106 protein-coding genes, 4 tRNA genes, 1 rRNA gene and 1 pseudogene (2 of these 112 only partly in view) are annotated in these 112907 nt (G+C 58.8%); 51 read left to right on the top strand and 61 right to left on the bottom strand.

Going from position 1 to position 112907, the window contains the following annotated elements; all coding sequences use genetic code 11:
* From ngg to mnmC, 3 genes are all read right to left on the bottom strand, one after another.
* Window positions 1-1025 carry the 5' portion of an N-acetylglutaminylglutamine synthetase gene (gene ngg / locus JFU47_RS09450; RefSeq protein ID WP_201182644.1) on the bottom strand. Its footprint begins 721 nt before the window's first position, so the window shows 1025 of its 1746 coding nt (coding positions 1-1025); it begins with the start codon at window positions 1023-1025; the stop codon falls past the left edge of the window.
* Between the two features lie 3 nt (window positions 1026-1028).
* Entirely contained in the window at window positions 1029-2801 is a 1773-nt protein-coding gene (locus JFU47_RS09445; RefSeq protein WP_201182642.1) for an N-acetylglutaminylglutamine amidotransferase, read from the bottom strand.
* Between the two features lie 124 nt (window positions 2802-2925).
* Entirely contained in the window at window positions 2926-4908 is a 1983-nt protein-coding gene (mnmC, locus tag JFU47_RS09440; RefSeq protein WP_201182640.1) for a bifunctional tRNA (5-methylaminomethyl-2-thiouridine)(34)-methyltransferase MnmD/FAD-dependent 5-carboxymethylaminomethyl-2-thiouridine(34) oxidoreductase MnmC, read from the bottom strand.
* A gap of 319 nt (window positions 4909-5227) precedes the next feature.
* Here mnmC and pap point away from each other — a divergent pair, with 319 nt between their 5' ends.
* Both pap and JFU47_RS09430 read left to right on the top strand, forming a co-directional pair.
* Complete coding sequence (gene pap / locus JFU47_RS09435; protein ID WP_201182638.1) at window positions 5228-6751, top strand: polyphosphate:AMP phosphotransferase; 1524 nt, start codon at window positions 5228-5230, stop codon at window positions 6749-6751.
* 101 nt (window positions 6752-6852) lie between these two features.
* A complete protein-coding gene (locus JFU47_RS09430) occupies window positions 6853-8037 on the top strand; it encodes a thiolase family protein (protein ID WP_140894282.1) in 1185 nt (394 codons plus the stop codon).
* Window positions 8038-8174: 137 nt separating this feature from the next.
* On the opposite strand, the gene JFU47_RS09425 is transcribed toward JFU47_RS09430, so the two are convergent.
* On the bottom strand, window positions 8175-8369 hold the full coding sequence (locus tag JFU47_RS09425; protein ID WP_201185191.1) for a DUF6316 family protein: 195 nt from the start codon (window positions 8367-8369) through the stop codon (window positions 8175-8177).
* Between the two features lie 211 nt (window positions 8370-8580).
* On the opposite strand from JFU47_RS09425, the gene JFU47_RS09420 reads away from it, so the two are divergent.
* Window positions 8581-9540 (top strand): DMT family transporter, encoded by a 960-nt coding sequence (locus JFU47_RS09420; protein WP_201182636.1) that lies wholly within the window; start codon window positions 8581-8583, stop codon window positions 9538-9540.
* Window positions 9541-9644: 104 nt separating this feature from the next.
* Here the strand turns inward: JFU47_RS09420 and JFU47_RS09415 are convergent, their stop codons facing one another.
* Window positions 9645-11039, bottom strand: a complete 1395-nt coding sequence (locus JFU47_RS09415; protein WP_140683344.1) for a class II fumarate hydratase — start codon at window positions 11037-11039, stop codon at window positions 9645-9647.
* A gap of 193 nt (window positions 11040-11232) precedes the next feature.
* Between JFU47_RS09415 and JFU47_RS09410 the strand changes: the two genes are divergently transcribed.
* The 7 genes from JFU47_RS09410 (at window position 11233) to JFU47_RS09380 (ending at window position 19115) form a co-directional block, all read left to right on the top strand.
* Window positions 11233-11757: a DUF2059 domain-containing protein gene (locus JFU47_RS09410; RefSeq protein ID WP_033055281.1), complete on the top strand. Its 525-nt coding sequence runs from the start codon at window positions 11233-11235 to the stop codon at window positions 11755-11757.
* A 12-nt stretch (window positions 11758-11769) separates the two neighbouring features.
* Window positions 11770-12069, top strand: coding sequence for a BolA family protein (locus JFU47_RS09405; protein ID WP_008151216.1), 300 nt, complete (start codon window positions 11770-11772; stop codon window positions 12067-12069).
* A gap of 102 nt (window positions 12070-12171) precedes the next feature.
* The gene (gene trhO / locus JFU47_RS09400) at window positions 12172-13113 is read left to right on the top strand and encodes an oxygen-dependent tRNA uridine(34) hydroxylase TrhO (RefSeq protein ID WP_046049127.1); all 942 of its coding nucleotides are present in this window, start codon (window positions 12172-12174) and stop codon (window positions 13111-13113) included.
* Between the two features lie 39 nt (window positions 13114-13152).
* A complete protein-coding gene (locus JFU47_RS09395; RefSeq protein WP_201185189.1) occupies window positions 13153-13755 on the top strand; it encodes a DsbA family protein in 603 nt (200 codons plus the stop codon).
* Window positions 13748-15565 (top strand): ATP-binding cassette domain-containing protein, encoded by a 1818-nt coding sequence (locus tag JFU47_RS09390; RefSeq protein WP_201182634.1) that lies wholly within the window; start codon window positions 13748-13750, stop codon window positions 15563-15565. Before JFU47_RS09395 ends, JFU47_RS09390 begins: the two co-directional genes overlap by 8 nt.
* 250 nt (window positions 15566-15815) lie before the next feature.
* Entirely contained in the window at window positions 15816-18275 is a 2460-nt protein-coding gene (locus JFU47_RS09385) for an EAL domain-containing protein (RefSeq protein WP_201182632.1), read from the top strand.
* Window positions 18276-18353: 78 nt separating this feature from the next.
* Window positions 18354-19115, top strand: coding sequence for a TenA family transcriptional regulator (locus JFU47_RS09380; protein WP_207202899.1), 762 nt, complete (start codon window positions 18354-18356; stop codon window positions 19113-19115).
* 86 nt (window positions 19116-19201) lie between these two features.
* On the opposite strand, the gene sugE is transcribed toward JFU47_RS09380, so the two are convergent.
* The 3 genes from sugE to rdgC form a co-directional block, all read right to left on the bottom strand.
* Complete coding sequence (gene sugE / locus JFU47_RS09375; RefSeq protein WP_008151200.1) at window positions 19202-19516, bottom strand: quaternary ammonium compound efflux SMR transporter SugE; 315 nt, start codon at window positions 19514-19516, stop codon at window positions 19202-19204.
* Window positions 19517-19635: 119 nt separating this feature from the next.
* Window positions 19636-20601 carry a bile acid:sodium symporter family protein gene (locus tag JFU47_RS09370; RefSeq protein WP_201182628.1) on the bottom strand — a complete coding sequence of 322 codons (966 nt, stop codon included), beginning with the start codon at window positions 20599-20601 and terminating at the stop codon, window positions 19636-19638.
* A 146-nt stretch (window positions 20602-20747) separates the two neighbouring features.
* Entirely contained in the window at window positions 20748-21668 is a 921-nt protein-coding gene (gene rdgC / locus JFU47_RS09365; protein WP_046056543.1) for a recombination-associated protein RdgC, read from the bottom strand.
* Between the two features lie 160 nt (window positions 21669-21828).
* Between rdgC and JFU47_RS09360 the strand changes: the two genes are divergently transcribed.
* The 4 genes from JFU47_RS09360 (at window position 21829) to JFU47_RS09345 (ending at window position 22371) form a co-directional block, all read left to right on the top strand.
* Window positions 21829-21904, top strand: a tRNA-Val gene (locus JFU47_RS09360).
* A gap of 19 nt (window positions 21905-21923) precedes the next feature.
* A tRNA-Asp gene (locus JFU47_RS09355) sits at window positions 21924-22000 on the top strand.
* Window positions 22001-22199: 199 nt separating this feature from the next.
* A tRNA-Val gene (locus JFU47_RS09350) sits at window positions 22200-22275 on the top strand.
* Window positions 22276-22294: 19 nt separating this feature from the next.
* Window positions 22295-22371: transfer RNA gene (locus JFU47_RS09345), tRNA-Asp, on the top strand.
* Window positions 22372-22512: 141 nt separating this feature from the next.
* On the opposite strand, the gene JFU47_RS09340 is transcribed toward JFU47_RS09345, so the two are convergent.
* Together JFU47_RS09340 and JFU47_RS09335 are read right to left on the bottom strand one after the other, a co-directional pair.
* Window positions 22513-23646: a catalase family protein gene (locus JFU47_RS09340; RefSeq protein WP_201182626.1), complete on the bottom strand. Its 1134-nt coding sequence runs from the start codon at window positions 23644-23646 to the stop codon at window positions 22513-22515.
* The gene (locus tag JFU47_RS09335) at window positions 23643-25451 is read right to left on the bottom strand and encodes a di-heme-cytochrome C peroxidase (RefSeq protein ID WP_201182624.1); all 1809 of its coding nucleotides are present in this window, start codon (window positions 25449-25451) and stop codon (window positions 23643-23645) included. Before JFU47_RS09335 ends, JFU47_RS09340 begins: the two co-directional genes overlap by 4 nt.
* A 271-nt stretch (window positions 25452-25722) precedes the next feature.
* On the opposite strand from JFU47_RS09335, the gene JFU47_RS09330 reads away from it, so the two are divergent.
* The 5 genes from JFU47_RS09330 (at window position 25723) to JFU47_RS09310 (ending at window position 28431) form a co-directional block, all read left to right on the top strand.
* On the top strand, window positions 25723-26439 hold the full coding sequence (locus JFU47_RS09330; protein ID WP_123368986.1) for an FKBP-type peptidyl-prolyl cis-trans isomerase: 717 nt from the start codon (window positions 25723-25725) through the stop codon (window positions 26437-26439).
* A gap of 293 nt (window positions 26440-26732) precedes the next feature.
* The gene (locus JFU47_RS09325; protein ID WP_201182622.1) at window positions 26733-27188 is read left to right on the top strand and encodes a YkvA family protein; all 456 of its coding nucleotides are present in this window, start codon (window positions 26733-26735) and stop codon (window positions 27186-27188) included.
* A 113-nt stretch (window positions 27189-27301) separates the two neighbouring features.
* Entirely contained in the window at window positions 27302-27643 is a 342-nt protein-coding gene (locus tag JFU47_RS09320) for a helix-turn-helix domain-containing protein (RefSeq protein ID WP_123369006.1), read from the top strand.
* Entirely contained in the window at window positions 27640-28011 is a 372-nt protein-coding gene (locus JFU47_RS09315; protein ID WP_059401930.1) for a hypothetical protein, read from the top strand. Before JFU47_RS09320 ends, JFU47_RS09315 begins: the two co-directional genes overlap by 4 nt.
* Window positions 28012-28431 carry a sel1 repeat family protein gene (locus JFU47_RS09310; RefSeq protein WP_201182620.1) on the top strand — a complete coding sequence of 140 codons (420 nt, stop codon included), beginning with the start codon at window positions 28012-28014 and terminating at the stop codon, window positions 28429-28431.
* Window positions 28432-28490: 59 nt separating this feature from the next.
* Here JFU47_RS09310 and JFU47_RS09305 read toward each other — a convergent pair whose 3' ends face one another.
* Window positions 28491-30281, bottom strand: a complete 1791-nt coding sequence (locus JFU47_RS09305) for a bifunctional diguanylate cyclase/phosphodiesterase (RefSeq protein ID WP_201182618.1) — start codon at window positions 30279-30281, stop codon at window positions 28491-28493.
* A gap of 150 nt (window positions 30282-30431) precedes the next feature.
* Entirely contained in the window at window positions 30432-32513 is a 2082-nt protein-coding gene (locus JFU47_RS09300; protein ID WP_201185180.1) for a carboxy terminal-processing peptidase, read from the bottom strand.
* Between the two features lie 181 nt (window positions 32514-32694).
* Here JFU47_RS09300 and JFU47_RS09295 point away from each other — a divergent pair, with 181 nt between their 5' ends.
* Window positions 32695-33657: a zinc-binding dehydrogenase gene (locus JFU47_RS09295; RefSeq protein ID WP_201182616.1), complete on the top strand. Its 963-nt coding sequence runs from the start codon at window positions 32695-32697 to the stop codon at window positions 33655-33657.
* Window positions 33658-33762: 105 nt separating this feature from the next.
* Here the strand turns inward: JFU47_RS09295 and JFU47_RS09290 are convergent, their stop codons facing one another.
* From JFU47_RS09290 to JFU47_RS09265, 6 genes are all read right to left on the bottom strand, one after another.
* The gene (locus JFU47_RS09290) at window positions 33763-34416 is read right to left on the bottom strand and encodes an HAD family hydrolase (RefSeq protein ID WP_140894289.1); all 654 of its coding nucleotides are present in this window, start codon (window positions 34414-34416) and stop codon (window positions 33763-33765) included.
* A gap of 34 nt (window positions 34417-34450) precedes the next feature.
* Complete coding sequence (locus JFU47_RS09285; RefSeq protein WP_134419123.1) at window positions 34451-35440, bottom strand: ABC transporter ATP-binding protein; 990 nt, start codon at window positions 35438-35440, stop codon at window positions 34451-34453.
* Window positions 35437-36237, bottom strand: a complete 801-nt coding sequence (locus JFU47_RS09280) for an ABC transporter permease (RefSeq protein WP_201182614.1) — start codon at window positions 36235-36237, stop codon at window positions 35437-35439. The genes JFU47_RS09285 and JFU47_RS09280 overlap by 4 nt, the downstream gene beginning before the upstream one ends.
* Window positions 36224-37060, bottom strand: coding sequence for an ABC transporter permease (locus tag JFU47_RS09275; RefSeq protein WP_161990853.1), 837 nt, complete (start codon window positions 37058-37060; stop codon window positions 36224-36226). Before JFU47_RS09275 ends, JFU47_RS09280 begins: the two co-directional genes overlap by 14 nt.
* A 5-nt stretch (window positions 37061-37065) precedes the next feature.
* Window positions 37066-37872, bottom strand: coding sequence for an alkaline phosphatase family protein (locus tag JFU47_RS09270; protein ID WP_201182612.1), 807 nt, complete (start codon window positions 37870-37872; stop codon window positions 37066-37068).
* A gap of 177 nt (window positions 37873-38049) precedes the next feature.
* Entirely contained in the window at window positions 38050-39120 is a 1071-nt protein-coding gene (locus JFU47_RS09265; RefSeq protein ID WP_201182610.1) for an ABC transporter substrate-binding protein, read from the bottom strand.
* Between the two features lie 349 nt (window positions 39121-39469).
* Here JFU47_RS09265 and JFU47_RS09260 point away from each other — a divergent pair, with 349 nt between their 5' ends.
* On the top strand, window positions 39470-40183 hold the full coding sequence (locus JFU47_RS09260) for a UTRA domain-containing protein (RefSeq protein WP_008145862.1): 714 nt from the start codon (window positions 39470-39472) through the stop codon (window positions 40181-40183).
* 30 nt (window positions 40184-40213) lie between these two features.
* On the opposite strand, the gene JFU47_RS09255 is transcribed toward JFU47_RS09260, so the two are convergent.
* Entirely contained in the window at window positions 40214-40981 is a 768-nt protein-coding gene (locus tag JFU47_RS09255) for a DODA-type extradiol aromatic ring-opening family dioxygenase (protein WP_201182609.1), read from the bottom strand.
* A 103-nt stretch (window positions 40982-41084) separates the two neighbouring features.
* Here JFU47_RS09255 and JFU47_RS09250 point away from each other — a divergent pair, with 103 nt between their 5' ends.
* Window positions 41085-41741 carry a thiopurine S-methyltransferase gene (locus tag JFU47_RS09250; protein WP_201182607.1) on the top strand — a complete coding sequence of 219 codons (657 nt, stop codon included), beginning with the start codon at window positions 41085-41087 and terminating at the stop codon, window positions 41739-41741.
* Window positions 41742-41932: 191 nt separating this feature from the next.
* Here JFU47_RS09250 and htpX read toward each other — a convergent pair whose 3' ends face one another.
* Complete coding sequence (htpX, locus tag JFU47_RS09245) at window positions 41933-42820, bottom strand: protease HtpX (protein ID WP_008145865.1); 888 nt, start codon at window positions 42818-42820, stop codon at window positions 41933-41935.
* Between the two features lie 318 nt (window positions 42821-43138).
* Window positions 43139-44350: a pyridoxal phosphate-dependent aminotransferase gene (locus JFU47_RS09240; RefSeq protein WP_111452405.1), complete on the bottom strand. Its 1212-nt coding sequence runs from the start codon at window positions 44348-44350 to the stop codon at window positions 43139-43141.
* A gap of 226 nt (window positions 44351-44576) precedes the next feature.
* Between JFU47_RS09240 and msrB the strand changes: the two genes are divergently transcribed.
* The 3 genes from msrB to JFU47_RS09225 all read left to right on the top strand — a co-directional run bounded on the left by msrB (window position 44577) and on the right by JFU47_RS09225 (window position 46101).
* A complete protein-coding gene (gene msrB / locus JFU47_RS09235; RefSeq protein WP_140683407.1) occupies window positions 44577-44972 on the top strand; it encodes a peptide-methionine (R)-S-oxide reductase MsrB in 396 nt (131 codons plus the stop codon).
* Window positions 44973-45157: 185 nt separating this feature from the next.
* The gene (locus tag JFU47_RS09230) at window positions 45158-45643 is read left to right on the top strand and encodes a glutathione peroxidase (protein WP_201182605.1); all 486 of its coding nucleotides are present in this window, start codon (window positions 45158-45160) and stop codon (window positions 45641-45643) included.
* The gene (locus JFU47_RS09225; RefSeq protein ID WP_140683410.1) at window positions 45640-46101 is read left to right on the top strand and encodes a MarR family winged helix-turn-helix transcriptional regulator; all 462 of its coding nucleotides are present in this window, start codon (window positions 45640-45642) and stop codon (window positions 46099-46101) included. The genes JFU47_RS09230 and JFU47_RS09225 overlap by 4 nt, the downstream gene beginning before the upstream one ends.
* Here JFU47_RS09225 and JFU47_RS09220 read toward each other — a convergent pair.
* On the bottom strand, window positions 46085-48406 hold the full coding sequence (locus JFU47_RS09220) for a hybrid sensor histidine kinase/response regulator (protein WP_274609987.1): 2322 nt from the start codon (window positions 48404-48406) through the stop codon (window positions 46085-46087). The two genes, JFU47_RS09225 and JFU47_RS09220, sit on opposite strands and share 17 nt — an antisense overlap.
* Window positions 48407-48572: 166 nt before the next feature.
* Here JFU47_RS09220 and JFU47_RS09215 point away from each other — a divergent pair, with 166 nt between their 5' ends.
* Window positions 48573-49463, top strand: a complete 891-nt coding sequence (locus JFU47_RS09215) for an ATP-binding protein (RefSeq protein ID WP_140683416.1) — start codon at window positions 48573-48575, stop codon at window positions 49461-49463.
* Window positions 49460-49942, top strand: a complete 483-nt coding sequence (locus JFU47_RS09210) for a GAF domain-containing protein (RefSeq protein ID WP_201182601.1) — start codon at window positions 49460-49462, stop codon at window positions 49940-49942. The genes JFU47_RS09215 and JFU47_RS09210 overlap by 4 nt, the downstream gene beginning before the upstream one ends.
* Here JFU47_RS09210 and JFU47_RS09205 read toward each other — a convergent pair whose 3' ends face one another.
* The 9 genes from JFU47_RS09205 to JFU47_RS09165 all read right to left on the bottom strand — a co-directional run bounded on the left by JFU47_RS09205 (window position 49943) and on the right by JFU47_RS09165 (window position 61780).
* A complete protein-coding gene (locus JFU47_RS09205; protein WP_201182599.1) occupies window positions 49943-52891 on the bottom strand; it encodes an HD domain-containing phosphohydrolase in 2949 nt (982 codons plus the stop codon).
* A gap of 49 nt (window positions 52892-52940) precedes the next feature.
* Complete coding sequence (locus JFU47_RS09200; RefSeq protein ID WP_201182597.1) at window positions 52941-56585, bottom strand: transporter substrate-binding domain-containing protein; 3645 nt, start codon at window positions 56583-56585, stop codon at window positions 52941-52943.
* Window positions 56586-56593: 8 nt separating this feature from the next.
* The gene (locus JFU47_RS09195) at window positions 56594-57220 is read right to left on the bottom strand and encodes a response regulator transcription factor (protein ID WP_046049241.1); all 627 of its coding nucleotides are present in this window, start codon (window positions 57218-57220) and stop codon (window positions 56594-56596) included.
* Between the two features lie 255 nt (window positions 57221-57475).
* On the bottom strand, window positions 57476-57868 hold the full coding sequence (locus tag JFU47_RS09190; protein WP_201182595.1) for a response regulator: 393 nt from the start codon (window positions 57866-57868) through the stop codon (window positions 57476-57478).
* A 183-nt stretch (window positions 57869-58051) separates the two neighbouring features.
* The gene (locus JFU47_RS09185) at window positions 58052-59380 is read right to left on the bottom strand and encodes a deoxyguanosinetriphosphate triphosphohydrolase (RefSeq protein ID WP_056742437.1); all 1329 of its coding nucleotides are present in this window, start codon (window positions 59378-59380) and stop codon (window positions 58052-58054) included.
* Window positions 59381-59449: 69 nt separating this feature from the next.
* The gene (locus tag JFU47_RS09180; RefSeq protein ID WP_201182593.1) at window positions 59450-60613 is read right to left on the bottom strand and encodes an EAL domain-containing protein; all 1164 of its coding nucleotides are present in this window, start codon (window positions 60611-60613) and stop codon (window positions 59450-59452) included.
* Between the two features lie 123 nt (window positions 60614-60736).
* Window positions 60737-61078 (bottom strand): hypothetical protein, encoded by a 342-nt coding sequence (locus JFU47_RS09175; RefSeq protein WP_201182591.1) that lies wholly within the window; start codon window positions 61076-61078, stop codon window positions 60737-60739.
* Window positions 61075-61464, bottom strand: a complete 390-nt coding sequence (locus JFU47_RS09170; protein WP_201182589.1) for a phage holin family protein — start codon at window positions 61462-61464, stop codon at window positions 61075-61077. The genes JFU47_RS09175 and JFU47_RS09170 overlap by 4 nt, the downstream gene beginning before the upstream one ends.
* A gap of 1 nt (window position 61465) precedes the next feature.
* A complete protein-coding gene (locus JFU47_RS09165; RefSeq protein WP_123368965.1) occupies window positions 61466-61780 on the bottom strand; it encodes a DUF883 family protein in 315 nt (104 codons plus the stop codon).
* A 306-nt stretch (window positions 61781-62086) separates the two neighbouring features.
* Here JFU47_RS09165 and JFU47_RS09160 point away from each other — a divergent pair, with 306 nt between their 5' ends.
* The gene (locus JFU47_RS09160; protein WP_140683445.1) at window positions 62087-63295 is read left to right on the top strand and encodes an ammonium transporter; all 1209 of its coding nucleotides are present in this window, start codon (window positions 62087-62089) and stop codon (window positions 63293-63295) included.
* On the opposite strand, the gene JFU47_RS09155 is transcribed toward JFU47_RS09160, so the two are convergent.
* Window positions 63292-65004 (bottom strand): monovalent cation:proton antiporter-2 (CPA2) family protein, encoded by a 1713-nt coding sequence (locus JFU47_RS09155; RefSeq protein WP_201182587.1) that lies wholly within the window; start codon window positions 65002-65004, stop codon window positions 63292-63294. The genes JFU47_RS09160 and JFU47_RS09155 overlap by 4 nt on opposite strands.
* Window positions 65005-65213: 209 nt before the next feature.
* Here JFU47_RS09155 and JFU47_RS09150 point away from each other — a divergent pair, with 209 nt between their 5' ends.
* The 3 genes from JFU47_RS09150 (at window position 65214) to JFU47_RS09140 (ending at window position 66902) form a co-directional block, all read left to right on the top strand.
* Window positions 65214-65453, top strand: coding sequence for a glutaredoxin family protein (locus tag JFU47_RS09150; protein WP_140683451.1), 240 nt, complete (start codon window positions 65214-65216; stop codon window positions 65451-65453).
* Window positions 65454-65622: 169 nt separating this feature from the next.
* A complete protein-coding gene (locus JFU47_RS09145; protein WP_008145883.1) occupies window positions 65623-65940 on the top strand; it encodes a hypothetical protein in 318 nt (105 codons plus the stop codon).
* A 71-nt stretch (window positions 65941-66011) separates the two neighbouring features.
* Window positions 66012-66902, top strand: coding sequence for a pseudouridine synthase (locus JFU47_RS09140; protein WP_201182585.1), 891 nt, complete (start codon window positions 66012-66014; stop codon window positions 66900-66902).
* Between the two features lie 88 nt (window positions 66903-66990).
* Here the strand turns inward: JFU47_RS09140 and JFU47_RS09135 are convergent, their stop codons facing one another.
* Complete coding sequence (locus JFU47_RS09135; protein ID WP_140683457.1) at window positions 66991-67212, bottom strand: YgdI/YgdR family lipoprotein; 222 nt, start codon at window positions 67210-67212, stop codon at window positions 66991-66993.
* A 76-nt stretch (window positions 67213-67288) separates the two neighbouring features.
* The gene (gene mobA, locus JFU47_RS09130) at window positions 67289-67891 is read right to left on the bottom strand and encodes a molybdenum cofactor guanylyltransferase MobA (protein ID WP_192410941.1); all 603 of its coding nucleotides are present in this window, start codon (window positions 67889-67891) and stop codon (window positions 67289-67291) included.
* 81 nt (window positions 67892-67972) lie between these two features.
* Between mobA and moaB the strand changes: the two genes are divergently transcribed.
* Both moaB and JFU47_RS09120 read left to right on the top strand, forming a co-directional pair.
* Complete coding sequence (gene moaB / locus JFU47_RS09125) at window positions 67973-68512, top strand: molybdenum cofactor biosynthesis protein B (RefSeq protein ID WP_201182584.1); 540 nt, start codon at window positions 67973-67975, stop codon at window positions 68510-68512.
* Window positions 68496-69722: a molybdopterin-binding protein gene (locus tag JFU47_RS09120; protein ID WP_201182583.1), complete on the top strand. Its 1227-nt coding sequence runs from the start codon at window positions 68496-68498 to the stop codon at window positions 69720-69722. The genes moaB and JFU47_RS09120 overlap by 17 nt, the downstream gene beginning before the upstream one ends.
* Before the next feature lie 60 nt (window positions 69723-69782).
* Here the strand turns inward: JFU47_RS09120 and JFU47_RS09115 are convergent, their stop codons facing one another.
* Window positions 69783-70097: a hypothetical protein gene (locus JFU47_RS09115; RefSeq protein WP_201182582.1), complete on the bottom strand. Its 315-nt coding sequence runs from the start codon at window positions 70095-70097 to the stop codon at window positions 69783-69785.
* A gap of 229 nt (window positions 70098-70326) precedes the next feature.
* Here JFU47_RS09115 and yegS point away from each other — a divergent pair, with 229 nt between their 5' ends.
* Window positions 70327-71244: a lipid kinase YegS gene (gene yegS / locus JFU47_RS09110; RefSeq protein ID WP_201182581.1), complete on the top strand. Its 918-nt coding sequence runs from the start codon at window positions 70327-70329 to the stop codon at window positions 71242-71244.
* Here the strand turns inward: yegS and JFU47_RS09105 are convergent.
* The 3 genes from JFU47_RS09105 to JFU47_RS09095 form a co-directional block, all read right to left on the bottom strand.
* The gene (locus JFU47_RS09105; protein ID WP_201182580.1) at window positions 71228-71887 is read right to left on the bottom strand and encodes a response regulator; all 660 of its coding nucleotides are present in this window, start codon (window positions 71885-71887) and stop codon (window positions 71228-71230) included. The genes yegS and JFU47_RS09105 overlap by 17 nt on opposite strands.
* Window positions 71884-72777, bottom strand: coding sequence for a sensor histidine kinase (locus tag JFU47_RS09100; RefSeq protein WP_201185177.1), 894 nt, complete (start codon window positions 72775-72777; stop codon window positions 71884-71886). The genes JFU47_RS09105 and JFU47_RS09100 overlap by 4 nt, the downstream gene beginning before the upstream one ends.
* Window positions 72778-73120: 343 nt before the next feature.
* Window positions 73121-73591, bottom strand: a complete 471-nt coding sequence (locus JFU47_RS09095) for a hypothetical protein (RefSeq protein WP_201182579.1) — start codon at window positions 73589-73591, stop codon at window positions 73121-73123.
* Between the two features lie 461 nt (window positions 73592-74052).
* On the opposite strand from JFU47_RS09095, the gene JFU47_RS09090 reads away from it, so the two are divergent.
* Entirely contained in the window at window positions 74053-74988 is a 936-nt protein-coding gene (locus tag JFU47_RS09090) for a chemotaxis protein CheV (protein ID WP_123368953.1), read from the top strand.
* A gap of 90 nt (window positions 74989-75078) precedes the next feature.
* Window positions 75079-75885 carry an MOSC domain-containing protein gene (locus JFU47_RS09085; RefSeq protein WP_140894300.1) on the top strand — a complete coding sequence of 269 codons (807 nt, stop codon included), beginning with the start codon at window positions 75079-75081 and terminating at the stop codon, window positions 75883-75885.
* A gap of 72 nt (window positions 75886-75957) precedes the next feature.
* On the opposite strand, the gene ppnP is transcribed toward JFU47_RS09085, so the two are convergent.
* The 8 genes from ppnP to JFU47_RS09045 all read right to left on the bottom strand — a co-directional run bounded on the left by ppnP (window position 75958) and on the right by JFU47_RS09045 (window position 85279).
* Window positions 75958-76242 carry a pyrimidine/purine nucleoside phosphorylase gene (gene ppnP / locus JFU47_RS09080; protein WP_007940055.1) on the bottom strand — a complete coding sequence of 95 codons (285 nt, stop codon included), beginning with the start codon at window positions 76240-76242 and terminating at the stop codon, window positions 75958-75960.
* 69 nt (window positions 76243-76311) lie between these two features.
* A complete protein-coding gene (locus JFU47_RS09075) occupies window positions 76312-76854 on the bottom strand; it encodes an exonuclease domain-containing protein (RefSeq protein WP_201182577.1) in 543 nt (180 codons plus the stop codon).
* 71 nt (window positions 76855-76925) lie between these two features.
* Window positions 76926-78887, bottom strand: coding sequence for an acetyl/propionyl/methylcrotonyl-CoA carboxylase subunit alpha (locus JFU47_RS09070; RefSeq protein WP_201182576.1), 1962 nt, complete (start codon window positions 78885-78887; stop codon window positions 76926-76928).
* Window positions 78888-79010: 123 nt separating this feature from the next.
* On the bottom strand, window positions 79011-79808 hold the full coding sequence (locus JFU47_RS09065; protein ID WP_201182575.1) for an enoyl-CoA hydratase/isomerase family protein: 798 nt from the start codon (window positions 79806-79808) through the stop codon (window positions 79011-79013).
* On the bottom strand, window positions 79805-80962 hold the full coding sequence (gene atuD, locus JFU47_RS09060) for a citronellyl-CoA dehydrogenase (protein ID WP_129437289.1): 1158 nt from the start codon (window positions 80960-80962) through the stop codon (window positions 79805-79807). The genes JFU47_RS09065 and atuD overlap by 4 nt, the downstream gene beginning before the upstream one ends.
* A gap of 24 nt (window positions 80963-80986) precedes the next feature.
* The gene (atuC, locus tag JFU47_RS09055; RefSeq protein ID WP_201182574.1) at window positions 80987-82603 is read right to left on the bottom strand and encodes a geranyl-CoA carboxylase subunit beta; all 1617 of its coding nucleotides are present in this window, start codon (window positions 82601-82603) and stop codon (window positions 80987-80989) included.
* Between the two features lie 3 nt (window positions 82604-82606).
* Window positions 82607-83476 carry an SDR family oxidoreductase gene (locus tag JFU47_RS09050; protein ID WP_201182573.1) on the bottom strand — a complete coding sequence of 290 codons (870 nt, stop codon included), beginning with the start codon at window positions 83474-83476 and terminating at the stop codon, window positions 82607-82609.
* A gap of 12 nt (window positions 83477-83488) precedes the next feature.
* Window positions 83489-85279 carry an acyclic terpene utilization AtuA family protein gene (locus JFU47_RS09045; RefSeq protein WP_201182572.1) on the bottom strand — a complete coding sequence of 597 codons (1791 nt, stop codon included), beginning with the start codon at window positions 85277-85279 and terminating at the stop codon, window positions 83489-83491.
* A gap of 190 nt (window positions 85280-85469) precedes the next feature.
* Between JFU47_RS09045 and JFU47_RS09040 the strand changes: the two genes are divergently transcribed.
* Both JFU47_RS09040 and JFU47_RS09035 read left to right on the top strand, forming a co-directional pair.
* Window positions 85470-86096 (top strand): TetR/AcrR family transcriptional regulator, encoded by a 627-nt coding sequence (locus JFU47_RS09040; protein ID WP_008145910.1) that lies wholly within the window; start codon window positions 85470-85472, stop codon window positions 86094-86096.
* 91 nt (window positions 86097-86187) lie between these two features.
* Window positions 86188-86994: a substrate-binding periplasmic protein gene (locus JFU47_RS09035; RefSeq protein ID WP_201182571.1), complete on the top strand. Its 807-nt coding sequence runs from the start codon at window positions 86188-86190 to the stop codon at window positions 86992-86994.
* A gap of 74 nt (window positions 86995-87068) precedes the next feature.
* Here JFU47_RS09035 and JFU47_RS09030 read toward each other — a convergent pair whose 3' ends face one another.
* Window positions 87069-87617, bottom strand: coding sequence for an RNA polymerase factor sigma-70 (locus tag JFU47_RS09030; protein ID WP_008145913.1), 549 nt, complete (start codon window positions 87615-87617; stop codon window positions 87069-87071).
* 388 nt (window positions 87618-88005) lie between these two features.
* Between JFU47_RS09030 and JFU47_RS09025 the strand changes: the two genes are divergently transcribed.
* Window positions 88006-88818 (top strand): alpha/beta fold hydrolase, encoded by an 813-nt coding sequence (locus JFU47_RS09025; RefSeq protein WP_201182569.1) that lies wholly within the window; start codon window positions 88006-88008, stop codon window positions 88816-88818.
* A gap of 94 nt (window positions 88819-88912) precedes the next feature.
* Here the strand turns inward: JFU47_RS09025 and dsbG are convergent, their stop codons facing one another.
* Genes dsbG through dsbD form a run of 3 tightly spaced genes read right to left on the bottom strand, consistent with a single transcriptional unit; the run spans window position 88913 to window position 92261 of the window.
* On the bottom strand, window positions 88913-89683 hold the full coding sequence (gene dsbG / locus JFU47_RS09020; RefSeq protein WP_201182567.1) for a thiol:disulfide interchange protein DsbG: 771 nt from the start codon (window positions 89681-89683) through the stop codon (window positions 88913-88915).
* Entirely contained in the window at window positions 89659-90525 is an 867-nt protein-coding gene (locus tag JFU47_RS09015) for a TlpA disulfide reductase family protein (protein WP_201182566.1), read from the bottom strand. The genes dsbG and JFU47_RS09015 overlap by 25 nt, the downstream gene beginning before the upstream one ends.
* A complete protein-coding gene (gene dsbD, locus JFU47_RS09010) occupies window positions 90525-92261 on the bottom strand; it encodes a protein-disulfide reductase DsbD (RefSeq protein ID WP_201182565.1) in 1737 nt (578 codons plus the stop codon). Before dsbD ends, JFU47_RS09015 begins: the two co-directional genes overlap by 1 nt.
* 153 nt (window positions 92262-92414) lie before the next feature.
* Here dsbD and JFU47_RS09005 point away from each other — a divergent pair, with 153 nt between their 5' ends.
* The 3 genes from JFU47_RS09005 (at window position 92415) to JFU47_RS08995 (ending at window position 95121) form a co-directional block, all read left to right on the top strand.
* The gene (locus tag JFU47_RS09005; protein ID WP_123368938.1) at window positions 92415-93098 is read left to right on the top strand and encodes a response regulator; all 684 of its coding nucleotides are present in this window, start codon (window positions 92415-92417) and stop codon (window positions 93096-93098) included.
* Window positions 93095-94420 (top strand): ATP-binding protein, encoded by a 1326-nt coding sequence (locus JFU47_RS09000; protein WP_201182564.1) that lies wholly within the window; start codon window positions 93095-93097, stop codon window positions 94418-94420. Before JFU47_RS09005 ends, JFU47_RS09000 begins: the two co-directional genes overlap by 4 nt.
* Before the next feature lie 215 nt (window positions 94421-94635).
* Window positions 94636-95121, top strand: coding sequence for a GNAT family N-acetyltransferase (locus JFU47_RS08995; protein ID WP_201182563.1), 486 nt, complete (start codon window positions 94636-94638; stop codon window positions 95119-95121).
* 216 nt (window positions 95122-95337) lie between these two features.
* Here the strand turns inward: JFU47_RS08995 and JFU47_RS08990 are convergent, their stop codons facing one another.
* Window positions 95338-95796, bottom strand: a complete 459-nt coding sequence (locus JFU47_RS08990; protein ID WP_201182562.1) for a VOC family protein — start codon at window positions 95794-95796, stop codon at window positions 95338-95340.
* A 454-nt stretch (window positions 95797-96250) separates the two neighbouring features.
* Between JFU47_RS08990 and JFU47_RS08980 the strand changes: the two are divergent.
* Window positions 96251-96325, top strand: a pseudogene (locus tag JFU47_RS08980) (MetQ/NlpA family ABC transporter substrate-binding protein); the annotation flags it as partial.
* Between the two features lie 130 nt (window positions 96326-96455).
* On the opposite strand, the gene soxR reads toward JFU47_RS08980, so the two are convergent.
* Window positions 96456-96923, bottom strand: a complete 468-nt coding sequence (soxR, locus tag JFU47_RS08975) for a redox-sensitive transcriptional activator SoxR (protein WP_201182561.1) — start codon at window positions 96921-96923, stop codon at window positions 96456-96458.
* A 95-nt stretch (window positions 96924-97018) separates the two neighbouring features.
* On the opposite strand from soxR, the gene JFU47_RS08970 reads away from it, so the two are divergent.
* A complete protein-coding gene (locus JFU47_RS08970; protein WP_201182560.1) occupies window positions 97019-97384 on the top strand; it encodes an antibiotic biosynthesis monooxygenase in 366 nt (121 codons plus the stop codon).
* Here the strand turns inward: JFU47_RS08970 and JFU47_RS08965 are convergent.
* The 4 genes from JFU47_RS08965 to msuE all read right to left on the bottom strand — a co-directional run bounded on the left by JFU47_RS08965 (window position 97381) and on the right by msuE (window position 101564).
* Window positions 97381-98484, bottom strand: a complete 1104-nt coding sequence (locus JFU47_RS08965) for a sigma-54 interaction domain-containing protein (RefSeq protein ID WP_201182558.1) — start codon at window positions 98482-98484, stop codon at window positions 97381-97383. The two genes, JFU47_RS08970 and JFU47_RS08965, sit on opposite strands and share 4 nt — an antisense overlap.
* Before the next feature lie 23 nt (window positions 98485-98507).
* On the bottom strand, window positions 98508-99695 hold the full coding sequence (locus tag JFU47_RS08960) for an acyl-CoA dehydrogenase family protein (protein ID WP_201182557.1): 1188 nt from the start codon (window positions 99693-99695) through the stop codon (window positions 98508-98510).
* A gap of 149 nt (window positions 99696-99844) precedes the next feature.
* A complete protein-coding gene (gene ssuD, locus JFU47_RS08955; protein WP_140683540.1) occupies window positions 99845-100990 on the bottom strand; it encodes an FMNH2-dependent alkanesulfonate monooxygenase in 1146 nt (381 codons plus the stop codon).
* Between the two features lie 10 nt (window positions 100991-101000).
* A complete protein-coding gene (msuE, locus tag JFU47_RS08950; RefSeq protein WP_201182555.1) occupies window positions 101001-101564 on the bottom strand; it encodes an FMN reductase in 564 nt (187 codons plus the stop codon).
* Window positions 101565-101965: 401 nt separating this feature from the next.
* Between msuE and JFU47_RS08945 the strand changes: the two genes are divergently transcribed.
* The 4 genes from JFU47_RS08945 (at window position 101966) to JFU47_RS08930 (ending at window position 106187) form a co-directional block, all read left to right on the top strand.
* Entirely contained in the window at window positions 101966-102235 is a 270-nt protein-coding gene (locus JFU47_RS08945) for a hypothetical protein (RefSeq protein ID WP_201182553.1), read from the top strand.
* Between the two features lie 101 nt (window positions 102236-102336).
* Window positions 102337-102951, top strand: coding sequence for a LysE family translocator (locus JFU47_RS08940; protein ID WP_201182552.1), 615 nt, complete (start codon window positions 102337-102339; stop codon window positions 102949-102951).
* 204 nt (window positions 102952-103155) lie between these two features.
* Window positions 103156-104313: a cysteine desulfurase family protein gene (locus tag JFU47_RS08935; RefSeq protein ID WP_201182551.1), complete on the top strand. Its 1158-nt coding sequence runs from the start codon at window positions 103156-103158 to the stop codon at window positions 104311-104313.
* Between the two features lie 65 nt (window positions 104314-104378).
* On the top strand, window positions 104379-106187 hold the full coding sequence (locus JFU47_RS08930; protein WP_201182549.1) for an aminopeptidase P family protein: 1809 nt from the start codon (window positions 104379-104381) through the stop codon (window positions 106185-106187).
* On the opposite strand, the gene JFU47_RS08925 is transcribed toward JFU47_RS08930, so the two are convergent.
* The gene (locus tag JFU47_RS08925; protein WP_201182548.1) at window positions 106180-107100 is read right to left on the bottom strand and encodes a LysR family transcriptional regulator; all 921 of its coding nucleotides are present in this window, start codon (window positions 107098-107100) and stop codon (window positions 106180-106182) included. The two genes, JFU47_RS08930 and JFU47_RS08925, sit on opposite strands and share 8 nt — an antisense overlap.
* Before the next feature lie 104 nt (window positions 107101-107204).
* On the opposite strand from JFU47_RS08925, the gene JFU47_RS08920 reads away from it, so the two are divergent.
* A complete protein-coding gene (locus JFU47_RS08920) occupies window positions 107205-108203 on the top strand; it encodes a zinc-dependent alcohol dehydrogenase family protein (protein ID WP_201182546.1) in 999 nt (332 codons plus the stop codon).
* Here JFU47_RS08920 and JFU47_RS08915 read toward each other — a convergent pair.
* Both JFU47_RS08915 and JFU47_RS08910 read right to left on the bottom strand, forming a co-directional pair.
* Entirely contained in the window at window positions 108200-108790 is a 591-nt protein-coding gene (locus JFU47_RS08915) for a 2-hydroxychromene-2-carboxylate isomerase (protein WP_140896208.1), read from the bottom strand. The genes JFU47_RS08920 and JFU47_RS08915 overlap by 4 nt on opposite strands.
* A 36-nt stretch (window positions 108791-108826) precedes the next feature.
* The gene (locus JFU47_RS08910) at window positions 108827-109555 is read right to left on the bottom strand and encodes an SDR family oxidoreductase (RefSeq protein ID WP_201182545.1); all 729 of its coding nucleotides are present in this window, start codon (window positions 109553-109555) and stop codon (window positions 108827-108829) included.
* Window positions 109556-109647: 92 nt separating this feature from the next.
* Here JFU47_RS08910 and JFU47_RS08905 point away from each other — a divergent pair, with 92 nt between their 5' ends.
* Complete coding sequence (locus JFU47_RS08905) at window positions 109648-110208, top strand: TetR/AcrR family transcriptional regulator (RefSeq protein WP_201182543.1); 561 nt, start codon at window positions 109648-109650, stop codon at window positions 110206-110208.
* Between the two features lie 15 nt (window positions 110209-110223).
* Here JFU47_RS08905 and JFU47_RS08900 read toward each other — a convergent pair whose 3' ends face one another.
* Together JFU47_RS08900 and rhtA are read right to left on the bottom strand one after the other, a co-directional pair.
* Window positions 110224-110505: a hypothetical protein gene (locus JFU47_RS08900; RefSeq protein WP_008156219.1), complete on the bottom strand. Its 282-nt coding sequence runs from the start codon at window positions 110503-110505 to the stop codon at window positions 110224-110226.
* Window positions 110506-110673: 168 nt separating this feature from the next.
* Window positions 110674-111561 (bottom strand): threonine/homoserine exporter RhtA, encoded by an 888-nt coding sequence (rhtA, locus tag JFU47_RS08895; protein WP_201182541.1) that lies wholly within the window; start codon window positions 111559-111561, stop codon window positions 110674-110676.
* 661 nt (window positions 111562-112222) lie between these two features.
* Between rhtA and JFU47_RS08890 the strand changes: the two genes are divergently transcribed.
* A 16S ribosomal RNA gene (locus tag JFU47_RS08890) occupies window positions 112223-112907 on the top strand (it continues 852 nt past the right edge of the window).

Here is a 112907-nt window from a genome sequence, read left to right as displayed (position 1 = left end):
CCGGCGGCTTTGAGCACTTTGTGCGTCAGGCTTTTGTCCTGGCACAACGTCATGCTGATGGCGCTTGTCAGATCGCTGAGGGATTCACGGCAACGTACGCGGCGACCGCCATGGATCAAGGTGAACAGACCGGCATCGGGATCATCGACTTGCACTTCGATGCCGCGACGGTGAGCTTCCTCGACGATGATCCGTGCATAAGGATTGAACTCGGCTTCGGGACCCGGGCCCAGAAACAACGGCTGATTGATGCAGTTCTTGCGCTTGATCGCGAAGGTCGACAGGTTGCGAAATCCCAGCTTGGCGTAAAGACTTTTCGCCTGCCGGTTGTCGTGCAGCACGGACAGGTCCAGGTAACTCAACCCACGGCTCATGAAGTGCTCGATCAAATGCCGCACCAGCACTTCACCGACACCCGGTCGCGAACATTGCGGATCGACCGCCAGGCACCACAGGCTGCTGCCATTTTCCGGATCGTTGAACGCCTTGTGGTGATTGAGGCCCATGACGCTGCCGATGATCGCGCCGCTGTCCTCATCTTCGGCCAGCCAATAGACCGGTCCACCCTGATGACGGGGAGTCAGCAGACTTGCGTCGATCGGCAGCATGCCGCGCAACTGATACAGCTGATTGATCGCCTGCCAGTCCGCGTCGCTCTGGGCCCGGCGGATGCGAAAGCCGCGAAACACCCGAGTCGACTGGCGGTAATCACTGAACCACAGGCGCAAGGTGTCGGACGGGTCGAGAAACAACTGGGCCGGCTCCAGCCCCAGTACTTGCTGGGGGGCAGCCACATACAGGGCGATGTCGCGTTCACCGGTGTGCTCGTTGAGCAGCTCTTGGGCCAGGCTCGCCGCATCCGGGAAGGTATGGCCGATCAGCAACCGGCCCCAACCGCAATGCACGGCGATCGGTGCAGCGCCCAACTCACTGCCGTCTTCGGCCAGGCGTGCCTGCAAACGTTCGTAAGAGGGCGCCTGACCGCGCAACAAGCGTTGGCTGTAGGCCGTGGCGTGGGGTTTCATCGATCAGATTCCTTGTTCGCTGAGCCACAGGTTCAGGGCCGCCAATTGCCACAGCTTGGAACCGCGCAACGGGGTCAATTGACCTTGTGGATCGGTCAGCAGGCGGTCGAGCATCTCCGGTTTGAACAGGCCGCGATCCTGACTCGGATCGAGCAACAGTTCGCGCACCCAGTTCAGCGTATCGCCCTGCAAATGCTTCAGGCCCGGCACCGGGAAGTAGCCTTTCTTGCGATCGATCACTTCACTCGGAATCACCAGCCGCGCAGCTTCTTTCAAGACTTGCTTGCCGCCATCCGGCAGTTTGAATTTGCCCGGCACGCGGGCCGACAGTTCCACCAGGCGGTAGTCGAGAAACGGCGTGCGCGCTTCCAGGCCCCAGGCCATGGTCATGTTGTCGACGCGTTTGACCGGGTCGTCCACCAGCATGATCGTGCTGTCCAGACGCAGGGCTTTGTCCACCGCTGCATCGGCGCCGGGCTGTGCGAAATGTTCCTTCACGAAGTCACCAGCGGCGTCATTCGCTGTCAGCCATTTCGGCTGCACGGTGGCGGCGTAGTCGTCGTAGCTGCGGTCGAAAAACGCATCGCGATAGGCGGCGTACGGATCTTCGGCACCGTCGACTTGTGGATACCAGTGATAACCGGCGAACAACTCGTCTGCACCCTGGCCGCTTTGCACCACCTTGCAATGCTTGGCCACTTCACGGGACAGCAGATAGAACGCGATGCAGTCATGACTGACCATCGGTTCGCTCATGGCGCGGAACGCTGCGGGCAATTGCTCGATGATCTCTTTTTCGTCAATGCGCAGTTGGTGATGCTGTGTGCCGTAGTGCTTGGCGATCAGGTCCGAATACTGGAATTCGTCGCCACGCTCGCCGCCGGCATCCTGAAAACCGATGGAGAAGGTCGACAGGTTTTCAACACCGACTTCACGCAACAGACCGACCAGCAGGCTCGAATCGACACCGCCCGAAAGCAGCACACCGACGTCGACTGCCGCACGTTGACGGATCGCCACCGCGTCACGGGTGCTGTCGAGTACACGGTCACGCCAGTCTTCCAGTGTCAGATTCATCTCGTCGGCGTGTGGGCCGTAGGGCAGGGTCCACCAGGTTTTCTGCTCAGTGGTGCCGTCCGCTTCGATGCGCATCCAGGTCGCCGGTGGCAGTTTTTCGATGCCGGCCAGCAAGGTGCGCGGGGCCGGGACCACGGCGTGGAAATTCAGATAATGATTGAGCGCCACCGGATCGAGGATCGGGTTGATGTCGCCGCCCTTGAGCAGCGCCGGCAGCGTCGAGGCAAAGCGCAGGCGCTGTCCGGTGCGCGACAGGTACAGCGGCTTCACGCCGAGACGGTCGCGGGCGATGAACAGACGTTGGGCATCGCGCTCCCAAATGGCGAAGGCGAACATGCCATTGAGCTTGGGCAGCAAGGCTTCGCCCCAGGCGTGATAGCCCTTGAGCAGCACTTCGGTGTCACCACCGGAATAGAAGGCATAACCGAGGCTTTCAAGCTCAGTGCGCAGTTCCGGGAAGTTGTAGATCGCGCCGTTGAAGGCCAGAGACAAGCCCAATTGGTTGTCGACCATCGGCTGCGCCGAGCCGTCCGACAGGTCCATGATTTTCAGGCGACGGTGGCCCAGGGCCATCGGCCCTTGGGCATGAAAGCCCCACGCGTCAGGGCCGCGAGGGGCCAGGTGATGGGTGATTCGCTCAATGGCTGCAAGGTCTGCAGGTTGATGATCAAAACGTAACTCGCCAGCTAATCCGCACATAAATTCCTTACCGGTTTTTCCGTTGGGGAGGGTCAATCGATACCGCGCCAAAAACGGCGGGTACTCAGAAACTGACCCGGCTGAATCCCCGGAGTTTTAGACCGATAAGTTATAAGGCGCGCCGTCAGACTTTTCCGCGGATCAATTGGCGCACCGCAAAACGGTTGGGATGACAGGCCTCGGCGACCGCTCTGGGCAGAGGTAAAGGTTCGTTTTCGATCCATGCCGCGAGCAACTCACCCGACAGCGGCGCGGTGATCAGGCCGCGAGAACCGTGGCCGCTGTTGACGTAAAAACCCTCAAGCCAGGGGCAGGGAATATCCGGTACTTGCCGGGCGTCCTTGCTCAGCACGGCGTAGGCATCGGCGAAGGCCGCTGGTTCGGCCAACGGGCCAACGATCGGCAGGTAGTCCGGACTGGTGCAGCGGAACGCGGCGCGTCCTTCAAGCTGTTGCGGGTCCAGTTCCTGTGCATGCAGTCGAGTGGCCAGGTCGGCGGAGATTTCTTCGAGCAAAGCCAGGTTGCCGAGGTGTTCGGCGAGGGTTGGGGTCAGGTCATTGCTCTTGAAGTCGAAGCTGGCGCCGAGGGTGTGTTCGCCCAGTCGAGCGGGCGCCACATAGCCTTCGGCGCAGACGACGGTGGCCAGGCTCTGGCTTTCAGGGGTTTGCGCGAGTCGGGTGATCTGGCCACGAATGCGTTTGAGGGGCAGTTCGGCGCTGTGCGGGAAACGCTTGATCTCGGCGGCGCCGGCCAGGATCACCACGGGGGCACTGGCCAGCAAATCATCACCGTCCCAGGCCTGCCACTGATCATCCACCTTGCGCAGTTCCAGGACATCGCGATGGGGCAGCCACTGGATGTTCGTTGAGGACGCCTGCCAATGGCACAACGCCGGGGGATGAACCCAGCCACCTTCCGGGAAGAATAATCCGCCGTGCTCCAGGGCGATCCCGGCCTGAATCTGGGCTTGCGGTTGATCGAGCAAGTGCACCAGGTCTGGCGAAAAAGCGGCGGCCAATTGCGCCTGACGCTCGGCTTCCTTGGCGTTGAAGGCCAGTTGCAAGACCCCGCAATCGTCCCAGTCGACGCCCCGTTGCAGATGCTCAAGCAAGCGTCGGGTGTGACCGAAACCACTGACAATCAACTGCGACAATGCGGTGCCATGGGCCGAAAGCTTGAGGTACAGCACGCCCTGTGGATTGCCCGAGGCTTCCTGCGCGAGTGCATTGTGGCGCTCCAGCAGACTGACGTGCCAACCCCGCGCCGCGAGACTGGCTGCCGTGGCGCAACCGGCCAGGCCGGCGCCGATCACCATTGCCCGACGTTCGCCGGTCAGTGGCGTCGGGCGCGCGAACCATGGTTTGGCCGCGGCGGGCACCGGGACTACTTCAGGCCAGCCGAGAAACACGCCCCGCAGGATTTCCCATTTATGGCCGATGCCTGGCGTGCGCTTCATCTTGAAGCCCGCTGCATTCAGCAGACGGCGCACCCAACCGGTGCTGGTGAAGGTGCTGATGGTCGAGCCGGGGGCCGCCAGACGTGCCAGTTCGGCGAACAGCTCGGCGGTCCACATGTCAGGGTTTTTCGCCGGGGCAAAACCGTCGAGAAACCAGGCGTCGATCTGCGCGTCGAGTTGTGGCAATTGCTCCAGCGCATCGCCGATCAGCAGGGTCAGGGTCACGCGGCCGTTGTCCAGCACCAGGCGCTGGAAGCCTGGGTGGATTGCGATGTATTGCGTCAGCAGTTGATCGGCAAACGGTTTGAGCTCCGGCCACAAGGCCAAGGCACGCTGCAGATCGGGCAGGCTCAGCGGGTACTTTTCGACACTGACAAAATGCAGTCGTGCTCCGGCCACCGCATGCTGTTCGAATAGCTGCCAGGCGCAAAGGAAATTCAGCCCGGTGCCGAAACCGGTCTCGCCAATCACCAGTCGACCGCCGGCCGGCAATGCGGCAAAGCGTTCACGCAACGCGTTCTGTTCGAGGAATACGTAGCGGGTTTCGTCCAACCCCGACAGATCGGAGAAATACACATCATCGAACACCCGCGAACGCGGGAGCCCTTGGTCGTCCCAGTCGAGCTGGGCGTGGGGCAATACAGGTTTCATGGCAGGCTCGGCAACGGCAAGGCGGCCATTCTAGCCGATCGCCGGAGCGGTGCTTGATCCCTGGCAACGCGTGCGCTCGCAGATTCGCGGAAAATCTGTAGCAGCTGGCGCAGCCTGCGTTCGATCGCGTAGCGGTCGCAAAATCAGCCGATGTATTTTTTCAGGTAAAACGTGCACTCAGGATTTACGACCGCTGCGCGATCGAACGCAGCCTTCGGCAGCTGCTACAAAAAAATATCGTTGCTGCGAAGTAAGGGATTTCTCCCACGGAAAACAACTCAATCCGCTAGTCTTGCTCAATCCTGGAAGGAGCCGTCCCATGTTCGAATCCGCCGAAATCGGTCACGCCATCGACAAAGAAACCTACGACGCCGAAGAACCGGCCCTGCGTGAAGCCTTGCTCGAAGCGCAGTTCGAACTTCACCAGCAGCGCCGCTTTCCGGTGATCATTCTGATCAATGGCATCGAAGGCGCCGGCAAGGGCGAGACGGTCAAGTTGCTTAACGAATGGATGGACCCACGCTTGATCGAGGTCCGCACGTTCGATCAGCAGACCGACGAAGAGCTGGCGCGGCCACCGGCCTGGCGCTACTGGCGGATGCTCCCGGCCAAGGGCCGCATGGGGGTTTTCTTCGGCAACTGGTACAGCCAGATGCTGCAAGGCCGGGTTCATGGCTTGTTCAAGGACCCGGTGCTGGATCAGGCGATCAACCAGTCCGAGCGCTTTGAAAAAATGCTCTGCGACGAAGGCGCGCTGATCTTCAAGTTCTGGTTCCACCTCTCCAAGAAGCAAATGAAGGCGCGGCTCAAGGCCCTGGCGGATGACCCGCTGCACAGTTGGCGCATCAGTCCGCTGGACTGGCAACAATCGCAAACCTACGACAAGTTCGTGAAATACGGCGAACGCGTGTTGCGCCGTACCAGCCGCGACTACGCGCCTTGGCATGTGATCGAAGGAGTGGACCCTCATTACCGCAGCCTGGCGGTGGGCAAGATCCTGCTCGAAGGCCTGCAAAATGCTCTGAAGCGTCCCGAGGTCCATCCCGACAAGGTCAATGCCGCGCCGTTGCCCATCCATGTCGATCAACTGAACCTGCTCGACAGCCTGGATTTGACCCAGCGCTTGGACAAGGACGACTACGAAGAACAATTGATTACCGAACAGGCACGATTCTCCGGCCTGATGCGCGACAAACGCATGCGTCGGCACGCCTTGGTGGCGGTGTTTGAGGGGAATGATGCGGCAGGCAAGGGCGGGGCGATCCGCCGGGTTGCGGCAGCCCTCGATCCACGCCAGTACAGCATCGTGCCGATTGCCGCGCCCACCGAAGAGGAACGGGCGCAGCCGTACCTCTGGCGGTTCTGGCGGCACATCCCGGCCAAGGGCAAGTTCACGGTGTTCGATCGTTCGTGGTACGGGCGGGTGCTGGTGGAACGCGTCGAAGGCTTTTGCCCGCCGGCTGACTGGTTGCGGGCCTACAGCGAAATCAATGATTTCGAAGAGCAGATCGCTGAGGCCGGGGTGATTGTGGTCAAGTTCTGGCTGGCCATCGACAAGCAGACGCAACTGGAGCGTTTCCAGGCCCGGGAAGCAATTCCCTTCAAGCGTTTCAAGATCACCGAAGATGACTGGCGCAATCGTGACAAATGGGACGACTACCGCGCGGCGGTCGGTGACATGGTCGATCGCACCAGCACCGAGATATCGCTCTGGACGCTGGTGGAAGCCAATGACAAGCGCTGGGCGCGGGTCAAAGTCCTGCGCACCATCAATCTGGCGCTGGAAGAGGCTTTCGAAAAGTCCGACAAACACGACAGGAAAGTGAAACAGCACAAGAAGTGAGCGATGGTTGCGCATACGCGGGGTGAATGATTGTCGCGGTCGGTAATGCAGTGGACTTATGCTCGGTCCACTCTCAACCGACAACAACAATGAGGTATGCCATGCGTGAAGTGGTGATCGTCGACAGCGTGCGGACCGGCCTGGCCAAATCCTTTCGCGGCAAGTTCAACCTGACCCGTCCGGACGACATGGCGGCCCACTGCGTCAATGCGCTGCTGGCGCGCTCGGGCATCGACCCGGCCAGCGTCGAGGACTGCATCGTCGGTGCCGGTTCCAACGAAGGTGGCCAGGGCTTCAACATCGGTCGCAACATCGCGGTGCTGTCGCGCCTGGGCACCGGCACTGCCGGCATGACCCTCAACCGTTTTTGCTCGTCGGGCCTGCAGGCGATCGCCATCGCCGCCAACCAGATTGCTTCGGGTTGCAGCGATATCATCGTCGCCGGTGGCGTCGAGTCCATCAGCCTGACCATGAAAAGCATCAACACCGACAACCTGATCAATCCGCTGCTGAAAGAGCAGGTGCCCGGCATCTATTTCCCGATGGGCCAGACGGCCGAAATCGTCGCTCGTCGTTACGACGTCACTCGTGAAGAACAGGATCTGTACGCGCTGCAAAGTCAGCAACGTACTGCTCAGGCTCAGGCCGCTGGATTGTTTGACGATGAAATCGTGCCGATGGCGGTGAAGTATCGGGTTGAAGACAAGGCCACCGGTCAGGTGCAGATTCTTGACGGCATCGTCGATCACGATGACTGCAATCGCCCGGGCACCACCCTGGAAAGCCTGGCGGGATTGAAACCGGTGTTTGCCGAAGACGGTTCGGTGACGGCGGGCAATTCTTCGCAGCTGTCCGATGGCGCGTCGATGACGCTGGTAATGAGCCTGGAAAAAGCACTGGAACTGGGGTTGAAGCCCAAGGCGTTCTTCCGTGGTTTCACCGTGGCGGGTTGCGAGCCGGATGAAATGGGCATCGGTCCGGTGTTCTCGGTGCCGAAGTTGCTCAAAGCCAAGGGTTTGCAGGTTGCCGACATTGATCTGTGGGAACTCAACGAAGCGTTCGCCTCGCAATGCCTGCACAGCCGCATTCGGCTGGAAATCGATAACGACAAGTACAACGTCAATGGCGGCTCGATTTCCATCGGCCATCCGTTCGGCATGACCGGTTCGCGTCAGGTCGGGCATCTCGTGCGTGAATTGCAGCGCCGCAACGTGCGTTACGGCATCGTCACCATGTGTGTGGGTGGCGGGATGGGTGCGACCGGGTTGTTTGAAGCGGTGCGTTAAATCCGCAAGATTTGCATTGCCTGATTAACCGCCTTCGTCGGATCGCCGCCCGGAGCCGGCTCGCTCCCACAGGGATCTAGTGTGCGACATAGATCCAATGTGGGAGCGAGCCTGCTCGCGAATGGAGGCGCCGCGGTCTACAGGCTCATACGCAAAAGCAGCATCCGCTCAATGTAAGCCTGTACCTCCCGCGCCAACTTCTCCGGATTTTCAAACGGCCCTTCAAGGGTGTTTTCCCGGGTGCTGAAATACAAACTTCCATTCACGCGACACACCCGGTCACAGCGAAAGTGAGTGGCGGGGGCATTGTCCTGGGCGCGCTTGCCGTACATGGCGATCTCCTGAGGAATGTTCCTGTTGGCGAATCCCATGAGCTTATGCATGAACCACTTGCAACGCCTGGCCAGCCGATCGACGGCATAGCGCCAATTTAATGGTGCGACCCGCACAGTTTCATTCGCGGCCAACGCCCAACTGTCCCTGTGTGCCGAACGGCTCTGAGCCTAGAATGACCTTTCTCGCCACTTGGCTTCGGGGTTCGCAATGCACATTTCATCGGGTCGCTGGGTTTACGGTCTGTTCCTGGCCTTGGTGACCGCGCTGCTGTGGGGAATCCTGCCGATCAAACTCAAGCAAGTGCTGCTGGTGATGGACCCGGTGACGGTGACCTGGTTTCGCCTGATCGTATCCGGCGGGTGCCTGTTCATTTATCTGGCGGCGACCAAACGCCTGCCGAGCCGCAAGGTGCTCGGGCCGCGTGGTGGCTGGTTGGTGTTGATGGCGGTGCTCGGCCTGGTGGGCAACTATGTGCTGTACCTGAAGGGCCTGAACCTGCTTAGCCCCGGCACTGCGCAACTGGTGGTGCAGATGGGGCCGATCATGTTGCTGATCGCCAGTCTGTTTGTGTTCAAGGAACGGTTCAGCGTGGGGCAGGGGATTGGCCTGCTGGTGCTGTTGATTGGCTTTGCCCTGTTTTTCAATCAGCGGCTGGCCGAGTTGCTGACCTCGCTGACCGATTACACCGCCGGCGTGCTGTTGGTGTTGTTGGCGTCCACGGTCTGGACGTTCTACGCCTTGGGTCAGAAGCAATTGCTCACGGTGTGGAATTCGCTGCAGGTGATGATGGTGATCTACCTGTTCTGCGCGCTGTTGTTGACGCCGTGGGTGCATCCGCTGGAAGTGCTACAACTGAGTCCGCTGCAAGGCTGGCTACTGCTGGCGTGCTGCATGAACACCCTGATCGCCTATGGCGCGTTTGCCGAAGCTCTGGCGCATTGGGAGGCGTCGCGGGTCAGTGCGACGTTGGCAATCACGCCGTTGGTGACGTTCGTTGCGGTGGCGGTGGCCGCATGGATGTGGCCGGACTATGTGCATGCCGAGACGATCAATGGTCTGGGTTATGGCGGGGCGGTGCTGGTGGTGCTGGGGTCGGCGCTGGTGGCGTTGGGGCCGTCGTTGATTGCCGGGCTCAGAGCCCGTCGCGTTAGGATTGCAGCAGGGTAATCCGGGTCATCGTTCTTCGCGAGCAGGCTCGCTCCCACAGGAGGATGCGATCCAATGTGGGAGCGAGCCTGCTCGCGAAGTCGATCTGATGGTCGCTACAAAGCTTAACCCTTGGCGCCAGCCTCCAGCATATTCTCCGGCCTTACCCACGCATCAAACTCTTCATCCGTCAGATACCCCAACTGCAACGCCGACTCGCGCAAGGTCAGCCCTTCTGCATAAGCCTTTTTGGCGATTTCCGCCGATTTGTCATAACCAATGTGCGGATTCAGCGCCGTCACCAGCATCAACCCACGCTCCAGATGTTCAGCCATTTTCTCTGCATCCGGTTCCAGACCAGCGATGCAATGCTGCTGGAAGTTGCTGCAGCCATCGCCGAGCAGGCGGATCGATTGCAGCAGGTTGTGGATGATCACCGGTTTGAACACGTTCAGTTGAAGGTGCCCCTGACTCGCGGCAAAGCCAATGGCGACGTCGTTGCCCAATACCTGACAAGCCAGCATCGACAGGGCTTCGCACTGGGTCGGGTTGACCTTGCCCGGCATGATCGAGCTGCCCGGTTCGTTGGCCGGCAGTTTCACTTCGGCAAAGCCTGCTCGCGGCCCGGAACCCAGCAGGCGCAGGTCGTTGGCGATTTTCATCAGGGTCACGGCGAGGGTCTTCAGCGCACCGGACAGCGTGGTCAGCGGCTCATGGCCAGCGAGGGCAGCGAATTTGTTGGGTGCGGTGACGAACGGCAGGCCGGAGAGGGCGGCCAGCTCGGCAGCGATGGCTTCGCCAAAACCGTGGGGCGAGTTCAGCCCGGTGCCGACTGCGGTGCCGCCCTGGGCCAGTTCACAGACGGCCGGCAGCGCGCTGCGGATCGCCCGCTCGGCGTAATCCAGTTGCGCGATGAACGCCGACAGTTCCTGACCGAAGGTAATCGGCGTCGCGTCCATCATGTGGGTGCGACCGGTCTTGACCAGTTTCATGTGTCGTGCGGACAGCTCGGCCAATCCGCCCGACAGTTCGTTGATCGCCGGCAGCAATTGCTGTTGCACTGCCTGGGCTGCCGCGATGTGCATGGCGGTCGGGAAACAGTCGTTGGAACTCTGGGAGCGGTTGACGTGATCGTTAGGGTGAACCGGCGACTTGCCGCCACGAGCGTTACCGGCCAGTTCGTTGGCGCGACCGGCGATCACTTCGTTGACGTTCATGTTGCTCTGGGTGCCGCTGCCGGTCTGCCAGACCACCAGCGGGAACTGGTCGTCATGGCTGCCGTCGAGCACTTCGTCGGCGGCTTGTTCGATCAGCCGGGCGATGTCGGCGGGCAGGTCACCGTTGCGGTCATTGACCCGCGCCGCGGCTTTCTTGATCAGCGCCAGGGCATGCAGCACTGCCAGCGGCATTTTTTCGTTGCCGATGGCGAAGTTAATCAGCGAGCGTTGCGTCTGAGCGCCCCAGTAGGCTTCATCCGGGACTTCCACCTGGCCAAGGCTGTCGGTTTCGATACGGCTCATCATGCACACTCCTGTAGGTCTGATAGCGCAGTTTAGGCTGTGATCGCCGGCCGTGGTTCCATCAGTCTGGAATTTGACCGTTCAACCCCTCTAAATCAGGCCCGACAAGGCTTGGGGTTGAGTGACACACTTTTTTAGGTGCAGAATGGTCGCCCTTGGGGTAATGACCTCGCCTGCTAGAAAAGGAAACTCGATGACTCGTCTTCGTGCCATCTGTACCGCGGTTGCACTGGTTTGCGCCAGCGGCCCTGTTTTTGCCGATACCGCCAGCCACAACGCCAGTGCCGAAGCTTTCCTGACCCTGGCGCACGCTGACAAATTGGGCACTCCGGTGTACATGCAAGTGCAGCAAATGTTCGCTCAACGCTTTGAACAGACCAAAGCACCTGAATCGAAAAAAGCCTTGCTGGAAACCTACCAGGCCAAAGCCAACGCCGCGCTGGACCAAGCCATTGGCTGGAACAAGCTGAAGCCGGACATGGTCAAGCTCTATACCACCAACTTCAGCGAATCCGAGCTGAAAGACCTGGTCGCGTTCTACCAGTCGCCACTGGGCAAGAAAGTCCTGGAAAAAATGCCGCAGCTGACTCAGCAATCGGCCCAGATGACTCAAGCCAAGCTGGAAAGCGCCGTGCCTGTGGTCAACAAACTGCTGGCTGACATGACCGCCGAGCTGGAGCCTAAAGGCGCCGCTGCTCCAGCCAAGAAAAAGCCTTAAGCGGAGTTCGGTATGACCATGCAACAACGCATCGAATCGACGCTGGGCCTGTTGCAGCCGCAGCATCTGCAAGTGCTGGATGAAAGCCACATGCACAGCCGTGGGTTGCAGACCCACTTCAAAGCCGTGGTGGTCAGCCAGCAGTTCGAAGGGCTCAACCGCGTCAAGCGTCACCAGAAAGTCTACGGCACGCTCGGCGAGCTGATGGGCGAGTTCCATGCGTTGGCGCTGCATACCTACACGCCAGAGGAATGGGCACAGATCGACGCGGCTCCGGCCTCGCCGACCTGTGCTGGCGGCAGCAAGCATTAAGCATCGGTTTTTTGCTAGAATCCGCAACGCGCCGCTCACCCGGCGCGTTTTTTTTCGCATCCGGTTCACCCCTTACGAGGGTAGCCACCTGGAGAATCACCCATGACACAACAGATTGTCGTGGCGGCACTGTATAAGTTCGTCACCCTGGAAGATTACGTCGCCCTGCGCGAGCCGCTGCTGCAAGCGATGGTCGACAACGGCATCAAAGGCACCCTGTTGATCGCCGAAGAAGGCATCAACGGCACCGTGTCCGGCAGCCGCGAAGGCATTGACGGGCTGATGGCCTGGCTCAAGAACGACCCACGCATGGACGACATCGACCACAAAGAGTCGTACTGCGACGACCAGCCGTTCTATCGCACCAAAGTCAAACTCAAGAAAGAAATCGTTACCCTCGGCGTCGAAGGCGTGGATCCGAACAAGAAGGTCGGCACCTACGTCGATCCAGAGAACTGGAACGCGTTGATCAGCGATCCGGAAGTGCTGTTGATCGACACCCGCAACGATTACGAAGTCTCGATCGGCACCTTCGAAGGCGCCATCGACCCGAAGACCACCAGTTTTCGCGAATTCCCCGACTACATCAAAGCCAATTTCGACCCGGCCGTGCACAAGAAAGTCGCGATGTTCTGCACCGGCGGCATTCGTTGTGAAAAGGCGTCGAGCTATATGCTCAGCCAGGGCTTCGACGAGGTCTACCACCTCAAGGGCGGCATTCTGAAGTACCTCGAAGAGGTGCCGCAGGAAGAAACCAAATGGCAGGGCGACTGCTTCGTGTTCGATAACCGCGTGACCGTTCGTCATGACCTCAGCGAAGGCGACTACGATCAATGTCATGCCTGTCGTACACCGATCAGCGCCTCCGACCGCGCGTCCGAGCACTACGTGGCCGGCATCAGTTGCCCGCATTGCTGGGATAAGCTGAGCGAGAAGACTCGTCGCAGTGCCATCGACCGGCAAAAGCAGATCGAACTGGCCAAGGCTCGCAACCTGCCTCACCCGATCGGCTACAACTACAAGCAAACTCCTTCCGAGGCTTGAACCATGTCTGTGCAACGCCTGCTCTATGTGATGGACCCGATGTGTTCCTGGTGCTGGGGCTTCGCGCCGGTGGCCAACGCGCTGGTCGAGCAGGCGCAAGCAGCGGGGGTGGACGTGCACCTGGTGGTGGGTGGTTTGCGTACCGGCAGCGGCTCCGCGCTGGAACCGACCACCCGGCGCTACATCCTTGAGCATTGGCAGGCGGTCACCGAAGCCACGGGTCAACCGTTCAAGCTGGAAGGCGCGTTGCCCGACGGGTTTGTCTACGACACCGAACCTGCCTGTCGGGCGCTGGTGACCGCGCGCAGCCTGGCGCCGGATTGTGCGTGGAAACTGCTCGGGCTGATTCAGCATGCGTTTTACGCCGAAGGGCGCGACGTCACTCACGCCAGTGTTCTGGTGGAGCTGGCGGAGCAGGCCGGTCTGCCGCGCATCGAGTTCGCCGCTGCGTTCGACCGTGCCGATATGCACGCCGCGACGGCTGCCGATTTCACGTGGGTCCAGGACCTGGGCATTGCCGGTTTCCCTACCTTGCTGGCTGAACGTGATGGTCAATTGGCGCTGTTGACCAATGGCTATCAGCCTCTCAGCGTATTGTCTCCGTTGCTCGGCCGCTGGCTGGAGCGCGCTGCCTGTGCATGACCAGCCTGACAACGCCGCAACCGCTACACGTGTCGACCGTCTAAGCTGGGCGGAAATCCGTCGCCTGGCCTTGCATCACAAGAAGTCCCTGTGGATCGCCAACGGCGTGGCCGTGCTGGCAACGTTGTGCAGCGTGCCGATTCCCTTGCTCCTGCCGTTGCTGGTGGACGAGGTGCTGCTGGGCCATGGCGACTCTGCGCTGAAGATCATGAACCACGCGCTGCCCGAAAACTGGCAGAAAGCGGCGGGCTACATCGGCCTGATGCTGCTGGTGACCTTGTTGCTGCGCTGTGGCGCCTTGCTGTTCAACGTGGTGCAGGCAAAGTTGTTTGCGGCACTGGCCAAGGACATCGTGTATCGCATTCGCACACGGCTGATCGAACGACTCAAGCGCATTTCCCTGGGCGAATACGAAAGCCTGGGCAGCGGCACGGTGACCACGCATCTGGTCACCGACCTGGACACTGTGGACAAATTCGTTGGCGAAACCCTCAGTCGTTTCCTTGTGGCCATGCTGACCTTGGTCGGCACCGCGTCCATCCTGATGTGGATGCACTGGAAGCTGGCGTTGCTGATCCTGCTGTTCAACCCGCTGGTGATCTACGCCACGGTACTGCTGGGCAAGCGGGTCAAACACCTGAAGAAACTCGAGAACGACAGCACCTCGCGTTTCACCCAGGCACTCACCGAAACCCTCGATTCCATTCAGGAAGTGCGCGCCGGCAACCGTCAGGGCTTTTTTCTTGGGCGCCTCGGTCAACGTGCTCGTGAAGTACGCGATTACGCGGTGACGTCGCAGTGGAAAACCGATGCCTCGAACCGTGCCAGCGGCTTGCTGTTCCAGTTCGGTATCGATATTTTCCGTGCGGCGGCGATGCTCACCGTGCTGTTTTCCGACCTGTCCATCGGCCAGATGCTCGCGGTGTTCAGCTACCTGTGGTTCATGATCGGTCCGGTGGAACAGCTGCTGAATCTGCAGTACGCCTATTACGCGGCCGGCGGCGCGCTGTCTCGGATCAACGAGTTGCTGGCCCGGGCCGATGAGCCTGAATACCCGGGTGGAGTGGACCCGTTCAACGGTCGCGAAACCGTGGGCATCGAAGTCCAGGGGTTGAGTTTCGGTTACGGCGACGAACTAGTGTTGAACCAGATGAACCTGTCGATCGCCCCCGGCGAAAAAGTCGCGATTGTCGGCGCCAGCGGTGGCGGAAAAAGTACCTTGGTGCAGTTGCTGCTGGGCCTGTACACGCCGCTTGCCGGGACGATCCGCTTCGGTGGTTCGACCCAGCAAGAGATCGGTCTGGAAACCGTGCGGGAAAATGTCGCCGTGGTCCTGCAACACCCGGCGCTGTTCAACGACACCATCCGCGCCAACCTGACCATGGGCCGCGAGCGCAGCGACGAAGCCTGCTGGCAAGCGCTGGAAATTGCGCAACTGCACAACACCGTTCGGGAATTGCCCAATGGCCTGGACAGCATCGTCGGACGTTCCGGCGTGCGGCTATCCGGCGGGCAGCGTCAACGCCTGGCGATTGCGCGGATGGTCCTGGCCGAGCCCAAGGTGGTGATCCTCGACGAAGCCACCTCAGCGCTGGATGCCGCCACCGAATACAACCTGCACCAGGCGTTGGCGCGGTTCTTGAGCAATCGCACCACGCTGATCATTGCGCACCGGTTGTCCGCGGTGAAGCAGGCTGATCGGGTGCTGGTGTTTGATGGCGGACAAATTGCCGAGGATGGCGACCATCAGCAGTTGATTGCCGATGGAGGGTTGTACGCCAAGCTTTATGGGCATTTGCAGCAGCACTAGCCAATGCGCACAGCAGCACATCGCTCAAGGGCGATGGAGTGCGGGTCCGAATAATAGATAGGTGATGGAAAGTCTTGCCGTGGAGCTGTTGTTCGCTTTGTTTGTCTGCTGCGCTTCAAAAAGCAGTGACTTATAGACACTTCCCCGCAGCAGTAGCGGCTACTCGCTTGCCGGGATCGAGAACGCACCCTAGTCTAGCTGTAGCGATCACGTTGGATGATGATCGGGCAGTGCTAAAACAAGGGACCTCATGAATCAAGCGCGGACTCTCGGAACGCCACGGTTGTTGGGCATCGTCTGGCCATTCATCGCCGTCGTGTTATTTCAGGCCCTGTTGGGGGGTGTCAGTCTTTACGTTCTGTCGGCGGTTCGCGGCTACGTTGCCGGGGAAAGCCTGTGGTCCAAAGGCCAAAAAGACGCCATCTATTACCTTAATCTCTACGCCGACAGCCGCGACGAGACGATTTACGTCAAATACCAGAACGCCATTGCCGTACCGCAGGGGGGCCATGAGTTGCGAGTGGCGCTGGATCATCGGCCACCCAATATCGAAGCGGCACGTGTGGCGATCCTCAAGGGAGGTAACCACCCGGATGACGTTTCCAGTGTTATCTGGCTTTACCTCAATTTCCGGCACTTCAGTTACCTCGAAAAAGCTATCGACCTTTGGACAGTGGGCGACGCGTACCTGGTGCAACTCGATGACGTTGCGAAGGAAATGCATCAGCACATTCCTGTCAGTCAGGCCGCCGAGGCTGACATCAAGCGCTGGAAAGACCAGATATTCGCCATCAATGAGGGTGTGACACCGGCGGCGAAAGCCTTCAGCGATGCCTTGGGCGAAGGTTCACGGGTGATCCTGCGGCTGTTGCTGGTGACCAACCTCGCCACGGCCCTGGGCTTGATTGCGCTGGCCTTGATGCGCACCCACAAACTGCTCAAGCACCGCAATGCGTTCGCCGAGGCCCTGCAGTTGGAGAAGGACCGAGCGCAGATCACCCTGCAATCGATTGGCGATGGCGTGATCACCACGAATGTCGAAGGCGCAATCGCCTACATGAACCCGGCCGCCGAGGCGTTGACTCACTGGAAGGCCGAGCAGGCGACGGGTTTGCCGCTGGCGGCGCTGTTCAATCTGCTGGACGAGAACGCTCAGGCCGAAGGCTTCACGTTGATCGAGCACATTTTGAGCGGACAGCTGAGCGGTGGCAGCGAACACTCAAAACTGATCCAGCGCCTGGATGGCAGCACGGTTTCGGTCACTCTGGTCGGTGCGCCGATCCGCAACGCCGGGAAGGTCAGCGGCACGGTGCTGGTGCTGCACGACATGACCCAGGAGCGACAGTACATTGCCAATCTGTCCTGGCAGGCGACCCATGACGCCTTGACCGGGCTCGCCAACCGCCGCGAGTTCGAATATCGCCTGGAACAGGCGCTGCACATCCTGGCGCGGCATTCGGGGCGCCATGCCTTGATGTTCCTCGATCTGGATCAGTTCAAACTGGTCAACGATACCTGCGGCCATGCGGCGGGTGACGAGTTGCTGCGGCATATCTGCGCTCTGTTGCAATCCGGTTTGCGCGAAGGCGATACCCTGGCCCGCCTGGGTGGCGACGAGTTTGGCATCCTGCTGGAGAACTGCGCCCCGGAAGCCGCAGAAAAAATCGCCGAGGGCCTGCGTCAGACCGTGCAGAACCTGCACTTCGTCTGGAAAGGCCGACCGTTCGTGACCACTGTGAGCATCGGGCTGGTTCACGTCGCTCAGAATCCGACCACTCTCGAAGCCTCGCTGCGCGCTGCCGACATGGCCTGCTACATGGCCAAGGAAAAGGGCCGCAATCGGGTTCAGGTCTATCACGCCGATGATTCGGAACTGTCCCTGCGCTTCGGCGAGATGGCTTGGGTGCAGCGCTTGCACATGGCGCTGGAAGAAGACCGCTTCTGTCTGTACGCCCAGGAAATCGCGCCCCTTGGTCATATCGAGAAGGGCGGTGGACATATCGAAATTCTGTTGCGCCTGCATGACGAAGCTGGACGCATGATTTTGCCCGACAGCTTTATTCCGGCTGCTGAGCGCTATGGTCTGATGACGTCCCTTGACCGCTGGGTTGTACAAAACGTTTTCAAAGTTATTGCCCAATGCATAGCCGAACAGCACAAAGGACCGTTGGCCATGTGTGCGATTAATCTGTCAGGCACAACTATCGGAGATGAGGCGTTTCTGCACTTCCTGCGTGAACAGTTTGTTACTTACTCCATACCGCCTGAAATGATTTGTTTTGAAATCACTGAAACCAGTGCTATTTCCAATCTCGGAAGTGCAATCAGATTTATTAATGAACTCAAAGGTTTAGGTTGCCACTTTTCACTGGATGACTTTTGCGCCGGAATGTCCTCATTCGCATATTTGAAACATTTACCTGTAGACTTCTTGAAGATCGACGGGAGTTTCGTAAAGGATATGCTGGACGACCCGATTAACCGCGCCATGGTCGAAGTGATCAATCACATCGGTCATGTTATGGGTAAACGTACGATTGCCGAGTTTGTTGAAACACCCCAGATCGAGCAGGCATTGCTGGAGATCGGGGTGGATTACGCTCAAGGGTATGTTATTGAACGCCCGCATTTGTTTACCAGCGACAGTTTACAAAGTCGTCCAGCCAGGCCTCAGCCTTTGTTATTCAAGGCGCCTGGCACGTTCCGTTGAAATCTCTTGCTGATCCTTATAATCACAATCAAAAGGAGCTCGACAGTGATCGACACATTCAACCGAACCGGACCACTCATGGAAGCTGCAAGTTATCCCGCCTGGGCTCAACGCCTGATCCAGGATTGCAGCGAGAGCAAACGCCGGGTTGTCGAACACGAACTGTATCAGCGTCTGCGTGATAACAAACTCAGTGCAAAGACCATGCGCCAGTACCTGATTGGTGGCTGGCCGGTAGTCGAACAGTTCGCGTTATATATGGCACAGAACCTGACCAAGACTCGCTTTGCCCGCCATCCAGGTGAAGACATGGCACGTCGCTGGTTGATGCGTAACATTCGCGTCGAATTGAACCATGCCGATTACTGGGTGCACTGGAGCCGTGCTCACGGCGTCAGCCTGGAAGATCTGCAAGCGCAAAAGGTTGCCCCTGAACTTCACGCCTTGAGCCACTGGTGCTGGCACACCAGTTCGTCGGATTCGCTGATCGTTGCCATTGCCGCCACCAACTACGCCATTGAAGGTGCGACCGGGGAGTGGTCGGCGCTGGTCTGTTCCAGTGGTGTCTACGCGGCCTCATTCCCGGAAGAAGATCGCAAGCGGGCCATGAAGTGGTTAAAAATGCATGCCCAGTACGACGATGCCCATCCGTGGGAAGCCCTGGAAATCATCTGCACGCTGGCGGGTATGAATCCAAGTAAATCCCTGCAAGTGGAATTGCGTCAGGCCGTCTGCAAGAGCTACGACTACATGTTCCTGTTTCTGGAGCGTTGCATGCAGCTTGAGCGTGCGCAAATAGCTCCTGTCGCGCGTGAACGCATGGAGCTGGCCGAGAGCTGATCGGTCAATACACACCATTGAAAAAGCCCGCTCCCCCTGTCTATATCAATAGGGGTGGCGGGCTTTTTCGTAATGGCAGCAAACAGTCAGGCGCTGATCTTCAGCCCAACCAGCCCGGAAATGATCAACGCCACACTGGCGAGCCTGAACAACGCCATGGATTCACCGAACAGAATGATCCCGGCAATTACCGTCCCGACCGCACCGACACCCGTCCAGATCGCGTAGGCCGTGCCCAGCGGCAATTCCTTCATGGCAAGGCCCAGCAAGCCAAGGCTGATGGCCATGGCGGCAACGGTCAATGCGGTGGGGAGAGGGCGACTGAAGCCATCGGTGTATTTCAGGCCGACGGCCCAGCCAACTTCGAACAGGCCGGCGAAAAACAGAATGATCCAGGACATGAGAGACCTCCATCGATTGACGGGGTCGTCCCCAGATTAATGACTCGATCGAGCCGCGAGGTCGTCCTCGCGTTGTGCGATAGAGTGCCCATCATTAACCGGGGGATCAAGTTTTCGGATCAGTCGATAGCCTGCTGCGCCGCAGTTTCCCGATCCTCTTTCTCGCTCATCCGGCGGAAATACGTCGAGAGCAGCGCCCCGGAGATGTTGTGCCAGACGCTGAACAACGCACTCGGCACCGCCGCCAGCGGTGAGAAGTGCGCACTGGCCAGGGCCGCACCCAACCCGGAGTTCTGCATGCCGACTTCCAGCGCCAGGGATTTACGCTGGGCCAGTGGCAACTTGAACAGCCTTGCGGTGAAGTAACCCAGCAGATAGCCGAAGCTGTTGTGCAGCATCACCACGGCCATGATCAGCAGGCCGGATTCGGCAATCTTCGCTTGGCTGGCGGCCACCACGGCTGTGACGATAATGACGATGCTCACCACCGAGATCAGCGGCAGCACCTCCACCGCGTGGCGAACCCGATCACCCAGCAGGCGCTGGGCAACCACGCCAAGCACGATCGGCAACAGCACCACTTGCAGGATCGACCAGAACAGCTCCATGAACGACACCGGCAACCAGGCTGAGGCCAGCAGCCAGATCAGAGCCGGGGTCAAGAGCGGGGCGAGGAGGGTAGTGACAGCGGCGATGGCCACCGACAGCGCCAGATCGCCGCGGGCCAGCCAGGTCATCACGTTCGACGAGGTGCCGCTAGGGCAGCAACCGACCAGGATGACGCCGACAGCGATCTCCGGCGGCAAGTGGAAAGCCTGGCAAAGCAACCACGCCACACCGGGCATGATCACGAAGTGCGCAACCACGCCCAGGGCCACGCGCCATGGATGGCGAGCGACTTCGGCGAAGTCTTCAAGTTTGAGGGTCAGGCCCATGCCGAACATCACCAGCCCCAGCAGCGGCACGATCGCACCCTTCAGGCCGATGAACCAGGTCGGTTGCAGGAACGCCACGACGGCGAAAATCAGCACCCAGTAAGCGAAGGTGTTGCCGACGAAGCGGCTTAAAGCGGCGAGGGCACGCATGGCCTGATCCTTATTCTTGAGTAACACCATAAAACCAGTGTGGGAGCGAGCCTGCTCGCGAAAGCGGTCTGTCATTCAACAATGATGCTGACTGATATGACGCCTTCGCGAGCAGGCTCGCTCCCACAGTGGGATATCACAAAGTTTTAGATTCCTTGCGGAGTCTCTTCGCCGCCTAGCGCTTCAACCAGCGCCGGCAGGAAGTCGCCGAAGGTCAGCATCATCAGGGTGAAGCTGGCATCCAGTTGGCCGAGGGCTTCTTCGCCACCGTCCTGTTCCGCCTGGTCTTGCAGCAGGTCTTCGAACTTCAGGCGCTTGACCACCATCTTGTCGTCTAGAACGAAAGACAGCTTGTCTTGCCAGGCCAACGACAGCTGAGTGACCACTTTGCCGGTGCTCAGGTGCAGCTGGATTTCTTCGCTGGTCAGGTCCTGGCGCTTGCAACGCACGATGCCGCCGTCTTCGTGGGTGTCACGCAGCTCGCACTCGTCCAGCACGAAGAAATCGTCCGCGGCTTTCTGGGTGGTGACCCATTCAGTCATGGTGGCGGTCGGCGACATTTTCACGGTCAGCGGACGTACCGGCAGCGTGCCGATGACTTCACGCAGGGTGGACAACAGGTCTTCGGCACGTTTCGGGCTGGCCGAGTTGACCAGGATCAGGCCTTGTTTCGGCGCAATGGCAGCGAAAGTCGACGAACGACGAATAAAGGCGCGCGGCAGGAAAGCCTGGATGATTTCATCCTTGATCTGATCGCGTTCCTTTTTGTAGACCTTGCGCATTTGTTCGGCTTCGATCTCTTCGACCTTTTCCTTCACCGCGTCGCGCACGACGCTGCCCGGCAGAATGCGTTCTTCTTTACGGGCGGCGATCAGCAGGAAGTCGCCACTGATGTGCGCCAGCGGAGCATCTTCGCCCTTGCCGAATGGCGCGACGAAACCGTAGGTGGTCAACTCCTGGCTTGCACATGGACGCGCCAGTTTGGTGGCCAGTGCAGTTTCCAACGCCTCGGCATCAAAAGGCAGATCTTGGGTCAGGCGATAGATAAGCAGGTTTTTGAACCACATGGGGCGAGTCTCTCCTTTATACAAAGGGGGGCATTATTCTCTTCGCAGCGCCATAGGCCAACCCTTCTCTAAGCCTTTGGAAGGCCTGAAAAAATTAATGTAAAAAGTGCTTGCCAGAGATGTGGTCGCTCCGTAGAATGCGCGCCACACCGAAAGTGAAGGGTGATTAGCTCAGCTGGGAGAGCGTCTGCCTTACAAGCAGAATGTCGGCGGTTCGATCCCGTCATCACCCACCATTCGCTTCCAGTGTTACGCGCAGCGGTAGTTCAGTCGGTTAGAATACCGGCCTGTCACGCCGGGGGTCGCGGGTTCGAGTCCCGTCCGCTGCGCCATATTCGGTTATCTGGAACGCTGAACGCCAGGTCACCACGGAAAAGCCCGCTTAACGCGGGTTTTTTCTGCCAAAAGTTTGCAAGTTGTTCCTGCAGGTCGCGTCGTTTTATGGGTTTTCAGATTTTTTTGAAAAATTATTCAATTAAATCAACACTTTATGAAAATCTGTGGCACAATGCGCCCCGCAACGAAGGTAAAGGGTGATTAGCTCAGCTGGGAGAGCGTCTGCCTTACAAGCAGAATGTCGGCGGTTCGATCCCGTCATCACCCACCACTTACTTTCAACGCTACGCGCAGCGGTAGTTCAGTCGGTTAGAATACCGGCCTGTCACGCCGGGGGTCGCGGGTTCGAGTCCCGTCCGCTGCGCCATATTCGGTCACCTGGAACGCTGAGCGCCAGGTCACCACAGAAAGCCCGCTTGATGCGGGCTTTTTGCTGTCTGGGGTTTGGCTTCTGCCGAGGCTCCACCGAGAAAGCGACCTTCGGGTCGCTTTCTTTCGTTCTGCCTTCTTATTGTTCGGCGTTGCGGCTGTGTCGGTAGTCGCTCACGGCTTCGTACACGGCTTTGCGCAACCGATTGATGCCGCCAATGGGGCGATGAGCCTCAAGGCCAAACCACGGGTTGAACGACTGGTTATCGCATTGCACGTTCAGCACAGGCGTATCGAAGTCCTGGGCGGGTACTTTGATCCGCGCCACGGTCTCGAATGGAGCATCGCTTTGCTGCCACTCAATGCTCGTGTCTTCGATCGGCATGTACCTGGCCGGGTCCTGGCGCTGAATCTGCAGGACGAAGCAGGCCGGCATCCGGTCGGTCGACAGTTGCTGGTTCAGCGCATTGCGCAGGAAGTTCGGCAAGTTCTGGTTTTGCGCAGGCAGGGTGTAAGTCGGGCAGCTTGCCGGATCGGGCATGACGCGGAACTTGGCATTGGCTTCGCCGAATTTGTAGGGCGAAACCGAAAAGTAAGTCGTCTGGGCCGGGCTTTCCGGGGCGGGTGAGAGTGTCGCCAACGCGATAAACAGATGGCGAACCTGCCAGGTCCGCGGGTCCCAGCGCGGAAAGAACGCCATCAGCTTCTTGCCGTCAGCCTGTGCGGCTACATTCTGACGATACTCGGCGACATCGCTGACGAAAAAATTCGGATGGCTGAACATCACGAAGTCCTGTTCACCGCGACTCTGTTGGTCATGCAGCAGTTGTTTACCGGGCACATCGAGCAACTTGATTGCCATGCCCCGTGCATCGCGGATGCTGTCGAACTGCGGGTAGGCATTGCCGTTGGACAGCCGCATCGTCGCTTGCCAGGTTTTGCCGGGTTCGTTGAACACACCCTGACGCAGTTCGCCCGCCAGATCCGGCAGCACCTGAACCTCGGCTTTCACGCAGCCATGGGCCTTGGCATGGGCGTCGCGCAGGTAGCGGGTGCTTTCACGGTGCTGATCGACAATGCGCACGGCCGTCTGGATGATGTCTTGGGTCATCGCTGATTCACCATCCGGAATCAGTTCTTCAGCCGAAACCGGGCCGCTGTGCTGCCAGGTGAACCACGCCGTGGCCAGCGCCCAGCCGAGCAATCCAAGGCCCAGCGACCACAGCAGGGTTTTGCCGAGAAAGGCGCCAAAACACATCCAGAGTCTGCTCATGGCAATTGTGCCTCTAACGGACCGCCCAACACTTTCAGATACTCCAGCAGCGCCCAGCGCTCTTCTGGTTGCAGCAGGCGACCAATGACGCCGTTGCCACGCTTGCCTGCCCGGAATTCGTGGCCGCTGTTGTGATTGCCGGTGATGCGTGTGTCGAACATGAAGCCATTGGTGAAGGCCTCGGTGCGATAACCCAGGTGCCTGGGGTCGTACTCGAAAGTGCCTTTGTAGAAGGTGGTTGTGCGTTCATCCTGGGGCGAGAGCAACTGATAAATACTCGGTACCGAACCGTTATGCAGAAACGGTGCGGTCGCCCAGACTCCCGCCAATGGTCGCGCCTTGTAGGCGCGCAATTCGCGCACGCCAATCGGCAGGCCGAAGCCATCCATGTCCGGTCGTTCGGCCGTAGGAATGTTTGCTTCAAGGAAGGCCCGGTTTCCGACGAAAGCGGTGACGTAGGCTAACCCTTTAGCCGACGAGAGCTTGCTCAAATCCAGCGATTCAGTGGGCGTCGGCTGCAATTGCACATCCAGTTGCGCCAGCTCTGCCGGGTCCCATTGCAAGGCTGTGAGGTCGAAGCGATGGTCGGCGATGTTATTGGCCGCGCCCGGGTCTGTGCCGATGAACTCCACGGGCAGCATTTTCAAATGTTGCACCCAGCGCCCGTCGCTCTGGACCGATCGAGGTACATGGCAGCCGGCGCAGTTCTCGGTGAATAACTCACGACCTTTTGCAGCCTGGGTTTTGTCGATGGTGCCCAGCAGTTCTTCCGGCCAGGCCGGTGGTTTGAGCCGTTGCAGGGTTTGTTCGATCAGGTGCAGATCCCGCAAGCGGACACTGGATGGATAACGGGCGTCTCCTTTAAACGGTTGGCCGTTAGCGTCGAAGAAATTCAGCGTGGCGCCCACACCCAAGGCCTCACCGATGTTGCGGGCCATCGGTTGCTGCGCCGAACCGTTCCACTGCACCCAGTCGAAGGTCCACATGTCCCACAGTTGCGGATAGTCGACCGGAGCGTTGGCTACACGGTAGTTGGCGGGGGAAATCGCATCGCCGAAACTGGCGTTGGCAATGCGGCCGAAAGCGTCGGTGCGGCCGGGGCCTTCTTCGGTGGGATAGAGCCCGCGATGGGTGTCGTTCCAGGCCACCTTCAAGAAGGTGTCGAGAGAGACTTTGAAGTCTTTGCGCATTTGTTGATGCCGGGTATCGTAGTCCTGGCCCAATACGTTGCGTGCGAAACGTTCGAATTTCCACGGGTTGTAGTAAGTCGACGTCAGACTCGCTACCAGCGCTTGTCCGAAACTGCCGCCGCGCAACGTAGGAACGCTGGATGGCAGAACGTGCTGCGCCGAGCCGCCATCGATGCGCACGGCCTGGCCGTTAAAGCGCAGTTCGCCGGTGTGGCAGGCGGCGCAAGTAATATCCAGAAACTCGTCCTGGCTTCCAGGGTTCTGATGACGGGCAAAGCCCACTGGCAGATTGCCGGGGTTGTTCGGCGTGGGTCTCTGCCTGGGGTCGATCAGAAAACCGAAGCGGGCGAGGTATTCGGGAGCTGCGAATCGCTGTTGCGAGAACGGTAATTCGAGGGCCTTGAACCAGTCATAGCGCAAGCCTTTGACCTGAGTACCCTGGGGCGTGAAGTAGTAAATCTCGCGGTCGGCGGCGCTCCATTGCTCCAGATAGTGCACCTGCTGCGCGGGTGACCAGGCCGGCAGTTTCGGGTTGGCGACGTAGTACAGCACCACGGCGAGGCCTAGCCCCAGCAGCACTGCGAGCAAAACCAGCAAGCGGAAGAAGAAGCGCAAGATAAACGTCCTTGTCGATTTATAGCTTCCTTATGCCTCAGCACCTAGGGTGCGGCAAGTGGCCATTACGCCAGATGCTGGGGGATCCGGTATCGGTCTCTGATGAGCGCAAAGATGACAGAAGCTTCATCGGCTCATTCCCGAAATGCGTTGAAACACCTGAACTTATCAGAAGTTTCCTGCTCTCATGCCGGTAGCCATTGGTCGTGGCCGCCTGATAAGCTCGCGGCTTTATTCGATTGCCCTTTAGGCGCATGAACAAGGAAATAGCATGAAACAGCATCGGTTGGCGGCGGCGGTGGCCCTGGTTAGCCTGGTACTTGCGGGTTGTGATTCGCAGACCAGCGTAGAGCTGAAAACTCCGGCGCAAAAAGCTTCCTACGGGATTGGCCTGAACATGGGCAAGAGCCTGGCTCAGGAAGGCATGGATGATCTGGACTCCAAAGCCGTAGCCCAAGGCATCGAAGATGCCGTCGGCAAGAAAGAACAGAAGCTGAAGGATGACGAACTGGTCGAAGCCTTCGCAGCACTGCAAAAGCGTGCTGAAGAGCGTATGGCCAAAATGAGCGAAGAGTCGGCAACTGCCGGCAAAAAATTCCTCGAAGACAATGCCAAGAAAGCCGGTGTAACCACCACCGCTTCGGGCCTGCAGTATGAAGTAGTCAAGAAAGCCGATGGCGCACAGCCTAAGCCGACCGACGTAGTGACCGTTCACTACACCGGTACCCTGACCAACGGCACCGTTTTCGACAGTTCAGTCGAGCGTGGCAGCCCGATCGATCTGCCGGTCAGCGGTGTGATTCCGGGTTGGGTCGAAGGCTTGCAACTGATGCACGTTGGCGAGAAGTACAAACTGTACATCCCTAGCGAACTGGCCTACGGCGCCCAAAGCCCAAGCCCGGCGATTCCAGCCAACTCGGTGCTGGTATTCGACCTGGAACTGCTGGGGATCAAGGATCCAGCAAAACAAGACGCTACTGCCAAGTAATCAGCGTCTGCTTTAAAAACAACGCCTCGCTTATGCGGGGCGTTGTTGCATCTGGCGTTCAGCGAAGGTAAACAAAGCGAACGGATGCTGTAGGCTGGAGTCATAGCCATTGAGGACGCCCGTGCTAGCCGCGCCAGAGCGCCAAGTCAATGAAATCTTGGGTTTTTTTATGTGAGTAAAAAACGCCCGATCTGAGTTGGGCCCTTATGAAACGGGGCTTTCAGCCATGAAAAGCAGCTCTGTTCACAAGGTTATCCACAATTTGTGTGGATAACATTTCAGTGGGAGGAATGATGAAAACACCCTGGAGTTTCGCTCGTTTCCTGCCTCTGGCCGGACGCCTGCTCGCGCGTGGACGTTTGCCAACCTTACTCTTCGCCGTGGCCAGCAAAGGTGCCAGCCAGGGTAACCGGTTGGGTAAGCTCAAGGATGATCTACGCCTGTTGCAGGCACTTTGCCTGGCTTACTGGCGCGGAGAATATCGGGCCATCAGCCCAAAAGCCCTGATATCGGTCGTGGCTGGCCTGATGTACTTCCTTAGTCCGGTGGATGCCATACCGGATTTCATCCCCGTGTTTGGCATGCTCGATGACATCGCGGTGCTGGCCTGGCTGATGACAGTCCTCGACGACGAACTCAATGCCTTCCGCGCCTGGCGCAAGCGTCAGTTGCCGGAAAAGCTTGCAGTGGTTGAACGCCTGCCCGATACCCCGGAACAACTTCAACTTCAGGGTCCGAAAAAAAACTGAATTGATTCAGTCTCATCCATAGATTGATACCCCCGCGACCTTGGCCGCTGTTAGGATTACACTTCTAGGGAAAAGTGCCGACTCGCTAAGTGTTGTTGTCCTACGGGGTAGTCATGGATATTCAGATAATTACACGCGAAGGAGAGCCTGAGTATGCGGTTCTGCCATGGGCTCAGTATCAGGCTCTACTAAAAGCAGCAGGCATCAATGAACAACCGCCGCGGGTCGCCCCAGAGCGTCACGCAGCAACACCAGACCAGATTCTTCCGGGTCTGGATCAACTACGCAGTTTGCGCGAAGGGAAGGGCATCGCCATCGAGGCGTTGGCCCGCACGGTAGGCATCAGCCCGTCTTATCTGGCCTTGATCGAAAGTGGCGAGCGTCTACCCGACGCAGCGATTCGCCGCAGCCTGGCCTGGGAGTTGACGGTGCCAGGGTGGAGGGATGAATCGTGAGCGTACGCATCAGTCGTCAACATTGGGACGGGTTGCTGGGCGAACTGGATCAGGCACGCCGCCAGCGTCATCTTCTGACATACCGGGCGTTGCTTGAACGTTTGCAACTGCCCACACCGGCCATGCAAACCTTGACCGCCGCCCTTGAACATCTGGCCGCGCTGGACGCCAAGGCCGAGCAGCCATTGCGCAGTTCGCTGGTGATCAGCCAGGGCGCCAGCCGCCTGCCGCGCACTGGATTCTTTGAATGTGTCGAGCGTTTAGGGCGTTTCTCCGGCCCTTCCGATGGCATCGCCGCAGCGTCGTGGCATGCCTCGGAAGTGGTGCGGGTGTTCGAGTACGAGTACCCGGAATCGGCGGAGGCCTGAGTGTTTTTAAAACTCAAAGCACGGGCCAGCTACTGGCTGGCTCGCCGCTTGTTTCACTGGTCGTGGTTTGTGCGTCAGCCGCGTGGCTGGAGCTGGCTTGAAGGCCAGTTCGCACGCATGGCGAACCTGGGTGATGTTGGCGCCCAGAGCTTCTACGGCCACATCCTGACCTTTCGCGGCGTCGGCCTTGGGGCTCGTGAGGAGGGTGTTCGATTGCTGCGCCTGGCGGCGTTGGCGGGGGATGGCAAAGCGGCGTATCAAGTAGGTGTGATCAGTCTCGCCGGAACGCCGAGCAAGGCGCCGGATGCGGTTGAAGCCGCGCGGTTTTGGGAGATGGCCGCCAAAGCAGGACATCCGTTGGCGGAGATCAAACTCAAAGAGCTGGAGTCTCGTCACTCCGAGCCTCCAATTACGAATTAAGGTTGCCTTAGTTGAATGATCGTTCCCATGCAGAGCGTGTGAACGATCAAGATCAACAATCACCGCTGCCCGACGAGCAATTCTTCTTCGGCTTCAGGCACCGCCAGGCTATCAATCACATGCACGCTATACCCCGGCACATTCTTCGCGTGATGCTTGGCCTGCGATGCCATCTCCGCCAGCTGGCTTGCATCGAGTTGTCCACAGGCCTGGGGATGTAAATGCACCACGCCGATCGACAGTGACAGTAATGCAAACTCCTGACGCACACCCTGGCGGTTTGGGGCGATGAAGCAGCCGGCTTCCAGATGTTCGCTGCGATAAAAGCGTCGGCATTGGCTTTGGAAGTCGTCCAGCAACTGGTTCAAGCGTTTGCGCCAGTCTTCCGGGCCGAGTACCAGCAGGAAGTCATCGCCGCCGATATGGCCGACAAAGTCGCGGGAAGGGTCGACGCGATCATTCAGGCATTGCGCCAGGCACAGCAGGACTTCGTCTCCACGGCCGTAGCCGTAGATGTCGTTGAAGGGTTTGAAACTGTCGATGTCGACGTAGCAGATCACCGACTCCCGTTGCTGTTGCAGCAGTCGCGACAGGCATTGCTGGATCGGCACGTTGCCCGGCAGCAGGGTCAGCGGGTTGGCGTAACGGGCTTGCTGGATCTTCAGTTCGGTAATCAGTTTGAGTACGTCGATCACTCGGCCCAGCCCCAGGTAACCGCCGTTGAGGGTGATGATGAAGTCTTCTTCGATGCGCTGCCGCGCGCGGCTGGTGATCAGGCGACTCACTTGTTGCAACGACTGGCTCATCTCAACGGCGAGGAAGTCATCACTCATTAAACGGCTGATCGGCTTGCGGGCGAACAGGTCGGTGGCAAAAGGCTTGAGCAAGGCATCGGAGAGCGAATGCCGGTGGACGATGCCGCAGGGCTGGCCTTGCTCGTCGAGTACCGCCAGGGAGTTCAGGTTGGCCTGGCGGCGAAAGGCTTCCAGGACGGTGGCGGTCGGTGTATCGCGACCCACTGCCGGTTGGTCGTTGAGCAGGGCGCTAAGGTCACTGCCTTCATCGTTCAGCGCCACGGCGCAGCTGTCGTGTTTGGGCATCATCGCTCGGGCATCCCGGGGCGGGTGCTCTTGAGGCCGACAGAGCAGGTAGCCCTGGACCAGATCGACGCCCATCTCGCTCAACACTGCGAGTTCTTCCGATAACTCGATACCTTCTGCGATCACTTGTGCCCGTGAGGCCTTGGCAATTTGCAGGATCGAGCCGACAAATTCGCGCTTGAGGGCATCCTGGTGAATGCCGTCGATGAAGTGTCGATCAATCTTCACGTAGTCCGGACGCAATTCAGACCACAGCCGCAAACTCGAATAGCCTGCGCCCAGATCATCCAGGGCAATGGAAAACCCCATCGCTCGATAGTGATGCAGCGCGGCTTGCAGCAGCTCGAAATCGTCGGTCGGGGTTTGTTCAGTCAGTTCGATCACCACCTGACTCGGCGGTATGCCGAAATCCTGCAGCAGTTGCAGGGTGCGACCGGGTTGGTGGGCGGCTTCGAGCAGGGATTCAGGGGAAACGTTGAGGAACAGTTTGCCGGGCAGTTGCTGATCATTGAAGCGTCGGCAGGCGCTTTGACGGCAAGCGATTTCCAGCTCGCTCAGGCGGCCGGCCTGACGGGCGACGGCGAACAGTGCGAGGGGAGAGTGCAGCGGGCTGTTGGAGGGCCCGCGACTGAGGGCTTCGTAACCGACAATACGTCGCTCAGAGAGGGAAATGATCGGCTGGAACAAGCTGTGCAAACCGCTTTGAGCCAGTATGGAACTCAAGGCACTCAGCTGTTCTGTGGTGGTCATGGCTTTCTCTGGCGATAAAAAAAGGACTGGGAGCACTCTCTTGGATTAAAGAGGGGCTCCCAGTCCTTTATTTCACGACAGAATGATGACTGTATGATGACGCTCCGGAGAGCGTCAGCATTAAATTGCCATCATCTTGCTTGTAACAACTTAGTGCTTGGCTACCGCGGTATTGAGTTTCAGGTAGTCCAGCAGAATCCGCCCGGTCTCGCTCAGGTAGGCATCGTCTTCTGGTTTGGTCTTGTCTGGCTCGGCCGCGATCGCGTCTTCGTCTTCTTTCTTCAGCTCTTTGAGCGGCTCTTCACCCTTGGCCTTGCGACGGATGTTTTCCATGGCAAGTTGCTTGGCTTCGATATCGGCGTGTTGTGCACGACGGTCGGCTTCATTGAGGCTGACGGTTTTTTCCGCCATCAGTTTCTGCGCCAGGGCCAGTTTGTCGCGGATGAACACGAACTCCGCGTCTTTGGCCGAGCGTACGTCATGCTCGGACTTGAGCTGCGAAATGTACGGCTTGAACGGGTCGACCGCAGGCTTGATGGCTGCGCGGATGGTGTCCCACGGCATGGCTTCAGGCAGTGCGCTTTCGCCGATTTCCTTGGTGTCGATGATCGACGGGTAATCGATGTCCGGCAGTACGCCCTGATGCTGGGTGCTCTGGCCGGAAACCCGGTAGAACTTGGCCAGGGTCAGTTTCAGTTCGCCATGGTTCAGCGGCTGAATGGTCTGCACGGTGCCTTTACCGAAAGTCTGGCCGCCTATGATCAACGCGCGGTGATAGTCCTGCATGGCGCCGGCAAAAATCTCCGAAGCCGAGGCAGACAAACGGTTGACCAGCAACGCCATCGGCCCTTTGTAGAAGGCACCCGGGTTCTCGTCTTCCAGCACATCGACCCGGCCATCGGCATTACGCACAAGAACGGTTGGACCTTTGTCGATGAACAGACTGGTCAGCTCGGTGGCTTCCTGCAGGGAACCTCCGCCGTTGTTGCGTAGATCGATGACCACGCCGTCGACCTTGTCTTTCTGCAACTCGGTCAGCAGTTTCTTGACGTCGCGAGTGGTGCTCTTGTAATCCGGATCGCCAGCACGGAAAGCCTTGAAGTCCAGGTAGAAGGCCGGGATCTCGATGACGCCGAGTTTGTAGTCCTTGCCGTCCTGTTTCAGGTTGAGGACCGACTTCTTCACCGCCTGGTCTTCAAGCTTCACCGCTTCGCGGGTGATCGGGACGATCTTGCTGGTCTGGTCGTTCGGCGCATTGCTGGCCGGGATCACTTCCAGGCGCACCACGGTGCCTTTTGGCCCACGGATCAATTTGACCACTTCGTCCAGGCGCCAGCCGACCACGTCGACCATTTCTTTGTTGCCCTGGGCAACGCCGATGATCTTGTCGGCCGGTGCGACTTGTTTGGTCTTGTCGGCCGGGCCGGCAGGTACCAGGCGTACGACTTTCACCTGGTCGTTGTCGCTCTGCAACACGGCGCCAATGCCCTCGAGGGACAGGCTCATGTTGATGTCGAAGTTCTCCGCGTTATCCGGCGACAGATAGTTGGTGTGCGGGTCGTAGGACATGGCGAAGGTATTGATGTAAGCCTGGAAGATGTCTTCCGCACGGGTCTGGTCCAGGCGCGTCAATTGGTTCTTGTAGCGCTTGGTCAGGGTTTCCTGAATCTGCTTGGAGTCCTTGCCCGCGATCCTCTGCCGCAAGACTTCGTCCTTGACGCGTTTGCGCCACAGGTCGTCGAGTTCGGCGGTGGACTTGAGCCAAGGGGCGTCCTTGCGATCGATCAGCAAGGTTTCCTTGGTGGTGAAGTCGATCTTGTCGACGCCTTTGTTCAACTCGGCAAGGGCGAAGTCCAGACGCGCTTTGACGCGGTCCAGGTAGCGCTTGTAGATGGTGAACCCGGCGTTCAGGTCGCCGCTTTTGAGGAAGTCGTCAAACTGGGTTTTCCACTTGTCGAATTCGGCAATGTCGCTGGCCATGAAGTAGCTGCGCGACGGGTCCAGCAGCTTGAGGTAGCTGTCATAGATGATCGCGGAGCGCGCATCATCGAGCGGCGGCTTGCTGTAGTGATGGCGCTTTAGCAATTCGACGACGTTCAGGCTGGCGATCACTTCGTCACGATCAGGCTGAAGCTTGTCCCAGCTATTGGCTGCAAACGAATTGGTCGACATCGGCAACAGACCGATACCAATGAATAGGGCTAGGGCGGTGCTGGGGAAAAAATGCTTCATGCTGATTCGACGCGGGGACAATTGATCACGCATATTAGGCCGTCTTTGAAGTCGCCGGTACCACTAGTCTCTGTACGAAAACTGCCTGCTAGCTTTCGTATAGGCCCAGGGCCGGTCGCATAATGCAAGAAAGCCCGGCGCTACAGCAACGGGCTCAGTCCAGACTCACTATGGAGGCACTGTGAAAGCATTGCAAGGCGTTGAAGGTCAAGTGGAGTGGGTTGAAGAGCCCAGTCCTACATGCGATGTAGGACAAGTTCGGATTCGAGTGGCGGCAGCGGGTCTCAATCGAGCCGATTTGTTACAGAAGGCGGGTCTTTATCCGCCACCGCCGGGAGCCAGTCAGGTACTGGGTCTTGAGTGTTCGGGGGTAATCAGCGAGGTGGGGCCAGGCTCGTCCTGGCAAGTCGGGGATCGGGTTTGCGCCTTGCTGGCCGGGGGCGGGATGGCCGAGGAGGTAGTTGTCGACGGACGGCATGTGTTGCCGGTTCCCGAAGGTTTGTCCCTGGCTGAGGCGGCAGCGTTGCCGGAAGTGTATGCGACCGTTTGGCTGAATTTGTTTCAACTGGCTGCGCTCAAGCCGGGTGAGAAAGTTCTGCTGCACGCCGGAGCAAGTGGAATCGGTTCAGCTGCCATTCAGCTGTGCAAGGCGTTTGGTAACCCGTGCTGGGTCAGCGTCGGTTCCGCCGAGCGTTTGGCTTACTGCGAAGCGCTGGGCGCCCAAGGTGGGGTCGTGCGCAACGGGGATCTGGACAGCTTGAGCGACCTGGGGCCGTTCGATGTGATTCTCGACCCGGTGGGCGGCAACTACGCCGCGTTGAATCTGAAACTGATGGCGCTCGATGGTCGTTGGGTGCTGATCGGCCTGATGGGAGGTCGTGAGGCGCAGCTGGATCTGGCGCAGGTACTGGCCAAGCGCGTGCAACTGCTGGGTTCGACATTGCGCAGTCGCGACGATCAGTTCAAGGCGGATCTGTTCAGCGATCTCAGCCAACATGTCTGGCCGCTGTTTGCTGAAGGGCGTTTAAGCCCGCAATTGGCCAAGACCTTTGCGATCAAGGATGCCGAAGCGGCGTTTGCGGAGTTGGCGACTAATCAGGTGTCGGGAAAGTTGGTGTTGGTGATCGACGAAAGCCTGGTGTAATCACTGTGGGAGCGAGCCTGCTCGCGAAAGCGGACTTACATTCAACACATAAGTTGAATGACACGCCGCCTTCGCGAGCAGGCTCGCTCCCACAGGGGGTATGGGTTATTTCCAGATATGGATCGGCCAGCCGGCTTTTTCTGCGTGTTCAAGCAGCACCGGATCCGGGTTTACCACGTGTGGGAAATCTACTTTCAGCAGCAACGGCAAATCATTGCGTGAGTCTGAGTAGAAACTCGCGCCTTCCAGATTTTCCTCTTCCGCATCCAGCCACTCCAGCAAACGAGTGATCTTGCCTTCGCGGTAGGTCAGCGTGCCAACGGTGTGGCCACTATAAACCCCATGAGCCACTTCCAGCTCGATGCCGAGAATCTCGTCAACGCCCAAACGATCGGCAATCGGCCTCACCAGATGCGTACCCGATGCCGATATCACCAAAATCCGATCACCGGCCTTGCGATGGGCAGCAATGGCTTTGGTGGCGTCACTGAAAATGATCGGCTCGATGAAGTCTTCCACCCACGGCCCTACCAAATGGTCGACCTCTTCCGGCGTGCGCCCGATCATCGGCTCCAGGCTGAAGGTCATGTACTCCTCCATTCTCAGTTTTCCGTGGCTGTAGGCGTCCATCAGTTCGTTGTTCTGACGCATGAACGACTCGGGATCGACCCAACCCAGGCGGCCCATTTGCTCGCTCCAAAGGGTGGCGCAGTCGCCGTGGATCAGGGTTTCGTCCAAATCAAAAATTGCCAGGGCCATCAGTGCGGTTCTCTCTTCAACATCAGCAAAGTCATCAGGCTACCTCACACAGGGCCGTCGGATCGATGGAAAGCGCCAGACGCTGACCATCGGGATGCAAATCGGCCGCCGAGCGGTTCAGCACATCCACCACCAATTCCACGCCCCGGGCTTCGACCCGGTAGCGAATCACGTTGCCCAACAGGCTGTGGCTGCGGATTTGTGCATCGAGTTCGCCGTTCAGGCTCAGCTCGATGGCTTCCGGGCGAATCGCGATGCGGTGGGTAATTGGTCGCTGCAGCAGTTTTGTGGCGCTGTCGGCATCCAGCAGGTTGTAGTTGCCGATGAAACCTGCGGCAAAGAAGTCGATAGGGGCGGTGTAAAGGGTCTGGGCGTCACCGCTTTGTACGATCTTTCCCTGATTCATCAGGAAAATCCGGTCGGACATGGTCAGGGCTTCTTCCTGATCGTGAGTGACGAAGATCGTGGTCAAGCCGAGTTCACGCTGGATCTGACGGATCTGTTCGCGCAAGTGCTTGCGAATCCGCGCGTCGAGGGCCGACAGCGGTTCATCCAGCAACAACAGACGAGGCCGGGTCACCAACGAGCGGGCGAGGGCGACTCGCTGGCATTGGCCGCCCGACAGTTGATGCGGATAACGCGCGGCAAAGTCGTTGAGTTCCACCAGTTTCAGTACTTCGGCAACACGCCTATGGCTGTCGTCGGCGTTGACCTTCTGCATGCGCAAACCAAAGGCGACGTTCTGCTCAACGGTCATGTTCGGAAACAGCGCGTAGCTCTGGAACACCATGCCGATCCCGCGTTTCTGCGGGCTCAACGGAACGAGGTCCTGGCCATCGAGCAGGATTTTGCCGCCATCCACCGAGGTCAGCCCGGCGATGCAGCGAAGCAGTGTGGACTTGCCGCAACCGGATGGGCCGAGGAGGGTGACGAACTCACCCTTCTGGATTTCACAGTTGATGTCGCTGAACACCGTGGTGCCTGCGTAGCTTTTCAGTAGGTGTTGGACGCTGACGAAGCTCATTGGCTTTTGTCCTTGTTCAAGATATTGGCAGCCCAGGTCAGAACCAGCACAAAGAAGAAATAGGAAATCACCAGCGCACTGGTGAAGTGGCCGCTGCTGTTGCGCATGTTGTTGAGGTAGACCTGCAGGGTTTCGTAGCGGGTTCCCACGAGAATGTTGGCGAACACGAACTCACCGAACAGGAACGAGAACGACAGCAGCAACGCCACCATCAAACCTTTGCGCAAGTTTGGCAGCACCACCAGGAACGCCGCTTGCCAGGTGCTGGCACCGAGCAGTTGGGCGGCGTCCATCAGGTCGCGCAGGTTGATCGCCTGCAGGTTGTTGGTGATTGCCCGGTACATGAACGGCAGCGCCACGGTGAAATAACAACCGATCAGAATCCACGGCGTCCCGACCATCGCAAACGGCCCGGAACCATAGAGCTGCAACAGACCCACCGACGACACCACCGGCGGCACCGCGAAGGGCAGCAGGATCAGGATGTTCATCAGGGCATCGAGTTTCGGGAAGTGGTAATGCACCACAAACAGCAACGGCAGAATCAGCACCACGGACAGAATCAGCGAGCCGACGCAGACCAGCAGCGATTGACCGAATGAATGAAGAAACCGCGGGTCGCTCCACAGCTCCACGTACCATTTAACGGTGAAGCCGCTGGGCAGAATAGTCGCCGACCAACTGCTGGCGATCGAGTAAATCAGCGTCCCGAGTAACGGCAGTAGCAGTATGGCGAACAGCAAATACACCACCACCCGGTGATAGACACCGACGGGACCCAGTTCAGCGCGAGACATGGTAGCTCCTCTTCAACAGCAGCTGATGCACGATGGTCACCAGGGTCATCAACGCCACCAGCACCACAGCCAGGGCACTGGCCAGGTTCGGGTCCAGGGAGATGTCGCCGGAAACCATCGCCGCGATACGGATCGTCAGCACATTGAAGTTGCCGGTGGTCAGGGCGTACACCGTGGCGTAGGCGCCCAGGGCGTTGGCCAGCAGGATCACAAACGTACCGAGCAGCGCCGGGGTCAGCACGGGCAAACCGATGTGCCGCCAGAACTGCCAGCCATTGGCGCCGAGCAGCGCGGCGGATTCACGCCAGTCTTCGCGCAGGGCATCAAAGGCCGGGTAGAGCAGCAACACGCCCAGCGGAATCTGGAAGTAGGTGTAGAGAATGATCAGCCCGGTTTTCGAATACAGGTTGAAGTCCTGAATAATCCCGGCCTGCTTGAGCATGATGGTGAAGCTGCCGTTGAAGCCCAGCAGAATGATGAACGCGAAAGCCAAAGGCACGCCGGCAAAGTTGCTGGTCATGTTGGCGAAGGCATTGACGAAGTTGCGCAGTTTCGAGTCGACCCGGCGCAGGGAGTAGGCGCCGAGCACCGCGATGATGATCCCGAACACGCTGGACCAGAAACTGATCTCGAGGCTGAACTGGATCGCCTGCAGATAGAACTTCGAATTGAAGATCCTGGTGAAGTTGGCAATGCCCCAGCCGAACTCTTCCGATTGCAGGCTGTTGATCATCACCCAGGACAGCGGCGCGATCTGGAACACGATAAAGAACAGTGCAAAAGGCACCAGGCACAAGGCTGCCAGCCATTTTCCGCGCGTCATGGTGTTCACTTGAGCAGCTCCCAGCACACAGGTTTGTCGTGGGCCACACCCAGCAGTTCGCAGACGGTGCCGCAGATTTCAGTCTGTTTCGGTGCGGCGTTGGCATTGAAGCTGAAAGCGTCGCCGAGCACGAACAACGGTACTTCGCGCTCTTCCTGCAGCAGGCCGTTGTGCGAGCGGTCGTTGTTCATGCCGTGGTCGGCGGTCACCAGCACCTGATACCCGGCGTCGAGCCAGGTTTGCAGGTGGTCGGCCAGAATAATGTCAGCCGAGCGGGCACTGTTGCGGTATTGCGGGGTGTCGAGGCCGTGCTTGTGCCCGGCGTCGTCGATGTTCATGGGGTGGACCAGTAAAAAATTCGGCGCATGGCGCAGGCGCAGGTTTTCAGCGTCGGCGAACAGGTGCGAGTCCGGGTAGTGATCGTTCCAGTAGAAATGACCGTGCTGGATTGGCAGGTCCGGGTCGTCGGTGTGACGATCCCGCGCTGCAACAAACGGCGAGCGGTTATACAGCTCACTGACCCAGTGATAGGCCGCGGCGGCGGTTACAAGGCCGGCATCGCTGGCGTAGTGATAGATGCTGCGCTGGTTGGACAGGCGTGAGACGTTGTTGTGAACGATGCCACTGTCGATCGGCGTGACGCCGGTCAGGATGCACTCGTAAAGCGGTCGGGACAGGGCCGGCAGTTCGCACTCCAGTTTGTAGAGCGCCGCGCGTCCTGCGCCGACATAAGCCTGCAGGTGCCCCATGGCGTGACGGGCGACCTCGTAATTGAGGCCGTCGAGCACGACAAGGATGACGTTGTGCTTCATAGGGGCGATGACTCCGCAAACAGATGATTCAAGTACGCAACGAATCCCTGTGGGAGCGAGCTTGCTCGCGATAGCGGTATGACATTCAACATCTGCGTCGAATGTTCAGCCGTCATCGCGAGCAAGCTCGCTCCCACATTGGATCTCCATCAGATCTCCAGATGGGGATCTACCGCATTACTGCTTCATGTTGACGATGACTTCTTCCTGCCACTTCTGCGGAAGGGCTTTGGAGGTCTTCTCCCAGGCATCTGCGTCCTTGATCGGCGTGACCTTTTTGTACTGCTCGTTAGGCAGCAACTGGGCCTGAACCTCGGGCGGCAGAGTCAGATGCTCGGCGCGGATCGGACGGGCGTTACCGCGTGCCAGATTGGTCTGGCCGGCGTCGCTGAAGATGTATTCGCGGGCCAGTTTGGCGGCATTCGGGTGCTTGGCGTATTTGTTGATGATGGTGGTGTAACCGGAGATCACCGAGCCATCGGATGGAATCAGCACGGTGTAGTCATCCGGGTTAACCATTTTGGCCTTGTAGCTCAGACCGTTGAAGTCCCAGACCACGCCGACTTCGATTTCACCCTTTTCCATGGTGGCAATTGTCGGGTTGGCCATCGACAGGCGGCCTTGCTTGGCGATCTCGGAAAACAGATCCAGCGCCGGCTGGAGATTTTTCTCATTGCCACCATTGGCGAGCGCGGCAGCCAGAACACCATTGGCGGCTTGGGCAGCGGTGCTCACATCACCGATGGAGACTTTGTATTTGCCGTCTTTAAGGTCAGCCCATTTGGTCGGAGCGTCGGAGCCGTGCAGCAACTTGTTGTTGACGATGAACGCGATGGTGCCGGTGTAGGCGAGCGCCCAGTTGCCGTCCTTATCCTTTGCCCAGCTCGGGATCTGATCCCAGGTGCTTGGCTTGTAAGGTTGTACAACGCCTTGCTTCACCGCGATCGGACCGAACGCTGCACCGACATCACCGATATCGGCCGTGGCGTTGTCTTTTTCAGCGGCGAACTTGGCGATTTCCTGAGCCGAGCTCATGTCGGTATCGATGTGTTTCAGGCCGTAGTTCTTGGCCAGGTCATCCCAGGTGCCTTTCCAGTTGGCCCAGTTGTCGGGCATGCCGACGCTGTTGACTTCACCTTCCGCTTTCGCCGCGGCTTCCAGGGTTTTCAAATCGCTATCAGCCGCCATCGCGGCGGTACACATGGCAATGGTCGAGCCTAACAGTGAGGCCAGGAAAAGCTGTTTCATCCGAAGCTCCTTTGGGCGTTTTCAACGCTGCGATTGCGGTTGTGTTGGTCTAGGTCAGCAATACCTGAGCCAATTTAGGCGCCTCTGATGACATTTTGATGTCGACGATCGGTCGGCCTATATTTCTTGAGCGGCAATGCTCAGGCTTCGGAGTAAGCGTAGACCATGGCTAATAGGCTGATATAAAAGGACTTGGCCGTGAATTTGCAGGTGTCTGGATCAACCGTTCGGCGGCTTTGTCATCTGTCAGTCATGTGCAGTGCCTAGGCTTGTCGGGAGTTGAGGGAACCGATTTGAATCGCAGTTCCGCCCCGAAACAGTGCTGGTCTAGTCCAGATAGGTAACGTTGATGCGCATCGAGACAACCAAAGCGGTGACAGCCATCGGGCAGGTTCTGCAGGAACAGCTCGACCATGGCCTGTTGGCGCCCGGGAGCAAACTGCCGGCCGAGCGCAAGCTCAGTGAGTTGTTCGGTACCACCCGGATCACCGTGCGTGAAGCGTTGTTGCAACTGGAAGCCCAAGGGCAGATTTATCGGGAGGAGCGCCGTGGCTGGTTCGTGTCGCCACCGCGCCTGGCCTATAACCTGATGCAGCGCAGTCACTTTCACGCGATGGTCAGTGCACAGGGGCGAGTGCCGTCCACCGAGGTGATTTCGGCGCGATTGCAACCGGCGTCGGCGGCGGTCTGTGCCTGGTTGCAGTTGCCGGCGTTGTCCAGTGTGATTCAGATTTGTCGGGCACGGCGGATTGATGAGCGGCTGGTGTTGTATGTGGAGCACTATTTGAATCCGCAGTTTTTTCCGGGGATTCTGGATTTCGATTTGAATCAGTCGATTACCGAGCTGTATGCGCGGCACTACGACTTGCACTATGGGCGGGTGCGTTTCGAGATTGTGCCGACGGCGTTGTCGGTGGATGCGGCGGCGGCTTTACGGGTGTCGGTGGGGAGTCCGGGGTTGCGCATCGCTCGGGTCAATTACGATCAGCATGAGCGGTTGATCGATTGTGATCTGGAGTTTTGGCGGCACGATGCGATTCATGTCGGGGTCGATGTGGTCTGAGCCTGGGCGCCACAGGCCTCGGTTCTATCATTACCCAAATCGGTAAATGTCCATGCCCAGGGCGCCCATGGTGAATCCCTTGTGGCTCACGCTGAATGTCCCTCCCGCACCGCGCGCAAAGTACAACGGCAACAAATGTTCATCACTGGGATGGTTGCGCACGGCATTCGGTGCTTGCTGACGGTAATCGTGCAACGCGGTTTCGTCGTTGGCAGCGAGTTTTTCGATCATCCAGTCACGAAATGCCTGGGCCCAGGGTTCGACGCTTTCCGGACCGGCGTGCCAGTCCAGTTCGCGCAGGTTGTGGGTAATGCTCCCGGAACCGATCAGCAGCACGCCGTGTTCGCGCAGACTGGCCAGAGCATGACCGACGCGGGTTTGCAGGGCCGGGCCGCCGCGGGTGGGCAGCGAGACTTGCACCACGGGGATGTCGGCTTGTGGATACATCAATGACAAGGGCACCCAGACACCATGGTCGAACGGCCGTTCGGCGTCGATGCGTGCGGGCAGGCCATCGCTCTTCAACAGTTCGACAACCTCTGCGGCCAATTGTGGATTGCCGGGCGCCGGGTATTGCACGTCGAACAACGCCTGCGGAAAGCCACCGAAGTCATGCCAGGTTTCAGGCTGGGGATTGCCGCTGACGAGCAACTCATTGCTTTCCCAATGCGCAGAAACAATTACGATGGCTTTGGGTTTCGGCAATTCTGCGGCCAGGCGAGCGAGGGCAGGCCCGCTGGCGCCCGGTTCCAGTGCCAACATGGGCGAGCCATGGGATATGTACAGGCTGGGGAACATGAATGAGCTCCTGAGGGGTAAGATGGCACCATCTTCAGTCAGATCATTGATCTAAATCTAATATAAGTTTTAGAGTCTTTTGATCGAATTTTCGGGATTAATTATGCAGCCGGAGTTTTGGCACAAGCGGTGGACGTCGAATCAGATCGGCTTCCACCTGCCGGAAGTGAATCCATATCTGCAACGGTACTGGCCGCAGCTGGGCCTGGAAGAGGGCTCGCGCGTACTGGTGCCGCTATGTGGGAAAAGCCTGGATCTGCTGTGGCTGGCGAAATGCGGTCATGAGGTGTTGGGCGTCGAGCTGTCGGAAAAAGCGGTGGAAGACTTTTTCCACGAGCACCAATTTGACCCGGACGTCAGCGACCAAGGCCCGTTTACTGTCTATCGGGCAGGCTCGATCGAGATCTGGTGTGGTGATTTCTTCGCGTTGACGGCCGGCGATGTCGCCGATTGCAGTGCGCTGTACGACCGCGCTGCGTTGATCGCCTTGCCACCGAAGATGCGGGAGCAATACGCCGAGCATCTGAAGCGGATTGTGCCGAAGGATTCGTTGGGGCTGCTGATTACCCTGGACTACGAGCAGACGCAAATGGACGGTCCGCCGTTTGCCGTGCTGGATGACGAAGTACAACAGTTATTCGGTGCTTCGTGGGAGTTGAAGATTCTGGAGGACCAGGACGTTCTGGGCGAGAGCTGGAAGTTCCTGGAAAGCGGTGTTACGCGGCTTGAAGAGCGGGTTTATCGGGTTTCTACTCGGTAAATGATGTTGTTTGTTCTGTGGCCCCTTCGCGAGCAGGCTCGCTCCCACAGTAGACAGCGTCCGCCTGAGCGACTCGGTCCACTGTGGGAGCGAGCCTGCTCGCGAAGGGGCCAGAATGAGCACCACAACATTCAAGCAGACAAAAAAAGGCCCGCATTCAATGCGGGCCTTTTCTTTTAGTGCGGAACGTCTCAGCCCCGACGACGCAGTGCGTCGATGCGCTCTTCCAGCGGCGGGTGGCTCATGAACATGCGGGCGAACCCTTGTTTGATGCCACCGTTGATGCCGAAAGCCGTCAGGGTGTCCGGCATGTGCACCGGCAGCCCCTGTTCGGCACGCAGGCGTTGCAGGGCGCCGATCATTGCGGCGGTGCCGGCCAGACGTGCACCGGCTTCGTCTGCACGGAATTCGCGTTTACGCGAGAACCACATGACGATGGCGCTGGCCAGAATGCCCAGAACCAGTTCGGCGAAGATGGTCGCCACGTAGTAGGCGATGCCCTGGCCTTCTTCGTTCTTGAAGATCACCTTGTCGACAAAGTTGCCGATGATCCGTGCGAAGAACATCACGAAGGTGTTCACCACGCCCTGGACCAATGCCAGGGTGACCATGTCGCCATTGGCTACGTGGCCGATTTCGTGGGCCAGAACGGCTTTCACTTCATCTGGCGAGAAACGCTCGAGCAGCCCTTGGCTGACCGCGACCAACGCGTCGTTCTTGTTCCAGCCGGTGGCAAAGGCGTTCGCCTCGTAGGCCGGGAAAATACCGACTTCGGGCATCTTGATCCCGGCTTCCCGGGACAATTGCTCGACGGTTTGCAGCAGCCATTGCTCGTGACGTGTGCGCGGCTGGCTGATGATTTGGGTGCTGGTGCTCATCTTCGCCATCCACTTGGAGATGAACAGCGAGAACAGCGAACCGGCGAAACCAAAGACCGCACAGAAAATCAGCAGCTGATTGAGGTTGAGATCAACCCCGTTGGCCGCCATGAACCCGTTGAAGCCGAAAAGGCTCAGGGTGATGCTGGCAATCAGCACGACCGCCAGGTTAGTGGCCAAAAACAGCAGGATGCGCATCATGGTTGTAGAAATCTCCTCATGCTAAAGATGTAGCGTACTGCGGGGTATATAAGGTGCTGACCCGGGCTATTCAACCGGGTGACTATTTCAAACTGTGTCCTACGGCAACAGTCTAGCTGCTTGCAGGGCATTTCCGACGCAGGCGCCGGAGGAGTTTGTCAGCCGATTAATCGCCCAGGCCCCCGTCGTTGTTAGACACGAGCACACAGCGAGTCATCATTGAGCGCTTCAAGCAACGATGTGCGGCAGGGCGCAAAGATATGTTGCTGAATTAATCACCGTGCGACTTTCTCAAGCCGTCGCACGGTGACAGTCAGCTTATTGGCGGTAGGACTTGAGGAAGTTGCCGATACGTCCGATGGCCATGTCCAGGTCATCCACGCGCGGCAGGGTCACCACACGGAAGTGGTCCGGCCATGGCCAGTTGAAGGCGGTGCCTTGCACCACCAGCAGCTTCTCCGACAGCAGCAGGTCGAGCACGAATTTCTCGTCGTTATGGATCGGGCAGACTTTCGGGTCGATCCGTGGGAACGCATACAGCGCGCCCATTGGCTTGACGCAGCTCACGCCGGGAATGTCGTTGAGCAGTTCCCAGGTGCGATTGCGCTGTTCCAACAGTCGTCCGTTGGGCAATATCAGATCATTGATGCTCTGGTAGCCGCCGAGGGCGGTCTGGATCGCATGCTGGCTCGGTACGTTGGCACACAGGCGCATGTTCGCCAGCATGTCGATGCCTTCGATGTAGCTCTGGGCGTGGTGTTTCGGGCCGGAAATGGCGATCCAGCCAGAACGGAAGCCGGCCACGCGATAAGACTTGGACAGACCGTTGAACGTCAGGCACAGCAGGTCTGGCGCCAGGGAAGCCGTGCAGATGTGCACGGCATCGTCGTACAGAATCTTGTCGTAGATCTCGTCGGAAAAAACCACCAGGTTGTGCTGACGGGCCAGTTCCAGCATGCCCAGCAGGACTTCTTTCGAATACACCGCGCCGGTCGGGTTGTTTGGGTTGATGATCACCAGTGCTTTGGTGTTCGGGGTGATCTTGGCCTTGATGTCGGCCAGATCCGGCCACCAGTTGGCCTGCTCGTCGCACAGGTAATGCACCGGGTTGCCGCCCGACAGGCTCACCGCGGCGGTCCACAGCGGGTAGTCCGGGGCCGGCACCAGCACTTCGTCGCCGTTGTTGAGCAGGGCCTGCATCGACATCACGATCAGCTCGGAAACGCCGTTGCCCAAATAGATGTCTTCAATGCCGACGCCTTCTACCTGCTTTTGCTGGTAGTACTGCATCACGGCCTTGCGGGCGCTGAACAGGCCTTTGGAATCGCTGTAGCCCTGAGCAGTCGGCAGGTTGCGGATGACGTCCTGGAGGATTTCATCCGGCGCTTCGAAACCAAAAGGCGCCGGGTTGCCGATGTTCAGCTTGAGGATGCGATGGCCTTCCTCTTCCAGGCGTTTGGCGTGCTTGAGCACTGGGCCGCGAATGTCGTAGCAGACGTTGGCGAGCTTGTTCGATTTGCTGACCTGCATGGCGATGTGTTCCCGAAAATGAACGATCCAGGCGGCGTATGAACGACCGTACTGGGAATCCTGCGTATTCACACAGGCCTGACGCCTTGAGAGGCAGCACCCATAAATCCGTTTGAATGCGCGTGGTCTGGCTGCCAGACTGGCGTTTGACGAGGCGCAATCATACGTGCCGCCCGATCCGTGGAAAAGGTACAGATCGGGCTTTTTCAACTGCTGAGGTGTGACGATGGAAAAGTTGGAAAAAACCCTGGAAGAATGGAAAGCAATGCTCGACCCGGAGCAGTACAACGTTTGCCGCCTCAAGGGCACCGAGCGACCGTTCTCCGGCAAATATAACGACACCAAAACCGACGGTGTTTACCACTGCATCTGCTGTAACGAGCCGCTGTTTGATTCCAAGACCAAATTCGACTCCGGCTGCGGCTGGCCGAGCTTCTACGCACCAATCGGCGACAGCGCCATGGTCGAGATCCGTGATGTCAGCCACGGCATGATCCGTACCGAAGTGGTCTGCGCCAAATGCGAAGCGCACCTGGGGCACGTGTTCCCGGACGGCCCGCCGCCGACCGGCCTGCGTTATTGCATCAACTCGGTGTGCCTGGACCTGGTACCGCGCTCGTAATGCGAGCCCTGCAGGAGCTGCCGAAGGCTGCGATCTTTTGATCTTTCGCTTCGATTTCAAGTGAACCCGAAAAGATCGCAGCCTTCGGCAGCTTCTACAGTTGATCGACGATTGATTTATTAAATTGCACGCAATTCAATTGCTCGCTATGTTTGTCTCATCTTCCCTCATTTTGAGTCCTAACCATGAGCGACAACCTGCTGAGCATCCCTTGCACCACCATCAAGGGTGAGCAAAAGACCCTGGCGGATTTCGCCGGCAAGGCCGTGTTGGTGGTCAATACCGCGAGCAAATGCGGCTTCACCCCGCAGTACAAAGGCCTTGAAGAGTTGTGGCAGACCTACAAGGATCAAGGTCTGGTGGTGCTGGGTTTTCCGTGTAACCAGTTCGGCAAGCAAGAGCCAGGCAACGAAGGGGCGATTTCCGAGTTCTGCGAGTTGAACTTCGGCGTCAGTTTTCCGCTGTTCAAAAAGATTGAGGTCAATGGCGCCGATGCCCATCCGCTGTTCGTTCAACTGAAAAAGCGCGCGCCGGGTGTGCTGGGCTCCCAGGGCATCAAGTGGAATTTCACCAAGTTTCTTATTGGCAAGAATGGCCAGTTGGTCAAGCGCTTCGCCCCCGCGACCAAGCCGCAGGACCTGACCCGCGAGATCGAAGCCCTGCTCAAATGAACACCTTGTCAGTCGATTCCCTGAAGCTTGACAGTCAACTGTGCTTCAAGCTGTACGCCGCTTCCCGGGCGGTGATCCGCGCCTACAAGCCGATGCTCGATCAGCTCGGCCTGACCTACCCGCAATACCTGGCGATGCTGGTGTTGTGGGAATGGCAGGAGGCAGCCCCAGAGCAGCCGACGGTCAAGGCGTTGGGCGAACGCCTGGCGCTGGATTCCGGCACGCTGACGCCGTTGCTCAAGCGTCTTGAGCAACTGCAACTGGTTCAGCGTCAGCGCTCGGCGCGGGACGAGCGTGAAGTGCACTTGAGCCTGTCGCCAACCGGCAAGGCCTTGCGTGATCAGGTCGGGCCGCTCAAGGCTCGTCTGTTATGCGACAGCGGTGTGGATCTGGATCGCCTGAATGCTCTGCGCGATGGTCTTGATCACCTTTTGGGGCAAATCAAAGCACTGTCGTAGCAGGGACCCACAAGTCCAGCAGCGCCGCCAACTCTTCCCGGCGGAAGGGTTTTGCCAGGTAATCGCTCATGCCTGCCGCACGACAGCGTTCGCGCTCTTCGGACATGGCGTTGGCGGTCAGGGCGACGATGGGCAGCTGTGGCCAGCGTCCGCTGCGACGGATTTGCCGACTGGCCTCGTAGCCGTCCATCACCGGCATGTTGCAGTCCATCAGCACCAGATCGAATTCGCTCTGCTCCAGCTGATCCAGCGCCTCACCACCGTGACCGGCGACAATCACCTCGCAACCGAGTTTTCCGAGCATCCCCTTGGCCACCAGTTGGTTGACCGGATTGTCCTCCACCAGCAGCACGCGTCCGCGTCGTTGTGGGGAGAGGGCGTCGAGCCGTGCACCGTTGATCGTGTTGAGTTCCGGCTGCAGGGTTCGCCGTAGCGTCTGGTACAGCGCGTTGCGTGCCAGAGGCCGCGCCTGTTGCTGTAAGGGGGCAAGGGCGAGGGCTTCTTCGCTGGGCATGAAACTGCCGTAAGCGGTGACCAGCAGAATGGGCGCTGTACACGAAGGACGCAGGCCAAACAGGCATTCGGGACAATCGGTAATCAGAACATCCGGGTTCAGGCCCAGCAACGAGTCATCGATGGAACGCTGCTCATAGTCGAGCCCCCAGCCGGGCAACACACTGCTCAACAGTTCTGCCAGACCGCTGCTGGCGGCGGTGATGGCGATGACCTTGCCCTGTAAAGAGGCGGGGGGAAGGGCGCGGGTGTGGCTGGGCAGCGGCAGATCCGCACAGAACTGGCTGCCGAAGCCTGCTTCCGAGCTGATGGTGAGGCGCCCTTGCATGGCTTCGCAGAGGTTGTAGGTCAGTGCCAGGCCCAACCCGGTCCCGCCGAATTGCCGGGTAATGCCGGCACCCGCTTGCGTGAAGGGCTGGAAGATCTTGACCTGGGCGTCCTGGGCGATACCGATGCCAGTGTCGCAGACTTCGATCCTGACGCCGTCCTCGAACGTCGACAGGCGCACATCGACCCGACCGAAACGGGTGAACTTGAGGGCGTTGGACAAGAGGTTGCTGACGATCTGTCGGACCCGGGTGGGATCCCCGAGCACCAGGGCCGGAAACTGCGGGTCGATCAGGCAGCTCAGCTCGACACTTGGCGCGGCGTTTTGCGATAGCAGGTTGGCGGTGTCTTCGATCAGCGAGCCGAGGTCGAACGGAATATGTTCGAGCTCAAGTTGGCCGGCATCGAACTTCGACAGATCGAGAATATCGTTGAGCAGTTCCACCAGTACTTTGCCCGAGTCATGGGCGATGGACAGCTGTTGCTGTTGCTCGGCGTTGAGCGGGCCGTCCAGGGACAGCGCGATCATCCCCAGCAGGCCGTTGAGCGGCGTACGGATCTCGTGGCTCATGTTGGCCAGGAACACCGAGCGCGCTTCGGCCATGTCCAGGGCGGTCCTGCGGGCGACTTCCAGCTCCTCGTTGGATTGGCTGAGCCGGGAGTTGATCGCCTTGAGTTCCGCGGTGCGGGCCGAGACGATGTTCTCCAATTGCCCGAGGTAGTCGGTCAGGCGGTTTTCCGCGTTGCGTCGCTGCTGGATTTCGGTGGCGATGTTTTCGAATTGTTGATTGGCAACCTTGACCAGTACACCGATTTCATCGTTTTCATGGTCCGTCGGACACTCCAGCGACGTCGACTCCGTGCTGCGCGGGTCGCGACTGCTAAGTTCACGGATGACCCGCACCAACGGCTTGGTCAGCATCACGTAGAACAGCGCCAGCAGGATGCCAGTCAGCAGCAGGCTGCGAGCGAAGCCATTGAGCAGGGTCACCTCGGCTCGACGCAGGAACCGGTTGCCGAATGAATAGGTGTCGACATCCAGGCGCAGGGTGCCGAGGGATTCGGTTGGCAAGTGATCCAGGTAGAGACGGTCTTCGAACTGTCGGTTGGCGCCGAACAGGAAGTCACTGATCACCCGATAACTGCTTTGCACGCCCGGGCGTTTGACGTTGGCCAGCACGGTATTGTTGTTGTCGGTCAATTGCGCGCCGATGATCGCCGGCGAGCGCAACAGGCCCAGGGTCAGTTCCTGAGCGAGTTCGGCGTCGATGTTGTAGGCGATACGGGACGCGGGGTTGTGGCTGATTTCCAGCAATGACAGGATTTCGCGGTTGATGGAGGCGTCTTCACTGGCATAATCGATGCCTATTTGCAGCAGACTGAGCAGCGTGCCCAGAATGAAACCGACCAGCACAGTAAGCCTGGCTTGCTTGTAGGACAGCCGGTTGGTGAACTTGATATCCATGGGGTGTTGAACCACTTCCGTTTCCCTTCGCTGCTCAAGCATAGTCGATCATGCATGGATACCGATGTTCTCGCGAGCCCTTGTGCAAAGGGATGAACCGGACACCGAACGCTGTGTGTTGTTGCTGTATCGCCATCATTACTGTGAACGTGCCCGAGGAGAAGACGTGGATTCCCGATTGAATGCTTTTCTTGAACGCGCCGATGCCGTTCTGGCCCGTATCGAACCGCTGCTGCCAGCACCTCGGCAAACCATCGACTGGACTCACTGCCTCGCAGCGCGCTGGCAACGTGAGGGCCGCAGCGGTTTTCTGTTGCCGCTGCAAGTCAGCCTAGACACGCGTTTGACCGACCTGATCGGTGTCGACCGTCAAGTGGAGCAACTGGGGCGTAATACCCTACAGTTCCTCGACGGCATGCCGGCCAACCACGCGCTGCTCTGGGGCTCGCGTGGTACCGGTAAATCGTCGCTGGTTCGCGCCTTGCTGGCCGAACACGCCGAAGCCGGTTTGCGCTTGATCGAAATCGAGCGCGATCACCTGGCGGACTTGCCGCGTATTGTCGAACAGATCGCCAAGTTGCCCCAGCGTTTCGTGCTGTTCTGCGATGACCTGTCGTTCGAGTCGGGCGAGGGTGACTATCGCGTGCTCAAGAGCGTGCTCGACGGCTCTCTCGAACAGGCGCCGGATAACGTTTTGCTGTACGCCACGTCCAACCGCCGCCACCTGGTGCCGGAAAAGGAAAGCGATAACGAAAACTGGAAACGCGTGGACGGCGAACTCCATCCCAGCGAGGCGGTGGAAGACAAGATTGCGCTGTCGGATCGCTTTGGATTGTGGCTGTCGTTCTATCCGTTTACCCAGGAACACTTCCTCAACGTCGTCGAACACTGGATCGGTCAACTGGCCGACAAGGCGGGCCTTAAGTGGCAGCGAGACGAAGAACTGGACATCCTCGCGGTACGCTGGGCCACGGGCCGGGGCAATCGCAATGGACGTTGCGCGTATCAATTTGCCCGCTATTGGGTCGGGCTGAAGCTGTTGGAGCACAAGGCATGATCGATTTAAAGAAGAGCGGCCAGGGCCTCGAAGGCTACGGCATGCTGTGGGCGCAATTGGAGTCATTGCTGGCGGACGAGCGGGATTTCATTGCCAACGCCGCGCAGTTTTCTGCGTTCCTGTTCAACCAGCTCGAGGACCTGAACTGGGCCGGTTTCTACCTCAATCGCAACGAAGAGCTGGTACTTGGCCCGTTTCAAGGGCAGATCGCTTGCGTACGAATTCCGTTTGGCCGGGGCGTGTGCGGAGCGGCGGCGGCCACCTTGCAGACCCAATTGGTCGAGGACGTGCACGCGTTCCCCGGGCACATCGCTTGCGACAGTGCGTCGAACAGCGAGCTGGTCGTGCCACTGGTCAAGGACGGTCGCCTGATCGGCGTGCTGGACCTCGATAGCCCGAAACTGGCGCGTTTTACCGCTGAAGATCAGGCCGGTATCGAGCAATTGGCGGCGATTTTCCTGCGCCTGACCGACTGCTGATCATGCCTGCAAGCCTGCCTTGACCAGCAGGCTTGCCGGATCAACCGCATCGATCTGTTTGGGATCGAGGAATCGATCGGCGTACTGCAAGTAGATTTGCGCGTTGATGAACAGCCCGAACAACTCAGGATCGATGTGGGCATCCCGGCACATCGTGGCCATGATGCCCAGCGCTTCGCTCAAGGACTTGGCTTTCTTGTAGGGGCGATCGGCGGCGGTCAGTGCTTCGAAAATATCGGCAATCGCCATCATCCGCGCCGGCAGGCTCATTTCTTCGCGCTTCAACTGTTTGGGATACCCGGTGCCGTCCATTTTCTCGTGGTGGCCGCCGGCGATCTCCGCGACGTTGGTGAGGTGACCGGGGAAGGGCAGGTGGCTGAGCATCAGAATCGTCTGCACCATGTGGTGATTGATGATGTAACGCTCCTCGCGGGTCAGGGTGCCTCGGGCAACGCTCAGGTTGTAGAGCTCGCCCCGGTTGTATTTGTAGCGCGGAACATCGAGTTTGAACCCCCAGGGATTATCCTCCGGAATCAGTTCGGCTTCGGCCCGTTCGAACAGGTGCTCGGGTTTGTCCGCCAGCAATGGCTCGCTGACCGGCAGTGTCGGTGCCGGGGTCCGCGCCTGACGCCGGTTCTCTTCCCAGGAAACGCCCAGTCGGTCATCCAGGGTTCGGATCCAGGTGCGTTGGGCGATGCTGCGCAGGCGTTGCTGGTCGGACTCGGCCATCGCCTCGCCACCCAGGTTGCAGCGGGCAACGAACGCGAAATCATCGTCCAGCCCTGCCAGCGTGGCGTTGCGCAGTCCGGCCAGGTGCTGCTCGTTACCGCCCAGGGCCGTGGCTTGCCAATAGCTGATCCAGGCATCGCGCTTGAGCACTTCGAAGCGGGTGCGGATTTCATGAATACGGTCGTTAAGGGTTTCCAGCTTCGTGGCTTTATCGACCACATATTCCGGAGTGGTGACCTTGCCGCAGTCGTGCAGCCAGGCGGCGATGTGCAGCGCTTCCCATTCATCTTCGGTGGGTTGATAGCCACTGAAGGCCGGGTCCTGGCTGGCAGCGGCGGCTTGGGCGAGCATCAGGGTCAGCGCTGGCACTCGCTGGCAGTGACCGCCGGTATAGGGGCTTTTGGCGTCAATCGCACCCGCCAGTAGTTGAATGAAGGAATCCAGCAGTTGTTTTTGTTTGGCTTGCAGACGCTGACTTTCAATACTCACGGCGGCCGCGCCGGACACGGCCTGGAGGAACGCGATGCGGTCCGGACGAAGTTTCTCCAGATCGCACTGATTGCCGGTATCGGCCAACAGCAGGATCAGCAGGCCCACGGTTTCGTTATGACGATTGTGCAGCCGAATACCGATCAGGTGAACGCGGGGACACTCCAGCGCAAGCAACACCTTCTGCAAATCCCCGGCTTGTTCAAAACCCAGCGTGGTGACGATGTTGTCGGCATTCGACAGCTGTTGTAGCCATGCAGGGCTTTGCGGAGCCTGGAGATCGTGTCCTCGAAGATCAAATGACGGCAATGCCTGAGAGGTGCCGTTGACGACCAGACCATGGGGCTCCATGCGATCGCCATCACTTTCGCGCAGGTAGATCAGACCGGCCTCGGCCTGGCCGATTTTCACGGTTTCAAACAACACCCGTTCCAGCAAGGGGGCGAAGCGGGTCTCGGCGCTCAGGCTGTCGGTAATCTGGAAAAAACTCGCCACGGTCTCTTTCATGCGAGTCATCGACACACTCAGTTGGTCGACTTCGAGCACGGGAGAGCGACGTGAAGCCGGAAAGTTGAAGTCAAAACTGCGAACCGCATCAGCCTCCCGCACCAGCGCGCGCAGGGGTTTAACCAGAATCCGCGAGGTCAGCCAGCCCAGCGGCAGGCACAGCAACAGCGTGGCCAGGGTAATCAGCGCGCCTTGCCAGCGCATGCGGTAGGCATCGACGAGTAACTCATCTTCCGGCACCAGCAGCGCCAGTTGCAGTCCCTGGGGGCCGCCCTCTTGCATGTGGCTGCGGGCAACGATCCATTGACGACCGGCGACATCCAGGCGATTACCTGCGGGGGGATTGTTGAGCAATGCGCCGAGGCTGGGGCTCAGGTCGGCGGCTTTGATCAGGCGAGCAGTCTGATCGTCGATGATCAGTTTGCTGCTGTCGGGATACGCGAGGGCATTCCCTTCAGCATCGAATAGCACTATTTCGGTACTGGGAGTCACGACATGTTTGGCCAGGGTTGCGGAGAGTTCCGCCAGGGTCAGGTCGGCACCCATGACGGCCTGTTCGCCGCTGCGCCGGGCAAGGGTAGTGCCGACATTGTGGGTGGAGAAAAAAATGTAGGGTTCGGTAGTGATCTGATCGCTGTCGCTGCGGGCGTTGGCATACCAGGCGCGGGTTCGCGGATCGTAGGTTTCGTCGGGGTTGTCCTGGCGGCTGATGAGGGCCAGATCCTGATCGAAAAACAATGATTGGGAGCGGACCTGACCGCTGTTGCCTGTTCGCTCAATGCTCCATACCTGATAAGCCGCAGTATCCGGTGCCTTGAGGAGCGTTTTCAGGTCGGGGGTTCGCAAGGGGCGAACCATGAAGAAATCGCCGTTGCCATAGCCCAGATACAGCGAGGCCAGGTCGGGATTGTCCTTCAGCGACTGGCTGAAGGGTTTGAGCAGCGCCAGGCGTTGCGCAAGGTCAGGTGCCTGGGCCGCCGGGTATTCCGCCAGCAGGGTCAGCAGATGGCGAATCGGCTCATAGGTGGCGTGCAGGTCGAGACGGACGTCCTGTTCGATGCGGTTGAAGAGCTTTTCACTGCTGGAAAGAATGATCTGCGTGGTTTGCTGGTAGTTGAAAAGGCCCAGCACCACGCCAGTCAGCAACAGCAGGAAAGTGAACATCACGCTGATATGGACGTGCAGGGGAAACCGACGTTGATCCGGGCGCAGTGGGCTGGGCATTGCAGGTTTCTCCATGATAGTTAACGCACTGCTCAGCGTCCAAGCATAGTTAAGGCTCTGTCATTCTGCTTTTATCGTTTTGGCCGATCTGTTGCTGCAATGCTTGCTCCAGTTCGAGCATGGCGCGCTCTATAGCCTTGCTGCAATCGGCCACTTCGTCGTGATGAAACACTTCATGGCAGGCCTTTTCCAGCGCCTCGCAGCTGTCGATCACCCGGGATGCCTGGACGATTCGGGCGGCGCCCTTGATTTTGTGGGCGACGTCGAGAAATGGCTGAGGTTCATTGGAGGGGGACAGCGCCAGCAGTTCTTGTCGGTCCAGACGGTTGCTGTTCAACAGTTCGGTCAACAGTCGCTGGTCCAATACCGGATCTCCGCCGGTCAAAAGACGCAATCCTTGCAGGCTGAACGCGGGATTGCGGACGGTTGGCCTGATACCTTCAACCCACTGACTCAAGGCTGTCAGGGTAAGGGGCTTGAACAGGCAGTCGTCCATCCCGGCTTGTTTGCAGCGTTGTATTTCTTCCGGTTGTGCGTTGGCGGTAAAACCCAGCACGGTACAGGGCGGGCGGCGCGTTTGTTGTTCATGTCGGCGGATGGCGCGGGTCAGTTCGTATCCGTTCATGATCGGCATATTGCAATCGACAATCACCAGATCGAACGGCTCGACTTCCCATGCCTGAAACCCCGCCTGGCCATCCGGCGCGACGCTGAATCGGTGACCCAGAAACTCCAGTTGCTGGCACATGAGCAAGCGATTGGCGGGATGATCGTCGACCACCAGAACATTCAAGGGGGTCGTCGTGGTGCGGATTTGCGCTTCAGCAGGCTCCGGCATCTGTACGAGTGGCAGGGTTGGCAGGTGCAACGACACCTCGACGTGAGTGCCGACACCCTGCTGGCTGCTGAATTTCAGGCTGCCGCCCATCATTTCGCACAGGCTGCGGCTGATCACCAGCCCAAGCCCCGCACCGCCTCTGGCTGACTGCCCGGAGTGATCAGCCTGAGCGAAAGGTTCGAACAACCGCCGCTGATCCTGTTCACTGATCCCTATGCCGCTGTCGTGAACCTGCAACAGCATCCGGACCCGCTCAGTCTCGGCGGTTGGCTGCAGGTCGACGATGATTCTGATTTGGCCGTGCTCCGTAAACTTGATGGCGTTGCTTACCAGGTTGGACAGCACCTGCTTGAAGCGCATCGGGTCCAACAGGACATCAAACCCCGGATTGGCAGGGCGAAATTCCAGCAGCAGCCGGAGACTTTTCTGGCGCGCCAGTCCATCGAAGACCCGTACCACCGAGGCCACGATTTCACTTGGATTGACCCGCTCCGGGCTCAGGCTCAGCCGTCCGGATTCAATCCGTGCAATGTCGAGGATGTCCCCGATCAGCTCCAGCAGGTCCTTCGCCGAGTTGTACGCCACATCGATGGCCGGGCGATCCGGGTGCTCATGATCGATGCGTTTCAGCGTGAGTTCGAGCATGCCGATGACCGCATTCATTGGGGTGCGGATCTCATGGCTCATGGTCGCCAGAAAAGTGGTTTTGGCTCGGTTGGCTTCATCGGCACGTTCTTTGGCATAGCGCAGATCATCGAACAGTTGCCGCCGTTCGCTGATGTCGATCCAGCCGCCAATGATGCCTTGTACTTCACCGCTCGAATCACGGTAGGGAAGAATCCAGTGGTAAATCGTCAGTCTGCGGTCGCCGATGTGCAGCGCACGATCGAGAATCAGCGGTATGCCCTCGGCCACGACGCGCTGGTAATCGGCCTGATATTCCCGGGCTTCGAACGCATTGCTCATGTTGGCTTGCATGACGCCTTTGCCGATGACGTCTTCACGTCTCGCGCAGAAGGCTTCCAGGTAACTGTCGTTGCAGCTTTGCAGCAGTCCCTGGCGATCGCGCACATAGATGGGATGAGGCGTCCCGTTGACCAGTGATCGCATGAATTCGAGTTGATCGTTCAACGCTCGCTCGGCCGCCTGACGCTGCTTTATCTGGCGACGCATGTAAGCGTTCCAGGCAATGGAAATCAGCAGCAGCACCCCGGCACCGATAACGATTTGGTAGAACAGACGGTGATAGTTGCGCCAGGTACTTTGCGAGGACGCCGAATAGCCGCGCCAGCGGCTGTTGATGATGCCCAGTTCTTCCGGCGCAATACTCAGCAGTGCCTTGTTGAGGATGGCGTTCAGTTCTTTGGCTTCCCTGCCTGTGGCCAGGGAGAACGCGGCCTGCCGGGTGCCGATGGTGGTACTGATTTGAAGGGTGTGCTCGAAGAGCTGCGATGAGATGAAGTAGTTGGCAATCACCAGTGAGTTCACCGCACCTTCTGCCTTGCCCTCGGCCAGCAACTCCACGGCGCTGAACGTGTCCAGGGTTTCAATCAGCCTGATCCGCGGGAACTCGCTGCGCAGGTAATCCACCAGGGGATTGCCTTGGGCGATTGCCAGGCGTTTGTCCTGCAACTGCGCAAGGCTTGCCGGGCTGTCGGCGGCTTTGCGAGTCAACAGGACAAAGGAGTTTTGCAGGTAGGGGCGGGTGAAGTTCAACGTCGTTTCACGTTGGGCGCTGGGGAGCAGGGCGGCGATCAAGTCGGCCTTGTTGTCCCTGATCTGCTCGATCATCTCGTCATCACTGCGGCTGCGACGGACGTCGAAGCGCATGCCGGTGCGCAATCTGATCAGCTCTAGCAAGTCCGCGGTAACCCCACGAAAGTTGCCATCACTGTCAAAAAACGACAGCGGCGCAAAAGCCTCATTGACCACCACACGCACTACCGGGTGTTGCGCCAGCCAGCGCTCCTCGTTGTGGGTGAGCTGCAGTTTTTGATCGGTGAGCAGCATGTCACTGCCGGCACTCCAGCGCTTGGCAATGTTGTCTCGTTCGCTGGAGGGGATGGCCATGAGCATTGCGTTGATGATCCCGAGCAGTTGCGGGTTGTCCTTGTGCACGGCAAAGCTGAAACCGTGTGCTTCGTGTTTGCCGAAGTTGGCCATGCGGATGTTGTTCAGATACCCCTTGTTGATCATGTAATGGGTAGAAATGGTGTCACCCAGAAAAACGTCAGCCTGGTCGAAGGCAACGGCATTGATCGCATTCTGGTAGGACGGAAAGGACGTGATGATCGCCCCCGGATACATTGCCTTGACCTCCTCCAGTGGCAAATAGTGATACACCATGCTCAGCCGTAGACCGGCCAGGCCATCGGTCAAGGATCTGGTTTCATCTTCGCGTGTCACCAGAACCGGCTGGTCTACGGCGTAGGGAGTGGAAAGTACGATGTCAGCGTTGTGAGCTTCAAATCCATTGGCGGTCCCCAGCAAATCAATCTCACCGTTTTCGAGTGCCTCGATCGCGATCTCCCGGGACACAAAGCGCAGAACCTTGATGGGCAAACCGGTTGTTTTGCCAAGGATACCTGCGTAATCGGCGGTAAAACCTTCGTAGTCGTGACCACTGATGGTCAGGTCAAAAGGGGGGTAGTCCGGGGCTGACGTGCCAAGGATCAGTTCCTGTTTATTCTCAATCCATTGTCGTTGTGATTTATCCAGTTGGACTTCCTGGTGTCCGGCCATCGAGCGACTCATCAGGGTGTAGTTCTCGCTGACGGTCTGCGCCGTGGCCACTGAGGTGTTCAGGCATAAACCTGCGGCCATGAGTGTCAAATAATCCTTTATACGACTGGGCATCCTGTCCCTCACACTAACGCGTTACGTTTTGCCATATCGATGAGTTCAACCAGGGATTTGGCCTTGAGTTTTTGCATGAGGCGTTTTTTATAAGTGCTGACAGTCTTGTTGCTCAGAAACATGCCTTTGGCAATTTCCTTGTTGGTGCGTCCTTGGGCAAAGAGTTGCAATACCATCAGTTCCCGGTCATTGACTGACTTGAACAGTTCCAGGTCGGCGAAACGTGCGTCATCACAGCGAACAGGATTCAAGGCCTGACTTGGGAAATAGTTGTAACCTGACAATACGGCCTTTATAGCACTGACCAGCTCACTCAGGTCTTCCTGTTTGCACACATATCCCGATGCGCCGGATTGCATGCAGCGAATACCGAAAAGTGTCGGGCACTGTGCTGTTAATACCAATGTTTTCAGGCGGGTACTCATTGCGTTGAAACGAGCGAGAACTTCCAGCCCATCCAGTTTGGGAATACTGATGTCGAGAATGACCAGGTCAGGCATGCATTCGCGAACCATCTGCATGGCGTCGACCCCATTATCAGTTTCGCCGACGACTTTGTAACCTTCATGTTCAAGTAACATTCTGACGGCAAGGCGGATGACCGGGTGATCGTCGACAATAAAAACGGAGTTCATAATCAAATCCCATACGAGCTCTAATAAAGCGCGCACCTTAGCTCAGATAGTTGAGGCGACGCATGAGCTGACGGACCTGCAGCGGCAATATAGGAACAATCCTACAGCTGAAGAGGAATAGGACTACGTATCAACTAGGTTTTTTATGTAGAAGGGTAAAGGTTGTTGATAGTTAATCGAGAAGTTGGAAGTGTTAAATTGTAAGTTTTGAGTCATGTTCGGGTTGAATTTTTAGTGCGCTTGTTATGCGATTTTTTACAATGAGGCCAAGGTCAACAAGTTTCTAAATTCGGATTGTTTCAGCGGTTTGATCAAGTACCCCAACAATGGCAGTCCGTGTTCGTTGGCCTTTTTTTCAAGTTTATCCAGTTCAACGGATGTCAGGCTGCTTAACAGTATCGCCTGTCTGATCATCCCCCGGTGGCTGGCGAATTCGACCAGATCAAGCCCGCAGAGGTCGGGCAGACATTGATCGCACAAAAGAATATCAAACGGTTGCACAGCCTTGAGCATTTGTTGCAAGGCGCCATTGGCACTGTCGGTGGTGGTCAGTTGGGTGAAACCGTAACTCTCAAGCAGGTATTGAGTCGCCCGGAGTTGGAAGGGATGGTCTTCCACTATCAATATGCGCAGATCGTCTTTGAACATAGGAGTATTCACGCTTCTTCTGTCGGGCTGAAGGAAGCGAGATTATTTCGCGAGGTTACCGAATAATCGATCAGTTAGCTCAGCACATGTTGTAGGGGGATTCGGCGAACGTTGAGTGCACTTGGGCTTTGAGAGGTCAATCAACCATTGCAGGCGGCGTAATGGTTGATCACCCGGGTCTCATCAGTGGCTCGAACGACCGGTCATCTCCAGCGCCATTTCGCTTGCATAGCTGTCGGTCATGCCGGCGATGAAATCAATCATCCGTAGAAATGAGGCGTGCAATGGGCCGTGGGGATCGGGCGCATTGTTACCCAAGAGGTCGAGGACTCGGCGACTCTTGAAGGACGGCGTTCGACCGTTATGCTGTTCCAGTGCCGCGCCGCAGAAGGCATTGAGCAGGATTTCCAGCGTGGTGTAGGCGCCGATTTCATGCAGGGTCTTGCGCTTGTCCTGGAAGATTTTTTTTCGCGCCATGTCCTTCGCATTCAGGACGCAACGCTTGGCAGGGCCGTGCATGTGCTCCACCAGATCACCGGGCAGCGTGCCGGCCAGTAACGCGTCCTGTTGCTCGACAAAGGCCCGGGCTGCGGCGTTGGTCAAGTGTTCAATGGCTTTGCCTCGCAGGATTGCCAGTTTGCGCCGGCGCGAATCCAGTGGACCAAGCTGGCGATAGGTTTCCGGCAAATCGTCACCCACAAGGTCCAGCAACAGGGACTCGACTTCGGCGTACTCCAGCAACTCCATTTCCAGACCGTCTTCCAGATCAATCAGCGCGTAACAGATGTCATCGGCAGCTTCCATCAGATACACGAGCGGATGGCGCGCCCAACGCTGTTCCTCGAGTTGCGGCAGGCCGAGTTTATGGGCGATTTGTTCCAGAAGCGGTAATTCGCTCTGATAGCAGCCGAACTTGTGTTTCTTGTAGCCCAGTGAATCCGCGTGTTTTGCCGTCCATGGATACTTCAGATAGGTACCCAGCGTGGCGTAGGTCAGCCGGGTGCCGCCGTCGAACTGGTGATATTCCAGCTGGGTGAGTACCCGGAAGCCTTGGGCATTGCCTTCGAAATTGAGGAAGTCATTACGTTCGACTTCGCTCATTGCATCCAGCCAGCCACGGCCGGCGGCTTGCTGGAACCAGTGGCGAATCGCGTCTTCGCCGGAATGGCCGAAGGGCGGATTGCCGATGTCATGGGCCAGGCAAGCCGATTGCACCACCATGCCCAGGTCGCTGGGCTCGCACCAGTCGGGCAGGGCGCTGCGGATGGTTTCGCCAACGCGCATGCCCAGCGAACGGCCGACGCAGCTGACTTCCAGCGAGTGGGTCAGGCGCGTGTGGATATGATCGTTGCTGGTGACCGGATGGACCTGGGTCTTACGCCCGAGGCGGCGAAACGCACCCGAGAAAATGATCCGGTCGTGGTCTTTGTGGAAAGGGCTGCGGCCGAGTTCTTCCGGGCTGTGCAGAGGCTTTCCGAGGCGTTCGCGAGTAAGCAGGGTTTGCCAATCCAAGGCGGGTTCTCTCCGTCAGGTGTTTGATTGCTTAAGCTTCCGGGTTCGCGTCCGGACCTGCAAGCGGAACTACAGCCCGGCGGCGTCGATATCGATGAGCAGCAGTCGCTCGCCGTGGTCGAAAAATTGCCCGGCGGTGAGGCAGTACTGGTTGGTGGTGGCATCGCGGTAAGTATTGGAGAGCGTCAACCTGCGCTCATCCCAACCCTCTGCCAGCAGATGATAGAAGTAGGGACGCCATGACCAGTTGTGACCCAGGTAGCGATTGTCGGCCTCCCAGCCGTTGTTGCGCCATTCAAGGTTGGGCGTCAGCTGCGTGCCGTGGCGGTCGCATTGGTAGAAGCGCAGCAGCCAGGGAAATGCATCCAGTTGTGGCAAGGCGCTGAGCGGTGCTCGGGCCTGAGCCCATGCTTGCAGGATGGTCATTAGCTCGCTGAGTTGCTGGCGCATGAGCATCAGGCGACCGCGCTCAGCCAGCTTCTGCTGAACGTAGCGCTGACGCAGTTGCGCGAAGCGCTCGACAAAGGCGTCCGTGGCAAAGAAACCGGCTTGTGCCCGGGCGAACAGAAAACCCTGAACGTAGCGCGAACCGCACTCCAGGGCAAAACTCAGTTGAGCTTCGGTTTCCACCCCTTCGGCGATGATCCAGCAACCGGTTTTCTCCGCCATTTGCGCCAGAGCCTTGACCACGTCGCTGCTCGGTCCACCCAACGCAGCAGCCTGGAACAGGCGCATGTCGAGCTTGAGAATGTCCGGTTGCAGCGCGAGCACGCGATCAAGCTGAGAGTAACCGGCACCGAAATCATCGATGGCGATCCGCGCGCCGGCCTGTCGGTAGCGCGCCACAACGTCGGCCAGGCGCTGAATATCGCCCCCCAGTTCGGTGATCTCGAAGACAATGCGTTGCGGGTCGACGTTGTGCTTGCTCAATTGCTTGAGGCTCGGTAGAGCCTGGTCCGGCCGCAAGCGGTTGATCCAGCGTGGCGATATGTTCAGGCTCAGAAACCAGTCCTCGGGCGCTTCATGCAGGCGGCTCAGCGCGTTATCGCGGATCTGGCGATCCAGACGACGCAGCGCGATAGCGGGCGTTCGCGGGTCGGCGAACAGCGGCCCCACCGAAGCCAGTTGTCCGTCAGCGTGGCGCAATCGACCCAGGGCCTCGATGCCAGCGATACGGCCGGTGGCGGTATCGATGAATGGTTGAAAGCAGGCGAGCGGTTGCCCGTCGATCACGAGGCCTCCTTGGTCAGGTCTTGTTATTGGATAAAACCTGTTCACCGGGTAGGCACGCAGGATTGAACCCCTCGATAAAGAGGTTCAATCCCGATGTTGCAAGAATGCAGCCAGATAACGGCCTTAGTGTTTACGCGAAGAGCCTTGCATGACCAGCTTGATCAATGGCCCCAGCGTGGCGCCCAGACGAACCAGTCGAGTGAGGCTGCTGACGCCACCGCTTTTGGCGCCCTTGCCCGTCAGAAAGCCCAGCAAGGTGACGGCTGCCACGCCCCAGAGTGGAGCGTGCTTGATGCCGAAGCCATCTTGCAGGTTTTGCGTCATCCCGCGCATGCGCTGCAAGGGTTGCAGCAGTTGCGCGGATTCGTGGCGGATTTCCTGACGATGCATTTCCATGCGCAGGCGGATTAGCGCCTTGCGCATTTCGGTGCGCGAGCTGTTGTGAGGCAGTTCAGGCAGGCTCATGGCAGCAGACGCTCCCGATCGTTGGCCAATTCTTCCAGAGTGCCGTGGAAGGGTGAGGACTCATCGAAAATCGCCGCTCTCAAGCGCATCCCGCAGAAGACGCAGGCAAGGGTGTAGAACACGCAGAGCGCGATGATGGCGGGCAAGCGATAGGTGTCCCAAAACAGGATCATCACCAGCGTCGACAATCCCACCAGCAACAGCAAGGCAAAAACCAGCGCCAGGCCTGCGAATAGCAATAGGCTTACCGTGCGGGCTTTTTGTTCCTGCAATTCGATGCCGAACAGTTCGACATGGCTGTGCAGCAGTCCAAGAAAAGCAGCACCCAGGCGCCGCGGTGAGGAGCTTGGGCCCGTCGCGGACGAGCCGGATTCGCCGATCGCCATATCAGCGCCGAGTGGCCAGCAAGCCAATCAGGAAACCCACGCCGGCCGCGATCCCGACCGATTGCCATGGGTTGGCCTGGACATAGTCTTCGGTGGCGGTAACGGCAGCCTTGCTGCGTTCGCGCAGGGAATCTTCGGTCAATTTCAAGGTTTCGCGCGCACGCAGCAGACTGTCGTGGATTTGCTCGCGCAGCTCATCAGCCTGATCGCCGGCCAACGTTGCCGTGTGTTCCAGCAACCGTTCGGTGTCGTTGACCAGAGTCTGAAAATCGGTCATCAGGATTTCTTGAGCAGTCTTTGCCTTGATGCTGGCCATGGGTGGATCTCCGTAAGTGGCTTCTGAAGCGTTCGAGTATGAGCCTTGCGCGAAGGTTCAGTACAAATGACTGGTACAACTTTTGCTACGTCGTGGTGCGTCTGCCTGCGCCGTTGCGCTGTTGCTGGGCAGGATTCGAGCAAAACCTTATCTCAAATAATGAAAACTCGCGCAAAGGTTCCAACCTTGTGCGCCAAGGCGGCTCATCGGGGGCTATCTGCTGATCCCGACAAGGTGCAATTTGGTGCATGAATTGTCTGTGCGAACTGCTTTGGTGCTTTTTTAGCCTTCAGGTCTGCCAACCCCATGGAAAATCTGCAAAGCGCTGTGGACAGTCTGGTCCATAGCTCCAATACATTGTTCATTCTGATCGGCGCGGTCATGGTGCTGGCGATGCACGCCGGTTTTGCCTTTCTTGAAGTCGGCACGGTTCGACAAAAGAACCAGGTCAATGCCTTGTCGAAGATTCTCAGTGACTTCGCCATTTCGACCCTGGCCTACTTCTTTATAGGCTATTGGATTTCCTATGGGGTGACCTTCATGCAACCGGCGGCTGTGATCAATGCTGATCATGGCTATGGGCTGGTGAAGTTTTTCTTCCTGCTGACCTTTGCTGCGGCGATACCCGCGATCATTTCCGGGGGCATCGCCGAGCGTGCCCGGTTCGTTCCGCAGTTGTGCGCCACGGCATTGATCGTAGCGTTCATCTATCCGTTCTTCGAGGGCATGATCTGGAACGGCAACTTTGGCTTGCAAGCCTGGTTGCTGGAGCACTTTGGCGCCAGTTTCCATGATTTCGCCGGCTCGGTGGTGGTTCACGCCATGGGCGGTTGGCTGGCTCTGGCGGCGGTGTTGTTGCTCGGGCCGCGCAATGGTCGTTATCGCGAAGGACGACTGGTGGCGTTCGCGCCCTCGAGCATTCCCTTTTTGGCGCTGGGGTCGTGGATCCTGATCGTTGGCTGGTTCGGTTTCAACGTGATGAGCGCGCAAACCTTGCAAGGTGTCAGCGGACTGGTGGCGGTGAACTCGTTGATGGCCATGGTCGGCGGTACCGTGGCGGCGCTGATCGTCGGGCGCAATGACCCGGGCTTTCTGCATAACGGCCCGCTGGCCGGGCTGGTGGCGATCTGCGCCGGTTCCGATCTGATGCATCCGGTGGGCGCGCTGATCACTGGCGTCATCGCCGGCGCATTGTTTGTATGGTGCTTCACTGCGGCTCAAGTCAAATGGCGCATCGACGATGTGCTGGGGGTTTGGCCGTTGCATGGTTTGTGTGGCGTCTGGGGCGGAATCGCCTGCGGCATTTTCGGCCAGAGCGCGCTGGGTGGGCTGGGCGGCGTGAGTCTGATCAGCCAGTTGATCGGCACTGCGTTGGGGGTGGTTGTGGCGCTGGCTGGTGGCTTTGCCGTGTATGGCACGATCAAGGCGTTCCATGGTCTGCGCCTGAGTCAGGAAGAAGAGTATTACGGCGCTGACTTGTCGGTGCACAAGATTGGCGCTGTGAGCCAGGACTAGGTCTCTTCGTCGTCAGCGCCAGGATAGAAACCGTGCAGCAGACGATAGCGGTCGTGCCGAATCTGGTCGGCCCGCTCCTGTACCTGATGCGCGGGTAATCCCAGCATGATCAGCGCGTGGGAGGCGAGCATCAGGCTCGACTCCAGCAGTTCAGGCACGACTTCGCTGGCGCCGGCTGCCTTCAACTCGGCCAGTTGGCTGTCGTCACGCGTGCGCACCAGAATCGGCACGGTCGCGTTCAGTCGCCGCGCTTCCTTGAGGATCAGCAGCGCGATGTCGGCCTGATCCACGGCGATCACCAACAGCCTGGCGCGCTCCAGCCCTATCGCGACCAGCAGTTCACCGCGACGTGAGTCGCCATAATGCACACAGGCTTCACCAACGGCGGCTTCGTGGACACGCACCGGATCGGTATCCAGTGCGATGTAGGGTTGCTGCGCGTTGCGTAGTGCGCGTCCGATTGACTGACCTACACGACCGTAGCCACATATAACGACATGGTTGTGTAACCCGGCGTTGAGCGCGCTGATTTCTTCAAGTTTTGCTTCTTCGTTGGGTTTGCGATGCAGGCGTGTGGCGATGTGGGGGGCGGCGCGCAGCAACAACGGCGTGACGAGCATCGAACAAAAGGTCGCCGCCAGCAACAGGCCGCCAAATTCCGCGGGCATGAGTTTGTTCTGCTGCATCTGTGCCATCAGCGCAAAGCAGAACTCGCCGCCCTGGGCCAATGCCAGGCCGCTGCGCCAGGCGGTTTCGCCATCGCTGCCACGCCATTTGACCAGCAGCGCAACGACGCTGCCCTTGAGCAGCAACAACCCCAGGGTCAGGCCGAGAATCAGCAGGCCGTGACTGACGAACAACTGCAAATCGATCATCATGCCGATACTGACGAAGAACAGCCCGAGCAGGATGTCGCGGAACGGGCGGATGTCGGCCTCGATCTGATGCCGGTAGTGGCTTTCCCCCAGCAGCATGCCGGCGAGAAACGCACCCAGAGCGGGGGAGAGACCGAGCAGGTGCGTCAGCCACGCTGTCAGCAGAACAATGACCAGCGCCAGTAGCACGAACAGTTCCGGGGAACGGGCAGCCGCCACTTCATGGAACAGCCGCGGCAGTACCCAGCGACTGGCCAGCAGCAGACCGACGAACAATACGACGGTTTTACCCAGCGTCAGTGGCAGCGCCCAATACCAGGCCTGGTCGCTGCTGCCAGCGAACACCGGCACCAGGGTCAGCAGCAATACCGCCACGACGTCCTGGAACAGCAACACGGCGATGGCATTCTGGCCGTGACTGCTGAAAATCTCGCCGAGACTGCTCAGCTCTTTACTGACAATGGCCGTGGAAGACAGCGACAGGCCGGCGCCGAGTAACAGCGCAGGTGTGATCGGCATGCCGAGCAGCATCAGTAAACCCCCTAGCAGCATCCCGGAGCACAGCACCTGTAGGCTGCCAAGCCCAAACACCACTCGTCGCAACGCGAGCATCTTCGACAGGGAAAATTCCAGCCCGAGGGAGAACAGCAGGAACACCACGCCTAACTCGGCGAGGTCCGGCAGCTCTTCGTTTTCGTTAACCCAGTTGAATGCGGTCGGCCCGATCATCAGCCCCACGCACAGGTAGCCCAGTACTGGCGGCAATCGCAGGCGCTGGAACAGTGCAATCACCACCAGGGAGGAGGCGAGGATGATCAACAGGTTGGCGAACACAAAAAACTCCGGGATGGACGCTGACCAGTCAAGCGTAGAGGCAAATAATCCGTGAGCATCGCGCAAAGGATGTTGAAGGCGACTGATGTGCGTCAGCGTATTGCCGCTCTCCGTTGCCGATATGACTCAAGGGTAGAGTATTCAATGGCTCGACGGCTTTTCAGGGCAGGCCTAGAATAGTTACTTAATTTTTTTTCGGTTGAGCGCTCATGCTTCCTGAATGTCAGCTGTTCGGCACCGTTGGTTGCCATCTTTGTGAAGTCGCTGAAGCCATGCTGATGGAATTTGTCGAGCGCGAGGGTCTGCTGGTGGAGCTGGTGGATATTGCTGACGACGAAACATGGTTCGAAGCTTACAGTCTGCGTATTCCGGTGTTAAGACGGGTCGACACCGGCGCTGAGTTGGCCTGGCCATTCAGCACCGAGCAGGTGGTGGCACTCCTGCGTTGATCGGTTTTTGCGGTGGCGGTGTTCCCGCCTGTCGAACTTTGCGATGGATCCCCTTGGCTTTACCGGCACTGATCGGATACTGTATGCACATACAGTTATTCGTGATGCCTGCCTTGCACCCCTGGTTTTCGGGTTTGGGCAAGCGGTCCGGGCGTGAGAGGGATGAATCGTGGTCAATGTCGAACAATTGAAGAACAGCGTGAACCGGATGTCGGCGGACGTGGTGCGCGAGGCTGTCCTCGAATTGCGTCTGGATGGCCTGGTGACAGAAGGGAAAACTCCCTTCAATAAACTGCATTTCAATACCTGTTTCGCCGAAATCGAAGCCTTGTTCCAGCGCGCGGGCTATCACCGGCAGTTGGATGTCGTGGGCTATCAGGGTTTGTTGTATGCGCTTTATGACCCTGGTCGATGGGAGGCGGTTGATGTGCTGCGCTGGCTCAAGGAGTTCACCGAAGCAGCAGCGCGCACGCAGATACCGGCTTGAGGATTCTCTTCTAGGTTCGTTCCGGCCGCTGTTGGATAATGCCGCCCTGTATTGAGGGTTAGAACTTTCGTATGTCCACTTCATCTTTTTCTGCTGCACACAACCAGGCCAGCACGCTCTACTTGCCGCCTGGTCCGTGGCAGACCGTACTCGATTGTCTGTGCGAACACTTCAGCGCCATCGGTCGTGAACAATGGCTGGACAGAATCGCTCGCGGTCGTGTTCTCGACGGTCACGGCATGCCGATCGCCCTTGATCTGCCTTACAAGGAAGGCTTGCGGATTCATTATTTCCGTGAGGTGCCGGACGAAAAGGCGATCCCGGTGGTTGAGTCGATTCTGTACGCGGATGAGCATCTGGTCGTGGCGGACAAGCCGCATTTTCTGCCAGTGACTCCGGCGGGTGAATACGTGGAACAGACCCTGTTGCGACGGCTGATCCGTCGACTCGATAACCCGCATCTGGTGCCTTTGCACCGCATTGACCGGCACACAGCGGGGCTGGTGCTGTTTTCCGCCAACCCTCAGAGCCGTTCTGCCTATCAGTCGTTGTTTCCGACACGGCAGATCGAAAAGCGCTACGAGGCAATTGCCCGAGCGTTGCCTGAACGCTCTTTTCCATTGGTCCATAAGAGTCGCCTCATTGATGGCGAGCCTTTCTTCCGCATGCAGGAAGGTCCGGGCGTCAGCAATACCGAAACGGCTGTCGAAGTCAGGGAGAAGAACGGTGATCTCTGGCGTTATGCGCTTTACCCGGTGACAGGCAAGAAGCATCAGTTGCGGGTGCACATGACAGCCTTGGGCGCCAGCATCTGCAACGACCCGTTTTATCCGCAGGTACTCAAGGATGTTGAGGATGACTATGCCAATCCTTTGAAACTGCTCGCTCAGGGATTACGGTTTGTGGACCCGGTCACCGGCGAGGAAAGAGCATTCGAAAGCACCATCACCCTGCAGTGGTGATCAAGAGGTTCAGCGAATCTGCTGATCTTCAGCCACGAAAAAGCCCGCATAAAGCGGGCTTTTCCATATCCGGTTGTCACCGCAAAAATTACAGCTCTTTAACGGTACGAACCTGATCCTTGTTGATGCGGGTCTGCTTGCCATCCAGTTGTTCGAATTCGTAGAAACCCGAATCCTTATCGAACTTTGGCGCGTCGACAGCCTGGATTTCTCGACCGTCATTCAAGGTGATCACTGTAGGCGATGCGCAACCGGCGAGGGTAGCGAGGCCCAGTGCGAGCATGAAAGTGGCGAGGGACCGTTGAGTCATGAGTGTGTCTCCGAATATGAATTCTTTTGGTTACTGAGCTTGAGACGTGTACAGCGCGCGCAAGTTCCTTCTCCTGTCAGTCTGACACAGTGTAGTTGGCACTTAACAGTTCGGGTGTGTTGAGGTTGGCCAGGCGTGGGTCATTGTCGGGGCATTGCAGGGCGGTAGCGCCCAGTTTGCGCATGAGGCGACCCGGACTGCGTTCGCCGTCGTTCCAGGCACTGTCGAAATCGGCCGAGAGTGCCACGGGGATTATGCACAACAGCGGTTCCCAGTGTTCGCCATGGCGCAGCATCAGCGGTTGATCCGGGTGCTGGCTGGCGGCGTCGCGCATGCTATTGAGCAGCGCGGCATCGATGCGCGGTACGTCACACGGCAGCACCAGCAGATGCGCATGGCGGGCGGCCTTCAGGCCTGCGCGAATCCCGGCCAGGGGGCCAGGAAAGTCGCCTTCATCGTCATGAACGAGCTGGTCGGCGTAGGGCGCGTACTTTTCCAGGTTTCTGTTGCAGGAGATGATCAGGTCATCGCTCAGTGAACGGGTCTTGCGGTGCAAGTGGGCAATCAATGGCTCGCCGTGCCATTCCAGCAGCCCTTTGTCCTGACCGCCCATGCGTTGGCCACGACCACCTGCCAGGAGCAGAATGGAGCAGGGCGGCAAATGTGTATTCGAGGTCATGGCAGGTCTCCATGGGGGCGGCGAAAAAATGAGGCGCTGTGATATAACACCGGGCTGTTTCTCCTACAACTGGATGAGCCTATGAAAGCCAAGGCTGATGTACCTTTCGCACCGCTCAACATCGCGGTGCTGACGGTCAGCGATACCCGTACTCTGGAAACCGATACCTCAGGCCAGCTCTTCGTCGACCGTTTGAGCGCTGCCGGCCATAACCTGGCGGCCCGGGTTCTGCTCAAAGATGATCTCTACAAAATTCGCGCGCAAGTCGCCACGTGGATTGCCGACGATGTCGTGCAGGTGGTGCTGATCACTGGCGGCACCGGTTTCACGGGACGCGACAGCACTCCGGAAGCGGTGAGTTGCCTGCTGGATAAACAGGTCGACGGTTTTGGTGAGCTGTTCAGGCAGATATCGGTGGCGGATATTGGCACCTCTACTGTTCAGTCCCGTGCCCTGGCCGGTTTGTCCAATAGCACGCTGGTCTGCTGTTTACCGGGTTCGACCAATGCCGTGCGCACCGGTTGGGATGGCATTCTTGCCGAGCAGCTGGATTCGCGGCACCGGCCGTGCAACTTCGTCGCTCATCTCAAACAGGCGGCACCCTGTGAATCCCGCGGGTAAGCCAGGCAAGACTGGCAGTCTGATGGCTGTCGAGGTGGCACTGGCACGCTTGCTGGCAATGGCCGAAGCCTCACCGATTCGTGAGCGTGAACGCTTGCCATTGGCGCAGGTTCAGGGCCGGGTGCTGGCCGATGACATGGTCTCGACGCTTGATCTGCCACCGTGGCCTAACAGTGCCATGGACGGTTATGCCTTGCGCGTGGCCGACTGGACTGGAGAGCCACTGGTGGTCAGCCAGAAGATTTTTGCCGGTCAGGCTCCGGAGCCCTTGAAGCCTGGCACCTGTGCACGAATCTTCACCGGTGCGCCAGTGCCCGCTGGTGCAGATTGCGTCGAGATGCAGGAAAACACCGAGGTTCAGGTGGATGAGCGAGTACGTTTCACCGAAACCATGGCCCCAGGACAAAACATTCGTCCTCAAGGCCAGGAAGCTACTGTTGGTGAATTGATTCTGCCAGCCGGCACGCGCCTCGGACCGATCGAACAGGGGTTGGCTGCATCGCTGGGATGCGCAGAGCTGGACGTGATTCGCAAGGTTCGCGTTGCTGTTCTGTCCACCGGGGATGAACTGATTGAGCCGGGTCAGGCTCTGGGGCCGGGACAGATCTACAACAGCAATCGAGTGTTGCTGTGCAGTTGGTTGCAGCGCTTGGGCTGTGAGGTGATCGATGCCGGTATTCTTCCGGATGATTTAGCAACCACTCGCGCTCGCCTGGGTGAATTGAAAGATGTCGATCTGATCCTTTCCACCGGTGGTGTCTCGGTGGGAGAGGCTGACTTTCTGGGCATTGCCTTGCGTGAAGAGGGCGAGTTGACGTTGTGGAAACTCGCCATCAAACCCGGCAAACCGCTGACATTCGGGCATTTTCGCGGCGTACCTGTGATTGGTTTACCTGGCAATCCGGCTTCAACGCTGGTGACCTTTGCTTTGTTGGCAAGGCCCTATCTCTTGCGCCGACAGGGTGTAAAAGAGGTTGAGCCCCTGAAGTTTCAGGTGCCAGCAGGGTTTGCATGGCCAAAAGCAGGCAATCGACGCGAGTACTTGCGCGGACGTCTGGAGAGTGGCCGGGCAATTATCTACAGGAATCAGAGTTCTGGTGTACTGCGTAGCGCTGCCTGGGCTGATGGTCTGGTTGAGGTGCTGGAGGATCGCACGCTGATCGAAGGTGACTACGTGGGCTTCATTCCGCTGAGCGAAGTCCTGAGCTGACTCCTGGCGCTGACTTACTGCGCAAACCCGGTTGATCGAACCGGGTTTTGCGTTCATGGCTTACCCATGGTGAGCCAGGAGTGTCACGACCTGGTCGAAACGGCTATTGGCGATCCAGGCCAGAACCCCGATGACGACGGCTGTTCCAATAGCCGAATAGGCAAGCCTGTGTTTTATGGATTTGACGTCACTACGGACTTCATCCATGTCTCGTCGGATGTATTTGAGGTGTGTCTCCAATTCAACGACGCGAGATTCCATGGCAGCTTCTCCAATGGGCTTTTCGCTGTTTTTGAATTCAGCTTGATGATTGGCGCGTTTTTCTGCGAACGGTGCAACCGGAATGACCGGTGACTTGATCTCTTGGCTTTGCATGGCACGTCCCTGTGTAGTTCCTGCTGATGTTTGATAACTGCAGGCGCCAAGGTGTACCAATCGCATTGGTCGGTCAATTGAGCCGATTCCTCACATCTTGTAAGAAAAAGCCCCGCCTTGTAGGACGCCATACTGCTCGACTTCAAATAATTCAAATTCTTGCGACTTTTATGTGGCGAGATGAGGTCAACATCTCCCAGACGGAATTCAATCATGGGAGTGACAACTAATGAGCGAACGCAAGGCGCTGTTGATTCTGCATGGCAAGCAAGCGCTTAACGAGGCGGTTCGTTCTGCCGTTGCCGAAAAGCGCAAACAGGGTTGGGAGCTGGCCGTTCGAGTGACCTGGGAAGCGGGCGACGCACGGCGTCTGGTAGATGAAGCACTGGCGGCAGGCTACACGCAGATCATCGCCGGTGGCGGTGACGGTACCTTGCGTGATATTGCCGAAGCCTTGGCGTCGCATTCGACGCAGGCCAGTCTGGTACTGATGCCCTTGGGGACCGCCAATGATTTTGCGCGTGCCGCCGGTGTGCCTCTGGAGCCAGCGCAGGCGCTGGAACTTCTCGACGCTGCGCCGAGCGCCATTGATCTGGGGGAGGTCGGTGGGCAGGTGTTCCTGAATATGGCCACGGGCGGTTTTGGCAGTCAGGTCACGGCAAACACCTCGGAGGACTTGAAAAAAATCCTCGGGGGCGCGGCTTACCTGTTCACCGGTTTATCACGCTTCAGTGAGTTGCACGCAGCCTATGGAGAGTTGCAGGGGCCTGATTTCCAGTGGAGTGGCGAGCTGTTGGCATTGGGCATCGGCAATGGCCGGCAGGCCGGCGGTGGACATGTGTTGTGTCCAGAAGCGCTGGCGGACGACGGTCTGCTGGACATCAGTATTCTGCCTGCGCCGCAGGAAGTCGTCGGCACCTTGAAAACCCTGCTCGCCGATGGCTTTGGCATCGACAACATGTTTGTGCGAGTCCGGTTGCCATGGGTCGAAATCAAGGTCTCGGAAGGCCTCTACATCAACCTTGATGGCGAACCTCTGGAAGGTGACAACTTGCGTTTCTCGACACGTCCAGCGGCACTGCGCGTGCATTTACCTGAAAACTCGCCGCTGCTGGGGTCATCGCAATTGATCAATCATCCAGGCTGATGATCTGCTCGCGCACGGCGAACAGAACCAGGCCCGCCACATCGTAGATCTGCAAGCGCTTCATGATCTGCGAACGGTGGGTTTCAACGGTCTTGATGCTGAGGCCCAGGCCATTGGCAATTTCCCGGGTGGATTTTCCGCGAACGATCAGCCGAAGGATTTCCAGCTGACGCGCTGTCAGGTTGTGCGTGTCTGCAGGTTCCGGCTGGTTTTTCTGAGTTCGGGTCAGCGCCTGGTTGATGACAGTGTGGGCGATGGCCGGGCTCAGGTAGCGTTCGTCGTTACGCAAGGCATCCAGGGCATGTTCGAGCTCGGTAGCCGTGGTGTCCTTGAGCAGGTAACCATGTGCACCGGATTCCAGTGCCTGCATGATCAGAGCAGGATCGGTGTGCATCGACAGGATCAGCACCTTGCTCTGCGGGCGTACTCGCTTGAGTCGCTGCAAGGCGTCAAGGCCACTGGTTTCCTTCATGGAAATATCCAGCAGGATGATGTCGGGGGACAGTTGCTCGACCATCTCGAGCAACTGCGAGCCGTCATTGGCCTCACCGATTACCGCGTAGCCGGGAATATCCAGCACCAGAGCGCGCACGCCTGCCCTGATAAGCGAGTGGTCATCCACCAGAAGTAAGTTACAAGTCAACGCATAACCTTATTCGTACTGGCCCGTTCGAGCGCACGAGGCGCCCAGGGGAAGAGTGCTTCGATTTGAGTGCCTTTGCCCGGCTCGCTGGTCACGCTCAGTGTGCCTCCCAGCTGATTGATCCGTTCCGACATCCCTGCCATTCCACGTTGCCCTTCACGACCTGGATCGGTCGCTGGCGCGAATCCCAGGCCATCGTCACTGATCAACAGTGTCAGGCCCTGCGGCAGACGTTGCAGGCGGACCAACAGATTTTTCGCTTCGGCATGGCGCAATATATTGGTCACCGCTTCCTGGGTGATTCGAAAGGCGGCCAGCGTCATTTCCTCCGGTATACCGGACAAGCGTTGATGGCATTCCAGGCTCCAGTGCACCGGCGTGTTGGCCAGCGTCTTGAGTAAATGAGCACGCAGACTGGCTTCCAGCCCGAGACTGGTCAGTTGCCTCGGATTGAGAATGGCCGATACGTCTCGCACTTTGGTCAGGGTTTCTTCCAGCGTGTCGCAGAGTACCGAACACTGGCCCTGAAGTTCTTCGGGCATTCGGCGTTTGAGCCAGTCGCTTTGAAGTTTTGCCGCGGTCAGCAATTGGCCGATGTCATCATGCAGTTCCCGACTGAGCCGGTGACGTTCGTTTTCCTGAACCTCCAACAGTCGGTCAGCCAACTCCTGGGGTTGAAACTTTATCGACTTGCGCGAAAGACAATACTGCACCCAGACGCAGGCCAATGCGGCGATATTGAGTACCAGCAGACTCAGCGGCAAGCGAGTGGACAGGCTATAAATCAGCAGGCTGCCAAGCGCCGAGCACGTACACAACACAAGCGTGACCAGACGCGCGTTTTTTGGGGAGGGTGGCCTTAGGGTGATTGACTTGAGGCTGGCGTACATAGCGGATGGAGCCAATGGATGTTCGCTGCGGGAAGACCGGGCATCGAAGATGACGGGTCTCTGTCTGGAGTCACTCTGCCATTAATTGACGTCAACTAATGGGCGGCATAATACCACTTAAGATACCGTTGGTCGCGTTTGGTATATATGTCTGCAGAGTCAGGAAATAAGCATTTATGGACAGCAGTTCCATAATGGAAAAAGTTGGGTGGCAAGAATGGTTTATTTGTTTCGAGTTGTCGTAAGCAGGTACGGGATATTCAATTGCGACATGAAACCGCTAAAGTTTAGAGAGGCTGTCACGGCAATAAAAATTCGCAGCACGGCATAGGGGCTCGATAATTCAGGCTTGCCGACCTGCAAAGGAAACGAGTGTGAACGGTTTGGAATTAGCGGGGGGTTGAAACTGACTTTGTCCGATCTGAAAGGCGAAGGCTTCGATCAGGGATGTCTGCTCGCTGTCATCAAGGCTGAGTTGGCCGGTTTTCTGATCGATAAGCTCGAGTTGCCAGGCGATCAACGTCAGGCAGTCTTTCAGCGCACTCAGGGCCTGGTCGTGTAAATCCATGTGATTCTGGGCATGGCTCAGCAAACCATGGATGTGCCGCGAAAACTCCGAAACGGCAGCCAGAGCGAGGACATCGGCCTTGTTGGCCAGTTTGAGCAGGGAGCTAAGCATGCAGTCGATGGCATCCTTGTCATTGCTGATCAGTTGCAAATGACTCAGGCATTCCTCGGTTTTAACCAGGAGTGTCTCTGCTTCGACGAGAAACTCAGGGAGCCGATGAGCCCACTCTTTACGATCGTTCGGCATGCTTATCTCCACAACGTCATGTCAAATGAGGGGATGTCGTGTGTGTCGACGGGGACGATCAGAGTCCCCGCATTGCCATGCCGTCGTGAGATCGCGCGCCGGCCTGTCTGGCTGCAGGCTAGGGAACTCGATAGGGTGGATGGCCACTTACCTGCGATCGCACACAAAAGCCTGACTCCGTTCATGCAATGAGAATGGCGTCACATTAATGGCTATTGGATATTGCGAATATCAGGTCGGGCCTGATTGCTACTAGGGGAATCCCTTACGCTGGGGAACCAACCGAACGAAACGAGGTCTCGCGGCAGGCAATGAGGCAGATGAAATCACTTGGCCAGTAAAGCATGATGCTAATGTGACATCAATGTTTGGTCGTGGCATTTTACAGGGGGTCAAGGTCCGGCAAAAACAGCCGATAACCCCCTTTAGTGAATTCATCAGAACAAGCCCAGGAGTCATTGATGGCCGGCATTCTCGACACGGTAGACCAACGCACGCAACTGGTGGGTGAGAATCGCCTGGAAATTCTCATGTTCCGGCTGGCCGGACGGCAATTGTTCGCGATCAACGTGTTCAAAGTGCAGGAAGTGCTGCAACTGCCGAAGCTGACCCTGATGCCCCAGCGTCACCCATTTGTCTGCGGCGTGGTTAATCTGCGTGGCCAGACCCTGCCAGTGATCGACCTGTCCCAGGCCATCGGTATGCGTCCGCTGGTGCCAAGCCCTACCAGTACGATCATCGTTACCGAGTACAACCGTTCGGTGCAGGCGTTCCTGGTCGGTGGTGTGGACCGTATCGTCAACATGAACTGGGAGGCCATTCTGCCGCCGCCGGCCAGTGCTGGCCGTCAGCATTACTTGACCGCGATCAGCAAGGTCGACGATCAGTTGGTGGAAATCATTGACGTCGAAAAAGTCCTGGCGGAAATCGTCCCGTACAACGCCAAGGTCTCGCGCGACAAACTTGACGATCCGATTCTGGAACGTGCCCGTGGCCGCGAAGTGCTGCTGGTGGACGACTCGAACGTGGCCCTGTCGCAATTGCGTGACACCCTGGGTCAGTTGGGCGTGAAGATGCACATCGCCAGCGATGGCTTGAAGGCACTGAACATGCTCAAGGCCTGGGCCGATACCGGTGTGAACATGACCGACAAACTGCTGATGGTTTTTACCGACGCGGAAATGCCGGAAATGGACGGCTATCGCCTGACCACGGAAATTCGTAACGACCCGCGTCTGCGTGGTCTTTATGTGGTTCTGCATACCTCGTTGTCCGGCAGTTTCAACGACTCGATGGTGAAGAAGGTCGGCTGCGATAACTTCCTCTCCAAATTCCAGCCGGACAAACTCGTCGACGTGGTGCGCCAGCGCCTGATGCTTGATGAAGTGCCTGCCTGACACCACCCGCGGAGGCTGACTTGACGTCAGCCTTTGATTCGGCGATCAAGCTCGTATAGGGTGGCGTTTTTGCCCACCAGGGAGCTGGCCATGTTGCGTCTGAGCGCGCTTTATCGTTATCCGTTGAAATCCGGCAAGGGTGAGATCCTGCAGCGGGTCAGCCTCGACAAGCTGGGCCTGGACGGTGATCGACGCTGGATGCTGGTGGACGAGGCCAGCGGGCGCTTTCTGACTCAACGTGCAGTGGCGCAGATGAGTCAGCTGTCGGCGTTGTGGAATGCCGACGGGGGCTTGACCCTCAGTGCGCCGGGCCGCTCACCGATCGATATCGCCTTGCCTGCCAGCAACGCGGAACTGCGCGGCGTGACCATCTGGCGCGATACGTTGCGTGTGCCGGATGCCGGTAACGAGGCGGGTGCCTGGGTCAGCGAATTCATTGGCAAACCGACTCGCCTGGTACAAGTACCCCTTGATCGCGCACGGACCACCCAGGCCGGCTACGGCAAGGACGACGATCAGGTGGCCTTCGCCGATGGCTTTCCGCTGTTGCTGATCGGACAGGCCTCACTGGAGGACTTGTCGCAAAAGGTCGGCCGCCCGCTGGAAATGCTGCGCTTTCGGCCGAATCTGGTGATCGAGGGCAGCGAAGCCTATGCCGAGGATGGCTGGAAGCGCATCCGCATTGGCGATGTCGAGTTCCGCGTGGTCAAGTCGTGTTCACGCTGCATTCTGACCACCATCGACCCGCAAACCGGTGAGCGCAGCGAAGATCGCGAACCTCTGGCCACGTTGCAGAAATACCGTTCCGAAGCCGACGGCGCGATGTTCGGACAGAACCTGGTCAACGACAGCAATGGCCAACTTGAAGTCGGTATGCCGGTGACGATCCTTGAATAAGACCATCTGAACAAAAAATGCCCGTGTCCAAGGACACGGGCATTTTTTTTGTCGCTGTGAAAACCCAGGGGTTTAGCCGCGGTATTCGCACAGGTAAGCGGTGTCGACGGCTACTTTCAGCTGGAACTTGCTGTTGGCGGGCACGTTGAACTGGCTGCCGGCGGCGAAGGTTTCCCAGTCGCTGCTGTCCGGCAGTTTGACGGTCAGGGCGCCGGACACCACGTGCATGATTTCACGCTGGCTGGTGCCGAATTCGTATTCGCCCGGTGCCATGACGCCGATGGTCGCAGGACCTTCAGCGGTGCCAAAGGCGATCGACTTGACGGTGCCGTCGAAGTACTCGTTGACTTTAAACATGGGCGATTCCTCGAAAAGGGCTAAAAAGGGCCGGCCAGTATGCACAAGGCCCATGCTGGCGTCACCTCTCTAAGACGGAAGAACGAGTGGCAATAATCGTGCGGTATTGCGCGCATCTTCCAGCGCCCGATGTTGTTGGCCACTGAACTGCATGCCCGCCAGTTGCAGCGCGCCGATAAGCCCCAGCGGCCGTTCCAGTCGGCGAGTCTTGGCAAAGCGCTGTTTGAGGTTCATGTGCGGCACTCGGCTCAGGGCGCTGTCGAGTTGCAGGCGATCCCACTCCTGAACCAACTGTTTGCGATCGTAATCGCCCCAACTGGCCCAGCCTTCCAGGAGCGATTGATGCTGGCCGAGCCAGTGTTCGAACGACGCCCAGACCTCGCTCAGAGGCTGCGCGGCGTCGATGTTGGCCTGGGTGATGTGGGTCAGTTCCCGGCAAAACGGCGTCAGCAAAGGCCGACGCGTCGGACGCACGAAGCGCTGAAAGCTATCCAGTTCTCGGCCTTTTCGGTCCACCAGAGTGGCGCCGATTTCGATGATTTCCATCTCTGTTACTGGCCAACCACCCTCATCGGTGGTGGCTTCTAGATCAATGACCAGCCAGTGAGGCATCGCAGGGTTCCTGGTATCCGCGTCCTGATAGGGCTTGAGCGTAGCCAAACCCGGCGGATCCGCCTAGCGGCTTATTCGACCTCCAACAAAATCTGACGATTTTTCACCTGGTCACCGACCCTGACCTGCAAGCGTTTGAGCACGCCGTCGATGCCCGACTTGAGCGGATGCTCCATTTTCATGGCCTCCAGCACCACCAACAACTGCCCTTTACTGACCGGGCTGCCCTCAGTCACCAGCACGTCGACGATCGCCCCGTCCATCGGGGCCCTGAGGGCGCCGGAGCTGACGCTGGCCTGGCTGCTGACCAAGGCCTGCGTCCGGTCCACCAGCCGCACACTGCCGGGACGGGTGAACAGCCAGAGTTGCCCGGCCTCGAGACGGTAAGCATGGCGTCGCCGGATACCGTTGATTTCCAGGCTGGCCCAGCGTCCGTCGCACTGGATGATCTTCAATTCAAAAGGCGTTGTGGCCACTTGAATCCGATACGGTTGACCCGGCACAGCGTTCAATTCCACCGGCCAATCCTGGTCCTCAAGGCCGATTCGATAGTGCAAGGGCACGCTGGCGTTGTTGCGCCAACCGGCCAGTGGCACGTGATGAACCTGTGCCGAGGCCTGATAGAACAATGCAGCAGCGATGGCCAGTTCTTCGGCGCTCGGCACATGCGCATGCAGGCAACGATGCTCGGCAAAGTGTGCCGGGATGAACCCGGTACTGAACTCGCCACTGATGAACTGCGGGTGTTCGAGCAGGCTGGCGAGCAAGCGCTGATTGCTTTGCACGCCGAGCAGCACGCTGTCCTGAACCGCCCGCAGCAACTTACGCCGGGCTTCTTCGCGGGTGGCGCCGTGGGCGATGATCTTGCCCAGCATCGGGTCATAAAACGGGCTGACTGTCTGGCCTTCGATCAAGCCATGATCGATCCGCACGCCGCTCTGCAACGCAGGCTCCCAGGCGGTGATGCGACCGGTCTGTGGCAGAAAACCGTGTGCCGGATCTTCGGCGTACAAACGGACTTCCATGGCATGGCCGCTGAGCTGAACCTGCTCCTGTCGCAAGGGCAGAGGCAGTCCTTCGGCGACGTGCAACTGCCAGGCCACCAGATCGAGGCCGGTGATCAATTCGGTCACCGGGTGTTCCACCTGGAGTCGGGTGTTCATCTCCAGAAAGTAAAACTGCCCGCGCGCATCCAGCAGGTACTCGACGGTGCCAGCCCCGACGTAATTCACGGCGTGTCCCGCCTTGAGCGCCGCTTCACCCATAGCCTGACGCAACTCGGCGTTCATCACCGGGCAGGGTGCTTCTTCGATGACTTTTTGATGGCGACGCTGGATCGAGCAGTCGCGCTCGCCAAGGTAGATCAGGTTGCCGTGCTGGTCGCCAAACAGTTGAACTTCGACGTGACGCGGGTCGATCAGCGCTTGCTCGAGAATCAGTTCGTCACTGCCAAACCCATGCAGCGCTTCGGAGCGGGCGGTGCGCAGTTGTTCGAGCAAATCATTGGCCTCGTGCACTAGGCGCATGCCACGCCCGCCACCGCCGGCACTGGCCTTGATCATCAGCGGATAGCCGATGCGTGCGGCTTCGCGGCTGAGGGTGGCGTCGTCCTGTTCTTCGCCCTGATAACCCTTGATGCACGGCACACCGGCATCGAGCATGGCGAGTTTCGACAGGCGTTTGCTACCCATCAGTTCGATGGCGTCGGGACTGGGGCCGATGAAGGTGATGCCGGCATCCTGGCAGGCGCGGGCGAACCCGGCGTTTTCCGAGAGGAAGCCGTAGCCCGGATGGATTGCGTCAGCACCGGTGCGCCGGGCGGCGTCGAGAATGGCCGGGATATTCAGATAGGACTGCTGCACCGGGGCCGGGCCGATGTTCACGGCTTCATCGGCCATCTGCACATGCAGCGCATCGGCGTCGGCATCGCTGAACACCGCGACCGTGCGATAGCCCAGGGCCTGGGCGGTGCGCTGGATGCGGCAGGCGATTTCACCGCGGTTGGCGATCAGGATTTTGCTGAAGGCGGGCATGGGGTCTTCTCTGAAGTTGTGCGGTGAAGGTGACGGCCTCTTCGCGAGCAGGCTCGCTCCCACAGGGGAATGCATTTCAAATGTGGGAGCGAGCCTGCTCCGGGCGGCGTTCCGACGATGCTTTTAAGGCGCCCACCCGGGTTTACGCTTTTGCACGAAGGCCATGGTCCCCTCAATACCTTCAGCCCCGGTCACCGCCTCGCTGAACCAGTCGGCCGCTTCATCCAGCAACGCACTCGATGGTTGTCCGGCACTCGCGAGCAAGAGTTTTTTGGTCGTCGCATTGGCCTCCGGCGCGCAGCACAACACATGGGCCAGAATTTCATCGAGACGCTCGGCCAACGCTTGCGCGTCATGCTCGACAAAATGCACCAACCCCATGCGCCGTGCGTGTGTGCCATCGAAACGTGCCGCGGTCAGCGCCAGTCGGCGAGTCTGAGTCAGGCCGATGCGCTGCACCACGAACGGCGCGATTTGCGCGGGCAGCAGACCGAGGCTGGTTTCCGGCAGACCGAATTGCGCCTGGTGATCGGCCAAGGCGACGTCGCTGACGCAGGCCAGCCCAAAACCACCGCCGAGCACCGCGCCTTGCAGCACCGTGATCACCACTTGTGGTGCGTGTTGCACCTCTTGCAGCAGCGCACCGAACGCGCGATTCAAGTCGCGATAGGCGCTCGGGCCTTGAGCGCGTGCGTTGGCCATGTCCTTGATGTCGCCACCGGCGCAAAAATGCCCGCCGGCACCACCGATCACCAAGGCACGAATCTCACGGTCATCGCGCACGGCCAACAGCACGGCACGCAGTTCCGCGACCATCAACAGGCTCATGGCGTTGCGGCTTTCCGGGCGGTTGAGGGTGATGTGCAGGACACCGTTGTGCGATTCCAGCAACAAGGTCTGGCAAGCAGGCAGGGTGCTCATTTCTTTTTCCCCGGCAGGATGCCCATGAGTTTGCAGATGATCCCCAGCATGATTTCGTCGGCACCGCCGCCGATCGACACCAGCCGCACATCGCGGTACGCGCGCGCCACCGGGTTGTCCCACATGAAGCCCATGCCGCCCCAATATTGCAGGCAGCTGTCGCTGACTTCCCGGCCCAGCCGTCCGGCCTTGAGTTTGGCCATCGACGCCAGACGGGTGACGTCCTGGCCTTTGATGTACTGCTCGGTGGCCTGATAGACCAATGCCCGCAGGCATTCGATTTCGGTTTGCAGTTCGGCCAGGCGGAAGTGGATGACCTGATTGTCGATCAGCGCATTGCCGAAGGTTTTGCGTTCCTTGCAGTACTCGATGGTGCTGTCGACGCAGTACTCCAGGCCCTTGATCATGTTCGCCGCGCCGAACAGCCGTTCCTCCTGGAACTGCAGCATCTGCATCATGAACCCCGCGCCTTCATGGCCGATGCGGTTGCGTTGCGGCACACGCACGTTGTCGAAAAACACCTGAGCGGTTTCCGAGCTGCGCATGCCGAGCTTGTCCAGGTGCGAACTGAGGCTGATGCCAGGGGTGTTCATCGGCACCATGATCAGCGATTTGTTGATGTGCGGTTTGTCGTCTGAGGTGTTGGCCAGCAGGCAGATGAAATCCGCGCTCGGCGAGTTGGTGATCCACATCTTGCTGCCGTTGATCACGTAGTCGTCGCCGTCCTTGCGGGCGGTGGTTTTCAAACCGGCCACGTCGGAACCGGCGCCGACTTCGGAAACACCGATGCAGCCGACCTGTTCGCCAGTGATCGCCGGCCGCAGGAATTCTTCACGCAACTCATCGGAGCCGAAACGCGCCAGCGCCGGGGTGCACATGTCGGTCTGCACGCCGATGGACATCGGAATGCCGCCGCAGTGGATGGTGCCAAACTCTTCAGCCGCGACGATCGAATAGCTGTAATCGAGCCCCATGCCGCCAAACTTTTCCGGTTTGGAAATCCCCAGCAGGCCGAGGTCGCCGGCCTTGCGAAAGATCTCGTGGATTGGAAAGCGTCCGGCCTTTTCCCATGCCTCGACGTGAGGATTGATTTCGTGCTCGACGAATTGGCGGACAGTGCGGCGCAGTGCTTCGTGTTCCTGGGTGAAGATCATTTTTTATTGTTCTCCTGAGCGCCCTTAGAAACGGGCTACGCCAAAACTGTTGGATTGCAGCGGCCGCACTTCGGCTTCATGACAGATATCCAGCAAGTACCCGAGCAAGGTCCGGGTATCGCGAGGATCGATCAACCCGTCGTCCCACAGGCTGGCGCTGCCGTACAGCGCGGTGGACTGGCTGTCGAGTTTCTGCGCGGTGACCTGTTCCAGCATGTCGAGCATTTTCGGGTCGGGCACCAGACCGTCCTTGGCCTGTTTGGCCTCGGTGACGATCCGCAGCACTTTGCCGGCCTGGGCGCCGCCCATCACCGCCGTGCGGCTGTTGGGCCAGGCGAAAATGAAGCGCGGGTCGAGGCCGCGGCCGCACATCGCGTAGTTGCCGGCGCCGTAGGAGCCACCGACGACGATGGTCAGTTTAGGCACGCGGGCATTGGCCACCGCTTGAATCATTTTCGCGCCGTGTTTGATCACGCCTTGCTGCTCCGACTCGGTGCCGACCATGAACCCGGTGGTGTTGTGGAAGAACAGCAACGGGGTCTTGCTCTGGTCACAGAGCTGAATAAACTGCGCCGCCTTGCTCGCACCCTTGGGCGTGATCGGCCCATTGTTGCCAATGAACCCGCAGGCGCGGCCTTGAATCTGCAAATGGCCGCAGACGGTTTGCTGATCGAACTCACCCTTGAATTCGAGAAAGTTAGAGCCGTCGGCAATCCGCGCGATGATTTCACGCACGTCGTAAGGTTTTTTCGCGTCGTCAGGAATCAGCCCGAGCAACTCGTCGATGGGGTAGAGCGGTTCTTCCCACCGACGTTCGGGGACCCAGGGCAACTGATCATTCCACGGCAACAGGCTGACAATCTCGCGCACCTGGCGCACGCCATCGGCATCGTTCTCGGCCAGGTATTCAGCGGTGCCGGCGATTTGCGTGTGCATCTCGGCGCCGCCCAGTGCTTCATCGGTGGCGACTTCGCCAGTGGCGGCCTTGAGCAGCGGCGGGCCGGCCAGAAACAGCTTGGCCTTGCCACGCACCACCACCACGTAATCCGACAACCCTGGCTGATAGGCGCCGCCCGCCGTGGCAGAGCCATGGACCACCGTGATTTGCGGCAGGCCCATGGCCGACATCCGCGCCTGATTGGCAAAGCTGCGGGCGCCTTCGACAAAAATCTCCGCCGCGTAATTGAGGTTGGCGCCACCGCTTTCGGCCAGGGTAATGACCGGCAGTTTGTTCTCCATGGCGATCTGTTGCAGGCGCAGGGATTTTTTCAAGCCGCTGGGGGAAATGGTCCCGCCCTTGATCGCACTGTTGTTTGCCACCACCAGCACGCGCACGCCGGACACGTAACCGATCCCGGCAATCAGCCCGCCGCCAGCGGAGCTGCCATCCTTGTCGTCATGCAGTTTGTAGCCGGCCAGGCTGGCCAGTTCGAGGAACGGCGCGCCAGGGTCCAGCAGCAGATTGAGGCGTTCGCGGGGCAACAATTGGCCGCGTTTGTCGAACCTGGGTTTGGCTTCGGTCGCCTTGTTCAGCAAGTTCTGTTCGAGCTGGCGGACGTGCTCGATGCCGACCAGCATCGCCGCGCGATTGCGCGCGAACTGTTCGCTGAATGGGTCCAGTTGCGACTGAATCACCGGCATGACTTATTCCTTGTCCTTGAGCACGTCCGGCAAGTAGGCGCGATGGAAACCGTTATACGACTCGCTGATCTGCGCCTTGTGTATCGGCCAGGCGCGCCCGCCCAGGCTGGCGGCGCCGTCGATGCGCAAGGTGCTGCCACTGATAAACGCCGCTGCCGGGCTGAGCAGGAAAACGATCGCTGCGCTGACTTCCGATTCGGTGCCGATGCGTTTCAGCGGAACGTGCTCGCGCAAGGTCGGGATCACCGCTTTGAACGCGCCTTCGTAGGTGTCCATCCCACTGGATGCGATCCAGCCCGGCGCCACGGCGTTGACCCGCACCCCGGCATAACCCCATTCGAACGCGGCGGTCTTGGTGAGGTTGTCCATGCCCGAACGCGCCGCGCCCGAGTGGCCCATGCCGGGCATGCCGCCCCACATGTCGGCGAGCATGTTGACGATGGCGCCGCCGTGTTTGCTCATGGATTGGTTGAACACTTCCCGGGCCATCAGGAAACCGCCCATCAGGTTGGTGCGCAACACCGTATCGAAGCCTTTTTGATTGATCGACGCCAGCGGTGACGGGTACTGCCCGCCGGCATTGTTGACCAGGCCGTGAATCGGTCCGTGCTTGCGGATCAACTCGCTGACCACATGCTTGACCGCTTCTTCCTCACGAATATCGCAGACCATCCAGTCAGCCTTGCCACCATCTTCGGTAATCTCGGCCGCGACGTTTTTCAGCTTGTCGGCCTTGCGCCCGAGCAGCAGCACATGGGCGCCGAGGGCCGCCAGTTCGTGAGCGGTGCAACGTCCGATGCCGCTGCCGCCACCGGTGACGATGATGTTTTGCCCTGCAAACAAACCGGCTTTGAAAATCGAATCGTAAGCCATGGCGACAGTCCTCTAGTTGACCTGGTCGGCGATGCGCTGAGGCACCGGTATCTGGATTTCCAGCAGTTGCTGGGCGAAGGCTTTGCCTTGCGGATCGATCCGCAGGCTGGCCACGCCACCACCTCCCAGGGCGTTTTCCAGCAGAAAATTAAGGCTGTGGGTGCCCGGCAGGTACCAGCGTTCGACACGTCCGTGGATCGGATCGAGGACATGACTCATCCAGTCGACGATCACTTCCGGCGTCAAGGCTTCGGCAATCCACGGCAGGTACTCCGGCTCGCGGGCCATGACGCCGATGTTGCTGTGGTTACCCTTGTCACCGGAGCGCGCCACGGCGAGTTTGACCAGGGGCACGCTGGCATCGGCCCGGACTGAGGGTTTCGGTGGAGCGCACGCCACGGGCAGGTCGGCGGTGTCGAGTACATCAACGGCGGGCAAGGCGCAGGGGTGGCGCTGGCCCTTGAGATCAATTTCCAGCGTGCAGGCGGTTTTGTCGATAAGGAACGAGAACAGCCGGATCAGCGGATACACCGTAGGCCGTCCACCGACAATCCCGGTCAGTCCCGGCGCCATGCCGGTGGCGGCCTGGGCGATCTCCCGGGAGAACACAATCGACGCCTGTTTAACCGGATGGCGCACCGCGAGTTTGATGACCACTTCGCGGCTGTCCTGACGCTGACCGTGGGGGCCGTAAGTGGCTTCGCTGCCGAGCAGTTCGATGTTCACTTCGCTGTAGGGTGGCCAACCGCGCTGACTGAAGATTTCCGACGTCTTGTTGATGATGGCTTCGCTGACTCGACGCGCCTTGTCGACCGCATCGATCCCGGCGATCAGGCAACTGGCGGTGCAGCGGAAACCGTCCGGGTACGTCGCGCTGACCTTGTACTGATCGGTCGGCGGCAAGCCTTTTGCGCCGTGCACCTGGACCGCGTTTTTGCCTTGTTGCACGAGTTTGACTTCAGTGAAATCGCAGACCACGTCCGGCAACAGATACGCCTGCGGGTTGCCGATTTCATACAGCATCTGCTCGCCGACCGTCAGGGGTGTGACCAGTCCGCCGGAGCCTTCGGGTTTGCTGACGATGAACTGGCTGTCGGCGCTGACTTCGACGATAGGGAAGCCGATGTGTTCGTAGTCGGGCACCTCGCGCCAATCGGTGAAGTTGCCGCCGGTGCATTGGGCGCCACATTCGATGATGTGCCCGGCCAATGCGGCCTGGGCGAGTTTGTCGTAGTCGTGCCACGACCAGCCGAATTCATGCACCAGCGCGGCGCTGACCACGGCGCTGTCGACCACACGCCCGGTGATGACGATGTCGGCGCCCAGACGCAGGGCTTCGACGATGCCCGGTGCGCCGAGGTAGGCGTTGGTCGAGACACACATTGGCGGCAGGGGCGCGCCGCTGAACATTTCATGGATGCCGCTGCTGCTCAGCTGTTGGAGCTGCGGCTGCAAGTCATCGCCCAGCAGCACGGCGATTTTCAGCGTTACCCCGGCTTTGTCGCAGGCCGCTTGCAGGGCGGCGGCGCAGGCTTGCGGGTTGACCCCGCCGGCGTTGCTGATGACGCGGATTTTCTGTTCGGCGAGTTGACCCAACAGCGGGCTGAGGACTTCGATGAAGTCGCTGGCGTAACCGGCCTGAGGATCTTTCATCCGCGCGCCGGCCATGATCGACATCGTAATCTCGGCCAGATAGTCGAAGACCAGATAATCCAGACGCCCACCTTCCACCAGTTGCGCGGCGGCGGTCGAGGTGTCGCCCCAGAAGGCGCTGGCGCAACCGATGCGGATTGTTTTTGGCACAGTCAACTCCATAGCCACCTCCGATAGAAGTGCATCGAGACTACCAAGCAAGCGCTTGGTTTGTAAACGGCTTAACTATCTTCTGCCCGAGCGCTTGCTTGGTCGCGCCGGCCAGCTTAAATTGCCCGCGCAACCCCGCAGTTTTAGCGGCGAGCGGCGTATTTGATTGATCGACTGTAGGAGAGAACGGGTGGACGAGCAAAAAGCCCTGAGGGTGATGCGCGAATTGGTCGACAGCGGCCAATTGACCGACCCGGACAGCGCCCGCGGCAAACTGCTGCAAGTGGCCGCTCACCTGTTCCGCAACAAAGGTTACGAACGCACCACCGTGCGCGATCTGGCCGGCGCCGTGGGGATCCAGTCCGGCAGTATTTTTCATCACTTCAAAAGCAAGGACGAGATCCTGCGGGCGGTGATGGAAGAAACCATTCGCTATAACACTGCGTTGATGCGTGCAGCCCTGGCAGAAGCCGGCAGTGTGCGCGAGCGGGTACTGGCGCTGATTCGTTGTGAATTGCAGTCGATCATGGGCGGCAGCGGCGAGGCCATGGCGGTGTTGGTGTATGAATGGCGCTCGCTGTCCGCAGACGGGCAGGCGCAGGTGCTGGCGCTGCGCGACATTTATGAAGAACTCTGGCTACAGGTGCTGGGCGAGGCCAAGGAGGCCGGTTTTATTCGCGGGGATGTGTTCATCACCCGCCGTTTTCTGACGGGTGCGTTGTCCTGGACCACCACCTGGTTTCGCGCAGGCGGCAGCATGAGTCTCGATCAATTGGCCGATGAGGCGTTGATTCTGGTGCTGGAAGAGAAGCAATAAGTTTGTTCAGGTCGAAGGAAACTGGCTAAGTAGCCGAAACCGCCTAGCTTGAATGCATTGAGGCGTATTTTTTTGGGGAGTGGTTGTTTTGATGTCTTCGCCAATTCGGACGGCTTCGCGGCTTTTGCTGGCGACGCTTGCGGTGTTATGCGTGGTTCCATCCCAGGCCGCACAGCTGGTGCGGGTCGGTGCCGCACATTTTCCCCCTTATACCGTGCGCCCGGAATCCGGTGCCGACACCGGTTTGCTGCCGCAGCTGGTCGAGGCGCTCAATGCCTTGCAGAACGACTATCAGTTTGTGTTGGTGCCCACTTCCATTCCCCGGCGTTTCGGTGACTTCAAGCAAGGCCGGGTGGACATGGCGATTTTCGAGAATCCGGACTGGGGCTGGAAGGACATCCCGCACACCACTGTCGACATGGGGCTGGAAGACGCCGAGATTTTTGTCGCGCAACGCCAGCCCGATGGCCAGCCGGTTCGTCAGCAGAGTTATTTTGCCGACCTCGCCGGCAAGCGTCTGGCGCTGTTCAGCGGCTATCACTACGAATTCGCCAACTTCAATGCCGATCCAAAATTCCTCGCGCAAAACTACGACGCAACGCTGACGTATTCCCATGACAGTAACCTGCTGATGGTGCTGCGCGGGCGTGCCGACGTTGCCCTGGTGACACGCTCTTACCTGAGCGATTACTTGCTGCGCAACGAGAAAGTCGCGGATCAGCTGCTGGTGTCTCAGCGTATCGATCAGATCTATCACCACTACGCCATCCTCCGGCCAGCCGCACCGATCACTGGCGAGGCTTTCGGCAAGTTGCTGCAAGGGTTGCGGGACAATGGCCAGATGCTGAAGATTTTCGATCCCTACAAGATCGCCGTGGTGCCGGCCCCGGGTACCTGAGATCATTTGTGAACACCGGAGATCAAGTGTGGGAGCGAGCCTGCTCGCGAAAGGGGCGACGCAAATTTCGGATCTTAGCGGCGGGCAAAGGTATCCACACGACTGCCCGACACCTTGCGGCAGTGCACCAGCGCATCGCGAATCATGAAGTTGACCAAGGTCGGCGAGACGCCAAGCTCCTTGGCGATGTCCTTTTGCGGCACGCCGTGCAGGCGATACATCTCAAAGGCATAGCGGGTGCGGCTGGGCAGCTCGGTCAGCGCGTCGGCGATGTGTTCCAGCGTCGAGAAGTTGATGTGCGAGGTTTCCGGCGAAGCACCTTGAATCACCACGTTCAGGCCTTCCTCTTCCGGGCCTGAGTACTTCTGCTCCAGCGCCTGTTTGCGGTAGTGATCGATCGCCAGGTTGCGCACGATCTGGAACAGGTAGCTGAGCTGAGCCTTGAACGAGGACGTGATCTGCGGCGCGGATTGCAGCCGGAAGAACGCATCCTGCACCACGTCTTCAGCACGCGACCGGCAGCCGGTAATGCGGGCTGCAATCTTGACCAGAATCAGTCGATTGTCGACGAATGCCTGAAGTAGCGGTGAATCGCACCTGCTTGTGGACACTTGTTCCGTCATTGGAAATCACCTTGCTGCAAATAGGTTCGTGGGACGGCAAGCGGGGGCTGAGCCGTCCAACACATCGAGCGACAAATTATTCTTAATGATAATTATTGTCAAATGAGAAAGAAAACTAATGCTCCCCAAAGGTGTGGAGTGATAACTGCGACACGCTGACGCACTTGGCCCTGTTGTGTTTCAAGCCTGCGGACGGACCGGGTGGCCTTGCGTTTTCTCGCCGAAACCCAGTACGCGGTCAAACGTGGGAGCGGCGGTGCGACGATTCGACTTGCTCGCGAAGGCGTCGGCGCAGTTTGCGCGGATTTGCGCGTTGACTGTCTCTTCGGACCGGCTCAGGCTGCCTGTGCTTTTTTTAGTGGATCGTAATTCACAAAGGAGACAGTCAATGCCCTTCGTTACGGTTGATGGACAACCCCTTCACTACATTGATCAAGGCACCGGCCCTGCCGTTCTGCTGGCCGGCAGTTATCTTTGGGACCAGGCCATGTGGGCGCCGCAGATTGCCGCTCTGTCGCAACACTACCGGGTGATTGCTCTGGACCTGTGGGGCCATGGTGAATCCGGGCGGATGCCCGAGTGCACAAGGTCGCTGGATGACGTAGCGCGCCAGGCACTGGCGCTGCTCGATCATCTGGACATCGACCGTGTCACGCTGGTCGGTCTTTCGGTCGGTGGCATGTGGGGCGTGCGTCTGGCGCTGTCGGCCCCGCAACGGATCAACGGTCTGGTGCTGATGGACACCTACGTTGGTGTCGAGCCGGAACCGACTCGCCAATACTATTTCTCGCTGTTCAAACAGATCGAAGATACCGGCGTGATCGCGCCGCAGCTGCTCGATATCGTCGTGCCGATCTTCTTCCGCCCGGGCATCGATCCGCAGTCGGCGCTGTATCAGGATTTTCGCGGAAAACTGGCCGCACTGCCGGCGGAGCGTCTGCGCGAGAGCATCGTGCCGATGGGGCGGATTACGTTTGGGCGCGATGATCTGTTGCCGCGACTGGGCGAGTTGAATCCTGAAACCACGCTGCTGATGTGTGGCGATCAGGACAAACCGCGACCGCCGTCGGAGACAAGGGAAATGGCCGAGCTGATCGGTTGCCCCTCTGTGCTGGTGCCAGAGGCCGGGCATATTTCCAATCTGGAAAACCCGGAGTTTGTCACCGAGGTTTTATTGAAGTTTCTGGGCGAGCGAGCCTGATCGATCTTACGGACGCCTTCGCGAGCAGGCTCGCTCCCACAGGGATATGCGATCACCTGTGGGAGCGAGCCTGCTCGCGAAAGGGCCGGTGAGGTTACTTAGGCCCGAGAATTTGCAGCAACTTGTCCGGCGAAGGCGCGCCTTGCTGTTGTTGCAGCTCGCCCTTGTCGTCCATGTAGAAAATCGCCGGAGTGGCCTGCAGCTCCAAGTCTTCCATCAACTGCATGTTCGCCGCCAGCTTCGCCTGAATCGCCGGTGGCACGTTTTTCAGGGCTTTTAGCGAGCTTTCCTTACCTGACTTCTCATGGTCTTCCAGGGCTTTCTGCGGATCCTTGGCGGCCAGCAGCGCAGCCGATTTCCCCGGACTGTCTTCGCGAATGATGCCGACCATAATGTGCCGCAGCTGCACCTTGCCCGCCTTGACCCATGGTCGTGCCTGTTCCCAGAACATGTTGCAGTAAGGGCAGTTCGGATCGCTGAACAGGTACACGACCCGCGGCGCATCTTTCTTCCCGTCGCCGATCCAGTTGCTGGCTTCCATCTTGCCCCAGATTTCCTTGGCCATCGGTGCGTAAACCAGCTTCTGCAACGGCGCGCTGCTCAGGTCGTTGCCGTCGGCGTCGTACAGATTGCCGAGCAGCACGTGCTTGCCATCCGGGGTCAGGTACAACGCCATGCCCCGGTTCTGGTACTGCGCCGCATAACCGCGCAAGCCGTCGGGTGCGTCGAATTGGCCGACGATTTTCGCGCCCTTGGCTTCGATTTTCTTGATCGCTTCGGGCAATTCTTCGGCGGCCTGCACTGACGGTAAATGCAGCAGGGCGGCGCCCAGGGTCAACGTCAGCAGGTGGCGGAGGCGGGGCATGGCAGTTTCCTTGAAGAGGTGGCCGGTGCGGCAGGATTCGGGGTGTCGAAGTTTTCCAGAGCGCGGGCCAGGGTGGCTTCCGACAGCTCGCCCAGATGGCTGCCCAGCAGGCGACCGTCGGGGCTATAGAACAGCGTAGTCGGCAACGCCATGGAGCCGACGGCCTGGCCCAATCGGCCACTACCGTCGAACAGCACGTTGGACAGGCTCAGGCCCTGGGTTTCCAGAAAAGTACTGACGCTTTGCATGCTTTCAGCCTGATTGACGAACAGGAACGTCAGGTCCGGGCGGTGTTGTTGGGCGTTTTCCAGCACCGGCATTTCCCGACGGCACGGCGGACACCAGGTGGCCCAGAGATTGATCACCAACGGGCCGCCCTTGTAATCGGTCAGTTGCACGGTTTCACCGGCGGCATTGCGCAGGGTAATTTCCGGCAGGCGTGTGCCTTGTTCATAGAGGGTCAGGGAGAAAGTCGCCAGCAGCCAGAACGCCAGACCGCTGGCCACGCCAAAGCCTAACGGGCGGCGCAAGCCCGGGCGACGCCAGCCTCGATACAACGCGGCCAGCAGCAGTACGATCACGCCCGGCCAGGCGAGGAAACCGCCGTCGCGCAGGTCGATGATCTGCCACGGATCATCGCGATAGTGCGCCCAGTAAACGGCCACGAAGCCGACCCGGGCGGCGAGCATGCCCAGCAGGAACAGACTGAACAGCACCGACTCCGGATTCTCGCCGCCGCGCTTGGCCACCCGCCAGCCGACGAAGGTCGCCAGCGCCAGGGCACTGATCAGCAGCAGGTGATTAAGCGCGATGGCAAAAGTGCCGAGGGTAAAGGTCAGCATTAACGGGCGTCTCGGGTAGTGGTCCAGCGTTGCAGGAAGGTGCCGGCATCGACCTCGCCGGTGATGCGCTGGCTGCGACGCTCGATGCCGTCGGCGCCGATCCACAGCAGGCTCGGTGGCCCCGGCACTTTATAACGGCCGAGCAGTTCGCGGCTGGCGGCATTGTCGGCGGTGACGTCCAGCCGTAGCAAGCGCACATCGCTCAAGGCTTGCAGTACGTGGGCTTTGCCGAACACCTGTTTTTCCATGACCTTGCACGACACGCACCAGTCGGCGTAGTAGTCCAGCAGCACCCATTGGCCTTGAGCCTGCGCCGCGTCGAGCTCCCGTTGCAGAGCTGCCGGGTCCTTGATCGTGGTGAATGCGTCGTGGCCGACCGGGTTTGCGGCGCTGCTCGAGTTTGAAGCGCTGTAGACCTGCAATGGCTTCACCAAGTCGTCGCTGCCGCCGGCGGCACCGATCATCAGCAGGCTGCCCCACACACCCAGCAATAGTGAGCTGGCGCCGAACAGATGGGCGACGCGACCGAAACCTTCCGACTGCTTCCAGGCGCTGTACGCGGCAATCAGCAGCAACGCACCGCACAAACCAATCCACAGTGATTCATCCAGCACCGGACGCAGCATCAGCAACGCGGTGGCGAGGAACAGGAAGCCAAACACACCCTTGAGCAGGTTCATCCACGCGCCGGGTTTGGGCAGGAAGCGATTGCCGACAGTCACCAACAGCAGCAGCGGCACACCGATGCCGATGCCCATGGCGAACAGAATCAGCCCGCCATGCAGCGCATTGCCGCTTTGGGCGATGTAGAGCAAGGCGCCCGCCAGCGGGGCGGTCATGCACGGGCCCACCAGCAAACCGGACAAGGCCCCCAACACACTGGCCCCGAACAGGCTGCCGCCACGCTGATTGCGCGAGACATTTTCCAGTCGATCACGCACGGCCACCGGTAGTTGCAACTCGAAGAAGCCGAACATTGGCAACGCCAGCAACACAAACACGGTAGCGAAACTGCCCAGCAACCAAGGGTTCTGCAACAACGCCTGCAGATTCGCCCCGAGCAGCGCGGCCAGCACGCCCATCGCCGCATACACCAGCGCCATGCTCACGACGTAGCTAGTGGCCAAGGCGAAACCGCGCTTGGGCGTGGCGCCACTGCCGACGATCAAACCGGCCAGAATCGGCAACATCGGCAACGAGCAGGGCGTGAAGGCCAGCAACAGTCCCAGACCCAGGAACACCAGCAAACTCCAACCCAGCGCCCGCTGTTGCAGGCCACTGGCCAAGGCTTGGTCCGGTGCTTCGTCAGTCGCAGCGACAGTCGATTGACCGCCCAGATCCACGATCTGAGTGTGCGGTGGATAACACAACCCGGCGTCGGCACAGCCCTGGAAGCCGACCTTGATCTGGCCGGTCGCACCTGCCGGGATCTTCAGTTCCAGGCCTTGGCGATAGACCTGCTGTTCGCCGAAGAACTCGTCGCTGTGCGCTTCGCCGTCAGGCAATGCAGGCTTGTGTTCCGCGGGCAAGCCATCGAATTTCAGGCGTTGCTGGTAAAGGTAATAACCATCGGCGATCTGCCAATAGAGCTGGGTTTCACCGGAATCGAGGCGTTCGGAGGTAAAGATGAACGCCTTGCCGACGGGAAGAAAGTCGGGTTTGGTCGCGAACGGATCAGTCCCTGCCTGGGCCACACCCGAGATCAAGAGAACCAAAAATAGAAACAGTCGACGCATGGGTAAGCCTTATCCCTGTGCAAGTGAGATGCACAATGGGAGGCGGCGATTAACCGATGATTAACCACAGTTGCCTTGTGGCAATGGCGCTTGCGGCATAATGTCCGCTTAATCGGCCGCCGGCCTAATCACCTTTTTTCAACAGGTCTCACCATGCACGTACTGGTTTGCGAAGACGACGAGTTGATCGCCAGCGGCATTGTCGCCGGCCTGACCGCACAGGGCCTGACGGTGGAGCACGTCGCCACCGCGTCGGCTGCCCGGGCAATGCTCAAAGTGGCTGAGTTCGACGTGATGGTGCTCGACCTGGGCTTGCCCGATGAAGACGGCCTGAAGCTGTTACAGCAGTTGCGACACAGCGGTCTGGAAATTCCGGTGCTGATCCTCACCGCCCGGGATTCAGTCACCGACCGCGTCGACGGCTTGCAAGCCGGCGCTGACGATTACTTGCTCAAGCCTTTCGACCTGCGCGAACTGGCCGCGCGCCTGCACACCCTGCTGCGACGGGTGGCGGGGCGCAGCGTCAATCTGATCGAGCACGGCCGTCTGACTTACGACCCGAGCAGCCGTGAAACCATGCTTGGCGGCCAGCCGGTGGACCTTTCCCGTCGTGAGCAGTCGCTGTTGCAGGCCTTGCTGCATAACCGGGGCCGGGTGTTGTCGACCGAGCAACTGAAAGACAGCGTTTATGGTTTTAACGATGAGCTGGAAAGCAACGCTCTCAATGTGCATATCCATCACCTGCGGCGCAAACTCGGCAATGGCATTGTCGAGACGGTGCGCGGCCTGGGCTATCGCCTGGGGCCGGCCGAAGGTGCAGAGGAATTGAAAAAGTGATGAGCCTGCGTTTGCGCCTGAGCCTGACACTCGGCGCCGCTTTTGCGCTGATCTGGGCGTTGGCGGCGGCCTGGATGCTCAGCGATTTGCGCAATCAGATGATGTTTTCCCTCGACCAGCGGCTGGTGGCGTCGGCGCGGATGGTCGCCGGCCTGATGGAGCAGTTGCCGGCATTGCCGAGCAAGGGCGAGGGCACCCATTTCAGCGCTGAACAACTGAATATCCCCGGCGGCATGGCCTGTCAGGTCAGTTCGCTACGTGGCGAAATCCTCGCCCGCAGTCACACCGATCCGCAACAAACCCTCGAAGCCGAGAAGATGGGCTTTCACGACCAGATGATCGACGGCGCGCCGTGGCGCAGTTTCACCCTGGCCCGCGGCGATGTGCGCATCACCACCGCTGATCGGCAGATCGAGCGTGAGGCGCTGAACATGTCGATCCTGCTGGCTGCTTCGGTGCCGGTGGGCGTGGCCTTGCTCGGCTGCCTGTGCCTGCTTTGGCTAGGGATCGGCCAGGGGCTGGCGCCGCTGAATCGCATGCGCGATGCCTTGATGCGCCGCAGCGCCGATTCTCTCGAACCCTTGCAAATCCAGCCGCTGCCCAGCGAACTGCAACCGTTGCTGGACACCCAGAATCAGTTGTTCCAGCGCATCGGCAAGACCATCGAACGGGAACGCCGTCTGACCGGTGACGCTGCCCATGAATTGCGCAGCCCACTAACAGCGATCAAGACCCACCTGCAAGTGGCGCGCATGACCGACGGCGCGGCCCGGGATCAATCCCTGGCCCGGGCCGAAGAGGGCGCCGATCGCCTGCACCGGACCCTTGAGCAATTGCTGTTGCTCGCGAGGGTCGAGGGCAGTCTGTCGTTCGATGATGGTGTGCAATGCAGCGCCGAGCAGGTGGCGAAACTGGCGATTCAGGACGCTGCCAGCGGTGATCGTCAGCGGATCAAATTTCAGATGCCGCCGAAAATCTCCCACGCCCCGGTGCAAATGCCCGCGGTACTGTCGATTGCCGCGCTGCGCAACCTGCTGGACAACGCGCTGCGGCATACCCCGGGTGACGGCGCGGTGGAGTTGAGCCTGCAAACCACCGGCAACCGCGTGCAGTTTGTGGTTCGCGACCACGGGCCCGGCATTGCCGAAGACGATCTGCAACATTTGACCCAACGCTTCTGGCGTAACGGCCAGAGCACTGGCTGCGGTCTGGGCCTGGCGATTGTCCAGGCGATTGTCCAGCGTTGCGGCTGTACGTTGCATTTCGACAGTCGGCCGGATGGGTTGCGAGTCGAACTGACCATGCCGTTGCAACCCATCTAACAACCACAAAAATCCCCCTGTGGGAGCGAGCCTGCTCGCGAAAGCGATCTGTCAGTCACATCAATGCTGGATGTGCTACCGCCTTCGCGAGCAGGCTCGCTCCCACATTAGCTCTGTGTTGCACACTAAATGTAACGTCTCTCCAATAGCCACCCACTCGCCACAGCGCTATCGTCCCCGGCAGCTTTGACTCAATGGATTGAGGTAACAGCGCCATGGATGCCCCCCTGAACATTTGCAAGGCAACCCCCGCCGACGCCGGCATCATCAGCCGGATCGTCGAGCGATCCATCCGTGTGGGTTGCGCGCTCGACCATCGCAACGATCCGCTAACCGTCGCCACCTGGACCCACAACAAGACCATCGAACACGTGCAGCCCTGGCTGACCGACCCGCGGTTTTACCTGAACATTGCCCTGTTGCAGGACAAACCGGTCGGCGTCGCGATGGCGGCGATCAGCGGCAAAGTCGCGTTTTGTTACGTGCAACCGGAATGGTTTCGACGCGGGGCCGGGCAAGCGCTGGTGCACGACCTCGAAGGCTGGTTGACCGATCAGGGTTTGCGCCAGGCACGACTCAACAGCACCCGCACCAGCGAAGCGTTTTACCGTCATCTGGGTTACCAGCCTTGCGCTGAAACCTTCACGGTGGCGGGGCTCCACGCCATTCCCATGCATAAAGCACTGACACCCCCTTCGTAGAAAGCTGATCGAGGGTCTAAATCCTCGGCGTCCTGCTCACTGAGTCACCGCGCAAAAAGAAACCCGCTGAACCAGTAAGGTCAGCGGGCTTTTTCATATCTGGAATGGGTGTTGTTTGTGAGGCCGCCTTCGCGAGCAAGCCCGCTCCCACAGTGGATCGGTGTTGAACATTAATTCTGTGTACACAGCCGATCCCCTGTGGGAACTATCATTGGGTCAACCCTGGCTGAACATCTCCTTCGCTCGCTGTTCAATCTGTTGCTGAGTCAGATCTTCCTTGCGCGTGGCCAGAAACCACAGATGGCCATAGGGATCCTTCAAGGTTCCCGAGCGGTCGCCATAAAACTGATCCTTGACCTCGGACACCACCGTGCCGCCAGCCGCAATCGCCTGTTTATAAGACTTGTCCACATCGTTCACATACAGGTGCAGGCCCACGGACGGCGACGTGTCCGGATTGCTCAATGGCCCCTGATCGCACGGCGTGCCAAGCATGATCGGGCAATCGCCGATGCGCAGTTCGGCGTGGCCGATGCTGCCATCGGGCATGGACAGGCGCATGACTTCGGTGGCGCCAAAGGCTTTCTTGTAGAACTCGATGGCTTCGGCCGCTTTTTGAATGCCCAGATACGGGGTGATGCTGTGATAACCCTCGGGAATAGGTTTGACGCTCATGATGGTTCTCCCTGATTTTTTTGTAGATGGAAGATTTCACTTCGCCGCTTTTCAGCAGGATCATCAAGTGTAGGTGCTGCCAAAAATGGCGATGTCTTGATTTTGATCTTCGGCACTCACCAAGTTCACAAAAAAGATCACTGCCCGAGGCTGCATCACCACTGTTCAGCCATCAACAGCGAAGCAGCAGAATGCTCTGGTTAGTCATGAAAAAAACCTCTGAGCTGCCCAGTACTCCCCCCGAAAACATTGGCTCGGACGGTCAGACACAGAAGATGCAATGCCCTCTGGTAAACATGGGGGCCGAGAGACTTGTATGCCTGAATCTGCCGTTTATCCGATCAACCCACCGGCCGCCCATCGGATCGCCAACGAAGCCGAAGCCTTGCGCGTCGCTGAATGCATTGCCACGGTGTTGCTGGAACGAGACGCCGAACGCGACTGCACCCGCCCACTGGCCAAGGCATTGAATTCCGATGAGGTTCGGCAGTTCATCCTGACTCGCTACAAAGGGCAGATTGCGCCGGGGGTTCTAAAACCTCATCGACTGACAAGCCGCCTTCGTCGGAACGCCGCCCGGAGCCGGCTCGCTCACACATTGGTTCTGTGAACGCCACAGTTCAAATGTGGGAGCGAGCCTGCTCGCGAAAGTCGCGCCACTATTTCGGCTCAGCCTTCGATTCAAGGAGCTGCGCCCCCGGCCCTCGCTCCCCGAGCACATCGCCAAAGTTGCGCAACGGACACGCCTCCATCGACAGACACCCACAGCCAATGCAGCCATTGAGCCGATCCCGCAGCAAGGTCAGTTGATTGATCCGCTCATCCAGATCCCGACTCCACTGCGCCGACAACACCTTCCAGTCCGACGCCGTCGGGGCGCGGTTATCCGGCAGGGACTTGAGCGCCTCGCCAATCTCCGCCAACGGAATGCCCAATCGCTGAGCCACTTTGATCAACGCCACCCGTCGCAACACTTCCCGTGGATAACGCCGCTGGTTACCTTGGTTGCGATTACTTTTGATCAAGCCCTTGGATTCGTAAAAGTGCAGTGCGGTGACCGCGACGCCGCTGCGCGCAGCCACTTGGCCGACGGTGAGTTCTTTATGCAGATTTTCCGAGGTGATCATTTAAAAAATGCCTCTTGACCTCAAGTTTACTCGAGGTTTTACCCTGCAGGCCTTCGGATCGCAAGATCCGGCTTACAAGTCAGTGGGGACTCTTCATGCAAGCGTCAGAGAAAAATCGCAGCTTCACCCAATTGATCGAATTCGAGATCGAACCCCATCAACAGCCCGCACTGGTGTCGGCACTGTCGAAACAGACCGAACGCCTGGCCCAGGACTTCGCAGGTTTTTTGAGTGCCAGCATCCAGGCCAGCGACGATGGCCGGCGAGTGCTCAACTACCTGCAATGGCAAACACGCGAGGCGGGAGAGGCCGCGTTTCAAAGCTTTGAAAGCGGCGAGCAGGATTTCTGGCAGCTGATCCGCGCTCACCAGGCGAAAACCGTGACCTTCGGCTCGTTCCAGGTGCTGCATAGCCTGGAACGCAGCCACGACAACGCGCTGCACTGCAATCTGGTGGGTTAGATCGACAGCTGCATGACACGCTCGCCCTGAAGGTTTTCCGTGGGCCGGCGTTTGTTTACCGCCAGTTCGCCGATCTTGATCAGTCGCGTGCGCGTTACGTTGCGGCTCAAGCCCAGCAGTGCTGCGGTGTGCACCTGGTTGTAATGACTGAATCGATAGGCGGCTCGCAGTAACGCGTCTTCGACTTTCTCGTGCAGCGCCCCGGCCTGTTCTTCGAAGAGCTTTTGAAAGGCCCGATCGAGCAGGGCTTCCGGTGAATCGTCGACGTTGCTGTGGTAGTCGTCCTGACGCTCGATGCGCATGTTCGACAGGCGCAGGTCGTCGCGTTCGATCACGCCGTTGCGGCAGATCAGCAGGGTGTGGTGAATGACGTTTTCCAGTTCGCGGATGTTGCCCGGCCAGCTGTAGCTGCGCAGTTTCAGTTCGGCCTCTTTGCTGATGGTGATGGTGCCGTAGCCTAGGCGCTGGCTGTAGGCTTCGACGAAGTGTCGGGTCAGCGGCAGGATGTCGCCGGGGCGGTCGCGCAGCGGGCTCAATTCCAGGCTGACCACGTCGAGGCGGTAGTACAAATCCTCGCGGAAATGCCCGGCGTTGATGGCTTTCTCCAATTGCACGTTGGTCGCGGCCAGCACGCGCACATTGATGGGGATGCTCTTGCGCGAACCCAGTCGCACCACTTCGCGTTCCTGCAACACCCGCAACAACTTGACCTGAATCGCCATCGGCAAATCGCCGATTTCGTCGAGGAACAACGTGCCGCCGTCGGCCTCTTCGAACCATCCGGCCTTGGCGCTCAGGGCACCCGTGAATGCACCTTTTTCATGGCCGAACAGCTCGGCCTCCACCAAAGATTCGGAGAACGCGCCGCAGTTCACTGCCACGAAAGGCCGGTTACGTCGGGCGCTGAGGTTGTGGATATGTCGCGCCACCAGCTCTTTGCCGGTGCCGGTTTCGCCGATGATCAGCACGCTGGCTTCACTCGGTGCGACTTGTTGAATGTGGGCGAGCAAGGCCTGGGATTTCGGGTCTTCGAACACCTGCGCCGTGGCGCGGATCGAGGTAGCCAGGGCGGGCGAGGGCGGTAAGGTCAGCAGTTGCATGGGCAGGCTCCATGAATAGAAGGCTATGAATAGAAAGTCGGAACCGGCAGGGACTGGTTGAGCGCCCAGTCACCCAGTTCATGGAGTTTGTAATCCACCGGGTCGTGCAGGGTTTGCGTGCGCAGATTGCGCCAATGGCGGTCCAGTCGCAGTGAGGCATGGGTTGAACGGGCGCCGGTCACTTCGAACAACCGACTACAGAGTTCCAGACCGTTGCGGGTGGCAGCGACCTTGGCCGTGGCGATGGCGTTAGCCAGGTGTCCACGTTCTTCGGTGCTGAGGTTCGGGCCTTTGGCCCAAGCCTTGTCGAGCAGCCCGGCAGCGCGCTCCACCAGCAGTCGAACACTTTCGAGGGCGACCCAGAGTTCGCCGTAGTGGCCGAGTACATAAGGGTCCTGACGCACATCCTGAGCACTGGATTTGTGCCACGGACGGGTCTCGGTGAGGGTGTATTGCCGCGCTTCTTCGAAGGCACCTTCGGCGATGCCGAGGAACATGTGGGTGAAGGTCAGCTGGGCAATCAACGGCCGAAGGCAAGCGAATGGCGTACTTAGCGGACCCGGATCGAGCAGCAATTCCGACTCTTCGACCCGTACCCGTTCGAACGTCGCGCTGCCGCTGTCGGTCTGGCGCTGGCCCATGTTGTTCCAGTCGTTGTGCAAGGTGATGCCGCTTCGACCGCTGGGAATCGCGGCGATCAACAGCTTGCCGCCAGCGCTTTCGTCGACGGCCGAGGCGATCAGCATTTGCGAATCGCTGGCGCCGGAGCAGAAGCTTTTCTTGCCGGAAAACTCACGCCAGCCACCGAGGTTTTTCACCACGGTGCGGGAGTCCAGCGGGTTCAGGGCGTTGCCCCAGAACCAGTTCTTGCGCGCGGTCTGTTCGAACCATGGCTGCCACTGCTCGGGCCGGGCGAACAGGCGCGCGGTGGCAAGCATCAGGTGATGAAAGCCGAAGACATGGGCAATCGAACTGTCGACCTTGGCGAACTCGCGCACGATGGTCAGGGTGTCACTCCAGCTGGCGCCGAGGCCGCCGTACTGCACGGGAATGCTTAAGGCGAGCAGACCGCTGTGGCGCAAGGCGTCGCGTTCGGCTTTGGGCGTACCGCCACGTTCATCGCGCTCGACGGCAGTCAGGGCAAACTCGGCCGCCAGTTGGCGGGCGGTGTGCAAAGGGGAGAGCAGGGCGCTTTGTGGTTTGGCCGTCACGCGGGGTTCCTCATAAAAATCGACACAGGTCCCCTGTGGGAGCGAGCCTGCTCGCGAAGAGGCCGGAACATCCAACATCAGTGTTGACTGTACGGACGCCTTCGTCGGAACGCCGCCCGGAGCCGGCTCGCTCCCACAGGGATTGCATGTCAGGCCGTGGCTTTGGCCGGGAGTACATCGTTGGCGATCATTTCGCCAAACGGCCCGGTGAGATTAGTGACGCCGCGCCCCGCAAGGCTGGCGTACGGCTCAGGCAACAACGGGAACACCAACTCGGCAAAGCGATAAGCCTCTTCTAGGTGCGGATAGCCGGAGAAGATGAAGCTCTCGATCCCCAGGTCCGCGTACTCCTTGATTCGCGCCGCCACTTGCTGCGGATCGCCCACCAACGCCGTTCCTGCACCACCACGCACCAGGCCGACACCGGCCCAGAGGTTGGGGGATATTTCCAGATTGTCACGACGCCCGTCATGCAACGCCGCCATGCGTCGCTGACCTTCGGAGTCGAAACGAGAGAACGACTTCTGCGCGGCTGCGATGGTCTCGTCGCTGATGTGCTCGATCAGTTTATCTGCGGCGTTCCAGGCCTCTTCGGCGGTCTCGCGAACAATCACGTGCAAGCGAATCCCGAACTTCACCGTGCGACCGTTTCGCGCGGCACGCTCACGCACATCGGCCAGTTTTTCCGCCACGGCGGCCGGTGGTTCGCCCCAGGTCAGGTAGACATCAACCTGCTCGGCGGCCAGTTCGTGCGCGGCTTCGGAGGAGCCGCCGAAGTACAGCGGCGGATAAGGTTTTTGCACCGGCGGATACAACGCCTTTGCGTTCTGCACTTGCAGGTGTTTGCCTTCGAAATCCACCGATTCGCCTTGCAGCACCCGGCGCCAGATTTGCAGGAATTCGTCGGTCACTTCGTAGCGTTCACTGTGATCGAGGAAGATGCCGTCGCCACGGTTTTCATCCGGGTCACCGCCCGTGACCACGTTAATCAGCAAGCGGCCGTTGGACAGTCGATCCAGTGTCGCGGCCATGCGCGCAGAGACTGTCGGCGAAATGATCCCCGGCCGGATCGCTACCAGATAGCGCAGGCGTTCGGTCAGCGGCACCAGCGCCGAAGCAATCACCCACGAATCCTCGCAGGAGCGCCCGGTGGGAATCAGTACACCGTGGTAGCCGAGGCTATCGGCTGCCTGGGCCACTTGTTTCAGGTAGTTGAGTGTCACCGGGCGAGCGCCCTGAGTGGTGCCCAGGTAATGGCCGTCGCCGTGAGTCGGCAGGAACCAGAAAACATCCATGAAGAAATCCTTAAGCGATTTTCAGCAGATTTTTGGGGTGCACGCCAAACAACGGCGCGGCGCGTTCTGCAGCAAGACGAATGCGGGCCTTCAAGGGCTCACTGGTTATTTGATAATTGGAGAAATCGGCTTCGGTGGCATAGACGCCAATCGGCAGGGTCAGGGCCTGGAAGAAACTGAACAGCGGCCGCAACTGATGATCAAGGACCAGCGCATGGCGTTCGCTGCCACCGGTGGCGGCCAGCAATACCGGCGTGTCGATCAATGCATTGAGGTCGATCAGGTCGAACAGATGCTTGAGCAGTCCAGGGTAGGAACCGCGATAAACCGGCGCGGCGACAATCAGCAGGTCAGCGTTCTCGATCGCTTGCAGCTCGGCTTCGATCTCGGCGTTCAACTCCTGGCGGGACAGCGCGGCGCCCAACGGTCGGGCGATGTCACCCAGTTCAATCAGCTTGCTTTCAATCGGCAGTTGCTCGGCCAGTTGCGCCAACAGCGCCTGGGTCAGCACCAACGTGCGGGACGGACGCCAGGTACCGCCGGAGAGGGCAACGACTTTCAATGGACGCGACATGATCAGTTCCTTTTTAAACAGTTGCTCAGGGAGCAGTGAGTAGTCACTGACAGAGAGCAAGAGCTGTACCAATCCCTCGGAGCTCCTATTTACGGGGCTTTCAGCGCGTTGGCCGGTAGACGCTGTTCGAATGGCAGAGCTGTTTGTTGAATGACTGTTGCCTGGCAAACAGTTGCTTGGGCAACAGTGCGTGAAGTGATGACCGTTGTTATAAAGGCTCGGTGTTATTCCGTAAAAGACATTAAATTAATATTTATAGATCTTTTAGAGATATGAGGCGTTCTACCTGAGCAGCATTAGTCAAAGTCGATAGCCACTATCGAGAGCGTTGATTTCTGCTGATCGGATGCCCGGCGTAGCCTGTGTTCATTGCCTCGAACCCAGATGTCAGGACACTCACAATGAAACCTCTAATCGCTACTTTCTTGCTGCTTGCGGTCTCCGTGCTCGCCGGATGTGCCAGCCATGTTTCCCCGGAATTACGGCCGTACACCGCAGAAGAAACCAAGGAGCTGGCACTTGAGGCGTTGAATCGTCGAGGTTTGTCCTTCGATGAATACCACGCGAAAAAAGCCGAGTTGCTCGGCCAACCGCAAAAGTCGTTCAGTTTCGACAAACGAGGCGAGATGAACGCCGAACGTGCTGTACAGCTTCACGGTCGTCCTAGCTGATCGAAAACTGTACCGCTTGAAGTTTCACGCAACTGTCCATGGGTTTCCCTTAAAGCCTGCGATAGGGTCAACACCTGACTGACCCCAATGGACTGCCACCCATGATGCTCTCGCTCGATTTGCTGCTGGGCTTCGCCCTGTTTGCGCTTGTCACCTCGATTACTCCCGGCCCCAACAACACGATGTTGCTGGCATCGGGTGTGAACTTCGGCTTTAACCGCACCATCCCCCACATGCTTGGCATCACCTGCGGCTTCTTCGTGCTGGTGGTGGCAGTAGGTTTCGGCTTGGGCGCAGTGTTTCAAACCTATCCTTTGCTCTACAGCGTGCTGCGCTACGTCGGCGCGGCGTATTTGTTGTATCTGGCGTGGAAAATCGCCCATTCGGGACCGGTTTCCGAGAGTGAAAAGGGCGAGAACAAGCCGATCAGCTATTTGGGCGCCGCAGCGTTTCAGTGGGTCAATCCCAAGGCCTGGATCATGGCCATCGGAGCCATCAGCACCTACACGCCAATGCAGGGTTATTTCACCAACGTGATCGTGATTGCGGCCGTGTTTGCCTTGATCAACCTGCCGAGCGTCAGTGTCTGGGCATGCTGCGGCACGTTGTTGCGCAACGTGCTGAAGGATCGTCGCTGGTTGCGGCTGTTCAACTGGGGCATGGCCTTGTTGCTGGTGGCTTCGCTGTATCCGTTGTTGCTCGAAAGCTTTAGCTGACGCATTGCTTCAACCGGTTGCCCGATGCCTGTTAAGCTCGACTTCAGGAGCGTTCCTACGCACTTTTAAATGAAGTTGTTCTTCTTTAACGGCCTCCGATCAGGTATTTCTAACGCTCTGAATGATCGGCGCAGCTCACGAGGTTGCGCTTTGACGTTTCAGTGACGAGCCTCCTGATCCCGGAACATGCTCTGCGAGTTTTCTATGAATAAACGTCCTCTGTATTTCGACTACGCCGCCACCACGCCGGTGGATGAACGAGTCATCAAGGTCATGGTCGAGTGTCTGGGTTTTACCGGCAACTTTGGCAATCCGGCGTCCAGCTCCCATGCGTTCGGTCAACAAGCCCGGCAATCGGTCGAGCAGGCGCGGCGTCAGGTCGCCGAACTGGTCGGCGCTCAGGCGGACCAGATCGTCTGGACCTCCGGCGCCACCGAATCAAACAACCTTGCCCTCAAGGGCGTGGCCCAGGCCCGCGGCGTTTCTGGCGGCCACATCATCACCAGCCAGATCGAACACAAAGCGATTCTCGACACGGCAAAGCAGTTGCAGGACGCCGGTGTTGCGGTGACTTATCTGGTGCCTGACGCCGAGGGTTTGATTACCCCGCAAGCGGTCAGCGAAGCGATGCGCGAAGACACCTTTCTGGTGTCGCTGATGCTGGTCAATAACGAGCTGGGCACCGTCAACGACATCTCGGCCATCGGCGAAGTCGTGCGTGCTCGCGATGCGTTGTTCCATGTCGACGCGGCTCAAGGTGCAGGCAAAGTGGTGATCGATCTGGCCCGGTTGCCAGTGGATCTGATGTCATTTTCCGCCCACAAGATTTACGGCCCCAAAGGCATCGGCGCGCTGTACGTCGGGCCACGCGCGCAGCAGCGTTTGCAGGCGCAGATCCACGGCGGTGGTCACGAGGGCGGTTTGCGTTCCGGCACCCTGGCGACTCACCAGATCGCTGGCATGGGTGTGGCGTTCGCCTTGGCGGCCTCTTCGTTCGATGAAGAGAAAGCCATGATCGTCCGGTTGCGCGAGCGCCTGCTCGAACAGCTGCTGAGTATTCCCGGGGTTCGCCTCAATGGCAGTCCGACCCAGCGCATCCCCCATACCCTGAGCCTGACCTTCAACGAAGGCGAGTTCAATTCCGCGGCGTTAAGCACCTCGATCGCGTTTTCCGCGACCTCGGCCTGCAACTCGGCCAGCAATGCGCCCTCCCATGTGCTGCTGGCCCTGGGGCATGACGCCCGTTCGGCGAGTCGCACCATTCGCTTGAGTCTCGGCCGGTTCACCACCGAACAGGACATCGACCAAGCGGTACACCTGATTAAAGCGGCCTGCGCCAGTGCTCCGGCATTTTGGCAATAGGGTCTGAAAGTGCCGGCGTTGATCGGCACTCAACAATAATGATGAAGTGATTAGCAGGAGACATGATGAGTACGCAGCCTTCGATCAATGGATCGGTGCCTCAACGTCTGGCGCAAACCCGCGAACTGATGAGCCGGGAGGGCATTCATGCTCTGCTGGTGCCGTCGGCCGACCCGCACCTGTCCGAATACCTGCCGGGTTACTGGCAAGGGCGGCAATGGTTGTCGGGCTTCCATGGCTCGGTCGGCACGCTGATCGTTACGCCGGACTTTGCCGGCGTCTGGGCCGACAGCCGTTATTGGGAACAAGCGACCAAGGAACTCAAGGGCAGCGGCATCGAACTGGTCAAGCTGCAACCGGGTCAGCCCGGCCCGCTGGACTGGCTGGCCGAGCAAACCCCTGAAGGCGGCGTCGTCGCGGTAGATGGTGCGGTAATGGCCGTGGCTTCGGCGCGTACTTTGGGTGGCAAGCTCGAAGAGCGCGGCGCACGTTTGCGCACTGACATCGATGTGTTGAGCGAAGTTTGGAGCGACCGTCCGACGCTGCCAAATGAGCCGATCTATCAACACCTGCCGCCTCAGGCGACGGTCAGCCGCGGCGAGAAACTGGCCAAGCTGCGTGAGGTTTTGAAAGATCGCGGCGCCGACTGGCATTTCATCGCCACCCTTGACGACATCGCCTGGCTGTTCAACTTGCGCGGTGGTGACGTGTCGTTCAACCCGGTGTTCGTTTCCTTCGCGTTGATCAGCCAAGAGCAGGCAACCCTGTTCGTAGCCCTGAGCAAGGTCAATACCGAACTGCGCGCGGTCCTTGAACAGGACGGCGTGACCCTGCGCGATTACAGCGAAGTGGCCGTCGCCTTGCGCGCCGTACCGAGCGGGGCGAGCCTGCAAGTCGATCCGGCGCGCGTCACCGCCGGCTTGCTGGATAACCTGGATAGCGGCGTGAAGCTGGTCGAAGGCCTGAACCCGACCACGTTGGCCAAGTCGCAGAAAAGCCTGGCCGATGCCGAGCACATTCGTCAGGCCATGGAGCAGGACGGCGCGGCGCTGTGCGAATTCTTCACCTGGCTGGACACAGCGTTGGGTCGTGAGCGCATCACCGAACTGACCATCGACGAACACCTGACGGCGGCGCGTACCCGACGCCCGGGTTATGTTTCGCTGAGCTTCAACACCATTGCCGCGTTCAACGCCAATGGCGCAATGCCGCACTACCACGCCACCGAAGAAGAACACGCGGTGATCGAAGGCGACGGTCTGTTGTTAATCGACTCCGGCGGCCAGTACCTGGGCGGCACCACTGACATCACGCGGATGGTGCCGGTCGGTACGCCCACCGATGAGCAGAAGCGTGATTGCACGCGGGTTCTCAAAGGCGTGATTGCGTTGTCCCGTGCACAATTCCCTCGAGGCATTCTCTCGCCGCTGCTCGATTCGATTGCCCGCGCGCCGATCTGGGCTGAAAGCGTTGATTACGGTCACGGCACCGGTCACGGCGTCGGCTACTTCCTCAACGTGCACGAAGGCCCACAGGTCATCGCCTATCAGGCCGCCGCTGCGCCGCAAACCGCGATGCAGCCGGGCATGATCACTTCCATCGAACCGGGCACTTACCGTCCGGGCCGCTGGGGTGTGCGGATCGAGAACCTGGTGTTGAACCGTGAGGCGGGCAAAAGCGAATTCGGTGAGTTCCTGAAGTTCGAAACCCTGACCTTGTGCCCGATCGACACTCGCTGCCTGGAGCCATCGTTGCTGACCGATGACGAAAAACAGTGGTTCAACGCCTACCACGCCGAGGTGCGCCAGCGCTTGAGCCCGTTGCTCGACGGCGCAGCCCTTGAGTGGTTGAACACCCGGACTGCGGCTATTTGATCGGTTGGAGTTCAGGCGCTTCTTCGAGCGCCTGGCTCATGTAGTCGACAAAGGCTTTGACCCTGGCGGATTGGCGACGATTCGCCGGGGACACGGCATGAATCGGCAACGACTGCGCGCTGTATTCCAGCAGAATCGCGGTCACGCGCCCCGCCTTCAAGTCCTCGCTGAACAGCCAAACCGGTGACAACGAAATCCCCAGTCCCCCCAACACCATCTCGCGGATCGCCTCGGAGTTGTTGCTTTGTGCGTTTCCCTTGATTCGCACTTCGTGACGTTGGGCATCTCTCTCATAAACCCATAGGTTCTGACTGTTCAGCAGGTTGAACTGCAGGCAGTTGTGCTCGCTCAGTTCTTGAGGTGTTTGCGGGTTGCCGTGTTGCTCAAGGTAGTCGGGCGCTGCGACGGTCACCCGGTGGGTGGTGCCGATGTGGCGGGCAATCAATCCGCTGTCGTTCAACTCGCCGATCCTGAACGTGACGTCCAGTCCTTCACTGACCAGGTCCTGATTTTGATCGCTCAGTTGCAGATCAATTTGCACCTGGGGATGTTTTTTGAGGAATGCCGGCAGTCGCGGAGCAATCTGTAAGCGCCCGAAACTCACGGACGATCCGATTTTCAGGTTTCCGGCAACAGCCTCGCGGCCGGAGTGAAAACTGTGTTCTGCAGCGTCTACGGCCGCCAGAATTTGTCGACATTCGCTGTAGTACCGCTGACCTTCGTCAGTCAGGGACAGTTGCCGGGTGCTGCGGGAAATCAGCTTTCCACCCAGCTTAGATTCCAGTGCTCGCAGCACTTTGCTGATGGTCGGCTGACTGGTCTGCAATTCCCGGGCGACGGCAGAAAAGCTGCCACGTTCGACAACGCGGACGAAGATCGCCATTGCATTGAGTTTGTCCACGGGGTTTCTCATTGATGCCAAATGGGCATGGTCACTATAGCTATATAGCGTCTTATCGGCATGAGTGAGGGGGAGGAAGATTAATCCCACAGCCACCTCTGACGGGAAATTGCGAAATGACTGACTCATTTGAAATGCGCGCTCTGATTGTTGATTCGGCCAATGGGCCTTTACGCTTGGCTTCCATTGCACAGCCCGTGCCTGGAGTCGGTCAGGTGTTGGTCAGGATCAAGGCCAGTGGGGTGAACCCTCTGGATGGAAAGATTCGCTCGGGTCAGGCTGCTCATGCGCGCCAGCCGTTGCCGGCGATATTGGGTATTGATCTTGCGGGAACAGTGGCGGCATTGGGGGAAGGCGTCAGTGGATGGCTGCCGGGTGATGAGGTCTATGCGATGGCCACTGGCATTGGCGGTACGCAGGGTTCACTGGCTGAATACGCCGCCGTCGATGCACGGCTGCTGGCGCGCAAGCCAGGCAATCTGAGCATGCGCGAGGCCGCAGGGTTGCCGTTGGTACTGATCACGGCGTGGGAAGGATTGGTGGATCGTGCGCGGGTGCGGGCGGGTCAGAAAGTGCTGATTCACGGTGGTGCGGGTGGTGTCGGGCATGTGGCTGTGCAAATTGCCCGGGCTTTCGGTGCTGACGTGTTTGCCACCGGGTCGGCCGGGCAGCAGGCGATCATCGAAGGGTTCGGTGCGACGTTTATTGATTATCGAAAATCTTCGGTTGAGGAGTATGTGGCTGAGCACACGGCGGGGGAGGGCTTCGATATTGTCTACGACACGGTGGGTGGTAAGACGCTGGACGCTTCATTCCAGGCTGCTCGGATCTACGAGGGACATGTCGTGAGTTGTCTTGGGTGGGGGCAGCACAGTCTTGCGCCGCTCTCGTTTCGTGGGGCGACTTATTCTGGAGTGTTTACCTTGTTGCCGTTGCTCACAGGCAAAGGGCGTGAGCACCATGGGGAGATACTTCGGGAGGCTGTGCAGTTGATCGAGGCGGGTCAGTTGAAACCGTTGCTCGACCCTCGGCAGTTCACGCTGGAAACAGCCGAGGCCGCCCATGAGCTGCTCGTTTCGGGAGCGGCGCAGGGACGGCTGGTTGTCGAGATTTAACTCAGGGCTTCAAGGACGAAGTCCAGGCGATCCTGGCCAAAGAACAGCTGATTGTCGACAAACATGCTCGGGGCCCCGAATACGCCCCGTTGCACTGCTTTCTCTGTGTTGTCCTTTAGCGCGGCTTTGACTTCCTCGTCGGCGGTCAGGGCCAGCACCTCATTTGGGTCGAAACCGTTCTGTGACAGTACTGACGCGACGGTCGCCAGGTCATCGAGGCTGCGGCCTTCAACCCAGAGGGCTTGAAACAGGCAATCGATGAATGCCTGAAAGCGCTCGGGATGGCGCAACTGCATGCCGGTGACAGCGCGCATCAGCATCAGGGTGTTGATAGGAAAGTGGGGATTGAACTTCAGTGGCACGCCATAGCGCTTGGCATAGCGGTCCAGGTCTTGAAACATGTAGCGGCCCTTGGCAGGGATCGTCGCGGGGGAGGCGTTACCAGTGGCTTTGAAGACGCCACCCAGCAGGATGGGTATGTAAATCAACTGGCTGTCGGTCTGCTCGCAGATCTTCGGCAGTTGGGTGTAGGCCAGGTAGGTGGCGGGGCTGCCGAGGTCGAAATAGAACTCCACGGTTTTGCTCATGGTCGATGCGCTCTGTTTATTATTGTGGGGGAGGGCTTACCAGCGTTCGCTCCAGGGGCGTAGGTCCATCTCGAAGGTCCATGCGTCACGGGGCTGGCTGTGCAGGTACCAATAGTTCTCGGCAATGTGCGCAGGATTGAGAATGCCGTCCTGGTCCTTGGTCGCGTACTTTTCGGGGAAGCTTTCGCGGATAAAATCGGTATCGATGGCGCCGTCGACTACAACATGGGCGACGTGAATATTCATCGGCCCCAGTTCACGCGCCATGCTTTGCGCCAGGGCACGAATTCCGTGCTTGGCGCCAGCGAACGCCGCAAATCCTGAGGCCCCACGCAGGCCGGCGGTAGCGCCGGTGAACAAAATAGTCCCGCGTTGACGCTTGGCCATGCGCTTGGCCACTTCACGAGCGTTGAGAAATCCTGAGAAACAGGCCATTTCCCATATCTTGAAATATTTGCGCGCGGTTTCTTCGAGAATGCTGCAAGGCACATTGGCGCCGATGTTGAAGATGAACGCTTCGATTGGCCCAATCTGGCTTTCGATCTGCTCAACCAACGCAATCACGTCCTCTTCCTTGCGCGCATCGCAGGCAAATCCGTGGGCTTCGCCGCCATCGGCCTTGATGGCGTCCACCAGCGGCTGGAGTTTGTCCGCGCTGCGGCGGGTGACACACGCCACAAACCCTTCCTGCGCAAAGCGTTTTGCAATTGCGCCGCCGGTAGCATCCCCTGCACCTACAACCAGTACGACCTTCTTGTTATTCATGGATAGATCCTTTTGCTAAACGATCGTTAACTAAACGAACGTTATGCTACGATCTGGCAAGCGTCAAGGCGATCAATCCTGAGGGCAAGGCAATGCGTTACTCGGCCAATCACAAACTGGAAACCAAAGAGAAACTACTTGAAAGCAGTGCGGTGTCGGCGAAGAAGTCTGGTTTTTCAACGGTGGGTGTCGACGGTTTGATGAAGGCGATCGGCTTGAGTGGCGGGGCTTTCTACAGTCATTTTTCATCGAAGGATGAGCTGTTCGCTTCAATCGTCGAGCGTGAGCTGTCTCAAAGCCTGGATCGATTAGGGGCGGACCAGAATCCTGAGAAGCTCCAGCGCTGCCTGAAACACTACCTGAGCATGGCCCATGTCGAACACCCGGAATCTGGTTGTGCTTTGCCGGCATTGGGAGCTGAGATAGCACGCTCGGACGTGATGATTCGCCAGCAGGCGGAGAACTGGATTTGTCGGCTTCAGAAGAGTTGGGCGCAGGTTTTGGAAAGCGACAGCCTGGCATGGGCAATTCTGTCGCAATGTATCGGTGCGTTGGTCATTGCACGAATGCTGGCCACACCGGACATCCAGCGCACGGTGCTGAAGTCCAGTTACGATGAGATTGGCCGCCAGATCGCAGGTTCACGAACCTGACAAGACGGCATCAATCTATTTGCAGATGACGATCATGCTGCGGCTGGTATAGCCGGCAGGGTTGAGGCCGAATGGGTAATCGCCTGGTTCTTCCACAGCGTCCCCTGACTTGGCGATGACCTTGTAACCTTTGGGAGCGCACGAGTTGGCAGCGCTGGTGTAGCACTTGTCCCAGGATGACGAGAGCCCGGAACAGTTGATATGCAGCCCTCTCTTGCCGTGTTTTACCTGGGTTTTCGATGTCGCCGCGCAGCCCGCAACCGCAAGTACGGCGATCAGTATCAAAATTCGTTTCATTACTGTCCTTATAGCGTCCCCGGATCTTTGCGCCCGGGTTTGGCTGCATTCGCTTTCGCTTGAAGCGTTCTGATATCCCTATCTGAAAAATCCATGTCTGACACTAGGTTGCGGGCCTAAACATGGCCTAATTGCGCGGCAAATACCAGACCCTCGTCAAATCCTGTCTCAATCTGCAGCGACAGCAGGCTTGGCCGCACTCCCCATGGTCATGGTCGCGCCTATGGAAGCCAGAATGATGCACGTGATGGCCATCCATTGTGAGAGTGAAAGGTACTCATGGAGAAACAACAGGCCTGACAGTGCGCCGATCGCAGGTTCAATGCTCATCAACGTGCCGAATGTCCGGGTCGGGATTCGGGTGAGGGCTACCATCTCCAGCGTGTAGGGCACGGCGGTGGACAGAATGGCGACAGCGATGGCCACGGGGATCAGTGAGGGAGTGAGCAGCGCGGCGCCAGCATGGACGATGCCGATAGGGGCTACAAAAAATGCCGCAATCATCACCCCCAGTGCCGCGGTCTGCACGCCATTGTCGGCGCCGGCCTTTTGGCCGAACAGAATGTACAGCGCCCAGCAGACACCTGCGCCCAATGCGTAACCGGCGCCCATCAGATCGATTCCCGCGGTCGTTTCTCCCATAGGTATTAACAGCAGCAAGCCGATGGCGGCCAGGGCTATCCACAAAAAGTCGATCGCGCGACGTGAGGCGTAGATGGCTACCGCCAGTGGGCCGGTGAATTCCAAGGCTACCGCGATACCGAGGGGGACGGTTTGCAAGGACATATAGAAGAGGAAGTTCATGCCCCCTAACGCCATCCCGTAGACGATGACGGTGCGCAGGGATTTTGCGGTGAGCTTCGCTCGCCAGGGGCGCAGTATCAACATCATGATCACGCTGGCGAAGATCAGCCGCAGGGTGGTGGTCCCTTGCGCACCGATAATGGGGAACATGCTTTTAGCAAGGGAGGCTCCTGACTGGATTGATGCCATGGCTATCAATAGCAGGCCAACCGAAAACAGGGTCGAGGCAAGGCTGCGAGGTTGGTCGTTCATGGCGTGGCATCGTCCGAAGTAGGAAGCGAAAGTGTTATTGGGCAATATACTGCGCATTCATGGCGGGCGCGTCTATATATAAGCAGCGATTTTGAGCATCCTTATAGAAAACCGTAATTAAGGGTTGACGGCAGATTCTGGAAGTCTATAATTCGCCCCACTTCCGGCGCAGTCGAAACGGAAAACTCCTTGGTAAACAATGAGTTACGCAGTTTTCGACAGCGAGTTGCTTCAGGTCATCGAAGCCCAGAAGGAGTTGAAAGAGTGAGGTTGTTTGGCTCTTTTAACGATTCGATCTTCTCGGTCGAAAGCGGTGTAAAAGAGGTGTTGACAGCAGCGAGTAACGCTGTAGAATTCGCCTCCCGCTAACGAGAGATCGGAAGCGCAAGTGGTTGAAGTTGCAAAGGAAACTTTGAAAGCTTCGAAAAATAACCGCTTGACAGCAACAGAGGCTGCTGTAGAATGCGCGCCTCGGTTGAGACGAAAGATCTTAACCAACCGCTCTTTAACAACTGAATCAAGCAATTCGTGTGGGTGCTTGTGGAGTCAGACTGATAGTCAACAAGATTATCAGCATCACAAGTTACTCCGCGAGAAATCAAAGATGTAACCAACGATTGCTGAGCCAAGTTTAGGGTTTCTTAAAAACCCAAAGATGTTTGAACTGAAGAGTTTGATCATGGCTCAGATTGAACGCTGGCGGCAGGCCTAACACATGCAAGTCGAGCGGTAGAGAGAAGCTTGCTTCTCTTGAGAGCGGCGGACGGGTGAGTAATGCCTAGGAATCTGCCTGGTAGTGGGGGATAACGCTCGGAAACGGACGCTAATACCGCATACGTCCTACGGGAGAAAGCAGGGGACCTTCGGGCCTTGCGCTATCAGATGAGCCTAGGTCGGATTAGCTAGTTGGTGAGGTAATGGCTCACCAAGGCAACGATCCGTAACTGGTCTGAGAGGATGATCAGTCACACTGGAACTGAGACACGGTCCAGACTCCTACGGGAGGCAGCAGTGGGGAATATTGGACAATGGGCGAAAGCCTGATCCAGCCATGCCGCGTGTGTGAAGAAGGTCTTCGGATTGTAAAGCACTTTAAGTTGGGAGGAAGGGCATTAACCTAATACGTTGGTGTCTTGACGTTACCGACAGAATAAGCACCGGCTAACTCTGTGCCAGCAGCCGCGGTAATACAGAGGGTGCAAGCGTTAATCGGAATTACTGGGCGTAAAGCGCGCGTAGGTGGTTTGTTAAGTTGGATGTGAAATCCCCGGGCTCAACCTGGGAACTGCATTCAAAACTGACAAGCTAGAGTATGGTAGAGGGTGGTGGAATTTCCTGTGTAGCGG

The organism is Pseudomonas sp. TH39(2020), from assembly GCF_016650715.1.
In the GTDB taxonomy this organism is placed as follows: domain Bacteria; phylum Pseudomonadota; class Gammaproteobacteria; order Pseudomonadales; family Pseudomonadaceae; genus Aquipseudomonas; species Aquipseudomonas mandelii_C.
Note: the sequence above shows the minus strand (reverse complement) of the source record. Positions and strands in the feature narration are given on the sequence as shown.

What these genes read in the sequence shown, in the direction of transcription:
- JFU47_RS09445 (WP_201182642.1), bottom strand. Translation starts at nt 2,801, where the DNA reads ATGTGCGGATTAGCTGGCGAGTTACGTTTTGATCATCAACCTGCAGAC.
- mnmC (WP_201182640.1), bottom strand. Translation starts at nt 4,908, where the DNA reads ATGAAACCTGTATTGCCCCACGCCCAGCTCGACTGGGACGACCAAGGG.
- pap (WP_201182638.1), top strand. Translation starts at nt 5,228, where the DNA reads ATGTTCGAATCCGCCGAAATCGGTCACGCCATCGACAAAGAAACCTAC.
- JFU47_RS09430 (WP_140894282.1), top strand. Translation starts at nt 6,853, where the DNA reads ATGCGTGAAGTGGTGATCGTCGACAGCGTGCGGACCGGCCTGGCCAAA.
- JFU47_RS09425 (WP_201185191.1), bottom strand. Translation starts at nt 8,369, where the DNA reads ATGTACGGCAAGCGCGCCCAGGACAATGCCCCCGCCACTCACTTTCGC.
- JFU47_RS09420 (WP_201182636.1), top strand. Translation starts at nt 8,581, where the DNA reads ATGCACATTTCATCGGGTCGCTGGGTTTACGGTCTGTTCCTGGCCTTG.
- JFU47_RS09415 (WP_140683344.1), bottom strand. Translation starts at nt 11,039, where the DNA reads ATGAGCCGTATCGAAACCGACAGCCTTGGCCAGGTGGAAGTCCCGGAT.
- JFU47_RS09410 (WP_033055281.1), top strand. Translation starts at nt 11,233, where the DNA reads ATGACTCGTCTTCGTGCCATCTGTACCGCGGTTGCACTGGTTTGCGCC.
- JFU47_RS09405 (WP_008151216.1), top strand. Translation starts at nt 11,770, where the DNA reads ATGACCATGCAACAACGCATCGAATCGACGCTGGGCCTGTTGCAGCCG.
- trhO (WP_046049127.1), top strand. Translation starts at nt 12,172, where the DNA reads ATGACACAACAGATTGTCGTGGCGGCACTGTATAAGTTCGTCACCCTG.
- JFU47_RS09395 (WP_201185189.1), top strand. Translation starts at nt 13,153, where the DNA reads ATGTGTTCCTGGTGCTGGGGCTTCGCGCCGGTGGCCAACGCGCTGGTC.
- JFU47_RS09385 (WP_201182632.1), top strand. Translation starts at nt 15,816, where the DNA reads ATGAATCAAGCGCGGACTCTCGGAACGCCACGGTTGTTGGGCATCGTC.
- JFU47_RS09380 (WP_207202899.1), top strand. Translation starts at nt 18,354, where the DNA reads ATGGAAGCTGCAAGTTATCCCGCCTGGGCTCAACGCCTGATCCAGGAT.
- sugE (WP_008151200.1), bottom strand. Translation starts at nt 19,516, where the DNA reads ATGTCCTGGATCATTCTGTTTTTCGCCGGCCTGTTCGAAGTTGGCTGG.
- JFU47_RS09370 (WP_201182628.1), bottom strand. Translation starts at nt 20,601, where the DNA reads ATGCGTGCCCTCGCCGCTTTAAGCCGCTTCGTCGGCAACACCTTCGCT.
- rdgC (WP_046056543.1), bottom strand. Translation starts at nt 21,668, where the DNA reads ATGTGGTTCAAAAACCTGCTTATCTATCGCCTGACCCAAGATCTGCCT.
- JFU47_RS09340 (WP_201182626.1), bottom strand. Translation starts at nt 23,646, where the DNA reads ATGAGCAGACTCTGGATGTGTTTTGGCGCCTTTCTCGGCAAAACCCTG.
- JFU47_RS09330 (WP_123368986.1), top strand. Translation starts at nt 25,723, where the DNA reads ATGAAACAGCATCGGTTGGCGGCGGCGGTGGCCCTGGTTAGCCTGGTA.
- JFU47_RS09325 (WP_201182622.1), top strand. Translation starts at nt 26,733, where the DNA reads ATGAAAACACCCTGGAGTTTCGCTCGTTTCCTGCCTCTGGCCGGACGC.
- JFU47_RS09320 (WP_123369006.1), top strand. Translation starts at nt 27,302, where the DNA reads ATGGATATTCAGATAATTACACGCGAAGGAGAGCCTGAGTATGCGGTT.
- JFU47_RS09305 (WP_201182618.1), bottom strand. Translation starts at nt 30,281, where the DNA reads ATGACCACCACAGAACAGCTGAGTGCCTTGAGTTCCATACTGGCTCAA.
- JFU47_RS09300 (WP_201185180.1), bottom strand. Translation starts at nt 32,513, where the DNA reads ATGAAGCATTTTTTCCCCAGCACCGCCCTAGCCCTATTCATTGGTATC.
- JFU47_RS09290 (WP_140894289.1), bottom strand. Translation starts at nt 34,416, where the DNA reads ATGGCCCTGGCAATTTTTGATTTGGACGAAACCCTGATCCACGGCGAC.
- JFU47_RS09285 (WP_134419123.1), bottom strand. Translation starts at nt 35,440, where the DNA reads ATGAGCTTCGTCAGCGTCCAACACCTACTGAAAAGCTACGCAGGCACC.
- JFU47_RS09280 (WP_201182614.1), bottom strand. Translation starts at nt 36,237, where the DNA reads ATGTCTCGCGCTGAACTGGGTCCCGTCGGTGTCTATCACCGGGTGGTG.
- JFU47_RS09275 (WP_161990853.1), bottom strand. Translation starts at nt 37,060, where the DNA reads ATGACGCGCGGAAAATGGCTGGCAGCCTTGTGCCTGGTGCCTTTTGCA.
- JFU47_RS09270 (WP_201182612.1), bottom strand. Translation starts at nt 37,872, where the DNA reads ATGAAGCACAACGTCATCCTTGTCGTGCTCGACGGCCTCAATTACGAG.
- JFU47_RS09265 (WP_201182610.1), bottom strand. Translation starts at nt 39,120, where the DNA reads ATGAAACAGCTTTTCCTGGCCTCACTGTTAGGCTCGACCATTGCCATG.
- JFU47_RS09260 (WP_008145862.1), top strand. Translation starts at nt 39,470, where the DNA reads ATGCGCATCGAGACAACCAAAGCGGTGACAGCCATCGGGCAGGTTCTG.
- JFU47_RS09255 (WP_201182609.1), bottom strand. Translation starts at nt 40,981, where the DNA reads ATGTTCCCCAGCCTGTACATATCCCATGGCTCGCCCATGTTGGCACTG.
- JFU47_RS09250 (WP_201182607.1), top strand. Translation starts at nt 41,085, where the DNA reads ATGCAGCCGGAGTTTTGGCACAAGCGGTGGACGTCGAATCAGATCGGC.
- htpX (WP_008145865.1), bottom strand. Translation starts at nt 42,820, where the DNA reads ATGATGCGCATCCTGCTGTTTTTGGCCACTAACCTGGCGGTCGTGCTG.
- JFU47_RS09240 (WP_111452405.1), bottom strand. Translation starts at nt 44,350, where the DNA reads ATGCAGGTCAGCAAATCGAACAAGCTCGCCAACGTCTGCTACGACATT.
- msrB (WP_140683407.1), top strand. Translation starts at nt 44,577, where the DNA reads ATGGAAAAGTTGGAAAAAACCCTGGAAGAATGGAAAGCAATGCTCGAC.
- JFU47_RS09230 (WP_201182605.1), top strand. Translation starts at nt 45,158, where the DNA reads ATGAGCGACAACCTGCTGAGCATCCCTTGCACCACCATCAAGGGTGAG.
- JFU47_RS09225 (WP_140683410.1), top strand. Translation starts at nt 45,640, where the DNA reads ATGAACACCTTGTCAGTCGATTCCCTGAAGCTTGACAGTCAACTGTGC.
- JFU47_RS09220 (WP_274609987.1), bottom strand. Translation starts at nt 48,406, where the DNA reads ATGGATATCAAGTTCACCAACCGGCTGTCCTACAAGCAAGCCAGGCTT.
- JFU47_RS09210 (WP_201182601.1), top strand. Translation starts at nt 49,460, where the DNA reads ATGATCGATTTAAAGAAGAGCGGCCAGGGCCTCGAAGGCTACGGCATG.
- JFU47_RS09205 (WP_201182599.1), bottom strand. Translation starts at nt 52,891, where the DNA reads ATGCCCAGCCCACTGCGCCCGGATCAACGTCGGTTTCCCCTGCACGTC.
- JFU47_RS09200 (WP_201182597.1), bottom strand. Translation starts at nt 56,585, where the DNA reads ATGCCCAGTCGTATAAAGGATTATTTGACACTCATGGCCGCAGGTTTA.
- JFU47_RS09195 (WP_046049241.1), bottom strand. Translation starts at nt 57,220, where the DNA reads ATGAACTCCGTTTTTATTGTCGACGATCACCCGGTCATCCGCCTTGCC.
- JFU47_RS09190 (WP_201182595.1), bottom strand. Translation starts at nt 57,868, where the DNA reads ATGTTCAAAGACGATCTGCGCATATTGATAGTGGAAGACCATCCCTTC.
- JFU47_RS09175 (WP_201182591.1), bottom strand. Translation starts at nt 61,078, where the DNA reads ATGAGCCTGCCTGAACTGCCTCACAACAGCTCGCGCACCGAAATGCGC.
- JFU47_RS09170 (WP_201182589.1), bottom strand. Translation starts at nt 61,464, where the DNA reads ATGGCGATCGGCGAATCCGGCTCGTCCGCGACGGGCCCAAGCTCCTCA.
- JFU47_RS09165 (WP_123368965.1), bottom strand. Translation starts at nt 61,780, where the DNA reads ATGGCCAGCATCAAGGCAAAGACTGCTCAAGAAATCCTGATGACCGAT.
- JFU47_RS09160 (WP_140683445.1), top strand. Translation starts at nt 62,087, where the DNA reads ATGGAAAATCTGCAAAGCGCTGTGGACAGTCTGGTCCATAGCTCCAAT.
- JFU47_RS09150 (WP_140683451.1), top strand. Translation starts at nt 65,214, where the DNA reads ATGCTTCCTGAATGTCAGCTGTTCGGCACCGTTGGTTGCCATCTTTGT.
- JFU47_RS09140 (WP_201182585.1), top strand. Translation starts at nt 66,012, where the DNA reads ATGTCCACTTCATCTTTTTCTGCTGCACACAACCAGGCCAGCACGCTC.
- JFU47_RS09135 (WP_140683457.1), bottom strand. Translation starts at nt 67,212, where the DNA reads ATGACTCAACGGTCCCTCGCCACTTTCATGCTCGCACTGGGCCTCGCT.
- mobA (WP_192410941.1), bottom strand. Translation starts at nt 67,891, where the DNA reads ATGACCTCGAATACACATTTGCCGCCCTGCTCCATTCTGCTCCTGGCA.
- moaB (WP_201182584.1), top strand. Translation starts at nt 67,973, where the DNA reads ATGAAAGCCAAGGCTGATGTACCTTTCGCACCGCTCAACATCGCGGTG.
- JFU47_RS09115 (WP_201182582.1), bottom strand. Translation starts at nt 70,097, where the DNA reads ATGCAAAGCCAAGAGATCAAGTCACCGGTCATTCCGGTTGCACCGTTC.
- yegS (WP_201182581.1), top strand. Translation starts at nt 70,327, where the DNA reads ATGAGCGAACGCAAGGCGCTGTTGATTCTGCATGGCAAGCAAGCGCTT.
- JFU47_RS09100 (WP_201185177.1), bottom strand. Translation starts at nt 72,777, where the DNA reads ATGTACGCCAGCCTCAAGTCAATCACCCTAAGGCCACCCTCCCCAAAA.
- JFU47_RS09095 (WP_201182579.1), bottom strand. Translation starts at nt 73,591, where the DNA reads ATGCCGAACGATCGTAAAGAGTGGGCTCATCGGCTCCCTGAGTTTCTC.
- JFU47_RS09090 (WP_123368953.1), top strand. Translation starts at nt 74,053, where the DNA reads ATGGCCGGCATTCTCGACACGGTAGACCAACGCACGCAACTGGTGGGT.
- JFU47_RS09085 (WP_140894300.1), top strand. Translation starts at nt 75,079, where the DNA reads ATGTTGCGTCTGAGCGCGCTTTATCGTTATCCGTTGAAATCCGGCAAG.
- ppnP (WP_007940055.1), bottom strand. Translation starts at nt 76,242, where the DNA reads ATGTTTAAAGTCAACGAGTACTTCGACGGCACCGTCAAGTCGATCGCC.
- JFU47_RS09075 (WP_201182577.1), bottom strand. Translation starts at nt 76,854, where the DNA reads ATGCCTCACTGGCTGGTCATTGATCTAGAAGCCACCACCGATGAGGGT.
- JFU47_RS09070 (WP_201182576.1), bottom strand. Translation starts at nt 78,887, where the DNA reads ATGCCCGCCTTCAGCAAAATCCTGATCGCCAACCGCGGTGAAATCGCC.
- JFU47_RS09065 (WP_201182575.1), bottom strand. Translation starts at nt 79,808, where the DNA reads ATGAGCACCCTGCCTGCTTGCCAGACCTTGTTGCTGGAATCGCACAAC.
- atuD (WP_129437289.1), bottom strand. Translation starts at nt 80,962, where the DNA reads ATGATCTTCACCCAGGAACACGAAGCACTGCGCCGCACTGTCCGCCAA.
- atuC (WP_201182574.1), bottom strand. Translation starts at nt 82,603, where the DNA reads ATGCCGGTGATTCAGTCGCAACTGGACCCATTCAGCGAACAGTTCGCG.
- JFU47_RS09050 (WP_201182573.1), bottom strand. Translation starts at nt 83,476, where the DNA reads ATGGCTTACGATTCGATTTTCAAAGCCGGTTTGTTTGCAGGGCAAAAC.
- JFU47_RS09035 (WP_201182571.1), top strand. Translation starts at nt 86,188, where the DNA reads ATGTCTTCGCCAATTCGGACGGCTTCGCGGCTTTTGCTGGCGACGCTT.
- JFU47_RS09030 (WP_008145913.1), bottom strand. Translation starts at nt 87,617, where the DNA reads ATGACGGAACAAGTGTCCACAAGCAGGTGCGATTCACCGCTACTTCAG.
- JFU47_RS09025 (WP_201182569.1), top strand. Translation starts at nt 88,006, where the DNA reads ATGCCCTTCGTTACGGTTGATGGACAACCCCTTCACTACATTGATCAA.
- dsbG (WP_201182567.1), bottom strand. Translation starts at nt 89,683, where the DNA reads ATGCCCCGCCTCCGCCACCTGCTGACGTTGACCCTGGGCGCCGCCCTG.
- JFU47_RS09015 (WP_201182566.1), bottom strand. Translation starts at nt 90,525, where the DNA reads ATGCTGACCTTTACCCTCGGCACTTTTGCCATCGCGCTTAATCACCTG.
- dsbD (WP_201182565.1), bottom strand. Translation starts at nt 92,261, where the DNA reads ATGCGTCGACTGTTTCTATTTTTGGTTCTCTTGATCTCGGGTGTGGCC.
- JFU47_RS09005 (WP_123368938.1), top strand. Translation starts at nt 92,415, where the DNA reads ATGCACGTACTGGTTTGCGAAGACGACGAGTTGATCGCCAGCGGCATT.
- JFU47_RS08995 (WP_201182563.1), top strand. Translation starts at nt 94,636, where the DNA reads ATGGATGCCCCCCTGAACATTTGCAAGGCAACCCCCGCCGACGCCGGC.
- JFU47_RS08990 (WP_201182562.1), bottom strand. Translation starts at nt 95,796, where the DNA reads ATGAGCGTCAAACCTATTCCCGAGGGTTATCACAGCATCACCCCGTAT.
- soxR (WP_201182561.1), bottom strand. Translation starts at nt 96,923, where the DNA reads ATGATCACCTCGGAAAATCTGCATAAAGAACTCACCGTCGGCCAAGTG.
- JFU47_RS08970 (WP_201182560.1), top strand. Translation starts at nt 97,019, where the DNA reads ATGCAAGCGTCAGAGAAAAATCGCAGCTTCACCCAATTGATCGAATTC.
- JFU47_RS08965 (WP_201182558.1), bottom strand. Translation starts at nt 98,484, where the DNA reads ATGCAACTGCTGACCTTACCGCCCTCGCCCGCCCTGGCTACCTCGATC.
- ssuD (WP_140683540.1), bottom strand. Translation starts at nt 100,990, where the DNA reads ATGGATGTTTTCTGGTTCCTGCCGACTCACGGCGACGGCCATTACCTG.
- msuE (WP_201182555.1), bottom strand. Translation starts at nt 101,564, where the DNA reads ATGTCGCGTCCATTGAAAGTCGTTGCCCTCTCCGGCGGTACCTGGCGT.
- JFU47_RS08945 (WP_201182553.1), top strand. Translation starts at nt 101,966, where the DNA reads ATGAAACCTCTAATCGCTACTTTCTTGCTGCTTGCGGTCTCCGTGCTC.
- JFU47_RS08940 (WP_201182552.1), top strand. Translation starts at nt 102,337, where the DNA reads ATGATGCTCTCGCTCGATTTGCTGCTGGGCTTCGCCCTGTTTGCGCTT.
- JFU47_RS08935 (WP_201182551.1), top strand. Translation starts at nt 103,156, where the DNA reads ATGAATAAACGTCCTCTGTATTTCGACTACGCCGCCACCACGCCGGTG.
- JFU47_RS08930 (WP_201182549.1), top strand. Translation starts at nt 104,379, where the DNA reads ATGAGTACGCAGCCTTCGATCAATGGATCGGTGCCTCAACGTCTGGCG.
- JFU47_RS08925 (WP_201182548.1), bottom strand. Translation starts at nt 107,100, where the DNA reads ATGAGAAACCCCGTGGACAAACTCAATGCAATGGCGATCTTCGTCCGC.
- JFU47_RS08920 (WP_201182546.1), top strand. Translation starts at nt 107,205, where the DNA reads ATGACTGACTCATTTGAAATGCGCGCTCTGATTGTTGATTCGGCCAAT.
- JFU47_RS08915 (WP_140896208.1), bottom strand. Translation starts at nt 108,790, where the DNA reads ATGAGCAAAACCGTGGAGTTCTATTTCGACCTCGGCAGCCCCGCCACC.
- JFU47_RS08910 (WP_201182545.1), bottom strand. Translation starts at nt 109,555, where the DNA reads ATGAATAACAAGAAGGTCGTACTGGTTGTAGGTGCAGGGGATGCTACC.
- JFU47_RS08905 (WP_201182543.1), top strand. Translation starts at nt 109,648, where the DNA reads ATGCGTTACTCGGCCAATCACAAACTGGAAACCAAAGAGAAACTACTT.
- JFU47_RS08900 (WP_008156219.1), bottom strand. Translation starts at nt 110,505, where the DNA reads ATGAAACGAATTTTGATACTGATCGCCGTACTTGCGGTTGCGGGCTGC.
- rhtA (WP_201182541.1), bottom strand. Translation starts at nt 111,561, where the DNA reads ATGAACGACCAACCTCGCAGCCTTGCCTCGACCCTGTTTTCGGTTGGC.